Here is a 115343-nt window from a genome sequence, read left to right on the forward strand (position 1 = left end):
CGACCTGGCCGACGGGTCCGGGGTGCGGGTCGGCGTGCTCGGCGGGGCGATCGACCCGGCGGCGGCCGAGTTCGTCCGCGACGGGCGATCGGTCGTGGCCGGCTACGCCGACTTCACCGGCGACGGCCTGGACACCCCCTCGTACATCCTGGAATCCTTCGGCGACGCGAGCGTCGTGGCGGCCCAGGGCGTCGGCGTCTACGACGCCGGGCGGTACGCGCATCCGGCGCACCGCCCCGACGGACCGTGCCCGATGCGGATCCTCGGCGTCGCACCGGCCGCCACCGTGCACGTCGCCAAGGTGTTCAGCAACGTCGCGGCTCCCACGTCGGTTGTCCTGCAGGGCATCGAGTGGGCGGTGCTGCACGAACGTGTCGACGTGCTGAACGAGTCGTTGGTGGGCTACGGCTATCCGGACACGGCCGCCAACGCCCTGCGGCTGGCCAACGACGCCGCCGTCGCGGCGGGAGTGACAGTGGTGGTGGCAACCGGGGACGCCGGGCCCGACGACACCCTGGGTTCGCCGGCCAGCGACCCGGACGTCATCGCCGTCGGCGCGAGCACCCAGCTGCGCGCCTACGGCCAGCTCGGGTACGGCGGGTCGCCGCTCGGCGACGGCGGCCACCGGTCCGACTCGGTGTCCGCGTTGAGCTCCGGCGGCACGGCGCAGGAGGAACCCCGCACCGTCGACCTCGTGGCGCCCGGCGACACCGGGTGGGCTGCCTGCTCGACCGACACCGCGCGCTACCAGAGCTGTGTCTCCTTCTTCGACGGCGGCACCCCCAGCCCGTTCTTCCTGTTCGGCGGCACCAGCGCGGCAGCGCCGTTCGTGGCCGGGGCGGCGGCGCTGGTGATCCAGACGGTCCGCCGGCACACCGGCGGCACCCCGACCCCCGAGCAGGTCAAACGCATCCTCATGAGTTCGGCGACCGACCTGCGGCAGCCGGCCGGTCAGCAGGGCGCCGGGCGGGTGGACACCCTCGCCGCGGTGCGGCTGGCCGCCGCCCTGGCCGACCACCGGGAGTCCGCCGCCCGGCCCGCCGACGCCTCTGCCGGAGCCGCCGGTCGGCCGGCCCCAGGGGCCGTCGCGGGGCTGCTCGTCGCCACGTCGACGGCGAGCGTCACCGGCGCGCCAGGGCAGGCCACGCCGGTCGCCGTGCACCTCACCAATCCGGGCGGGCGCGCCCGTCGCGTCACCGTCGGCCTGCGCTCCACCGCGCCGGCCCGCAGCCTCGCCGCCGGCCAGGTGACGCCGGCCGCGGGGGCGGGGACGGCCTTCGTCGACTCCGACGGCGTACCGGCGAACGCCCGCCGGGTGCCGGTCACCGTGCCCGGCGGGACCGACCAGATCCAGGCCGCGGTGGCCTGGGACCCCCGGGGGCACACCGCGCCGGTCGCGGTGAGCGTCTTCGACCCTGCCGGCCGGCTCGCCGGTTACTCACTGCCGCTGGGCAATGGGGGGTACGGGCGGGTGACGGTGGCCCGGCCGCAGCCGGGCCGATGGACCGTGGCGATCTGGACCCGTGACGACGGGACACCGCCGGTGGGTGCGGTTCGGTACGACGTCACCGCGCTGCGGCTGACCACGCGCGGCGGTCCCTCGGTCGTCGTGCCGCCCGGCGGTACGCGGACCGCCTGGCTGCCGGTCCGCCTGCCGCCCACGGCCGGTGACTCGTCGGCAGCCGTGACCGTCGTCGCCGGCGCGACGGGTTACGCGGCGCTTCCGTTGGGACTGCGGGCGCTGGTGCCGACCGGTCCATCCGGTGGCAGCTTCGGCGGCACCTTCTCCGGGGGCAACGGCGCCCTCGCCGGGTGGGCGCTGCTCGGGCAGCGGCGCAGCTTCCAGTTCGACGTACCGGCCGGGAAGCCGGCGCTGGCCGTGTCGGTGCACGCCGGCGACGACCCGGGGCTGGAGGTGTGGGGCCTGCTCGTCGACCCGACCGGAATGCCGCTCGCGGCCAGCAGCTCACGCTCCGCCGGAGCCACGGCGTCGCCCCGGTTGGACCTGGTCCGGCGTGCCCCGCAGCCAGGTCGATGGACCGTGCTGCTGGTGCTCACCGCACCGACCGCCACGGTCCGGACCAGCCAGCCGTTCCGCGGCCGGGTGGGATTCGCCCCGGCCTCGGTGGTGGCCAGCGGCGTGCCGGCGGGAGCCACTCTGCCGGCGGGTCGACCGGCCGAGGCCACCCTCACCATCACCAACACCGGTACGGCACCGGCGTCGTACCTCGTGGACGCCCGGTTGGACGCCATGGGCGAGGTGCCGTTGCGGCCGGTGGCGTCCGCCACGTATCAGACACCGGTGTCCGCCGTCGACGTCTACCCTCGCTTCGCGGTGCCGACCGGCACGACCCGGCTGCGGATGTCGGCCGACTCGACGGTGCCGCACGTGCTGGACACGCAGCCGTACGGCGAGAACGGCTACTACGTCGGTGACCCGGACCTGGCCGGAACCGCCGGCCGGCGCTCGGAGGTGCTCGTCTCGTCGCCGGAGGTGTCGGCCACGACCTGGATCTGCAACGCCAACCGGGCCGGGCCGTTCGGCGGTGCACCCCAGCCGCCGGCCCGGGTGGACTGCGCGGCGACCGCCCTGACCCGACTCTTCGACGGGCGGATCACCTCGTCCACCGGCAGTCACTGGCGGCGAGTGGTCGAAGGGTCGACCGAGCCCACCACGCCGCTCACGCTGGCGCCGGGGCAGAGCGGCCGGGTCACCGTGTTCTTCAGCGCGGACGAACCCGTGGGAGACCTGGTCACCGGGTCGTTGACGGTGACCACCCTGGACGCCCGTACCGGGTTCGGCACGGAGGTGGCCGCGGTGCCCTACGCCTACAGGGTGCGTGGTGGTGCGGTCGACCATGGTGCCGGAAGGGCGTAGGGTCCCAGGACCATGAAGGCGCTGATCTCGGTGGACCTGGAGGGCATCTCGGGGATCGTGCATCCCAGCGAGACGAACCCGGATCGGTACGACTACGAGCGCGGCCGGGCCCTGATGACGGCCGAGGCGAACGCGGTGATCGCTGGTGTGTTCGACGCCGAACCCGATGCCGTGGTGTGGGTCGCCGACGCACACGGCACGTTCCGGAACCTCCTGCCGGAGGATCTCGACAGGCGTGCTCACCTCGTCCGGGGCAAGCCCCGCCCGTTGGGCATGCTCGCCGGGCTGGACGAGCAGACCGACGCTGTCCTGTTCGTCGGCTACCACGCTCGGGCCGGCGCCGGGCCCGCCGTTCTGGCGCACACGATCAGTGACGCCGTCCTCGACGTGCGGGTGGCCGGACGGTCCCTGGGCGAGATCGGCCTCAACGCCGCAATGGCCGGACACCTGGACGTGCCTGTCGTCCTGCTCAGCGGGGATGACACCGCCTGCGCCGAGTTCAGCGAGCTGGTGCCCTCGGCGGTCACCGTCGCCGTCAAGCAGACCCTGGGTCAGGCCGCCGCGGTGGCGCTGCACCCGCAGGAGGCGCGGGAGCGGCTGCGCCGCGCTGCCGCCGACGCGGTCACCCGGCGCGCGTCGATCCCCGCGCCGAAGGTGACCGGGCCGTTGGACGTCGAGGTCGACCTGTACGGCCCGTACATGGTCGACCTCGCGCTCCTGGTGCCAGGTGTGACCCGCCTGGGCGGCGGCCGGACGGTTGCCTTCCGCGCCGCTGACGTCGCCGAGGCGTACCGGCTGGTGCACCTGCTCGTCCAACTGGCCAGCGTCAAACCCGGCTAGGCAGCGCCCACCTCGCGCCGTCCGACCGCCGCAACGGCCGAACCACTCAGCAGCCGAGCCTCCTGGTGGAGAGAGCGATGTCGTCGATCCAGAGGTCGAACTCGCCGGGCGTGGTGCCGCCCTGGTAGAGCTGCCAGCCAACCTTCACCGTGTTCACCGTCGGCAGGACGAAGGGCACGTCGTTGCCGCCGTGCTCGGTCGTGGAAGCGGTCAGGTCCGGGTTCGCCACGCCGTCGATCCACACCGTGACGCGGTTGTCCGTCGGGTCGAGTTTCCACTCGAAGCACTGCCAGGTGTCCTCCGTGACCGGGGCGGACTCCCGCCAGTTGGTCCAGTCGCCGGTCGGGCCGCCGTCGGCGCCCACACCCCAGAAGACTCCGGGGACCGTGGGAGCGTACTGACCGCCGACCGGACGGACGACCTCCGAACTGCCGGTGCCGGTCGCCTCGACCAGGGTGAAGTGCGCCCAGTCGGGGGCGGTGGGGAAGGCGTCGACGCGCAGCCGCATCCGGCCGTAGAAACGGTTGCCCGGCGCGGCGAAATCGTCGACCCGCAGGAAGGCGCGCCCGTTGTCCACCGTGTGGATGTGCAGCACCTGGTTGCCGTGGCGGGCACGCTCGACGGTGAGCGTGCCGTTGCGCGTGTCGACGCCCCAGTCCAGCGTGCTGGCACCACCGCTCGGCAACCGCTCGAAGTCCTCACAGAAGAGCAGGCCACGGGTGCACGAGCGCGACGAGGCACCGGACGCGGCGGCCGGAATGCTGCCGGCCGTGGTGCCGAGGATCAGGGCGGCGGTGCACACCGCGAGGAAACGGCGCATGGTCATCCTCCATGACGTTGGGCCTCTACCGTGTGGGCAGGGCCGGAATGCCTCCACCGGACATCGCGACCCTGCTCACCTCGTCGTCGATCTCGGTGCGCCGACATGGCGAAGGGCGGCGTCTCGGTGTCGTGGGAATACGGGGCGGGGACACGTACGACGGACACCTGCCCGTCGTCGGCCCGGCGATGCGGCGCGCTGCTCCCGTGCTGCCGGTTTCCAGCACGGTTGCCCCCGTGCTGCGGCGATGAGAGCCATTCCAGCACACCCGCAGCCGTTCCAGCAATATCGACTTGCGTCGCTACGTGATCCGTTGCGGCCTACGTCGACGCGTGCCCTGCCTCCGCCGGGACCGCACCGGCCACGACCGCGTACCCCCGCGGGACACGCGGTCAGAAGGTGGCGATCGGGTTGACCGGGCTGCCGGACGTACCGGCGAAGCGGACCGGCGCCACCGCGAGCTGGAAGTCCCACTGGTCGAGCTCGGTGGCCGTTGCCGCGCACGCCTCCAGGTCGCAGTTGTCGAGCAGCCACAGACCCATCGCGACGAGGCTCACGGCGTGAACCGGCATCAGTACGCCGTCGTACCCCGATGGTTGCACGTCCTGGGGGGTGTCCGCGCCGATCAGCGCGACCTGCCGTTCCCGCAGCCACGGCAGGCAGGACGCATGCCAGCCGGCCTGGGTGAGGCCGATGGCCGCACCGGTCTCGTGCCGAAAGCGGCCGAAGCCGGTCCGCAGGAGCACCGCGTCGCCGGGTCGCACCCGCACACCCTGGCGACGCTCGGCCTCCTCCAGGTCTTCGGGAAACACACCCTCGCCCGGCTCCAACCACGGCACACCACGGACCCCCGCGATGTCCAGCAGGACACCTCGCGTGATGATCCCGTCCGCCGCTGCCGTGACGGCCGCCCACCCCGATCCCGTCGCGGCGTCGACGAACGAGTGCGACCGCCCGTTGTACATGGCGCCGTCCCAGAAGATGTGGCACGGCGAGTCGATGTGGGTGAGGGTGTTGCCGTGGAACGTGATGCCGAGCCGCTCGGACGAGAAGCCCCAGCGCCGGTCACCGTGGAAGTGGGGCGGCATGTGCTCGGCGCCCGGCATGTCGGCGGCGCACGGGCACGTCGTCGTCGCCCGTTCCATGTCCTCCGGGACGGCGATCTCCCACGCGCACGACACGCTCCTGCCGTGGCGCACGGCCCGCGCCGCCGCCAGCCGGACGTCGTCGGTGATGTGGTTGAGCGTCCCGCGCTCGTCGTCGTCGCCCCACCGCCCCCAGTTCGACAGTGTGTCGAAGTATCCGAGCACGTCGTCCTGGGTGGGCATGGTTCGCCCTGCCGTCATCTGGGCACCGACTCCTCCGGTCACGCGGTCCGGGGCGCCGCGGGCGACGGCATTCCGACCTCTCCCCTCACGTCCCACGGTCCGCTGAGCTGGCCTGACAGTACCCCAGCGGGCCAGCAGCAGATCGGGCACGGCGCACCCGTACCGCGGTGATTGATGGTGTGCGGCACGGCAGCCAGTGTGGTCAGCGATCGGTGACCTGTCGCATCCGTACAGCATGCCCGACCGCCAGGTGTCACACCGGCCCGGACGACGTCCCGCCGCCCGCAGCAGAGCCGGCGCCGCCAGGGCCTTGACGTGCCGACGGGCAGGACGCATGGTCAGATGATATCGACCATCTCAAATCTCTTGTCCTGGGAGAACTGATGAAGACCCTCGTCACCACCGCCTCGGCCGCGGCCCTGTTGCTCCTGGCCACGGCCGGCGCATCCCCCGTCCGACCCACGGCCGACGCGCCCTGCGCCGGGCAGATCCACCCGAACCCCGGGTTCGAGAGCGGCACCACCGGCTGGACCGCCGGCCCCCGCATCGTCGTGCTCGGCGACGCGACCCGGCCCGCACTCACCGGTCAGGCGTACGCCACCTTCGCCGGACTGGACGTGACGCGTGGTGACCTGCTGCGCACCACCGCCACGGTGCCGGCCGGCTGCACCCTGACGGTCCGCTTCTGGGTCCGCACCACCACCACGGAGACCAGCCGCGGCGACTACCTCAACGTCGGGCTGGCCGTCACCGGAACACCGCCGAAGACGAGGTTCTCGCTGGCCTTCGACGGCGGGGCGCCGTGGCGGCAGTACGCCATGTCGACCGGGACGGCAACGACCGAGCGGACCGCGACGGTCAGCTTCCTCGCCAGCGAGACCGCCGGCAACGGCGCCACGGCCTTCGACGTCGACGACGTCACGCTCACCTTGAGCTGACCGCGACGGCGTCCTCAGTTCCAGGCTCTTCCGGCCCGGACCCACGCGACCTCGGCGGTGCCCTCGGTTGCGTAGCGGTGATTGGATGGGCCGGTGGATCCGTGGGAAGCAGTGTTTGTCGTCATCGCCGTGATCGGGTCGGTGGGGGTCGCGCTCGGGGCCATGTCCCAGGATAGGCGCCGCTCGGCGACCCAACTCGCGGCCGTCCAGCGCAAGCTCGACCTGATAATGGATCACCTCGGCATCGCCGAGCCGGTGAACCCGGACGTCGTCCGGCACCTGGAGGGCGGGCGGACGATCCACGCTGTTCGCGCCTACCGGAACCAGACTGGCGCGAGCCTCATCGAGGCGAAGCAGGCGGTGGACCGTATCGCCAGTACGCTCCATCTCGGTCGGTAGGCGTTCGCACGGCCTCGGCCTCAGTCGGCTTGCCATGATCCCGCGGTTGCGGCCGTCGCCGCGGCGTCCTGGTAGGCACCGGCGACCAGCCAGGCCAGGGCCAGAGCGATGGAGTCCTGCTGGCTCAACCGCCCGAACGCGTCTCGGCTTCGCCGGTGACCCGCGCGCCGCAGCTCGCGCAGCACGGACGCGGCCGTCGGGAGTTGGGCGTCCAGGAGCGCCCGCGCGTCCCGTTCGACGTCCGGCACCAGGGCGCTGCGACCGACGGCGACAACTCGTTGCAGGTGGTGGCTGAGCAGATGCAGCGGTGGTTGCGGTTGGTCGGCACCGGACGGCTCCGTCGTGGTGGTGCCGTCGGGTAGGTCGGCGCGCTGCATCTGGTCGACGCCGAGGTCGACGTGTCCGCCGAAGCGGTCCGGCAGCCAGGACGCGGCAACGGCCAGGCCGTGGACCTGGCGGGGTCCGTGGAAGCGTCCGATGATCCGGACCGGCAGGCCGGTGGCGTGGGCGGCGAGCAGACGCAGGTTCGCGACGTACGGAAGCACCGGATCGTCGTGTGGCGCGACGACGATGATCGGCCCCGGCAGGTCCGCCGTCCGCAGGAGGAGACCTCGCTGGTCGGTGGCGAGGACGCCGTCGAGGAAGGCGAGGTCGTGGCCGGCGGGCCGCTCGGGTCGGGCGAGTTCGCGCGCGCTCAGCCAGCGGGCGGCCTGCTCGGGGATCGGTTGCCGCCAGAGGGTGTCGGCTGGTTCCTCGTGCCAGGTGCGGCCTGTGGTTCGTACGGCCTGCACGGTGCTGCCGTGGCTGAGGCGCCGGTCGGCGGAGGCCTGGGCGTTGCTGGCGATGATCCCGGCGCGGCCCAGCTCGCGGTGGCTGAGCGTCACGTCGCCGAGGTTGACGCTCGCGTGCGCGGCGGCGCGGGCGGTGTCGCCGTCATCGGGGCGCGCCTGCGCCAGGCTCCAGATGGTCGCCGTGCCGTCGGTCAGGTAACTGACCGCGCCGACGTGGCCGGTGGAGGTGCGCAGCGGCTCGGTGCACAACCCGTACAGGTGCAGGTCGCCGACCGGCTCGTAGCCGCGCCGGCTCGTGCCCCGGGCGGCTCGCTGGTCGCCGATGCCCGCACCGAGGAGGTGACAGACGGTCAGTGTCTCGCGCAGATCGTCGGTGAGGTCGGCCAGGTGGAATCCGGGGGTGCTCCGGCGGGCCGCGCGCAGGTGTTCCACCACCCTGGTCGCGGCTGTCGCCAGTCGGGGCAGTCCGACGGCGCGTGCCTGGTGGATGGCGCGGAGCAGGTCCGCCTGGGTCACCGCGCCGGCACCTGCCACGCCGTGTTCGAGGATCAGCGCGGCGACGTCGCGTACCTGGGTGGCGGCGGCCTTCTCGGCGGCGGTGGCGGGCGGGCCGGTCTCGGTGGGCGCGACGGTCTCGGGGGTGGCCACGTCCGGTCCGGCTGCGGCCGCCTGGTGCGTGGTCCGGACGGGGGCGGCGCTGAGCACCGCGGCTCGGTGCAGGCAGCGTGGTGCGAGCAGGCAGGTGCAGGCGGCTGCGTCCGGGGTGTCGACCGGTGTGGTGAGGGTGACGGTGACGTCGCCGTCGACGGCGATCGTCACGCCGGAGTCGGACGCGGTGACCGTCCAGCTCGCCTGCTTCTCGACAGCCTGGTCGAGCTTGGACCGCAGCCGGGTGGGGAGAGCGGCGACGGCGGCGGCCGTGACGTGTGGTGCGACGGGGGGCAGGCTCACCGGACCTGGTCTCCGATCCAGCGGGCCAGCTCGGTGGGACTCAGCGCGGCGACGGGCATCCCGGCGGCCACGAGTTGCCCGGCGACGGCGGTGCTGTAGCGGGGTTGGCCCCGGTCGTCGAGGCTGGCGCAGCCGAGCAGGGTGACCCCGTCGTCGGCGAGCGCCCGGACGGCGGTCAGGAGTCCGCCGATGGGATGTCCCTCCTCGAAGTCGCTGACGAGTACGACGAGGCTGCGGCTCGGGGTGGTGACGATCTGCCGGGCGTAGCGCAGGGCCGCGGCGATGTGGGTGCCGCCGCCGACGCTGATCTCCATCAGCAGGCTGAGTGGATCGACGACCCGGTCGGTCAGGTCGACCACCTCGGTGGAGAAGGTCACGAAGTGGGTTCGCAGGGTCGTCACGCCGGCGAGGACGGACGCGGTCAGCGCCGCCCAGATCGTGGACGGTTCCATCGACCCGGAGACGTCGACGAGGAGGATCACCTGCCAGTCGACGCTGCGTCGACCGCGGCTGCGGAAGACGAAACGTTCGGGGCGGAGCTGAGCTGCACCGTGGGAGCCGAGGTGTGCGGTGTGCAGGTTGGCGTGGACGGTGGCCCCGAGGTCGAGGCGCCCGGTGGATCGGCGGCTGCGTCGTGGTGTGGCGAGCCCGCTCAGTGCCGGTCTGATGTCCCGGGCCAGTTGCGCGGTCAGCTCGGCGACGAGCCGGGCGACGAGGGGGCGCAGTCGGTGCAGCCGCGCCTCGGGCAGACCGCCGGCCAGGGCCAGGACGGTGTGCAGCAGCGCCACCGAGGGTCGGACGCTCTCGGGCGTGATGGTGAGGAGGGCGTCGGCGCGTCCCCGTTCGGCGGCGCGGGCAAGCACCTCGTCGCGTACCGCCGCGCCGAACAGCGCTTCGAGGTCGTCGGCCCAGTCCCGCACCCGCGGGTACGCGGCTTGCCGTCCGCCGCCGGGTCCCGCGGCGGTGTGCGAGCCCTCTCCCCTGCCGCTTCCGTACAGCTCGTCGAGAGCGGTGGCGAGCTGGCGTGCGTGCGGTGGCAGCTCGTCGGGGCGGCGGCCGAGCAGCAACCGCCAGCGCTGCGCGGCGGGCAGCGTCCGCGCCCGGGACGCCGGGCGGGGTTCCGCCGGGGACGATGGCGCACCCGCGCACTCGGCGGTGCTCTCACCGCTGTCCGTGGGCAGCCCGAGGGCGGCCAGGGCCTGCCGGCCGGCCCGGTCGACGGCGAGCCACTGGGCGAGCAGGCCCGGCGAGATGAGCACCGTCGCGTCGACGTCGCCGATGCGGTGGCGAACGGTGTGCAGAAGGCGGTCCCGGTCGGCGGGGCTCAACGCGTCGAAGCCGCCGCGCAGCGCGGGCAGCCGGCGGACGAAGTGGTCGTCGTCCCAGCCGTCGACGATGTCCAGCAGCGGGGCCAGCGTGTCCCCGCCGGCCTCGAGCAGCGCGCCGGCGAGGCTGAGCGCTCCGCGGAGCCGGTCGGTGCACTCGGCGGCGGGCATCTCGGTCCAGGACGCGAGGGCCGCGCCGAACACGCGGGGGGCGGCGAGGCCGAGCAGCACCTGGACGGCGTGGGCCGCTCCCCGCATCACCGGTGATCCCTCGCGGGCGAGGCGGCTGACGGAGTCGCCGAGTCGCAGCAGGTGACCGCTGTCGTCGGCGTTGCGGACCAGGTCGAGCAGCGCGCGGGCATCCGCGAGGTCGGTGGAACCGGCGAGTCCGTCGATGGCGCGCACCGCTGCCGCGTGCAGGTGGGTCAGGTGCTCGCCGAGGCCGATCGGTGGTGCCGGCGTGGCCGGGATGTGCCCGCGGTGCAGCCGCTGGAGCAGGTGGCCGGCGGCGGCGAGTTCGGCGAGGCTGGCGGTGCCGGTCACGGCGGTGTGCAGGTCGGCGAGGTGGACGTCGACGGCGTCGGGGAGGCCGCAGGCGGCGGCGCGGGCGAGCCCGGTGACGGCCTGTGCGGCGGTGGGGCCGCCGTCGGCAACCTCTCGGCGGCGCCGGGTGTGGAGCATGCCGGCGGCGGCCTGGGCGAGGGTGACGCCGTGTGGACTAGCGGCGGCGAGACCGGCGTCGGTGCCGGGCTGCCAGTGCAGCCGCCAGCGGGTGGTGAGGGTGTCGGGCGTGGTGGTCTCGGCCGGCTCGGCGTAGGGCACCTGGCAGGCGAGCAGTCGTTGCAGGGTGGTCTCTCGTCGCCGGTCGAGCGGGGTACGCAACGGATCCAGGCGAACCGTGCGGGGCGGCTCACCGGGGCCGGGCAGGCGCAGCTGCCGCAACAGGGCGATGGTCGCGGGAGTCAGCCCGCTGACGGGGGTGTCCGGGCAGGGATGACCCCGGTGCTGCCCGATCAGGGTGTGCTGCATGGCGGCGGCGACCGCCCGGCCCCGCCCGACCGGCTCACCCTGGGCGAGAACGGTCTGCAACGCTTCGACGAGTTCACCGCGTCCGGCGGCGGGCAGGTTGCGCAGTCGGGCCAGATCCTGGGCGAGCCGGGTGATCTCGGCGGCCTCCGCCGGACCGGTGGGGTGTCCCTGGTCGCGCACGTGCCGGGTGATCTCGACGGCGAAGCCGCGCAGGCGGGCGGCAAGGGCGGCGGGGTCGGCGCGAGCATCGTGGACAGACTGCTGCCAGCGCGGATCGCGGATCCCGGCGGGATAGCCGGATCGCGCGTCGAGCAGGTCGAACGAGTACGGCACCAACGAGATGACGGGTGCCCGCCGCGGCGACCCGGCATCGGGTGTGGGTGGTGTGGCGGGCGATGGCTGGCCGGGTGTGGTCAGAGCGGGGGCGTGGAAGGCGCCGACCACGACGGCGAGGCGGCCGGGGGTCTCCGCGATCCGCTGGCGCATCCACGCCTCGCGCCGCCGATCCAGGGCGTCGACGCCGTCGACGGCGGCATCGGTACGCAGCGCCCAGCCGACCGCCAACGCCGACCGGCGTACCGCTTCGGGCGGTGAGCCGGGGGCCGTGGCCTCGACCCAGCGGTCCCACAGGTCGTCTCCGGTCCGGCCGGTCAGGGCGGCCCGCACGGTGTCGGCGTACCCGCTCGCCCGGGGGCCGACGGCGGTCGGGCGTTCCTGCCAGGCCGGGTCGGTCAGCGGCAGGTCGCAGCAGTGGGCCGGCACGCCTCGGCGGCGCGCCCACCGCAGCGCGGCCAGCTCCGGGGAGAAGTCGGCGAACGGGTAGAACGCCAGCGGTCCGCCCTCGTCGCCGTCGGCGGCGGCGAGCGCAACCGGAGCCCGGGTGTCGGGGTGCGCCAGCCAGGTCAGCCACGGCTGCATGTCGGCGGGCAGCTCGACCAGCACCGCGTCCGGGGCCGCCGCCTCCAGCAGGGCGGGGATCGCGGCGGCGAGCACCGGCGAGTGGTGTCGCACCCCGATCAGGGTGACCCGGCCGGTGTCGGTGAGACGCGCGACGGCGGCACGCGGGTCGTCAGCGGTGCCGTGGTCAGTCACGGAGGACATCGCGCTGCTCCCACAACTGCCGCCACATCCGGCCGCCGGCCTCGGCGCGGCGGCGCAGGGCGCCGTCCCAGTACGCCAACAGCCGCGCGTGGTCGGCCGGGTCGTCCTTGCGTACCACGCCCACCAGGTGCCCGGGTAGCAGGGACAACGGGTCCGGGCCGGGCAGGTACGCGGTGGAGAGGCCGATCGACGCGGCGACGGCGACGGCCTCGGCGGTGCTCATCACCGAGGACGGGCGTTCCACCTCCCAGCCCTCGACGGTGCTGCCGGTGCGCAGGTCGCGGAAGGCGGTCACCAGCGTTTCCAACACCGCCTCGTCCACCGTGTACGCGGCGCCGACCCGTTCGACGGTGGCGCGGGCCTGCCGGGTGACGAGGGCGACCTCGGCGTCGAAGTCGGCGATCGGAGGCACCACCTCGAAGTTGAACCGCCGTTTCAACGCCGCGGACATCTCCGACACGCCCCGGTCCCGCAGGTTGGCCGTGGCGATGACGCAGAAGCCCGGCGCGGCGTAGGCGACCGGGTCCTCGGCGAGTTCCGGCAGGACCAAGCGACGGTCGGACAGGATCGACACCAGCGCGTCCTGCACCTCGGGCAGGCACCGGGTGATCTCCTCGACCCGGGCGACCGCGCCGGTGGTCATCGCGGTGAGCACCGGTGAGGGCACCAGTGCCTCCCGCGACGGCCCCTTGGCCAGCAGGAGCGCGTAGTTCCAGCCGTAGCGCAACTGTTCCTCGGTGGTGCCGGCCGTACCCTGCACGGCCAGCGCGCTCGTGCCGCACACGGCGGCGGCGAGCAGCTCGGACAGCATCGACTTGGCGGTGCCCGGTTCGCCGACGAGCAGCAGGCCCCGCTCACCGGCCAGGGTCACGACGCACCGCTCGACGAGGGCCCGCTCCCCCACGAACTTCGGCGCGATGGTGACCTGCCGGCCGTCGGCGCCGGGCACGGGGCGGCCGGCGGAGCCGGCGATGAAGGTGACCACCGCCTGCGGGGTGAGCTGCCAGCCGGGCGGGCGGGGACCGCGGTCGGCGGCGGCCAGGAACGCCAGCTCGTCGGCGTACTGGTGCTCCGGCGGGTCGATCTGTCGGGCGTTCACGCCTTCTCCTGCAGGTCGAGGTAGCGGGGTTCGTCACCGGTGGTCACGCGGTCCCAGACCGTGCGGAACAGCTCCGGCGTCGTGCGGGTGACCAGGGTCAGCCCGTTGAGGGACAGGTACAGCGGCTGTTTCCAGGTCTCCATGGGCGGGGTGGGGTTCTTCGCCGCGAGCCAGCCGCCGGGCAGGAAGACCCCCCGGCCGGCGCGTTCCCGCTTGCCCGCCACCACCAGTCCGGCGTCGAGCAGAGCCGCCTGGGCGTGCTTGAGGGTGGCGGGCTTCCACGCGTTCCAGGCGCGCACGTTCACGTCGGTGGGGTTCGGCAGGGCGAGCAGTTGCAGGTAGTAGCTGGCAGAATCCCGGTCGAGACCGGTGTGCGCCGCAACGGCGTCGACCAGGTCGGGCGCGCTGACCCGAGGGTCGCGGTGGTCACCGCGGGCGCCCTCCGGAGTGGACAGCACGGCGGCGAGGTCCGGCGCGAGCACCAGCCGCAACGCGTCCGCGACCGGGCCGGAAATGAAGCCGAGGGCCGGGTCCTGCGGTCCGCTGAGGTGGGCAGGGGCGAGATGGTGCGCGACCATGTCCCGAAAGGCGTGCCCGACCACCAGCGCCGGCCCCACCTGGGGCTGCTCACCCACCTCGTGTTGCCCGCCGCCGATCAGCAGTCGCGGATTGCGCAGCCGCTCCCGCAGCAGCTCCAACGCTCGCGGCAGAGCGTCGCGCATCGGGTCGCCCCACGGTAGCTGGTAGGCCAGCCACAGCAGCGCCGCCGTGCACTCGTACAGATGGTTGCCGTCGAACGGGGTGCCGTCCGTGGTCGTGGTCTGCAGTCGGCCCCAGTCGCCGGGCTGGCTTTCCCCGTCGGTGGTCAGCCAGCTTCCGGGGGCCGGGTTGGCGATCGTCTGCAGGATGTCGGCCGCTCGGTTGGTGGGTAGGACGCGGGTGGCGTCGGCGAGCAGGTGCTCGTCGATGACGACGCGGGCGCCGCGCAGCGCCAACCAGGCCGTGGCGAGGCCGTCGACGTCCGGGCCGGTGCGCCACAGCTCGGCCGGGTCCTGCGGCATCGCCGCGTCCACGAGCGCGATGCGGTGCCCGTACGGCAGGGACTTCAACGCGTCGCGGGCGGTGCGCGCCTGGGTGTTGTTCACCCCGAGGGCGCGCCGCTGGTCGGCGGTGAGGAAGTTGGCCTGCCAGTCGTCGATGCCGGGAAGACCGGCCAGCAGGAGGGCGGCCTCGGCGCGCGTCATGCCGGTGCGGTGCGCCAGGTCGTCGACGCACTCCGCGCGCCAGGGCGCCGGGCCCCGCTCGGTGAGCAACCGGCAGAACTCCCGGATGCGATCGGCGCCGCGCCAGCCCGCCGCGACGGTCTCCGCCTCGACCGTGGCACCGGCCGGTGGGATGAACCGCCCGTCCGGGGACAACTGCACGGCCGTACGGCGCCACTGCTTGCCGTTCGCCGGATACCAGGTCGGGCCAGGTTGGGACAGCAGCACCGTGACCTGGGCACCGTCACGCTGAACGACCCGGTGGTCTTCCGGTGGCGCCTCGTCCCACGCCACGGTGAGCACCCGCACGGCCTGCGCCGGGTCGGTCAGCGCGGTACCGGCCAGGGTGGACAGCATCTGGGCCAGCGCGTGGCGTTCCCGCTCATCGGTGACCGGCGCGGCGGCGCGGACGGCGAGGGCGCCGAGCCCGCCGAGCGCGTCCACCCACATCGGGGTGGCCTGCGGTACGTCCTCGACCGTCCCGGCCGCGAGGAGGTCCGCGACCGCGGTGATCTGCCGAAGGATCTCCCGCCGCGCCTGGGCGCCACCGCCGTAGTAGGTGAACCGATCCCTCGGCAACAACCCGGACCAGGCGGTGCGCAACAGATCATCGGCGACGGCGTCGACAGGGGTCTCGTCGACCAGTTCGGTCGCCACCAACTGCGGCACCGCTTCCAGTCGCCGGCGCAGCCGCACCGCGCGCACGACCTCCTCCGCCAGGGCGGTACGGAGCACCGGGTCGGTCACCTCCGTCAGCACCTCGGTGACGAGGGCCAGTGCCACCGCACTGGTCTCGGTGGACGTCGTGACGGTGTCGTCGATCGCCATCAGCCGGGCCGTGTCGGCGGCGTCGAGCCGCCGCAGCCGGGCCGAGCCCGGCACATCGCGCGGGGTCAGCGCGTGCCACCAGGCCAGCGGCGGGAGGTGCCGGGATGGGTGGCACCGGTCCACCGGTTCCCGGCCGTCGGCACTCCAGACGGTCAGCGCCAACTCGCCCCGGTGCTGCGGCCGCCCGGTCACCGGTAGCACGACGTCGCTGCCCGGTAGCCGCAGGCCGGCAACCAGCGCGTCGCCGTGGAACGGGTTGCTGCTGGCCCGGACCGCGCTCGAGTGCCAGGACACCCGCCGTCCGTCGACGCCCTCCCCCACCTGCGTGCCGTCCGGCAGGCGGGTCACCCGCCACCCGACCAGCCCGTCGCGCCAGCCCAGCGGCGACGAGGCGAACCGCGCCGGCGCCGGCCGCAACTCGCACAGGCCGGCGAGGAGGGTCGCGCCCGGGGGCAGGTCCGCGGCGAAGAACGCGGGCAGGCTGTACCGACCGGCCTCGCCGGTCGCCGGGTCGTACTCCCGCCAACGCCGTTCCTCCGGCGTCGGATCGGCAGGCTGTTCACATCGCCAGAACGAGACGCCGTCACCGGCGACCGGATACGTCGCGGCCGGACCGCGGGTGTCCCCGGCGTGCCAGGGCCGACTGCCCGTGGTCGTCGCGCCGTCGGGCAACGGCAACGGCAGCGACCGGCGGCCCCACAGGGCGTGGTCCGTCGGTCGGCCGGGCTCGACCAGCATGTCCGGGTCGGCCGACCAGTAGCCGGCGAACCGGCCACTGCTGCCGTACCAGCTGACCAGGAGTTGCCCGTCGACCAGCCGGCAGGTGGTGTCGGCGTGGGAGTTGCGCGCGTGCGGGCTGTCCGGGGGCGGGTACCGGAAGATGTGTTCGCTGGTCGGGGCGTCGACGTCGACGACGTGCGCCGTCTGGTTGTCGTGCACGACCAACTGCGGCCAGGCGTCGCCGAAGCGTCGGCCGAGTTTGTCCTCGGCCACCTGCTCGTACGCCGGCCAGGACAGTTCCGTGACCAGCCCGGCCCGCAGGGACCGGGCGAGTACCGCGGGCACGTCGACCTCCGTCAAGGCGGTGAACGCGTCCGGCGCCAACGCCACCCCGGCGGGCGACCACACGGCCGCGAGCTGTGACAGCGCCTCGTCCAAGCCGAGCAGAGTGCCCTCCGACACCCGGGCGGCCCGTTCGACGAGCAGTTCGGACAGCACCTCCCGCAGGCCGGCGGCGCCCAGCGTCTCGGTGACCAACTGCGCCGGCAGTGGCCCCGACCCGTGTCTGCTGTGCAGCTGCGACAGGGTGTCGGCGACCCCCCGCGCCAGCAGCGCCCGACATCTGGGGTCGGCGGCCACGGCGCGTAGGTCCCGCCGGCCGGGGGCGGCGTCGCGCACCCAGGCGGACACGTTGAACGCGCCGCTGTCGCCGCCGACCGCCACCCTGCCGGCCAGGCACACGTCGAGAACGTCCAGGTCGGCCCGGTGCGCGAAGCCGCTCCACAACGTCACGGGCCGACCCTCCGCCCGCAGCCGCGGCACCAGGTCCGCCACGACGCGCACGAGCCGCTCACAACGTCGCCGGCTGCGCCGTTCCCGCAGCGCCATCAGCCGCTCCAGCCACCGCGCCGCGGACACCGTCGCCGCCTCGTCCCGCAACACATCGAGCGTGCCGGCCGCGTCCAACAGCTCCAGCCAGAAGTCGGTGACGTCGGTGGACCAACCGGGCGGCTCGGGGAGGATCTCCACCAGCCGAAGGCGCACCGAAGGGTCACGCTCCGCCAGCCGCAGCAGGGGTTTGCGGTACGCCTTCCACACCGCCTCGTTCGAGCGGGCCATCGCGGGGAACGCCAGCAACTGCCGGATCACCGCTTCCGCCTGCTCCTCGGCGTCCACGCCGGCCGCCCTCGCCAGCCGCCGCAGGTCCTCCGCCATCCCGGCGTACGGCGGCAGCCCGCCAGCGACGCGCCGGAGGGCCAGGGTCCGCACCAGCTCGTACGCCTCCGGTGCCGGCCGCCGCGTCGCGACCGCGCGCGCATACTCGGTCAGCATCTTCGCCGTGAGGGCACCGGCGAAGGCGAACTCCAGATGCACCTCCCGCAGTCGCTCCTCGTCCACGGTCAGCCCGTGCACCTGTTCGGCCCGTCGGGCTTCGGCGAAGCAGCCGCCGGCCATCCGGGGGTTGTCGGCGGCGCGGAAGGCCCGCCCGGCCTCCTCCCAGAACGTCGGCAGGAAGTGCGGCGCCGCCGCACCCAGCCGGACGGCGAGCTGCTGGTAACCGTCGCGGGCGTTACCCGGCTTCGACGCGGCGGTCCGCGCGAGCCGTGCCATGTCCTTGACCATGGCGAGCGCGTGCCGACCGTTCGCCGGATCATTGATCAGTGCCCACGCCGGGAACCCGAGCGACTGCCGCCGGGCCGTGCCCACCGGCGTCGGTTCGGCGGTACGGCTGAACCCGAGGAACTCCATCGACAGGTCCTCGGCCTCGCCCAGGGTCGCCCCGGCCAGACGGACGACGGTACGACCGGTGAGCGCCGGATGGGTGTAGCGACGCGCGGCCACCACATCACGTCCGGCCTGTGCCTCACCGCCCGGCAGGATCGCCCCCGCCTCCAACAGCGCCTCACTCACGCCCGCTCACCGTCCTCGTCGACAACCCGTCCGGCGTGCAGATTTGCCGCCATCCGCATTCCTTCCGACCACGCCACCGGCCCGACGGCCGCCAACGCCACCGCCTCCCCCTCCGGATCGGTGAAGTAGAGCGCTCCGGTCTCGGTCTCGTACAGCGGATCGCCCTCGCCGATCCACACCGACGCGACGATCGGAACGCCGTCCTCCCACACCCGCACCGACGCGGCGCCACCCTGCACCCGGTAGCCCGCCGACGTCGCCCGCGCCTGCACGTGCCGCAACTCCTTGTACCGCCCCCGGGCGTAACGGGACAGGTCGCGACGCCGTTCGTCGAGTGCCTCCGGCAGTGCCCACACCTCCCGGAACAACTGCAGCGTCTCCTGGCGCACCCCCAGGTCGACGGCGAACTCCCGCAGGTCCGCCAGGTCCGGCAGGCGGACCGGGTGTGGGAGGACAACCTGCACGGCGGTGACGCGGCCGCTCTCGCCGTCCAGGTCCACCACACCGAGGCCCTTCTCCGGGTCCGCGTCACGCAGCAGCCCGGCCCGGTCGGTATCCCATCGCCCCGCGCCGTCGATCGGCACCACGACCAGATCACGCAGCGACGTACGCCACGCCTCGTCCGCCCACACCTCGCAGATCACCGTCGTCGGCACGGGCAGCGACCGCACCATCCACTGCTCGACCTCCCGCCGGCAGGAGACCTCGTGCCGCTTCAACCACTCCGAGAGCTGCCGCAAGCCGACCACCGCGTCGGTGTCCCGCAACGCCTTGGGCAGGCTCTTGAGCAGCCTGCCCTGGCGGTTTCGCGCGACCACCTTCCCGCGTTCCAGGCTCACCTCGTAGTCGGCACCAGCCGCCAGCCAGCCCATGTTGATCTCCTCCCGCGGGCAGTGAGCGGGATTGTGCCATCCGCGACCGACACCGCGGTTCCCTCTCCGGGTTGGCGGGAGGGTGCGCAGGCTGACGGCCTGCTCAGTCGCCGTCGGTCTGGCCCGCGCCGTTGAGGTAGGCGAGGACGGCGAGGACGCGGCGGTGGCCGCTGTCGGTGACGGCGAGGCCGAGCTTGTGGAAGATGTTGCCGATGTGCTTGTGCACGGCGTTGTCGGTGATGACGAGCCGTGCGGCGATGGTGTTGTTGTCGTGCCCCTGTGCCATCAGGGCGAGTACCTCGCGTTCACGGGGGGTGAGAACGGCGATCGGGTCGCTGCGGTTGACGAGGAGTTGGGCGATGACGTCGGTGTCCATGGCGGTGCCACCGGCGGCTACTCGGCGCAGCGCGTCGACGAACTCGTCCACCCGGCTGACGCGGTCCTTGAGGAGGTAGCCGACGCCGCCACCGGTGGTGGAGAGGAGTTCGGCGGCGTACTGCTGCTCGACGTACTGCGACAGCACCAGGACCGGCAGGCCGGGGTGCTCCCGACGGGCCTGCAACGCGGCTCGGATGCCCTCGTCGCGAAATGACGGCGGCAGCCGGACGTCGACGATGGTGACGTCGGGCCGGTGGTCCCGTACAGCGGTGAGGAAGCCGGTCGCGTCGCCCGCGATGGCGACGATGTCGAACCCCACGCTGTTGAGCAACAGTTCCAATCCGCTGGCCAGCAGCACGTTGTCTTCGGCGATCACGACCCGCACGGCAGCTCCATGGTGATCGTCGTCGGCCCGCCGGCCGGACTGTCGACGTCGACGGTGCCGTCGAGCGCGAGCACTCGGCGACGGATTCCGGCCAGGCCGGTGCCCAACTGATCGTCGGCGCCGCCAGCACCGTTGTCGGTGACAACCACCGACAACAGGTCCGCCGTACGGCGCACCCGTACGCCGGCCGTGGTCGCCCGGCTGTGTTTGGCGACGTTCGTGAGTGCCTCGGCGACGGCGAAGTAGACGACGGACTCCACCGCCGCCGGTACCGTTTCGAGGTTGTCGATGTCCAGCCGGGTCGGCACACCACAGCGAGCCGTCACCGCGGTCAGTGCGCCGGTGAGACCGCGGTCGGCGAGGATCGGCGGGTAGACGGTTCGGATCACGTCGCGGAGTTCGGTCATCGCCTCCTCGGTTCCCTCGTGCGCGTCGCGAAGAAGTCCTTCCAGGAACTGTTCGTCCCGGGGATTGTCGGACAGCGCCCGCCGGGCCACGGCCAGCCGCATCGCGATGGCCACCAGCCTCGCCTGGGTGCCGTCGTGCAGGTCGCGCTCGATGCGGCGCAGCTCCGCGCCGTGTGCGTCGAGCACGTCCGCCCGGGTACGGGTCAACACGGCGACCCGGTCGGCGAGCTGTTCGGCTGCCGAGTGCGACAGCACCACCAGGCAGAGCCGGGCGTGCGCGCGGGCGATCGGCACGAACGCCAGGTACGCCAGCGCGGCGAGCAGCAGGATCTGCAACGGACCGAGGGTGAGGGCTGTCGCCCAGTCGGTCACCGCAATGTCGACGAACAGCCGTGGTCGACTCTCCGGCGCGAACGCCCACCACAGTGGTGTGGCGACCGCCGCGGTCAGGAGGTTGCCCACGCACAGCAGCGCGAACAGGCCCAGCGCCACCTCGGTGATGACGTTCACCGGCAGCCAGAGCAGGTCGCGGGGCGTGGCCGGATCGGTCCACGCCTGGCGGCCCCTCGCACGCAGGGGCGGGCGCGACGTCAACGGCGTCCCGAGCAGTCGGCCGGCGCGGTCACGGTGCCAGTTCGCCCATCGTCGGGCGAGCCTCGGATGGCACAGCAGTGGCAGCGCGAGCAGCGTGGCGATCCCGGTGGCCAGCGATCCCAGGAGGTAGGCACCGCCCCGCCACACCTGCGCCCACCGTTGAGCCGACGTCACCGGATGCCCTTTCTGCTCGGGGTGGCGTCCCCTCGCGTTCCCGACACGGCGGCGAGTCTGCCCGGTGGCCACCGCCCGCGGCACTACAGCCAGCTGTACCTCGCATCCGGTGGTACAGGGTATCGGTATCCGACGCGGCGGACCCTAGCGTCGGACGAATGAGGTGCGACAGCAGGAACCCATCGAGACGGCGCGGCCCGCTGGCCGAGGCCACCGCGACCCGTTCGCTCCCGCCGGGCGCGATGCCGACGGCCACGACGCCACCGTGCGCCGTGCGACTGCATTCGGTGTCGAAGGTCTACGGGTCGGGGAGGAACGAGGTACGCGCCCTCGACGGGGTCACGGCCGGGTTCCCGCACGGCACGTTCACCGCGGTCATGGGTCCGTCCGGTTCCGGCAAGAGCACGTTTCTGAACTGCGCGGCCGGTCTGGACCGCCCGACGTCGGGCCGGGTCGTGCTGGGCGACACGGACCTGTCCGGTCTCTCCGAGACCGGGTTGACCGAGCTGCGCCGGGATCGGATCGGGTTCGTCTTCCAGGCGTACAACCTGCTCGGCGCGTTGACCGTGGCGGACAACGTCACGTTGCCCGTCCGGTTGGCCGAGCGACCTGTCGATCCCGAGCGACTCGCGAGTGTCCTGGCCGCGGTCGGGCTCACCCAGCAGCACGACCGACGCCCGAGTCAGCTCTCCGGTGGCCAGCAACAGCGGGTGGCGATCGCCAGAGCGCTCATCAATCGACCCGACCTGGTGTGCGCCGACGAGCCGACGGGTGCGCTGGACAGCCGTACCGGGCGGCAGATCCTGGCACTGCTCAGGAAGATCGTCGACGACCTGGGACAGACGGTGCTGATGGTGACGCACGATCCGGTCGCGGCCGCGCAGGCCGACACCGTGGTGTTCCTCGCCGACGGCCGGTTGGCCGGCGAGATGACCCGACCGTCCGTCGAGCAGATCGCCGAGCGGATGACCCACCTGGGAGAGCCGTGAGTCGCCGCGTGCTGTCGCAGCGCTCGCTGGCGCTGGCCTGGAGCACGATCAGGGGGCGCAAGGGTGGGTTCGTCGCGGCATTCGTCGCGGTGCTGTGCGGCTCGGCGGTAATCACGGCCTGCGGGATCCTGCTGGAGAGTAGCGAGCGCTCGGGCGTGCCGACCGAGCGCTACCAGGCCGCCGACCTGGTGGTGGGCGCCAGGCAGGCGCTGCCGGTGGCCGACGACGTGGATCCCCGGTTCGGCGAGCGGGCCACGCTGCCGGCCGACCGGGTCGGCGACGTCGCGCGAGTGCCGGGCGTGCGGGCGGCGATCGCCGACGTCACCGTCCCGGTCAGCCTGGTGACAGTGGACGCCGAGGTGCTCGCCGGGCCGGACGGCACACCGACGCTCGGGCATGGCTGGTCGTCGGCGGCGCTCGGCCCGTTCACCACGGGCGCCGGCCGCGCCCCGACCGGACCGGACGACGTGGTGCTGGACTCCGCGCTGGCCGAGCGGGCCGGCGTCACCGTCGGCGCGTCGGTACGACTCGCGGTCGGCTCGACCGTGTCGACGTACCGGGTGGTGGGCATCGGGGGTCTGCCTGGACGACAACTCGCCCGGCAGTCCGCGGTGTTCTTCACCGACGATCGGGCTCGGGAACTGACCGGCCAACCGGACCGGGTGGACGCGGTCGGTGTGCTGGCCGCACCGGGTGTCGATGCCGACGAGTTGGCGAGCGCCATCGAGGCGGCCGTCGCCGACGTGGTCGTCTACGCCGACCGCGACCGGAGCGAGGCCGAGTTCCTGGACATCGGCAGCACACGCTCGTTCATCAGCGAGATGTCCCTGGCGTTCGGCGGCAGTATGGTACTGGTGATCATGATCGTCGTGGCGAGCACACTCGCCCTGTCCGTTCGGCAGCGGCTACGGGAACTGGCGCTGCTGAGGGCGATCGGCGCGACCCCGAAGCAGGTGCTCGGCATGATCGGCGCCGAGACCATGGTGGTGGGCACGCTGGGGGCGGTGCTCGGGGTGATTCCCGGCATCGGACTGAGCCTCCTCCTCCGCGAAGCCTTCATCCTGGTCGGCGCGGTACCCGACGACTTCGAGCTGTCGATCAGCCCACTGCCGGTACTCGGGGCGATGGTGCTGTGCCTGGTCGGCGCTCGTCTGGGCGGCTGGATAGCCGCCCGGCGCGCGGCCCGACTCAAGCCGGTGGACGCGCTCGGCGAGGCCGCGGTGGAACCACCCACACTCGGGTGGATCCGGTTGACCGTCGGCGTGCTGCTGGTCCCCGCCGGTCTCGCCATGGCGTTCGTGCTGCCGCTGGTGCTACCCGGTGAGGGAGCCGCGGAAAGCGCGGCCTTCTCCGCGTTCCTGCTCATCTTCGCCGTTGCGCTGCTAGGGCCACGGTTGCTCGGGGGCGCCGTCACCGTGCTGGGCCCCTGGTCGAACCGCCGGCCGGGCGTCAGCGGGTTCCTCGCGACCGCGAACGCGCACGCCAACTCACGGCGGCTCGCCGCGGCGACCACTCCGCTGATCATGGGCATCACCCTGGCCGCCGGGCAGCTCTTCAGCGCAACGACCGCGAGCGCGGCCGCCCAGGATCAGGCCGCGGACGGACTGCGCGCGGACTACACGGTCACGGCCACGTCCGCCGGAGTGTCGCCCGAGGTCGCGGACGTACTCCGAGGGGTGTCCGGCGTCTCGGCGGTGACCCCGGTCGTCCGCACGCGGACGCTTGCGGTCTTCGGACCGGAGGAGAGCCCTCAGATCAGGACCTACGCGGCGCAGGGCGTCATCGGTGACCGGCTCGTCGAGACCATGGATCTCGCCGTCCTCGACGGCGATGTCGCGAATCTGCGGGGCAACACGGTGGCGTTGAGTCGGATCGCGGCGGACACCCTCGGCGCCGCGCTCGGCGACACCGTCGACCTTCGTCTCGGTGACGGCACGCCGATCAGACCCACTGTGGTGGCGCGGTACGACAGAGGGCTCGGCCTCGGTGACGTCACGCTGCCGCACGACCTCGTCCTGGAGCACACCACCGACCACCTGGACTTCGCGATGCTGGTCGCGGCGGCCTCGGGCACCGACGTCGGGGCACTCGGCGACGCGTTGCGAGCCGCCGTCCACCACCTTCCGACCGTCCAGGTGAACGACCGTGAGTCGTTCGTCGCCGCGCAGAGCGCAGCGGCGGCCGGTGAGTCGGCGACGGGTCTGATTCTCAACGCGGTCCTCCTCGGCTACCTCGCGATCGCCGTGGTGAACACCCTGGTGATGGCCACCGCCGCACGCTTTCGCGAATTCGCGCTGCTCCAACTGGTCGGCGCCACCCGTGGCCAGGTGTTCGCGATGATGCGCGGCGAGACGAGGATCATCGTGGTGGCGGCCGTCCTCATCGGAACCCTGGCCGCCGCCCCGTCGGTGGTCGGCACGAGCATCGCGCTGACCAGAACGCCGATCCCGTCGGTGCCACCGCTCGTCTATCTGGGAATCGTCGCGGTCGCCGCGCTCCTCGGCTCGGCCGCCATCATGATCTCGACTCGGCTCGCCATGCGGTCGCAGCCCGTCGTCGCGATCGGCGCTCGCGAGTGAGATCCCGCCCCGGATGAGGAATCACATCCCGGCCGCGGCGTCGTACCGGCGGCGTTGGTCGGCCATCTCCGACTCGGCAAGCGCCTCCTTGAGCGCCAACTCCGCGTACTTGGCCGGGAACATCTGCTTCACCCGGTCGGTGAACATGACCTCGGCGGTCGCCTCGACGACCTGGATGCCCGGCGGCTCTTTGGACATGTCCATGATCACGGGGCCGGCCAGCTTGACCGCCACGTCCCAGGGCCGCCCTCGCTCCGCGACCCCGCAGAGGTGGAAGCCGTAGACCGTGCGTACGTCGGCGAGCGCCGTGACCTCGGTCGGCTCGTAGCCGTAGACGCGGACCCCGCAGATCACCGCGGGCTTCTCCCCGGCGGCGACCTGCTGGGCATTGTGCCCGGCGTGGTTGTGCTGGCCCGGGTCGGCCTGTTCCAGCACGGTACGCATCCGGGCCATGATCTGCGTCTGCAGGTCCGCCGGCTTCGTCTCCGGGCCGGCCCGGTTGACCAGGACGACCGCGCCGGCCGACACCGCCAGCAGGATCACCGCCACCCACACCAGGCGGTGTCGGTACCATCCCGCGAAACTCTCTCGGGAAACCATGATTGCTTCTCACCTCGTCGCCGGTTTGTGCGTGGGCAGACCGAATCGGACGCCCCGGAGTGTCGAACGTCGACCACGTCAGCCGTCGACGGCACGGACCGGGGACACGGACGGCGGGCGCGGCTGCCTGCCCGGCAGGACGCCCGTCGTCATGGCGATGACCCGGCGATACGGCAGGCGAGCGACCGCCAAGGCGGCGCGCTGCCGGCACTGAGCTGCTCCCGTGCTGGCCGTTCTCAGCACGGTTGCCCCCGCGCTGCGGCGATATGAGCCCATTCCAACACGTCTGGATGCGCCCTGGCAACATCGACGAGCGTCAGCGTTAGTTCGGCCCGGCTGTCTTCTCGGCAGCCACCCAGCGGGTCGTTGCGTCGCCGTCGACCGGCGCTTGACCTTGTGGTTACCGCAGGGACCAGCATGGTGCCATGTTGTCCATCAGCGATTTCAGCGAGATGTGCCATCTGTCGCCGCAGACGTTGCGGTTCTACCACTCCGAGGGTCTGCTGGTCCCCGCCGCGGTGAGCGAGCAGACCGGCTACCGCTCGTACACGTTCGACCAGGTCGAACGCGCCATGCTGATCACCGTGCTGCGCGGCACCGGGATGAGTGTCAAGCTTGTCCGCCGGGCGCTCGACGAGCCGGACACTGCGGCTGCCCTGCTGGAGGCGCACAGCGGCGACGTGCAGCGCCAGCGACAGACCCAGGACGAGGCGATCCGCGACGCGCGGGAGTTCCTCTCCTCGTGGCCGGAGGTGCACCTGCGCCACGCACCCGAGATGACAGTGGTGTCGACGCTGGTTGCTGGACGGCCGGCCGGGCACGACCGGTCCGAGTGGGACGAGTCCGAGGCCGTCGCCACCGTTCAGGAGGTGGTCAAGACCGTGGAGTCGTGCGGCGCTGTCGTGGCGGGGGTGCCGTGGCGGACCCCGGCCATCGAAACCCCGGAACAGAAGCGGCAGAGCAGCAGCGGCGGGGGGCCGTGGTGGTTGGTGAAGGTGCCCGTCACGGCGGACGCGGGAGCGGTCGCGGCCCTGTCCCGCGTCGTCGAGGTACAGGCCTTCGACGCCCGGGACGAACTGTCGATCTTCATTCCGGGGAGGACCACGATGGCCAAGTACGCCACCGCGCTCTCCCGCCTGCTGACACATCCCCTCGACGGCGCCTTCCCCGACCTCTCCCGCACCCGTCACCTGCTGCACGACGACGGCGTCGAGACCAGAGTCGCGATCTGCACCCTCGACGAGACGGACGCCGGCCAGGTGACCTGACGCCGTCCACCAGTAGCGGACAACCGACACCGCCGCACCTGCTAGCTGACTGTGACCATGAGATCACCGCGAGCACACTCCTCCCCGACATGTTCCCGTCGAATTGGAGGAACAGATGCGTCTCCGATCGTTCGTCACCGCGGCACTGGCCGCGGTCCTGGCCGCCGGCGCGCTCGCCCCGGCGGCACCGGCCGCCGCGGCCACCGCCGACCGCTGGGGCTTCGCGTACGTCAAGGACCCCACCGTCGCGGTCTGGACCGTGCTCGATACCAGCCGGCAGTGGGGTAGTTGGAAGACCGCGTTCCCGGCCGCCTGGGCCACCGGCATCAAGCTCGCGCCGGGCCGGTTCCAGGTACGTTTCCCACAGGTGGGCGCCGGCGCGCGCGGCGTGCCGCACGTGACCCCGGTGAACCGGACCGGGCACTACTGCGAGGTGGTTCGCTGGTTCCAGTCCGGCGTCGACGAGATCGTCGACGTGCAGTGCCACAAGCCGGGCGGCACACGCGACGACACCCCGTTCACCGTGCTCTGGACGACCAGTTCGGGCGTGCTGCCGGCCGGCACCTCCCACGCGTACGTGCAGTGGAGCAGCGCCCTGCTGGCGCAGTCGTACAACTCCACGGGCGCGGTCAACACGGCCGGACCGGTGGGCGTCGGGCAGTACCTGGTGCGGCTGCCCGGGGTGGGGCTGGCCGGGGTGCTCGCCGGCAACGTGCAGGTCACCGCCGTGCAGCCGAACGCCGGCCCGCGCCGGTGCAAGGTCTACTCCTGGAGCGCGGTCGGCACCGGTGTGCAGGTGTACGTCTTCTGCTACGACCAGGCCGGCGCGTTCGTCAACACCGACTTCGTCCTCTCGTACCACCGTCGGCGGCCGGTGATCGGCTCCCTCGCCCCACCGTCGCACTTCGGTTACCTCGGTACCGCCGTCGGCGGTCCGACGAACGACAACTCGGTACTCGGTGTCGGCGCGAACACGGTGGCGGCGCTCGCGCCCGCCGGCCGCTACCTGGCGACCTTCCCGCAGGTCGGCCTCAAGGAGACGCACGCACAGGTGGTGGCGCAGGGCACCGGCAGTAACTACTGCCACCTCACCCAACCCTGGCCCTACACCACGAACGCCGACGTCGACGTGATCTGCTTCGACAACGCCGGCGTGGTCACCCCGCACCGTTTCCTGGCCACCTTCACCTCCCGGCTCTGACGCCGAGCCGGACCGGCGGTGGCCGTACCCAGGTCACCGCCGGGCGCGGCGGTGACCAACGGGTCGTCCCGGCGCGGGCGGCGACGGGTCAGCGCACCCGGGTCCAGCACTAGCGGGCGGTGGCGCGAGCGGCAGTGTCGATGAGGTCGGCTACCGGGCCGGGTTGCGAGACTGCCACCGCGTGGGAGGCGGCGATCTCGACTGTGGTGGACCCCGCCCGGTCGGCCAGAAAGCGTTGCAGGTCTGGGGGAATGCCCTGGTCCTGGGTGCTGATCAGAGTCCAGGAGGGAATAGTCTTCCAGGCCGCCTTGGTCACACTCTCCTCCTGGGCGCTCGCCGACGCGGGCCGTTGCGTCACCGCCATGATCTCGGCGGTGGCGCGGTCGACGTCGGCGGCGAACACCTCCGGGAACTTGTCCTGCACGAGGTACTGATCCACGGTCATTCCACCGTCGTCGGAAGGGACCGGCACCATGTTGATGCTGGTGGCGAGCTGACTTCCGGGGTATTTGGCGAGCAACCCGACCACACTTTCGCCGACGTCCGGGCTCACGCTGGCGACGTACACCAGGGCCTTGACGTTGGATGCACCATCGGCGGCCTCGGTCATGACCAGCCCGCCGTAGGAATGGGCGGCCATCACGACCGGTCCGGACAGGCTGTCCAGAAGAGCCCGGACGTAGGCGGCGTCCTTCTGCACACCGCGCAGCGGGTTGGCGACGGCGATGACCGGGTAGCCCTGACGCTTGAGGTTGGCAATCACCCCATTCCAACTCGACGAGCCGGCGAATGCCCCGTGGATCAGCACGATTGTCGGCATTCCTGCCTCCTGGGCAGGCAGGTCAGCAGCAGGGCTCATCTGGAAATCCTTTCGAGAGGCCTCGCCGACCGCTGCGTGTGGTACGCGGAACGGATGGGCGAGAACGGTCGACGGAGCATTTCCCGGCAGCGCATGCAGTCCGCAACCTCAACTCCGGGGGGTCGCAGTCTTCAGAATCCAGCACCGACGAGCCCATTGTCAGTGAGATCGACAAAACGCAGCCCATCGTCAAACGTCGGGGCGGACCGAACGTTCTATTCGCTAAGATGGTCGGGTGACGCGCGACGAACCCGATGCCCGGCCCTCTGCGGCACGACTCAGGCTTCTCCAGACGGCGACCAGGATCTTCTACGCCGAGGGCATTCACTCCGTTGGCGTCGACCGGATCATCGCCGAGGCGAAGGTAACCCGGGCCACCTTCTACCGGCACTTCCCCGGCAAGGACGACCTCATCCTGGCCTACCTGCGCGAGGTGCATCAGCTGGAGCGCGGCATGGTCGACGAGGCCCTCGCCGCCAACCGATCGCCTGTCGATCCCCTCCTGGCCATCGCCGGTTCCATCGCCCGAAACATCCAGTCCCCCGGTTTCCGTGGGTGCGCGTTCCTGAATGCCGCGGCGGAATATCCCGACCTGAACCATCCGGTGCACCAAGAACTCACGGCCCACCGGCAATGGTTCCTGGAGACCATCACCACGCTCATGGCGCAGGTCCACCAAGGAACGGCGGATCCCGCCGCACGCCATTTCGTCATGCTCCGGGACGGCGCCATGGCGGCCGGATGCCTGTCCGACCCCACGTTGGTGTCCGAGACCTTCCTGCGCGGCGTCGAGGGGCTCCTCAGAATCAACTCGGAGCGCCAGTCGGCAGAGCCGGCCCGTTAACCGCCGCACGGGTCCCGTCAGCGGCCGTACGCCTCCAGGAGGCGTAGCCACACCTCGCTGACGGTCGGGTACGCGGGCACGGCGTGCCACAGCCGCTCCAGCGGGACCTCGCCGACGATGGCGATCGTCGCGGCATGGATCAGTTCCGCGACGTCCGGACCGACGAGGGTGAGGCCGACGATCACCCGTCGGTCCTCGTCCACGACCATCCGGGCGTGCCCCTGGTAGCCGTCGGCGTGCAGCGCGGACCCGGCGACGGCGGCCAGGTCGTAGTCGACGACCCGGATCCGCAGCCCGGCGGTCTCGGCGGCGGCCGCGGTCAGCCCCACCGACGCGACCTCCGGATCGGTGAAGACGACCTGCGGCACGGCGCGCTCGTCGGCGGTGGCGACGTGCCGGCCCCACGGGCGGTCGTCTGCCGCCTCGCCGCTGGCCCGCGCCACGATGACGTCGCCCACCGCGCGAGCCTGGTACTTGCCCTGGTGGGTCAGCAGCACACGCCGGTTGACGTCCCCGGCCGCGTACAGCCATCCGTCGCCGATCAACGCTCCGGCACCGTCGACCACCCGCAGTGTGTCGTCGACCGCGAGCCAGGCGCCGGGCTCCAGGCCGACCCGGTCGAGGCCGACGTCCTGCGTGTTCGGCGTACGGCCGATCGCGACGAGGATCTCGTCGGCGTCGACGGGTGCGCCGTCGGTGAGCGTGATGCGCACCGTACCGTCGCCGTCGCGGCTGACCGACGTGGCCTCGACACTCAGACGGACCGCCACGCCGGCGTCCCGCAGGGACTGCGTGACGCGCTCGCCGACGAACGGCTCCGCCTGGGTGAGCACGCCGTCCCGGGCCAGCACCGTCACCGCCGATCCGAGGCCCGCGTACGCGGTCGCCATCTCCGCGGCCACCACACCGCCACCGATGATCGCGAGCCGGCCGGGCACCTCGCTCGCGGCGGCCGCCTCGCGGCTGGTCCACGGTGCCGCCTCGCGCAGACCGGCGATGTCCGGCACCAGTGCGCTGGTTCCGGTCGCGATGACGACCGCGTGCCGGGCGGTGAGCGAGGTGGTGGCGCCGCCCGCCCCGGTCACCTCGACGATCCGGTCGGAGCTGATCCTTCCCTGGCCCCGATACAACGCGATGCCCGCCGAGTTCAGCCAGGACACCTGGCCGTCGTCCTTCCAGTGCGCGGCGAAGGCGTCCCGGCGGCGCAACACGGCCGCCGCGTCCAACTCGCCGGTCACCGCCTCGCGCGCACCGGGCAGCTGACGCGCCGCCCGGAGCGCGGTCTGGCTGCGCAGCAACGCCTTGGTCGGCATGCAGGCCCAGTACGAGCACTCACCACCCACCAGTTCCCGCTCGACGATCGCGGCGGTCAGGCCGCCCCGCACGATCCGGTCGGCGACGTTCTCCCCCACCGGCCCCGCGCCGATGACAACGACGTCGTACGTGGCGTTCTCCACCTCAGTGTCCCTTCGCGACACGGCCGAGTCGGATGGCCGCGATGAGGAAGAAGATCGCGCCGGGGATGGCGTAGCCGATCGCGTTGGTCAGCGCCGGGTTGTCCGCGGAGGCGGCCGCGAAGAACGACCCACCGGCGACGACGGAGATGCCACCGCTGATGATCATCGGCCATTGGCCGCCCACCTTGCGGCGGGTGACGCCCACGACCAACTGGATCAGCCCGGCCACGACCGCCCAGGCGCCCCAGACGCGCAGGACCGGCGGGATGCCGGACGCGCTGGCGATACCCAGGCCCACCGCGGCGAGCAGGCTGATCGCCATGTTCGCGTACAGCAGCGTGGGCGATCCGGTGGTGCGCGACGTGCGGACATCGACGATGGCGGCGGCCACGTCGAACAGCGGGTAGAGCACGAGCAGCGCCGCGGTGAGGGGGTTGAGGTGCTTGGCGAGGGGGAACGTCACGGCAGCCCAGACGATCGCGAAGGCGAAGCGACCGAAGTACAACCGCCGCAGGGCGGCGGCCGTGGTCGAGATGCCGGGAACGGCAACGGTGGTCATGGTCATCCTCTCGGGGATTGCGGAGCGAAGGGGACGCCCAGCGGGGGTGCGGACCACCACCGGGACGAGACGGCGGTGCTACTCGATGTTCGAGAACAGCCCGGTGATCTCCACCTGAGCGCCCTGGAGGCCGCCGAAGACGATGCCGGCAGCGGGCGTCGCGACTGCGGCAGCGGCGTCTTCGTAGCTGGCGAAGTACAGGTCGAGCGTCCGGTACGCGGGGGCGGGCGTGCCGTCCTCCTTCGGCCACACCTTGGCCGACTCGGCCCGCTGAAGCTTCGGGAAGGTCTCCGCGGCCCGGCGCACGTCGGCGTAGACCTTCTCGAACTCGCCAGGGTCGGCGGGATTACCGATGACAAGCGTGATCTTGGTGGGCATGGCGGTCTCCTTCAGGCACAGCCGCACACCCGGCTGGCACCAGGTAGAACGAACGTTCTGTCCCTGAATACCGTACCGATCGCGACTCACCTCGTCAAGACCGACCGTTCTATCTCCCCGCGTGCGCGCGGGTGACACGCGCCACTACGCGTCAATAAGTGCTGGCATCGAGCGGTACGTGCCGCATCGGGCGGTTACGTGGGGAAACGGGTCATCGCGGCGATCGACCGACCAACGCCCACCCCGGTCGTGGTGACGCGTCTGGCGTCACTGCGACGACGGCGTTGACCGGTCAGCGCGCGAACGCGGAGGGCAGGCCGAGTTCGGCCCGGGCCACCTCGATGAATCGGCGCTCGGCCTCCCACAGGGCGTCGAACCGATCCGCGGGCAACGCCTCGGCGCCGCTACCCGCCCGTGCGGCCGCCAACAGCCGGGCCTGTCGCACCAGCTCCGACGAACCGCTCACCACCTCGACATCGCCGGCCACCAGCCGAAGCGCGGTCTTGGTGCTCTCCAGCCGCTCCCGGTAGCGGCTGCCCTCGTCGTCGAAGAACGGCATGAGATCACCTGGATCACGCGGGCGCGGCACCGCGGTGATGCGGGCGGCCGGGTTGAGGACGAAAGCCACGTACTCCCGGACCGCGCCGACGAAGTCGGTGTACGCGTGCAGCCGAATGTCACGCCACTGTCGATCCTGGTCGCGCCGCCACAGCCGATCCTGGGCTCGGACGGTGAGCCACCCACCGATCAGGACCGCCAGCATCGTCGTCATCGCGGTGACACCCGCCTGGATCAGACTCACCGGCACCACCGTTCGTGTTGATCGGTAACTCACCCTACCGGCCGCTGTCACCCGCTCCGGAGGTCGCACGCGCTGCCGGCATTCGGGGTCTCCCGAGGTCCGGTGACGGCCGGGGAGTACGTCAGAAGCTGCTGACCAGCTTCACGAACGCCTCGTCGATGGTGGCAGGATCGGTGGCGTCGAAGGCCTTGCCCGACGATGCCTTGGCGATCCGGTCCAGGGTGGCGAAGTCCGAATCTCGGTCGAAGGCGATGCAGAACACCTTCACCGGACGATCCGGGTCCAGGGCCACCTCGGCGAGCAACCGGTCCAGGTCGTTGTCCGGGTTGTACTCGTTCTTGCCGTCGGTCAGCACGACGATCGCGTTGATCCGCTGCGGGTCGTACCTGTCGCGCAGTTCCTGATGTGCCGCCCGGATCGTCGCGTAGAGGGCGGTGCCGCCGGCGACTTTAAGGCCCGCGATCTTGCTGTCGATCCGCTTCTGGTCGAAATCGCCGAGCGGGACCTCCTCCCGGTAGGGGCGCTTCGGCGGCGTCTCGGAGGAGAACGACCAGAGCCCCACCCGGTCCTCGGTGTTGAGCAACGCGAGACCCTTGCCCGCCGCCGCGGAGGCAACCTGGAAACGGCTACCCGCGGTGCCGACCTGCACGTCCATCGACCCCGAGGTGTCCAGGGCGATCAGGATGTTGGCCTTCTTGCGGAGCGTGCGCCAACCGTCCAGCATCGCTCCGACCACCTGCGGATCCGGGGGCTTGAAGTAGGTGAGTCCGGCGGTGGGCTCGGGGCCGACGGTGGCGAGCAACTCCGCCGAGGCGCGGCCCTGGTGATCCCGGAAGCCGAGGCGGGTGAAGCTCTCCTGCTGGTCGTCCTCGGTCAGGAACTTCTGGAAGTCGGCGGCCGCCGCGCTCTGCTGCCGATCGGCCGAGGGCAGCACCACGAACGGGTGGTCCAGGTTGAACGTGCCCTCCCTGGGATGGACGGCGACCAGCGGGACGTTCGGCCGGCGACCCCGCTCCTGCCCGTCCTGCCGGGGGCTCAGCGCACCCGTGTTGTAGAGGTTGACAAGCTCCTCCTGCAGGACGATGGCACTCATGTCGTCCGGGCGGTCCGCGCCACCGGCCAGGTCCGCCTCGGCGAGACTGCGCAGCAGGTCCACCGAGTCGTCGCTGTAGTGCGCCACGTTGGCCTCGATCCGCCTGACGAACTGGGTGACCGTCGGGTTGGCCAGGTCGGACCGCTTCAGGTCGCTGGACAGTTGCGCCGCCGCGTAGTACGTGGCGATGGTTGCCGCCAGCCCGGAGGTGGAGAGGTTCGGGTTGTCCTTGCCGAAGGTGAAGCGGCCCCACTCCGGCTTGCCGAAGCCCGCCCACCCGTCCCGCCCGGAGAGGCCCAGGATCTCCCCCCAGCCCAGCGACCCGCGCTGGCGTACCAGCTCGGCCTTGGGCTGCGGCATCGCGATCACCAGTGGGCTGTTGGCGATCGACGGGTAGTGGTCCGGGGTCTGCGGCTCCCGGCCGGCGGCCTGGTCGAGCAGGCGGAGCTGGCCGGTCCAGAGACTCGACGTCGGCAACCAGACCTGCGGTTGCGGCAGGCCGGTGTTGGCCCAGCCGGTGCCCAGCGCCTCGGTGGCCTTGCCCGAGTTCAACGCGCTGACGTGCACCTGGGCGCAGCCGCCGCCATCGATCGACCGGTCGCTGCGGTTGTAGCGTTCGGCCAGGTCGACGAGCAGAGCCGCCTTCTCCGTGGAGGAGTTGACCTCGAGCGTGGTGGTGCAGTCGGCTTCGCGCTGCCGGACGACCACGAACGCCCCGGCGATGACCACCAGCCCGGCGGTGACGGCGGCGGTGTACGGCAACCACTGCCGCGTACGCGTGGCGGTTGGGGGCATCGGGACGTCCTCCTCGGCGGGCGGCTGGTGGCAGTCAACCTATCGATGCGACGCCAGCCGGCGATCGCGGCCCCAGCGCGCGTCTCACCCCCGGTCGGGTCGCCCCCCGATCGCCGTCGCGACCAGCAGTCGAACCAGGTAGACCACGACGAGGGTGATCGCCCCGACGGCGGCGGCCGGGCCGACCGCGCTCGACGCGACGTAACCGGCGGCGGCGCCGACCGAACCCAGGAAGAGCGCGGTCGAGATGCCCCAGGCGTCCGGGGCCTCCGTCCGGAGCCGCCGCATCGCGCCGCCATCACCAGCGCCGACGACGGACTCCGTCGCCGGCGGGTACGCCGGCTGGGTCACCGGCACGGGCGCCGACCGGGCCGGCACCGACACGTGCGCCGGCTGGGTCGGCTGGGTCGGTATCTGCGGTCGCGTCGGGTGCGGTGCCGTGGGCGTGACCGGTGGCAGCGGGTGGTTCGGTGTGGGCGCGCCCGCGGTCTTGTTACCGACCTCGAGCAGGTGGTCCCGACGCAGCGGATCGGTGACCCGGCCATCCTGCCGGAGCAGCCGCACCAGCACACGCTCCGCGGCCGGCCGGTCCGCCGGGTCCTTGGACAGGCACTCCCGGATCAGCTCGTCCAGGACGGGAGGCAGCGCCGGCAGGTCGGGCGGGTCGTTGAGCACCCGGTGCATCACGGCGAAGAGCGAGTCGTTGCCGAACGGCGGCCGACCACCGGCGGCGAAGGCGATCGTGGCCGCCCAGGCGAAGACGTCGCAGGGCGGGCCGACCGCGTCGTTGCGGAACCGTTCGGGCGCCATGTACGCGGTGGTCCCCATGACCCGGCTGGTCGCCGTGTCGGTGACGCCCAACGCGCGGGCGATGCCGAAGTCGATCACCCGAGGACCGTCCTCGCCCAGCACCACGTTGTCCGGCTTCAGATCGCAGTGCACCACGCCGGCACTGTGGATCGCGGCGAGCGCGGTCACGGTGCCGACCGCGAGCCGGTGCAGGGCGTTGCCGGTCACCGGACCGCGCTCGCGGACGTGCCGGTGCAGGGTCAGGCCCTCGATGAACTCGCTGACCACGTAGGGCCGTTCGCCGTCCACCTCGGCGAAGAGGACCTGCGCGGTGCAGAACGGAGCGACCCGCCGTGCGGCCGCGATCTCCTTCACGAACTGCGACCGTGCCCGTGGATCACTCAGATCGACGTTCACCATCTTGACCGCGACCCGGTCACCGGCGTCGTCCTCACCGAGATAGACGACCCCCTGCCCACCCGCGCCCAGCCGGCCGACCAGCCGGTACGGGCCGGCGGTGAGCGGGTCGTGCGTCCACAGTTTCGCCAACCCCGGCACCGGTGCGCCGGCCAGCTCTGACATCCCGACTCCATCAGTGTCGTGCCCGGCCACCGGCGGCGCAGGACACGGCCATCGTGCCATGTCCATCGCCGGTGACCGAGGACGTTCGGCAATGGGTTGAGGTCGAGGGCACCACCTACGCGGGTGGCGGCGCGGTCGACCCCCGGATTCGCAGGGACGGGCTGATGACGATCCGGTGGGTGGGGAGGTCGGGGTCGACGAGCCGGTCGGCGACGAGACGCACGGCGGCCCGCCCGATCGAGCGTCGTGGTGGTCGGACCGCGGTCAACGGCGGGCTGAAGAGCCCGGCGACCTCGTCGTCGTACGCCACGATGGAGAGGTCGCCGGGAACGGAGAGGTGCCGCTCCTCGCAGTGCTGCACCAGCGCGATGGCCTCGGCGTCGGCGTGCACCAGCAGCGCCGTCGTCCCGGTCGCCCGGCACCTGTCGAGGACGTCGTGGAGCACGCTGTCCCGCTCCGGCGACCGGGCGTCGGGCACCGTGGCCACCACCGTCGCGTCCGGGTCGAGGCCGTACTCGGTCGTGGCGTCGAGCCAGCCGCGCCGGACGTGCTGGCTGGTGGGGCTGTTGGCGTCGAGCACCAGGCCGACCTTGCGGTGCCCGAGTGAGGTGAGGTGGCGTACCGCCATGGCCGCGCCGAGCGCGTGGTCGGTGACCACCGACTCCATGACCGCGTGGTGGCTGCCCACCGTGGCGGTGCGTTCCAACAGGACGACCGGGACACCGACCTGGTCGAGCCACTCGATGGTGCGCTCGGCGCTCGGCGCGTCCATGCTCGGCGCGACGATGAGCGCGTCGACGCCCATCCGCTCCACCAGGCGGACCAGTTGCGGCTGGTCATCCTCCGTGTCGTAGGAGGAGCCCCGCAGAACCACACGCATGTCGAGCTCGCGGGCGGCGCCCTCGACCCCGCGGGCCACGTCCGGCCAGTAGTAGTCCAACGAGGGCACGAGCATGCCGAGGGCGCGCCCGCCCAGCGGGGTCAGACCGGCGACCGGCGCCTCGTCTGCCGCCGGGGCGTCGTCCGGCAGGATCAGGGCCACCCCGCCGTGGACGCGGCGGACCAACCCCTCGGCGGCCAGCTCCGCGATGTCGCGCCGGATGGTGACCGGTGCGGCGCCCAGCACCTGGGACAGGTCGGAGACCCGCATCGAGCCGTCGCGTTGCAGGGCGGCCAACAGTTGCTGGCGGCGGACGACCTGAAGCGGCCCGCGGGAGGACTCCGCCGTGGTGACGACGGGACTGTCCTTGGTCATGAGGGACCTCCGAGGAACGCTTCGTGCGGCGAGAGCTCTTGCATGACGACGACGAGCTCGCCGGCCGGGCCGAACGCGGTGACGTCGATCGCGAGCCGGGTCAGCTGGTCTCCCCACACGTCGAGGAGCAGGGGATCCGTAATCTGCCGGATCATCGCGGCGCAGGGCGCCGATGCCGGCTGCCAGCTGAGCCCGAGTCGGCCGACGCCGTCCAGCGCGGTGACCTCGGCGCGGCCGTCGCCGAGCCGTACCTGGCCGGCGACGAGCAGGTGGACGTGGGTCGGCGGGACTGCCTGGTCCCGGTCGGGCGCCCAGGGGTCGAGCTGCCAGGCGTCGACGATGACGACGCGTCCACTGTGGCGTTCCAGCCGCGAGCTGCGCCACCAGTGCCGGACATCCGCGCGCGGGTACGCCCCGGCGACGTCCAGCCGCAGCTCGGCGTCGGCGTCGTCGGTGGTGGCGGTGACGTGCCGGGCGGCGAAAGTGTGACCGGGCGCCTGCTCGGTGCCGCGAATGTGCGGGACGTTGTGCCAGTCGCTGCGCATGGTCCAGATGTCGTACCGACCGGGTCCGAAGGTCTGCGCCGTGTAGGTGGGCCGCCCGGCGTCGACGACCACCGGCACCCCGTTGAGGGCCACCACGATGCTGCCGACGTCGTTGTGGTTGTGGTGTTCGCCGTTGTGCCCGCCCTTGACCGCCAGGGTCAGCCCGCCGGGACTGCCGGCCGCCGGGCGGGCGAGCAGCACCTGGACGGAGGGCAGCCACACGTCGCGCGTCAGCGGTGCCGGCTCTGGGGTGGCGGAGATCCACGCCGGGTCGGTCACTGCCAGCAGCAGCCGGCCCAGGCCGTGTCCCTCGTCCGCGACGGGCGCGTCGGGACGGCGGTGCGCCGCGGCGTACGCCAGCGCGTCGGTGTCCCCGACCCGGCGGGCGGCCCGGTGCAGGGCGTGCCAGGGCTGGCCCCCGGAGGGCCGGGCCGGCCCGTCGGCGTGGTTGAGGTACCAGTCGCCGCCCAGGTGCATCCGGTGTGGGAAGGCGACGGTGTGCCGCAGGGCATCGGCCGGCACGCCGTCGAACGCGCCACCGGTGGCGTGGGCGAGCAGGTCCAGTGCCTCGTGGGCCCGACACGCGCCGTTCCACCAGTAGCCGTAGCCCTCGTCGATGGCCCCGTCGGCGGGCAGCGACGCCACGTACCGGTCGAGCCCCTCGACCACCAGGTCGACAAGCCCGGCGCGCCGGGGTGGGTCGTCCACCAGTCGCAGTACGGCGACGAGCACGTTGCCGTGGATCCACGGGCTCCAGTTGTGCACGTCGCCGTCGAGGCCGAGCCAGTGCCAGTCGCGGCGCTGGGCGAACGGTGTGAGCACGCGCCTGTCGACCTCGTGCCGGATCCGGGCCCGCAGGCCGGGGGCGTGTGCGTCGAGCGGCTCGCCGAGCAGGTGGTCGACCCAGGCCAGTTGGGCGGCGACCTCTCCCGCCCCGAGGTCGACATACGGATCGGTCACGGTCGGCAGCACCGCGCCGTGCACGGCGCGGGTGTCGTCGTGCGCCGGCCAGCACCAGCTGCTCTGCTCGCACAGCAGGGTCACGCCGTCGACCACCTCGTCCAGCCAGGTCGGGTCGAGGGTGACCGCGGCGAGCACGGCGGCCCGGGTCAGGCGCCGCTGCCGGGCGAAGACCACCTGCTCGTACGTGTCGCGTTCGCCGTCGCGGAAGTACCGGGCGTACTGGTGCGCCAGTGGGAGTGGCCAGGGGGTGGCGAGGTCGTCCTCGGCCCGGGTGCGCAGCTGTCGCATCGTGGGGGCGTGCGGGTGCGCCCACACGGCACGCTCGCGCGCCGGCGGCACCGGCAACGATCCGTCCGGTGGCGCGAGTGCCCGTGCCAGCAGGTCCGTGCGGTTGCCCGGCCAGGCCGCAGCCAGAGGGCCCGCGAAGCGCTCTGCGACGGTCATGGCCCCTCGGACTGGTAGAGCGAGTCTGAACGATTTTGATCGTATCAGAGCACTTATGGCAGTCGAGTGCCCACAGGGACACCAGGTTGACGCCGCAACGTGCATCCTTTTGATCAGGTGTGTTCACATCGGTCGAAGAGAAGCATTGACTTGCTCTGTTGTGAGCGTTTTACTTCGGAAACCCTGCGGATGCCTGCGCGTCACATTAGCGGCACGCCCCGCTCGCCACCTTCACGGAGACGGATCGATGCGACAGGACCTCGGATGACGTTCGGGACGACCGGCCAGCCGGCACCGGGGACGCACTCGGGTGCCGCGCTCGCCGCGACCTGGAGCCGGGATGACTGGTTGGCCCTCGCCGACCGGATGCTGGCCGCCGCCCGTCCGTTCGCGTCGCCCGGGCACGCCCTCGTCACGTTTCCCGGGCCGGAGGGCGGTTACGGACGGGCCGTCGACGGCCTGGAGGGCTTCGCCCGCACCTTCCTGCTGGCCGGCTTCCGCATCGCCGGCGCCCAGGGAGTGGGCGTGGACGACCTCGTGGACCGGTACACGGCCGGCATCACCGCCGGCACCGACCCGCGCTCTCCGGACCGCTGGGTACGCCTGGACGAGCACCCCCAGGCCAAGGTGGAGGCGGCCTCCATCGCGCTGGTCCTGGACCTGACCCGCCCGTGGATCTGGGACCGGCTGCCGTCGGCGGTGCGGGAGCGGGTGGTGGACTATCTGCGCCCGGCGGTCGGCGACGACACGTACCCCCGGATCAACTGGGTCTGGTTCCGGCTGGTCGTCCAGACGTTCCTGCGGTCGGTGGGCGGGCCGCACTCGCTCGACGAGATGAACGAGGACCTGACCACGCACGACGGCTTCGTCCGCGGCGACGGCTGGATGTCCGACGGGCCGGACCGCGCCTACGACCACTACGTGGGCTGGGCCCTGCACCTCTACCCGACGCTGTGGTCTCGGATGGCCGGCGCCGCCGACCTGGCCGAGCAGCGCCGCGAACGGGACCTGGCCGGCCTCGACCGCTTCCTGAGCGACGCGGTCGCGCTCGTGGGCGCCGACGGGTCCCCGTTGATCCAGGGGCGAAGCCTGATCTACCGCTTCGCCGCGGCGGCGCCGTTCTGGGTCGGCGCCATCGCCGGCGTGCCCTCGGTCAGCCTCGGCCGGTTGCGCGGCGCGGCCACCCGCATCGTGCGCCACTTCGTCGCCAACGACGCCCTGGACGAACGCGGCCTGCTCACCCTCGGCTGGCACGGGCCGTGGCCGCGACTGGCGCAGTCGTACTCCGGGCCGGGCTCGCCGTACTGGGCCAGCAAGGGCCTGCTCGGCATCGCGCTACCCGCGGACCATCCGGTGTGGACGGCGCCCGAGGAGCCGCTGCCGGTGCAGGAGCGCGACGCGGTACGAGCGATACACGCGCCCGGTTGGCTGGTCTCCAGCACCCGCGCCGACGGCATCGTCCGCGTCGTCAACCACGGCACCGACCACGCCGTCGAGGATGCCACCGTCTCGGACTCCCCCCTCTACGCCCGACTGGGCTACTCCACCGCCACCACTCCCGTCCTCGACGACAGCGGCTGGGCCAGCCCGCTCGACCAGTCCGTCACTCTCGTCGACGACGCGGGTCGGGTCACCCACCGCGCCGGCATGCGCCTGCTGACCGTCCACGTCGACGCCGACGGGGTGGGGGTGGCCGGGTCACGTGCCCTCGCCCACTGGGTCGACCCGGATCCGGGTCAGCGCGATCACGGCGGCGGCCGCGTGGGCCGTTACCGACCGGCCGGGCACCTCACGGTGTACTCGCTGGTCCGAGGCCCCTGGGAGCTGCGCCTGACCCGCGTCGACGGCCTGGCCGACGGCGTCGAGGCGGCCGCGCTGTGGCTGCGGATCGGTGGCTGGGCCGTTCCCGGGGACGCCACGGCGACCGTCAGCGACCGGGCGGCGGTCGTGACCGGCGCCGGCCTGACCAGCTTGCTCGAGAGCGTGCACGGCGGAGGGACGGCCGGCGCCACCGCCGTCCCGCAGGGCGGACCCCTGGCCGGCGGGCTGGTCGTGCCCTGGCTGGACCACCCCGTCCGGCCGGGCACCTGGGTCGCCACCTTCACCGAGTTGTCCAGGGTGCCGGTGGCCACGGCCGGGCAGGCATGCCAGGCCGTGGTCGACGAGGACGGCCACGGCCTCCACCTGGCGGTCGACTGGCCCGACGGGGTCAGCACGTCGACCCGTCTGGACACGGAACATCCCAGGCCCACCCAAGCGGCCTGGTAGCAGTGCGGGCCCGTCCGGGCCCTTGACCTGAAGGAGAAAGGGATGAAGCGTGCGATACCGGCCGTCATCAGCGCTGCGACGGCCCTGACGCTCGTACTCACCGGTTGCGGAGGCGGGGACGAGCCAGTCGACCCCAACGCCCCTGTGACGATCACCCTGGCCGGCTGGAGCCTGGCGTCCACGCCCGAGTTCAAGACGCTCGCCGACGGCTTCAAGGCGACCCACCCGAACGTGACGGTGGAGCTCAAGGAGTACGCCCCGGGCAACGACTACGACACCCAGATGATCACGGACCTGGCCGCCGGCACCGCCCCGGACGTCTACGTCATGAAGAACCTCAAGAACTTCTACACGTACCAGAGCGGTGGTCAGCTGCTCGACGTCTCCGACGCCGCCTCCGGTCTCGGCTCGATCCCGGGACTCGCGTCGTACCAGGTGGACGGCAAGGCGTACGCGGTGCCGTACCGGCAGGACTCGTGGGTGTTGTTCTACAACAAGGACCTGTTCGCGAAGGCGAAGGTGACGCCCCCGGACGGCAGTTGGACCTGGGACGACTACACCGACGCGGCGAAGCGACTGCACACCGGGCTGAAGGGGGCCGGCTCGAACGCGACGGGCGCGTACCAGCACACCTTCCAGTCGACGGTGCAGGGCTTCGCGCTCGCGCAGACCCCCAACGCGGACCTGCTCTCCGGAAACTTCGGCTTCCTGAAGCCGTACTACGAGAAGTCACTGGACCTGCAGGCGTCCGGCGCGCAGCCGACCTTCGGCACCGCGAAGACCAACAAGCTCACCTACCAGGCGCAGTTCGGCAAGCAGCAGTCGGCGATGCTGCTGATGGGCACCTGGTACGTGGCCACGCTGCTCAACCAGCGCAAGAGCGGTGACGCCGACAAGTTCGAGTGGGGCATGGCGCCGGCGCCGCAGTTCGACAAGTCCACCACCGGCACCTCCGCCACGCCCGTCACCTTCGGTGATCCGACCGGCCTGGGGATCAACCCGAAGATCAGCAAGTCCAAGACCGCCGCGGCCAAGGACTTCCTCAAGTACGCGGCCGGCCCGGACGCCGGCAAGGCGCTGACCGGGATCGGCATCACCCCGGCCCAGGTCACCGACGCGGTCACCGCGACGCTGTTCGGGCTGGACGGCGTGCCGCAGGACGAGCTGTCGAAGTTCGCCTACGCCAAGCACACCATCAAGCCGGAGAACCCGGTGTCGAAGCACACCGCCGGCCTGCAGAACCTCCTCAACGAGACGCACTCGGCGATCCTCTCCGACAGCAAGGGCGTCGACGCGGAGCTGAGCAAGGCGCAGGACCGCGCCAAGAACGAAGTCCTCAACCAGTGAGCTGATGGCGGGCCCGGCGTGCCTACGCCGCACGCCGGTCCCGCCCCCAGGCCGAACGCTTCCGGAGACTCCCTATGGCAACATTGCCGTCCACAAGACCCAGGAACCGGCGGCTGGTGTCGCGCAACACGGTCGCCGGCTGGTCGTTCATCCTTCCCAACTTCCTCGGCTTCGCCGCGCTCACCCTGCTACCCGTCGTCGTGCTGTTCTACGTGGCCTTCACCAACTGGAACGTCTTCGGGGTGGCCGAGTGGACCGGCACCGCCAACTTCCGGCGGATGTGGGACGACACGAGCTTCTGGACCGCACTGCGCAACACCGTCTACTACGCCGTCTTCCACATCCCGCTGACCCTCGGGGCAGCACTCGGGCTGGCGCTGCTGCTCAACCGCAAACTGCGCGGCGTGGGGATCTTCCGCACCATCGCCTTCTTCCCCTACATCACCTCGATCGTGGCGATCGCGGTCGTCTGGAACCAGCTGTTCAGCCCGGAGTACGGCCCGATCAACGCTCTCCTCGGTGCCGTCGGGGTGGACGATCCGCCGGGCTGGACCGCGTCGGCGACCTGGTCGATGCCGGCGGTCATCATCGTCGGCACCTGGCGGTACATGGGCTACTACATGCTGCTGTTCCTGGCCGGCCTGCAGACCATCCCGGCCCAGCTCTACGAGGCGGCCGAGACCGACGGCGCCTCACCGTGGCAGCGGTTCGTGCACGTGACCCTCCCCGGGTTACGGACCACGACCTTCTTCGTCACGGTGCTGCTCACCATCGAGAGCTTCAAGGTCTTCGACCTCATCCTCGTGATGACCGGCGGCGGACCGGGCCAGTCGACACTCGTGCTCTCGCAGTACATCTACCAGAAGGGCTTCGAGGAGAACCAGTTCGGCTACGCCTCGGCGGTCTCCATCGTCCTGTTCGCCATCTGCTTCGGCATCACGGTCATCCAGTTCATGGTCAACAAGCGGAGGAACAGCTGATGACCGCGACCGACCTCTCCCTGCCCACCCCGGCCGTCGCCGCGCCCGGCAATCGCGCGCCCCGTCGACCGGTCCGGTCCCTGGGCGGGCGGATCCTCGGGTACGCCGCCCTCGCGCTCGCGGCGGCCGGGCTGCTGCTGCCGTTCTTCTGGATGGTGGTGGCGTCGTTGAAGACCAACAACGACGTCTTCACCATCCCGATCACCTGGCTTCCCGATCCGGTGGTGTGGCGCAACTACGTCGACATCTGGCAGCGCTCGGACATGACGACGTGGCTGTGGAACACCCTGCTGCTGTCGGTGATCGTCACCTTCCTGCAGGTGTTCACCGGCAGCTTCGCGGCCTACGGCTTCGCCCGGGTCCGCTTCCCCGGCCGCAACCTGCTCTTCCTGGCGTACGTCGGGACGATCGCGGTGCCCTGGCAGTCGTACATGATCCCGCAGTTCATCCTCATGTCGAAGCTGCACCTGTCGAACACGCTGTGGTCGATCGTCGCGATCCAGGCGTTCGGCGCGATCGGCGTGTTCCTGATGAAGCAGTTCTACGAGACGATCCCCGAGGAACTCAGCGAGGCGGCGCGGGTCGACGGACTCAGCGAGTACGGCATCTACCGACGGATCATTCTGCCGTTGTCCCGGCCGGCGCTGGCCAGCCTGGCCCTGCTGATGTTCACGACCACCTGGAACGACTACCTCGGCCCGCTCGTCTACCTGCGCAGCCCGGAGCTGCGCACCATCCAGTTGGGGCTGAACACCTTCATCTCCCAGTACAACGCCGAGTATGCGCTGATCATGACGGGCTCGGTGCTGTCCGTGCTGCCCGTCGCTGTCATCTTCCTGCTCGGCCAGCGCTACTTCATCGAGGGCGTCGCCTCGACCGGACTGAAGGGTTGAGGCCCATGCGTTCGCGCCACCACACCATGACCGCCGTCTTCGACGGGATCTACGCCGCGCTCACCACCAACGTGCTGCTGGTGCTCGGTTGCCTGCCACTGGTGACGCTCGCGTTCACCACCGACGCGGCGCGGTCCTGGCCGCTGTATGCGCTGACCGCTCCGCTCTGCGCGCCCGGGCTCTGTGCGGCCTTCGCGGTCATGTCCGCCTACTCGGCCGGCGACACCGGCGGGGTGCTGCGCACCTACGGCCGCGCCTGGCGAGCCACCGCCCGACCGGCGATGCTCTGGACGGCGGCGGCCATGACCGCCCTGGTGGTGCTCGCCGTCGACGCCCGCGCCGCGTGGGGCCACCGGGTCGGAGCGCTTGCCCTGCCGGTGCTGGCGACCCTGATCGTCCTCACCGTCGCGACCGCGCTGCTCGGGTTGGTGACCCTCGCCGACCGACCCACCGCGCGGTTACGCGAGGTAGCCCGTACCTCCGTGTACCTGGCGGTGCGTCGGTGGTACCTCACCGCCGTGTCTCTGCTCGTGCTCGTGCTGCTCGCCCAGCTTCTGGCGGCCCGCCCCGCGATCGCGCTCGGCCTCGCCGCCGCGCCGCTGCTCTACGTCGTCTGGGCCAACAGCCGCTTCACGCTGCGCGCCGCCCTCGACCCACCGACCGTCGAACCCCAACGCATCTGACCACCACGTTCCTGCCACCGGGCCGGGACGCCGCTGGCACACCTGCCCGGCACCGGACCGGATCCACGAGGGAGAACAGCATTCATGACGGCGACCGACGTCCGTCCCAGCTCCGACGCAGAGGCCACGGCGGCCGCGGTGGCCGCCGCGATCCGCACCGTCGACGCGAACATCGCCACCTTCGGCGACCGGTACCCCGCGGACACCACCGACGCCAACCGCTACCCGCTGCGGCCGGCGAGCGCCGGCCAACCCGAGGGCGCCAACGTCGGCTGGACCACCAGCTTCTGGCCCGGGCAGCTCTGGCTGGCACACGACCTGACCGGTGACGACCGCCACCTGCGGGCCGCGCTGTCGCACGTGGACAGTTTCGCGGATCGGGTGAACCGCGGCATCGACCTGGACACCCACGACCTCGGGTTCCTCTACACCCTCTCCTGCGTCACCCCGGCCCGCCGTACCAACGATCCGCGTGCCCGCGGCGCGGCTCTCGCCGCCGCCGACCACCTGATGACGCGCGTCCTCGAACCCGCCGGAATCATCCAGGCCTGGGGCGACCTGAACGACCCCCGCCAACGGGGCCGCACCATCATCGACAGCCTGATGAACACACCGCTGCTCTTCTGGGCCAGCCAGACCACCGGCGACGACCGCTACGCCGACGCGGCCCGCCGGCACACCACGCAGCTGCGCCAGCACATCCTGCGTCCGGACGGCACCACCTTCCACACCTTCTACTGGGACACCGACAGCGGCGCCCCGCTGCGCGGCGAGACCGAACAGGGCCACGCCGACCACTCCTGCTGGGCTCGCGGGCAGGCCTGGGGCATCTACGGGTTCAGCCTCAACCACCGGCACCTCGGCGATCCCGCGCTGCTCGCCGCCGCGATGACCTGCGCCGACCGTTTCCTCGCGCACCTGCCCGACGACCGCGTCGCGTACTGGGACCTGGAGTTCGGCGACGGCAGCGGCCAGGAGCGGGACAGCTCGGCAGCGGCCATCGCCGTCTGCGGCCTGCTCGAACTCGCCGACAACCTCACCGACCCGGCCAGCGCCGGCCGGTACCGGGCGGCCGCGGCCGAGATCCTGCGCTCACTCATCGACCACTACTCCACCGGCGGCCAGCCGGGCTCGAACGCGCTGCTCCTGCACGGCGTCTACGACAAGCCCAAGGACGTCGGCGTCGACGAGGGAACCCTGTGGGGCGACTACTTCTACCTGGAAGCCCTCACCCGCGCCACCATCCCCGGCTGGGCCAGCCCCTGGTGACCACCGCGACCGACCCGCACCGCCCCGCATCCCGAAAGGTGACCATGAACTACCGCTACCACTGCACCATTCCCGCCGCCGAGGGCCGGAACACGCTGCCCGTCAATCCCTGTCAGCTGCTGGACTTCACCCTGCTGCGGCTGTCGGCCGGGGAGTCCTGGACCGGCGAGTCCGGTGACCGGGAGATCCTGGCGGTCATCCTCGGTGGCACCGCCACCTTCACCGTCGCGGGCCACCACTTCCCCCAGGTCGGCAGTCGTCCGGACGTGTTCTCCGGCAAGCCGCACTCGGTCTACCTCCCGGCCGGCTCCTCGATCACCGTCGAGGCCGTCACCGACGTGGAGATCGCCCTGCCCAGCGCCCCCAGCGACCTGGCCACCGAGCCCTATGTCATCGCGCCGGAGCAGGTCGCGACCGGCCGTTGGGGAGCGGCCAACTTCGGCCGCACCTATCACCAGATCCTCACCGAGATCGCCCAACCGGAGCTGCCCGCCCGCCGGCTCATCGTCGGCGAGACCTACACGCCCTCGGGCAACTGGAGCACCTACCCGCCACACCGGCACAAGGTCGACGACCTGCCCGCCGAGGCCGCACACGAGGAGATGTACTACTACCGCGTCAACCCGGCGGACGGATTCGGTATCAGCCGGGTCTACACCGACGAGGGGTACGAGGAGAACGTCACCATCCGCGACCACGTGATGCAGATGATGCCCGAGGGCTACCACACCGTGGTCAGCGCACCCGGCTACACCACCTACTTCCTGTGGTTCCTGGCCGGCACACAACGTACCCAGGGCGCCCGCGAGGACGCCGCCCTCGCCTGGGTGGGCCAGACCGTACCGACCCTGCGCAGCCTGGGCCTGTAGCGACGGTCTCGGACACCTCCGCGCCTCGACGGCCGCGTCGCGATGGTCACCGGCGACATACGATCGACCAGACCATCGCGACCGGCCGGCGCTCACCTCGCCCAGCGTGCGGCCGAGCGGTTACGCCTCGGAGTCGCGAACGTCGGTTGACTCCCGCCCGACCGGCGGAGCGGGCACCTCCAGCGGCTGTCCCCAGCTCCGCCGCGTGTCGAGCAGCGCGACCAGGGCCAGCACTCCGGCCACCACGCTCAGCCCGACCATCGGTGCCCAGCGGGCCAGCGCCGGCGTGAACAGCAGCAGGGCCACGAATCCGATGGCGCGGGAACGGGAGACCCGGCCGAAGATCTCGTACTCCAGCCGCATGCGGGCGACGAGGAAGAGCATCGGGCCGCCAACCACGAACAGGAGCCAACCGGGCCGCGGCTGACCGAACGGATGATCGATCACCAACTCGTAGCCGACTGCCGTGACGAGCACGCTGAACACGATCAGCAGATGTGTCCGTTCCAACAACGTGCCCAGCCGGCCGGGCATGTCCGCCCGCTCCAACGGGTCGGTCAGCAGCAGGCCGGCGCGGTGGAAGTAGATCCGCCAGAGCAGCGCGCTGGTGGCGAACGTGACCGTGAAGGCGGCGGCCCGCCCGTAGGAATAGTCCGTGCCGCCGAAAACCACGCCGATGACCAGGATCGACTCACCGAGTGCGATGAGAAACACCTGCTGGTAACGGTCGGCGAGGTGGGTTCCCGCGATCCGCCAGCGACCCACCTTCGACGCCCCGAGCCACGGCAGCGGCCAGCCCAGCGCCCAGGCGAGGTAGTCGATCGCGAGTGCGGCAGCCCACAGCGGCAGTAGCAGTCGGTCCGGACCCAACGCGCCGGAAAGCCACAGCGGCGTGGTCGCCGATGCCCACACGGCAAGCCGGAACGGGACGAGCCGTCGCGGGTGACCCCGCAGCGCGGCGGCGACCACCAGCGGCCGCACCACCATCACCATCAGGTACGCGGCCGCGAACGCCAGCGCTCGCTCCTCCATGGCGCGGGACAGCGTCACCGCCATGATCAGGCCGGCGAACATGGTGCCGACCACGACGGCCTGAATGATCGGCTGCTCCGGTTCGTAGCGACTGGTGATCCACGCGGTGTGCGACCAGATCAGCCAGAGCGCAAGAAAGAGCAGCAGGGTACGTCCGAACCCGGTGACGAGCGCCCAGCCGGTGTCATCGCTCAGGCCGGCGAACCGTTGGGAGACCCGGGTGAGGGCCACGACGAAGGCCAGATCGAAGAACAGCTCCAGGAACGTCGCGCGGCCGGAACTGGTGGGCGGACGCAGTAGGTCGGCACCCCGCACCGCCGCCATCGTCCGCCTCCGTCCGCCCCTGTTGCACCAACGAGCCGGTTGCCAGAGGAGTTGCGTCAGCTCCCACCCGGGCCACGACGCTCACGTCGGATCGGGTTCGAGGTGCGGCTGTTCGAGGCTCCCGCGGAGCCACCCGTCGAGCCAGTCCACGAGCGAGATGCCCTCCGCGTAGAACGAGTGTTCGCCAAGGCCGGAGTTCGGGTCGAAGCCCCACATCATCGCTCCCCTCCCCAGGCAGTCGACGTACGAGTAGATCGCACATCCCCAATAACCGATCGGCAGCAAGCCGGCGGGTTCGCGAGGGCTGAGCAGATCGACCGCGGTACGACCGAGATCGTCCGTGCCACCGCCGGCAACGCCCAGCACCGGACCGAAGCCGCCGTTGGCGACCTCCAGGTAGATGCGTCGAAGCAGCGGCGGCAGCGGATGCCCCAGCAGCCGTTCCGCGTCGTCCACGGCGTGCACCGAGGCCGGTTCGAGCGGCGGCAACGGGTCGACGGCGTCGGCTGCCAGCGCGGCGAGATGCTCCTGCGACCCGCGTACCACCAGCCACCGCGTGCCCTCGGGCGCGGGACTCAGCACCCAGTTGCCGTTCGCGTCCAGGTCGCCGGGGTGGATCCACACGTCATCGCTGTAGTCGCGAGCTGCCACGCGAGCGGCGACACTCCGCAACACTTCGTCTTCGCGCACCCGCTCAGTATCCTGTGCTGGTCGGCCGGCCGATGCCCGCCGGCAGGAGGACCGACGGGTGCGTCACCCGATGGGTACGGCCGCCTGCGTCGCCCGGAGGAACGTCAGCGCCTTCGACCTGAGCGTTTCGGTCGCGGCGTACGAAGCACCCCCGACGGAGAACCAGACCTTCACCACCAGGTTGCCGGTGCGGGCGTGGACCATGTACTCGGCGTACTTGAAGCCCGGATCGGAGCGCCTGGTGAAGGCTTCGGCCTCCTCGCCCAGACCGGGGATGCCGCCGGCCGGAGTCATGACCGTCACCTGCTGCGTCGCCCGGTAGAGCCGCCCAGCCTCCTCCGCGCTGACCAGCGTGGACGCCTCCACCAGCAGGTTCGCCTGATGGCCGGTCCTGGTCCGCATCTCGAACAGACACGCCGCCCCCGGGTGCCCCAGCGGTGGCTTCGGATCGGTGCGGGCAACCGTCAGGGAGGACAGCTCCGCCAACGGTCGAAGATCAGTACGTTTGCACAGGTCCAGATCCTGGGCGCGGAAGACCGGGCCGGCCGAGGCGGTGGGCGTGCTGGCGGCAGCGCTGGCCGTGGTCGCACCTGTGGTCGGCACCGCCACCGGCGCCGGGGCACCGTCACAGGCGGCAGCGCCAAGCACCGCGACGAGCGCCACGACAGGACGGGGCACAGCGGCCAACGCAGACACGACCCGACCATACCGGCCGTGCGGCTGGTGGACTGACCTCCCTCGCAGGATGTCGGGGGTCGGTCGTACGTTCTGCAGTCGTGAGCGTCCTCCAGACCTACCGCTACCTCCGACCGTCCACACTGCACAGGGGTGACCTGGCGCTGCAGACAAGCGGCGGACCCGCGACCAACCCGCGGTTCTTCTCCGGTTTTCTGACGACTCCGCAGGCGGCGGCCGCCGGGCTTCTGGCGGTCGCGGAAGTTGCCCGGACCCGGTACCACCAGCCGGTCAGCCCGGCGAGCCTCGATCCCGTGGTCACCGGCAGCCGGGACCGGATGCGCTTCGAGTCGTTCTCCGGCTGCTGCGGGGTGTACGCGCGGCTGGACGTCGTGCCGGCCGGGTTCGACGGCGACATCGTCGAGCACGGCACCACGAACGTCGACGTGAACGCGCCGCTGCGGGAGGCGCTGGCCCGGGTGGGCGGCATCGACCCCCTGCACCTGTCGGTGGGTCCGGACGATCTGACGGCGTCCACCCTCGACGGAGAGGTGGTGGAGAAGAAGGTGCCGCTGCCCGGACGTTGGCTGCGCGGGTTCGCCGAGGTCCATCTGATCGCCGCGGCCATGCAACCGCGGGCGGAGATTCCCGCGGCGGAGGCGTCCGCCTTCCTGCGCCGGCTGCCGGCGGGCAACGACCGGTCGGTGCTCTGGGTGGTGCCGACCGGGCGCTCGCTGCGGCTGACCGCACGCCCCGTGCCCGGCGCGGTGTGCCTGGCCGGCGCCGGGCGGCTCGCCACGCTGCGGGGGCTGCTCAGATACGCGAAGAGCCTGCGGGTGTACGGGCCACCGGCGGCGGCCGGGTCGCCGCCGCTACCGAGCGTGTGGCAGCTCGACACCGGCGCGCTGCGGCTGTCGCTGACCCTCTCGCCGGAGCCCTACCGGGGCTTCTCCGGCGAGGGCGGCGCGCTGACCGCGCTCGCCACGGACGACGTCGCCGACGACGCCGCGCTCGTCGCCGCACTGCTGTCCTGGGACCCGACGATCGATGTCCACGCGTTGGCCGCCTCGGCGGGGATCTCGGCGGACCGGGTCCGGGCCGCCCTGGCCCACCTGGGCACCGCCGGACGGGTCGGGTTCGACGTGACCGAGGCGGGCTACTTCCACCGGGTGCTGCCGTACGACGCCGGCCGGGCCGAGCGGGACAATCCGCGGCTGGTCGCGGCGCGGGCACTGGTCGAGGCGGGCGCGGTCACCCTGGACGGCGAGGCGGCGACCGTACGCCACGGCGACGAGGTCTACCGGGTGCGCCGCCGAGCGGACCACTCGTACACCTGCTCCTGTCCCTGGTGGGCGCGGCACCGCGGTCAGCGCGGGCCGTGCAAGCACGCGCTCGCCACGTCGATGGTGGGCGCTTCGGTGGAGGTCGGGGCGTGAGCGATCCGTTCGACTTCCTGGTCCAGGGCGACGTTCGCGCCGCCGTCGACGCGGTCACCGACCTCGACGAGCAGGGACGGCGGTCGTTCGCCGGTGGGCTGGTGGCCCACGTGCGCCGGCGGCTCGACAACTGGTGGTGGAACGATCAGGCGGGTGCCCTGGCGGTGGCCGCCGTCGGGTGCCTGCCGACCGCCGCCGCGGCGGCCGAGCTGCTCGGTCGGCGGAACGTGTCGCTGCGGGGTGTCGACGCCGCGCTGGTGGCCCAGGTCGGGCGGACGCGCGGGGTGCCCTGGCTGGGCGAGCTGGCACACCGGCTGGCGGACCGGCTCCGCCGCGATGACCCGACGGACGGCTGGGCATTCGTCGCCGAGCTGCTCACCGCCGAGAAGGCGGCGGCACCCACCGGTGACCAGTTCGTGCAGGGGTGGCTCGCCCTGATGGCGTGGCCGCCGGAGGGGCAGCGACCGATCCCGCTGGTGGACCGGCTCCGGGCGGACGTGTTTCTCGACGCCCTGGTGCCGCGCCTGTTCGAGCTGGACGGTGCCGGGACGCGGATGTCCTTCGACGAGTTCATGACCGACGAGACGTTCGCCCTGCCGCGCGCGTTGGCACGACTGGCCGGCGAGGGCCGCCTGGACCGGAGGGTGCTGCTCGACGGTTGCGTGAGCCGGCTGTTGCGCGGCGACCGGCCGGCCGCGTTGCGCGCGTTCGTCACCCTGCACGCCCTGCTCGAGCCCACCGCCAGCGAGGTCGACGGGCATGGCGGCGACTACCTGCGCCTGCTCGCCGACGCCCCAGGGCCGGTGGCGTCGATGGCGCAGAAGACGTTGCGGGCTCGCGACGGCGTGGAGGTCGAGGGGCTGCTCGACACGTCGCGGGCTGTGCTCGTCCGGCCCGACAAGGCGCTGGTCCGCGCCCAGCTCGCGTGGCTAGACCAGCTCGCCCGCCGGCACCCCGACCGGGCGGCGGAGATCGCCGAGGTGATCGCGACAGCTGTCGACCACCCGGCGGCGGACATCCGCGACCGGGCCGGCACGCTGGCCGCCCGGCACGGGCACGTGGTCGCCCCGCGGGTCGTGGTCGGTGCGGTGGGCGACGACCTGCCACCACCGGCCGGCCCGCTGCCCGCTCCCCCGGCCATCGCCGACCCCGACGAGCTGGCCGAGGAGGTCGCCTCCCTGCTCGGCGGCCCGAAAACAGCGTCCGACCTGGAACGGGTTCTCGACGCGGTGGTCCGGCTCGCCGGTGACGACCGGCTGAAGGAGGCCCTGATTCCGGTGCTGCGACGGCACCGCGCCGGCGCGGAGGAACACCCGTGGGATCCGTACTGCCTGTGTGGTCTCCTCGGTGGGGTGCTGCACGCGGCGGCCGATCCGGTCGAGGGAGGCGGACGGCGGGGACGATGGGCCGCGATGCTGGCGGCGGTGCGGCGGCGCGCGCCGGGCGGACCGTCGCCCGATGCACGGGTACTCCCGCCGCACCGATTGCTGCGCGCCCGGCTGGCCGAGATCGGCGACCGCGTCGGTATGCCCCAGCACCCCGGTCTGCTCGCGGCCCCGACCAGGGCGAACGGTGCCCTCGACCCGGAGGTGCTGTACGACCGGCTGGCCCTGCTCGGCCAGCACGGCGCGTGGGAGATGGACCTGACGCAGGCCCTGCTGCGGCTGCCCGCGCGTGTCGACGAGCCCCTCGCGGCCAGGGCCGCGACGCTCGGCACACCGGCCGGCGACCGGCTCGCCGGCTGGCTGCGCGCCGGCGGCCTGCCGACCCCGGACCAGCGGGTGGTCACGCTGCCCCGACAGGAGCGCCGACAGAGCTACTACCTGGGGTACGACGAACCGCCTCGGCAACGGACCCACGTGGTGCTCAGCCCGCCGGAGGGCGTCGACGACCCGTTCGGCCTGCTCACCGTGCCGGCCGGAACGGTCGACAGCTACGTCGGCGACGCGGCTCTGCTCTGGCCGGCCGTGCTGCCCGGCTACCGGGGACTGGTCGCGGCGTACGCGCTGCCCGACATCGCCAGCGGCGCCGACCAGGACCTGTCCGGCGGTGCCGCGATCCTGCCGCTGCTCGCCGAGTGCGGCGGTGACGGCGGTCCCGCCGTCGACCTCGCCCTCGCGTACGGCCTGGGTGCCCGGCACGAGTCCGACCGGGTCGCCGCCGTCGACGCCCTGCTGATGCTGGCCGCCTCCGGCGACCTGGACGCTCCCACGGTCGGAGCCCACCTCGGCACCCTCGCCGCCGTCGGTGACCTCACGCTGACCCGCACCCTGCAGCCGCTACGCGACGCGGCCGCCGCCGGTGCCCCGCTCAGCGTCTGGCACCTGCTCGCCGCCGCGTTGCCCTCGCTGCTGGCGGCACCGAAGCCCCCGCGCGGCACCCCGGACCTGCTGACCCTGGCGGCGGAGACGGCGGGCGCGACAGCCGTCCGGATCGACGTGCCCGGGCTGGCCGAGGTCACCGCGCGCGGCGGGTCGAGCCGACTGGTCACCGAGGCGAGGCGCCTGGCCGCCGCGAGTGGCTCCAGGCCCGCACCAGGACGTCACCCGGAGTCTGCTGATCACTGAGGGTTGGCGGGTTGGGCTTGACGCACCGTCGAGGCTCGTGGTGCAACCAGAGCAGCACCGCAACAGCAGCCACCACCGCGACCCGCTGGCGGCAGCGACGTCAGTCGAAAATTCGGCCCAGGAGCGCACCCTGACCGGATTGCAGGATGTGCCCCGCCGTCAACGGCACCCAGAAGCACTCGAACGGAGTCGGCGGCTGGGTGCCGTCGTGGTCCTCCTGGCTCGACCAACGCAGGGGCGTGGGCTCCAAGAGTTCCATGAGGAAGATGTGCCGGCGCTGGATCTCGAACCGAAGAGGGCTGATGTCGTACTCGGCCTCCCCCAGCTTGCGGACGACCCTGAAGTCCGTGAGCCCGGTCTCCTCGCGGGCTTCGCGAAGCGCGGCATCCACCGGAGCCTCACCGGGGCGGATGGTGCCACCCGGCACCTGGACGCCCACCTCCTCGTAGCTGTGGTCCGTGTGCCGGAAGACGAGCAGCCCTCCATTCCGCACGATGTAACAGAGCGCCTTCTGCGTGACGGCCTTCTCGGGCATGACGACCTTCCGCTCGACGTCGTGATCGATACCTGGAGGTCACGTCAGGCTGCACCGGGAGCCGCAGAAAGGACAGAAGGCACGTTTGGCGTTCGATGTCACTTCGATGTCGCACTTCGCGCAGTGACCGTTCTCCCACAGGCCCTGGTAAAGCCCAAGCCCACCGTCGTAGTAGTCGCGGTCAGGCCAGGCGACCAGCTCCACCTCAAGACCGGGATCGTCCTCATAGGCTGTCGCCTCAGCCAGGACCAGTTCGGTTCGGATGCCGTGATTGTCCTCGGTGTGACGCGGCAAGACTCGGCGCATCACGTCGACGAGCTCGTACACCGGTAACGCCGCGAGCTGCTCGGCGAGGCGGTCGCGCTCTTCGTCAGTCGTCACGCGACGGACCATACGCGCGGCCTTACCGCCCTCGTCGACTGTGGGCGCGTCGCTCGTCAGCGCAGCACCTCAGGAACCCACTGACTCAGGAGTCAATCTCAGGCCCGCGCGGTCGTGGTTATCGCGAAGGCGGCGAGCACGCAGTAGACCACGCCGGCTGCCCGGTCAAGTGAACGTAGTCGCAGCCTCGGTGTCAGCGTTCGCAGGAATCCGCCGGCCAATGCCCAGAGCGTGTCAGGAATGCTGGCAAGTGCGATAAACAGCAGCCCAAAGATCAGCAACTGTACGGGGACGGGTCCAGCGTCGGCGGAGACGAACTGGGGTAGGAAGGCCAGGAAGAAGACGGCGGTCTTCGGATTCAGGGCACCGACAAGCAGGCCGCTGCGGAATGCGGCAAGAGGTCTGAGATCTCCGCGGGCACCCTCACCCGCTTGGGCAAGAGTCCCCTCCTTGCGGGAGCGGAACGCCTTCCAGGCGAGCCACAGCAGCCACGCTGCGCCGGCCAGTTTGACGATGGTGAACAACTGGGCGCTCGCCGCTATGACGGCGGAGACGCCGACGACAGCACCGAAAACGTGTACCAGATATCCGATCTCGACTCCGAGCACGCAAGCCAGGCCGAGGGCGCGGCCCTTCTGCACGGAGTTGGTAAGAATGAACGCGACAGACGGACCGGGGAAGCAGACGATCGGGATCGTCGTGGCGAGGAAGAGTAGTAGCAGGCTCCGACTTATCACACCGTCTCCTCGCTCACCCAGCCCTCGGTCGAGTCCGGCTGCTAGCCGTACTCGATTGTCGTCACGCTGGAGACCAGCCGCATCTTGAGGTCAGGTTCTGTTGCGGCGGCGGCGGGCTTCGATGTCGCGCATCACCTCGGGGTCCCATTGGCCGGCGTTCCAGTCCTCGCTGGTCGGAGTGGGCGACAGCGGCCACGCCGGGTCCTGCCCGGCGACCGGCGAATAGTGGCCGGCGACGACTCGGTCGACGTCAGCGATCAGCCGCAGGACCCGCGCCCGGCTGTGCAACATGCCCCCGATCAGCGCGGCGGCGCCCAGGATACGCAGGGTCGCCTGGCCGAACAGGACGGCCGGAGCGGTTCGGTCGGTGGCCAGCCAGGCGACGGCAGCACTGAAGACGATGCAGGCGGAGAAGACGCGCGTGCCCCAGTGGCGGCTGTACGAGCGGCCGGAGGAGCCGTGCGCCTCGGCGATCTGGCGGGTGCCGCGGCCCCAGATCAGCCCGCTGACCACCAGGCCGATGATGGCGGCGAACAGGATCAGGTTGGCCAGGGCCAAGCCGATCGCGGTGCCGGAGCCGCCGATCGCCGCGCCGGTGCCGGAGGGGGGCAGCGGCCGGGCCCGGCCGCTCGGGAGGCTGCCCAGGACGGCCGCGGCGATCGCGGCCACGGCGAAGAGGATGGCGAACCCGATCGCGAACCAGGTCGCGACGTTCCAACCTGTTGTTCTGAGCGCGGGCGGAGGTGTGGAGGACCGGCACGTGTGGCCTTGGCCGGGGTGTCCGAGTTCGGCTCCGCATTTCGTACAGTGCACGGTGTTCTCCTGAGCGGCGCGGCCGAGACTTCGCTGGGCCAGCTGAACTGGTATCGCATCTCGTCGCACGGGTAAAGATCCGCCGGTTCGGTGCGTAGAGGATCATGCCCGGTCGGTGCCGATCCGGCGACCCCGATTCCGCGAGACACTCGCCGACGGGCAGGGGTAATGGGCGGCCGACCCCGCTGCCGCGCCCGGTTGTGTGGTTCACGACGCGCTGAGGCGCGAGGACGGCGAACTGCTCAACCGGTCCCGGCGGGTCGAGCACGCCCACCTGCCGTGAACCGGTCGCCCCATGGGGAGCTTGACCTCAAGCGAGCTTGAGCTTGCAGGCTGGCCCGGACGACCCGGCCTGGTCGGCCGGAGCTGGAGTGCCACATGAGAGGAGATCCATGAGGGCAGCGGCGTTCCACACCTTCGGTGGTCCGGAGGTGCTGCAGGTTGTCGAGGTGGCCACGCCCGTGGCCGGGCCGGGAGAGGTTCGGGTCCGAGTCGAGGCCGCTGGCGTGCAGGCGTACGACTCGGCGGTCCGGTCCGGCTGGACTCCACCGGGTCAGATTGTGCGGTTCCCGCAGATCGTCGGCAACGACTTCGCCGGTGTCGTCGACCAGACCGGCGCCGGCGTCACCGGCTTCCGAACAGGCGACGACGTGCTCGGCTGGGCACTGCTCGCCAGCTGCGCCGAGTACGTCGTCGTTCCCACCGGGCAGGTCGTCACCAAGCCGGCCGGGATGTCCTGGCCGCAGGCGGGCACCCTGTCGGCGTCGGCGCAGACCGCGCACACCGCGCTGGAAGAGTTGAAGGTCGACGCCGGCGACACCCTGCTGATCCATGGCGCGGCCGGCGGCGTCGGAACCGTCGCGGTGCAGCTGGCCCTGGCCGCGGGTGCGACAGTGATCGGCACGGCCAGCCCGGCGAACCAGGACTACCTTGCCTCGCTGGGCGCCACACCGACCACCTACGGCGACGGACTGACCCACCGCGTGCGAGCCTTGGCGACGGGCGGTGTCGACGTCGCCTTGGACGCCGCGGGCGGCGCGGCCCTGGACGCCTCCCTCGAGTTGGTCGCCGACCGGAACCGGATCGGCACCCTCGTGGATTTCGCCCGGGCGGGCAATCTCGGCGTACGCGCCCTGCGCAGCCAGCGCTCAGCCCAGCGACTACAGGCGATCACCGACCTGTACCGCACCGGCCGGCTGACACTGACCGTGTCGGAGACCTTCCCGCTGGACCGGATCGCCGACGCGCACCGCCGGATCGACACCGGTCACGCCCGCGGCAAGACCGCAGTCCTGCTCCGGGGGTGAGCGGCGTGCTGATCGAAGTCTTCTACGACGTACTGTGCCCGTGGTGCTACATCGCCAAGCACCGGCTACAGCGGGTCCTGGCGGATTTCCCCGGCCGGGACGAGGCTCAGCTGCGGTGGCGCAGCTACCAGCTGTCGCCGAATGAGGGACGGCGCCCCGGCCCGACCGCCGCCGAGGCGATGGCCTCGTGGACCCCACCGGACCGACTGCCCGCACGGCTGACCCTGATCCGGCGGCTCGCCGCGGAGCTGGGCCTGGCCATCGATCTCGACAGGGCGCGTCCCGTCAACACCTTCGACGCGCACCGCCTGACCCATTTCGCGGCCGACCACCACCGGGCCGCAGCGCTGGTCGAGGCGCTGCTGCAGGCCTACCAGGCGCAGGGGCGGAATGTCGCCGACCACCGCGTCCTGCTGGAGTTGGCGCAGGAGGTGGATCTGCCCGCGCAGGAGGCAGGTGCGGTGCTGGCCGGTGACAGGTATGCCGACGCCGTCACCGCGGATCAGCGGCGCGCTGCCGAGTTGCGGGTGAGTGGCGTGCCGACACTCGTCATCGACGGCGGCCGGCCATTCTCGGGCATGCAGCCGCCGGAGGTGATACGCGCCGAGTTGGACCGGGCCGCGGCGGTCCACGGCATCCGCTGACCGGTCCACCGGAGGACGGGGCGCCGCCGCGTGCGACCTGCGCGGACCGCCTGCGAACTCGCGCTCGCCGTTGGCAACTCCCCGTGCGGCCGTTGCGCATGGTGGGTCGGACACGGTTGGACTACGGTGCGCCGATGACCAGATATCGCCGCACCTACCGCCAGGTGGACGGCCAACGAGTCGAAGGCACCTGGCGGCCCGTCTTCACCCGCAGCATGGACACGTACTTCCTGGCCGACCTGGTCATCTACGCCGACGGCGCGATCGACTGCGGCACCGGCGGGCTGACCGACCTCGACGGGTTGGCGAAACAACTGCGCTGCGGCAGCGTCGCCACCGCTCTGGAGGAGGGCGCATGGGCATCGGCGCATCACCTGGCGGCGTGGCGGTTCACCGAGCCCAGCTCCGCGATCAGCGCCGAGATGCTTCTCGGCGAGGTCTCCGACGAGATCGACCGGCTCAACGGTCGACCCGACTCCACCGGTCGATGCCTACAAGCGGTGCAGACCTACCTGGCCGACCCCACCGACGACAACCGACACACGGTTCGTGAGCGCTACCTGGCCATCCCCGAACACCTGCGCGTCTACGCCCTCGGCGACATGGACCGCAAAGACGTTCCACTGCGAATCCTGATCACCGACCTCGGTGCACCACTGCACGGCCGGCCGAACGGACCGGTCGTCACCGAGCAGAGGCGGGCCGAGGCGGTCGCGTACTTCCGCGAACGGGAGATCGCGATCGAGACCTGGGACGCGCGAGTCCCGGCCGATGGCCCCGAACGCCCGGTGCACCCCACGCTGACGATCCCCAAGGTGGTCTACCCCCGCGGCTGGCCGGATCCACCCGGCGTCGAAGTCCTGCAGAACGACTACCCGGCAGTGATCACCGTCGGCGCCACCAGCTACCCCAGCGTCACACACGCCTACTGGGCGCTCTCGACGTCCGACCCACACTGGCACGACCAGATCACCGCGGCACCGCGCGGATACGACGCCGGCCTGCTAGCTGAGCAGGCACCCCGCCATGCCGACTGGGCTGCGGCGCGGCTGGCCGTCATGACCGTCCTGCTGCGTGCCAAGTACACCCAGCACCCGCAGATGGCACAGACCCTGCTGGACAGCGGCGACGCCCACGTCGTCTACGTCGACTCCGGCTCCGCCTACTGGTCCATCGGTAGCGAACGAGCCACCAACTGGGTCGGCCGACTGCTCGAAGTGATCCGCTCTGAACTCGCCGCCGCTGGGGCCGGAATCCCCCTTCCACAACCGTCAGGGTCTCCGCTCTCCTGAATGGCCGTCATCCGCTGGGATGGTTGCTCGCGAGCCAGCCCGAGAGTTGCTGACTGGTCTCCTCGCCGAGCGCCGCTGCGGCCCTTGCCGCCAACGCGACAAGCTCAGCGTGTTCCGCACCGGTGACCTGCAGTTCCGGCTGCGGGGTCCGGCGCCACGTCGTCCGCGCCACGTCACGGGCGATGCGGGTGGCATCGGCCCTGCCCCGCTCGGCCAGGCGCGGGTGCGCGTCGACGGCCAGTAGCAGTGCGGCGCGCAGCTCGACGTCGACACCCCGACCGCGCAGGAGACGGTAGCCGGCCCGCCGTAGTTCCGCTCGCCCATCCCGAAGCAGTTCCCACGGTAGGTCCGGCGGCAGCGCGCCGGCCACCGGGCGCAGCGCTGCGGTCACTTCCCGCACCACGGCCGGTGACGGATCCCGCACCAGTGCCGCCAACTCCCCCGGCACCACCGCGTCCAGCAGTCGCAGACCACGTACCGCCTGAGCACGGACCCTTGCCCGCTCATGGCCGAGCAGTCGCTGTAGCAACGGGGCGTCCGCTGCGGAGCCGGTCTCGGCGAGTCCGGCGATCGCCCCCGAACCAGGCTCGCCGACCTCGACGCCAGTCCGATAGCGCGCCCGCACGTCGACACCGAGGCGGCGGGCCGCGTCTCGGGCCACCGCCCGTACCAGCGGCGCGTCATCATCCAGGTGTCCGACGACGTCGGCGTCCTTGCCGGCGCGGATCAGTCCGGTCAACGCCACCACCCGCACCTCGGCCCGGACCGACCGCGCCAGACGCTGCAGGACATCCAGCCGACGGGTCCACACCGCCTCACGACACGCCGCCTCTGCCGCCCGCGCCCGCAGCCGTACATCCGGATCCGACTCGGCAAAGGTCACGAGATCCGGCACACGCAGCCGGCCTTGCGTCAGAACGAGCTCGAAGACGAACCGCCGCTCCCGACGACCGCCCTCGCCGAGGACACCGCGCCACACCTGCTCCGTCACCGCCAGCACCGCTGCCTGAGCCTGGGTGACCGCGAAGCCAGCACGCAGGCGCGCGTCCAGGCGCAGCGCCATCGGCAACACCGCAGGCAGGAAGACACCGGGGTCGTCGGCGAGCAGCACCGCGAGCCCGGCGCGCGCCCGGTCCCGCACCGGCCTGACCCAATCGGCGGTACGCAGCACCAGAAACGGCATCACCTCCGGGCACGGCCGACTGACCATCGCAGCGACCGCAGGCTCACGGATCCGCCCGTCCCGATGCATGCTCGCCAATACCATCGCCACCGGCCCCGACGACACAGTCGAAAACCGTTCCGCGATGCGCGTCGCAGGCTCCTGGTAGTGGGCGTACCACGGCTCCGACCGCGCGTGCCCGTCGAGCCGCACCACCAGCCCCGGCAGCCCGGCGACCAACGCCAAGGCCGACCGCGCCACCACCTCGTCGCCCAGGGCATCGACCTTCAGCAGCACCTCGACCAGACGGTGCAACGCCTCCCACCGGCCATCGCACGCCTCGTGGGCCGTGACCCGCACCGCGCCCAGCAACTCACTCTCCCCCGCCACCGAGGGCGGGCGAACGTCACTGTCGCGTCGGCCCCAGATCACGCCGACATCCTGCCCCAACCAACCAACCCAACCGCACCGGTTTTCCAGCCCTGCCCCGAACCGAAGCACGCGTCAACCGCGCCGTCAGCGGCCACCCTGACCACTCCACGGGCTGGCCCCGGGTGTTGTCGCGCGCCACGCGTACTCCCGTGGGGTGGGTTCGTCGGGCAGACCACCGTTGCGGCGGAACCAGGCCAGGGTGGCGACCAGGCCGCTGGCCAGGTCCACGTCCGGGACGAGGCCGAGCGCGGCGAGTCGGCTGACGTCGAGCGTCAGTTCGGCCTGGCGGAACGGGAAGTACTCCCGCGCCGGTACGGACGGGTCCGTGACCGGCACGATCCGGGCGGCGGGCAGGCCGATGACGTCCGCGAGCACCGCGAGGTACTCCAGGAACGTGTACCCGCGCTGTTCGGCGACGTTGTACGTGCCCGCCGGCAGCCGGCCCTCCACCGCCGCCACGACCGTCTCGGCCACCGTCCGCGAGGCGCAGAACTGGATCCGGGTACGTCCGTCACCTGGCACGAAGACCGGCTGGTCGGCGGCCATCCTGGCCCAGAGGAACTGTTCGCGCTGTTCGGTGTTGTGCGGGCCGTAGACGTAGGGCGGGCGCAGGACGGTGAGGGACCGTGCGGGTAGCGCCTCGCGCAGGAGCCGCTCGCAGGTCGCCTTGGCCTCGCCGTACCCGCCCCAGATCGCGTCGCCGTCGGCCCGATCGTCCTCCCGGAACGGCGGAGCCGCCGACTCACGGCTGTACACCGCCGCCGAGCTGATGAACACGTACCGGGGGATCTCCGTGGCTCGGGGCAGGTGCCGCAGGTGCCCGGGCACGGTAGCGGAGACGTCGACGACAGCGTCGTACGCCACCGTCCACGCGTCGGCCATCTGGCGGGTGTCGTCGCGGTCGGCGACGAGCTGCGTGATCCGGCCGTCCCAGAGGGGCTGCGTTCCACGGTTCAGCACGGTCACGTCGTGACTGTCGAGGAGGGCGTCGACGACCGCCCGACCAACGAACCTCGTACCGCCGAGTACCAGCAACTTCATGAGTCCACCTAATTGCTAGGCGGCTGACGTTACCGACACGGCTGTGCCTGCGGCGAGGGTTACCGAAGCCTTTCACCGCGCCCGGTGGGTGTCCGTGGTTCAGGTTCGGGCGAGCCGACGGACGGCGAGAAGCGCGGCCACCACGGCTACGCCGAGCAGGGCCGCTACGGCGGTCAGGTTGAACCCGGCGCCGTGCCACGGGTCGCTGACCGCGTCCATCAGTGGCCCCATCGGGGTGAAGTCGACGGCGGTGTTGAGGGTGTCGGGCAGCAGGTACGGCGGGGGGCCGCCACCGGCGATGAAGAAGAGCCCGAAGAAGAGCAGCAGTCCCACGCCCTGGGCGGCCCGCGCGGTCGGTAGCAGCGTCCCGAGCAGGACGCCGAGCGCCGCGAAGGCCAGGGTGCCGGCGAGGAACCCGGTCAGCACCCCGATGGTCGAGGACGGCGCGTTGAGGTCGTAGCCTCCGAACCCGATGGCGATCATGAGAGCGGCGGCGAGCGCTGCCATCAGCGCGGTGACGATGATCTGCGCACCCGCGAGCGGCCAGGCGGAGACCCCGGCCGCGCGGAACCGCCGCAGCACTCCCCGTTCGCGATAGGCGGCCAGGTGGGTGGGGACGCCGAGGAAGCCCATCACGGCGATCGCCGCGGCGGCGTACACGGGCACGTAGAAGTCGACGCCGCCGATGCCGCCCATCTCCGGGTCGGGTTCGTTGCCGAACGAGCCGGCCAGCAGGACCAGCAGGAGAGCGGGAAACGCCAGGCTCATCAGCAGCGTGATCGGTTCCCGGGCGAGCAGTTTGATCTCGGTCCAGACGATGCGGGTGGTCATTGCGGTCCTCTCGGTGGCTCGTCGCGAAGCCGGCGGCCGGTGGTGGCGAGGTAGACGTCCTCGAGCGTCGGATGGTGAGTCCGAAAGTCGGCGGGAAACAGACGCCGTTCGGCGAGGGCGGCCGCCACCGGCACCGTGGCCCGGGCCACCCCGGCGACGGTGACCACACCGCCGGTGGTGCTGACCTTGCTGATGCCCGGTATTCCGGCGAGGAAGCCGACGTCGTGACCGTCGACGGTGAAGGTGATGGTGATCGGACCGCCGTGCTGAGCGGTGAGGGTGTCCGGGCGGTCCAGCGCGACGACCCGACCGCCGTCCACGATGGCCACCCGGTCGCAGAGTGCCTGCGCCTCTTCCATGAGGTGGGTGACGAGGACAACCGTGGCTCCCCGGTCGCGTACGCCTCGGACCAGGTCCCAGGTCACGCGGCGCGCCTGCGGGTCCAGCCCGGTGGTCAGCTCGTCCAGGAAGACGACCTCCGGCTGGCCGAGCATCGCCAGGGCGAGGAAGAGCCGCTGCCGTTGGCCGCCGGAGAGCGCGGCGAACGGCCGACGCCGCAGCGCGGTCAGGTCCCAGGCCGCAAGCGTCGCCTCGACGTCTCCGGTGGACCCCGGCGGGGTGAAGAGCCGGATCGCCTCGGCGACCCGCAGCCGGTCGGGCAGGGCGGAGGACTGCAGTTGCGACCCGACCCGGCGGCGCAGGGGTTCCGGCTCGCGGGCCGGGTCCAGGCCCAGAATCTCGACCTGCCCACCGTCGCGTCTCCGCAGACCCTGCAGGCACTCCACAATCGTGGTCTTCCCGGCGCCGTTCGGGCCGAGCAGTCCGAAGATCTCGCCCCGCCGCACGGCGAACGACGCGTCCTCGACGGCGACCACGTCCCCGTAGCTCTTGCGGAGATTCTCGACCCTCACGACGTCCATGAGGTGACGCTACGAGAGCGCCGGGCCTGGGCACGTCCGCCAAAGGCGGCGTTCGCGGCTACTCCGATGGAGGTACGGCCTGGACCAGTCCCGTCTCGTACGCGACCACGGCCGCCTGCACCCGGCTCTCCACCGCGAGCTTGGTCAGGACCCGGGAGACGTGGGTCTTCGCGGTCAGCTCGGCGATGTGGAGCCGGCCGGCGATCTCCCGGTTGGAGCAGCCGCGGGCGATGAGTCCCAACACCTCCCGCTCCCGCTCGGTGAGGGCCGCCAGCGCGGTCGGCGCCGGCCGGTCCTGTCGCAGCCGAGTGGCGACCAGATGGTCGACCAGGCGGCGGGTCGTCGATGGTGAGATGACCGCGCCGCCGCGCACCGCCGACCTGACCGCCTCCAGCAGTTGTACCGGCGGCGTGTCCTTCACGAGGAAGCCGACCGCCCCCGCTTCCAGCGCGTCGAAGACGTTCTCGTCGGTGTCGTAGGTCGTCAGGATCAACACGTGCGGCGGGTTGGCGGCGGCCAGCACCTGGCGGGTCGCCGCTATCCCGTCCAGCTTCGGCATCCGAATGTCCATCAGCACCACGTCGGGCCGGTGTACGGCGACGGCGGCCACCGCGCGCTCGCCGTCCTCGGCCTCGGCCACCACCTCGATCTGCGGATCGGAGTCGAGCAGCGCCCGGAACCCGGCCCGCAGCAGCGCCTGGTCATCGGCGATCAGCACTCGGATCACGGCGCCTCCAGTGGGAAGGTCGCGGTCACCCGGAACCCGTCCGGTCCGCCAGCGGTCGACAGCTCACCGTCGTAGAGGGCGACCCGCTCGGCCATCCCCCGCAGGCCCTGGCCAGGAATGTACGCCGGATCGGCCGCCCCCGGGTCGTGGACCTCCACGGTGAGCCGGTCAGGTTGGTAGCTGATGGTGAGCTGGGTCCGTACGCCCGGAGCATGCTTGATGACATTGGTGAGCGACTCCTGGATCACCCGGTAGACGGCCAGGTCGAGGCCGGGTGGAAGCGGCATCGGCGGTCCGGAGACCGCGACCGTGACGGCGACCCCGGCGTCGCCTGCGGCGGCCACCAGCGACGGTACGTCGGCGAGGCCCGGCTGCGGTGCTGGGGCCGGACCGATCTGGTCGCTCCGGGCCGGGTCGCGCAGCACGGTCAGCATGCGGCGCATCTCCGACAGCGCCTCCCGACCGGTCCGCTCGATGATGGTGAGCGCCTCGGCGGCCTGTGCCGGGCGGGCGGCGACCAGGTGAGCGCCGACGCCGGCCTGCACGGTGATGACACTCATCGCGTGGGCGATGACGTCGTGCAGTTCGCGGGCAAGCCGGGACCGTTCGTCGGCGACGGCGCGCTCGGCGAGCGCCTGCTGCGCCGCCCGCAACTGCTCGGCCTTGACCTCCAGGTCCTCGGCGTAGCGCTGCCGGTCGTCGATGGCAACTCCGAGGGCCCAGACGACGCCGCAGACCACAGCGACGTAGAGCAGGTCGGTCACGCTCACCCGCCACTGGCCGGCGACGACCGCGGCCATCATCCACAGGGGGGTGATGAGGGCGATGGCGCGCAGCCAGAGTGGCCGGCGCCAGGCGCCGGCGGCGTAGAGGGCGACCAACAGCGGCAACGACTGGAGGAAATGGCCCTCGTGCGCTCCGTCGAACGGCGTTTCGAGCCAGAGCGGGTACGTGACACCGAAGACGAGCACGACGGCGACGGGGTTCCATCGGATCGCCAGCACCGGCAGGGTGTTGGCGAGCAGCAGGGGTATGGCGGGGAGCGGGTGCTGCTCGACGATCCGCCACTCGGGAACGGCGAACACGATGGTCAGGAGCGTGGTGAGCCCGACGAGGGCACGTCCGGACCGCATTGACTCAGCCTACGGCTCAGCGCGCCTGATCCGGTGACCCGCCCGATGCCGTAGCCACCGGCCGCTGTGTGTCTGGCCACCAAGCTGCCGGGCTCCTCGGCGCGTCTCCCCGACACCGTCCCCATCGTCGCCGCAACCATCGCCCCGGCTTTCCGCCTCGACTACCTCGCCCGGACGGCGGAGATCTGCAGCCTGACGTAGTCGATGAGCGGCTCCGGCATCCGCTCGGCGATCTGGTGGACGAATGCCCGCCGTCGCTGCTGCGGCAACTCGCGCAGGTGCGCCCCGAGCATCACGGTCGCCAGGTAAGCCTCCAGCTGTGCACCACGGGCCAGCCGAGCGGGATCCGGCACCAGATCGACCTCGATCTCACTGAATCCGGCGGCACGTAACCGTTGCCGCGTCTCCTCGACGTCGGCGAAGTTCCAGAACCGGGCACCATCATCGTCGACGACCTCGCCGAGCGTGGCCAGGAAGCCGGAGACGTTGCCGTAACCGCCCGCCTCGGCAACGAACCGGCCACCGGGCCGCAACGCGTTCCGGACCGAACGAAACACCGTCTCGTGGTCGGGAAGCCAGTGCAGGGTCGCCACACTGAACGCGGCGTCGACCGGCTCGGCCAGCAACAGGGGCTCACGCAGGTCGGCTTGGACGGTGACCAGTCGGTTACCGGCGGCGGGGAGCCGGGCGCGTAACTGGTCGAGCATCTGGGCCGAGCCGTCGACGGCTACGACCCGGCCGCCCGGTAGTTGCGCCAGTAGCTGCTGCGTGTCCCGGCCAGTACCGCAACCCAGGTCGAGAACTGTCTCAGTACCCGTCAGGCCCAGCCGCGCCCGCACATCGACACCCCACCGCTCGTGCGGTAGAGGCAGCGTGTCATACGTGCGCGCGTCCCATTCCAACAGCTCCATCGCGGACACCCCCCGCGCCGGACACTATGCCAGTTCCCGCCATCTGGAAAGATCTCCCAAATATCGGGAAGCCTTGGGAAGCTCCAACGCCAAGTGTGCGGCAGGTCCGGATGACGATGTCGGACCTCGCCGCTGCCGACAGCTGCTCATTGCGCCTTGAAGAGTTGAGCTTCCCCGTTACCGAAGGACCAGTTCTCCGCACCGGTCTCCACCACCGAAATCAGCACATCCTCGGGACGCACCCCCGGGTCGCGCCCGAGCCGCTCGACGATCGCGCGATACATCGATAGTTTGGCCTCGGAGGACTTACCCGATGTCCAGAATATCTGGATCTGCACCAGGTCGGCCGACCGCTGGATGCCGAGAAACTCACCGTAGGCGAACGTGCTCTCGTCATGCTCCGTGATGGTCATGAATCGGTCGCCGTCCTTGATCTGGACGGTCTCCCGCATGGCCTCGTAGATCTGGTCGAGCAATGCCTTCTTGTACGTCTCGGACTTACCCTCACGGATCGCGATACGGGAAATGGGCATTGCTCTCCTCTTCCGGTGCGGATAGTCGGGCGAGCAGTTCCGGGGAGTTGCGGCCGGGCGCAGAGTCCTTGTCCCACCTCGACCAGATACCCGTCGGACCACGGACGATCAGGAGCGGTGCGAGGATCATCCCGTCTTCTAGCTCAAAGCAGTCTGGTGCCGGGTTGGCCAACGTCATGACCGTCCTCCTTTCGTCAGCCGCCCTCGCGAACAACCAGGCCGCGCGGGCATCCCCGAAAAGGTTGTCCGGAAACCCGAGGGCGAACGACACTCCAGCATCTCCGCCGGCCTCGGGCAGCACGGTCAGCAAGCCGTCTCAACCGGACTCACCCCCCGTTGCGGGTGGCACCATCGGAGAATGCCTGCCCAGCTCCTCGAGCGCCGGTCCGCGCTGACCACGTTGCGGGCCGCCGTCGACGCCGCGCTGGGCGGCGCCGGCTCGGTGGCCCTGCTCACCGGTGAGGCGGGGATCGGCAAGACCAGCGTGGTGCGCCACCTGCTCGCCGAGGTCGATCCGGCGGTGCGGGCGCTCTCCGGCGGCTGCGACGATCTGATCGCCCCTGCTCCTCTGGCGCCGTTGCGCGAGGCGGTGGCGAATCACGGGGGTCCGCTGGCGGCCGCCCTGGCCGCGCCGCACCTGCCGACCGCGCCGAGTGCGCCGGCCGGCGCGCACCCGTTGGTGGCGGTGCTGCCCGCGATGCTGGCCGAGCTGCGCGGCGCCCCCGCGACGCTCCTCGTGGTGGAGGACATCCACTGGGCGGATGAGGCGACCATCGACGTGTTGATCTACACCGCCCGGCGGATCGGGTCGCTGCCGGCCGTCCTGCTGCTGACCATGCGCGACGACGTGGACGACGCGCACCCCGTCCACCGACTGCTGGGCTCGTTGACCGCGGCGCCGGTGGTCCGCGTCCCGCTGGCCGCGCTGTCCGCGGCCGCGGTGGCGCGGATGGCCGCCGGCACCGGCCACGACGGCGCCGCGCTGCACGCCCTGACCGGCGGCAACCCATTCTTCGTCAGTGAGTCGCTGGCGTCCGACGGCTCGGCCACCTCGGGGGCGGTGCGCGACGCGGTCCGCGCCCGGTGCCGCCGCCTCGCACCCGCCTGCCAGGAGGCGCTGGCGCAACTCTGCGTGGTCCCGCGGGCGGTCGGGATGGACCTGGCCGCCATCCTGCTCGGGCCGCAGGCGCTGGCCGCACTGGCCGAGGCGGAGCAGAACGGGGTGATCGAGGTTCGGCCGGACGGCCTGGCCTTCCGACACGAGCTGGCCCGACGGGCGATCGAGGCCGACCTGCCCGAGCTGCGTCGGCGGCTGCTGCACCGCCGGGTGCTGGCGGCGCTGCGGGCCGAGTCGTCGCCGGACCGGGGGCGCCTGGTGCACCACGCGGTCGCCGGGGACGATCCGGCGACAGTGGTCGCGGTCGGCCCGAGCGCGGCCCGAGCCGCGGCGGCAGCGGGCTCGCACCGACAGGCACTGGTGCTCCTCGAGTCGGTGCTGCCCTACCGCGACCGGCTGGGCGGCGCGGAAAGCGCCGCGCTGTTGGACGACTACGGCTGGGAGCTCTACAACGCCCACCGGTTCCACGAGGCGGTGCGGGCCGGCGAGCAGGCCGCCCGGGAATACGCCGGGCTCGGCGACGAGCCGGCCCGGGGGCGCTGCCTGATCCGCGTCTCCCGGCACCAGTTCATGGCCGGCGAGACCGACGCCGCTGAGCGGACCGCGGGCGAGGCCGTGCGGATCCTCGAAAACGGTGCCGACGACGCGGCGGCGGCCCACGCACTCCTCTACCAGGGCGCGATCCTGGCGTTGACCGACGACTTCGCGCGGGCGGTCACCGCTCTGGAGTCGGCCCGCAAGCGGGCCGGCCGGGCCGGCCGCACCGACCTGGACACGCTGTGCCTCAACTATCTCGGTATTGCCCGGATCGAGGTGGGTGACGCGGGTGGGCTGGCCATGCTGCGCCAGAGCGTGGACACGGCCCGCGCGGACGGTTTGCTGGAGTATGTCGCGCGCGGCTACACCAACCTCGGCGAGATGCTCTTCCGGATGGGCGCCCTGGCCGAGGCGGCCGGGTGCGTGCGCGCCGGACTGGCCTTCGCCGAGGAGCACGGCTTCTGGTCGCACGCGTACAACATGCGGGTACACGACCTGCTGGTCGAGCTGCGCCGCGGCGGCTGGGACCGCGCCGAGCCGGGGCTGCGCGCGCTGGCGCAACGCCAGGACCACCCGGACATGCTGTACGTCTACAGCGTCCCCTGGTACGCCCGGCTACGCGCCCGCCGAGGTGACCCGGCCGCCGCGCCGCTGCTGGCCCAGGCCTGGGATCGGGCCCGGCGCGGCCGGCTGTTGCTGGGCATGGCGTACGCCGGCCTCGCCTACCTGGAGTGGGCCTGGCTCACCAACGACCGTCAGCGCGCGGAGGAGGTCGCGGCCGAGTTGCTGCCCCGCCTCGCGCACCCGGGTGCCGCGCCGTTCCGCGCCGAGGCGGTGCGGTACCTGGTCCGCCTGGGCGTCAGTGTCGACCCGGCCAGCAGCCCGGTGACCGCTGCGGCGGGCAGGCAGGCGTCGGATGCGGCGGGCACGCAGGCGTCCGAGCTGGTGGTGACCCAGGCGTACGCGGCAGGTGTCCGTGGTGACTGGGCCACCGCGGCGGCGCAATGGGCGACCCACGGCGACCCGTACGAGCAGGCTCTGGAGCTGGCCGAGTCCCCGGACGCCGACACGGTGGCCGGGGCCCTGCAGACGCTCGACGGGCTCGGCGCGGTGGCGGCGGCCGACCTGGTCCGGGGCCGGCTGCGTGATCGAGGTGCCCGGGTCCCGCGTGGCGCACGCCGCGGCACCCGGGCCAACCCGGCCCACCTCACCGAGCGGCAACTGCTGGTGCTCAGCCAACTCAGCGCCGGTCGGACCAACGCCGAGATCGCCGCCGACCTGGTGCTGTCCGTGCGCACCGTGGACCACCACGTCGCAGCGATCTTCGACAAGCTGGGGGTGCGCACCCGGCAGGAGGCCGCGGCGGCCGCCCGCGCACGGGGCATCGGCCCGGCTACCGCCACGCCCGAGGCGCCACATCGGCCGGCGTGAGCACCCGGCTCAGGGTGCCGGCGACGAAGTCACCGACGTAGGCCACGCCGGTGACCGGGTCGACCGCCACCGAGCACGGCGCGGCGCCCAGCTTGACCGCCACCCGCAGGGCCCGGGAGCGGCCGTCCACCATCAGCAGACCGGCAGAGGTCGCGACGTAGCCGATGCCGGTCCCCGGTCGGGTGGCCACCGCCCGCCCACCGCCGGGCACCGGCAGCACCGCGCCGGCCGGCACCGGCCGGGTGCCGCCGTCGGTGGGAAAGTCGCCCTGGTCGAGCACCACGACCGCGGGGTGGGTGGTGCTGCCGCCGAGACAGGACACGAAGACCAAACCGGCCGGTACGTCGACCGCCACGTCGACCGGCTGCAGCAGCACATCCTGCAGGTCGATCGTGCCGGTGACGGCGTGCCGGCCGTCCGCGCGCCGGGTGATCACCGAGATGGCCGCCGTCTGCGGTACGCCGGCGCGGTAGGTCCGGGCAACGTAGACGCGTGCCGCGGTGCTGTCCACCGCGGCGGCGATGATCCCGGCGAAGCCGTCCTCGTCACCCACGACGTCGAGTTCGCTGAGGTCGGTCGGGGCGAGCACTCGCACGTGCATGTCGACTCCCACCGGCGGCGCACCGCCCTGGTGCACCACGTAGAGCCGCTGGGCGGCCGCGTCGAGCGCCACGTCGACCACACCCAGCCCGATCGGCCTGCTGATCCCCGGTTGTGGCGTGCCCGCGTTCACCTCGAAGCGCTGCACGGCGAAGTCGTGGTGGCCACCGTTGACCACGAATCCGTGGTGGCCCTGCGGCTGCACGGTGAGCGCGCGCGGCCCGTGACCCACGGCGGCCGTCCGCGACTGGGTCAGTGCCAGGTCCCAGCTGCTCAGGGTGCCGTCCTCGTCAGGCCGCTCGTGCGGTGAATGGGTGGCGAAGACCCGTCCGCCGGCGCCGTCGCGGGACACCGCCACCGCCGCGACGGCGCCCGGCCCACCCAGGGACACCGTCGTCACCAGCGGCGCCGCCGGCACCGGCGGCGGTACGTGCACGATCGCCTCCCGCCGGACGCCGGCCATGCTGGCCGAGATGTCGATCGGCAGCGGACCGGTGGGCGCCAGCACGTCGATCGCGAACTCGGCCGTGGAGGCACCCGCGACGACGTCGACTCCACTGGGGACCTTGATCAGGTCGGGCCGACTGGTGTGCAGGGTGACCCGCTTGCCGCCGTCCGGTGCCGGGCCGGTGAGCAACACCCGGCCGGTGGCCCGTGCCCCGACGAAGAGCCCGGTGCGGGCGTGCTCCACCCGCTTGAGCGACACCGAGTCGAGGGACTCCATCGCCTCGTACTGGATGTTGACGTCGACCTGCTGCAGGCCGGTGAACGGGACGGTCACCGAGTCGTAGGCCAGAGTCCAGCCGCCGGTGAGGCCACGCCCGTACAGGCTGAACAGGTGTTCCTGACCGGCGACGGCGGCCGTGTCGCCGGTCCACACCTGGGTGGCCGGATCGAAGCGCAGCACCAGCTCCTGGCTGGCCGGTGGACCGGTCAGGTCGTGCACGCCGAGATCGAGGTCGCGCTGTTGGGAGAAGCCGGCATGGGTGATCGTCATCGGCAGGCTGTTGTCGTTGCCGGCCATCCCCCGCAGGTTGACGGTGACGCCGACCACCTTCAACTCGGCCAGCCCGGGTGGCAGCTTGGCCAGCGGCAGGTCGAACCAGAGCGACTTGGCGTTGACGAACCGGTTGATCGCCGCGGTGTGCGCGTCGACGGTGAACGCGTTGTGGATCACCTGGGTGCCGTCCTGGACTGCCAGTGATCGCCCCTTGGCCCGGTGCCGGTCGCGCTCAGCCACCGGATCCCGGGTGAAGATGGCGTTCATCATCAGGTCGTAGGTGCCCACCGGGAAGTCGGGCGGCATCTTCTCATCCAGGTCCAGATCCAGGTCCGGGTAGGCCAGCGCCGCGGTCTGTCCCGAGATGCCGCCGGGGTTGCCGCGGTCCAGGATGTAGAGCTTCAACGCCCGCTGGGCCCGCTGGCTCCAGTGGTCCAGGGCGTCGAAGAGGCAGAGCAGGCCGCGCAACAGTCGGGACACCGGTGACTTGGCCGGCCGGTCGTCGGTGTCCACCGAGTCCAGGTCCCCGATCGCCTCCCGGGCGCGCCGTTTGAGGTCGGCGATGGCCGCCGTCGTGCCGGCGATCTGCCGCAGCCGCAGCGTTGCCAACCGCCAGCTGTGGCAGGCCTCGGTCAGCTCGATCAGCAGGTCCCGCAGGGGTCCGTCGCCCTGGGCGGCGCGCAGGTCGGCGGCGACCCGGCGCAGGTGCACGACCCGCCCGGAGCCGGGGGTGCCGAGCTGGGCCCACTGACCGTGCGCGGCCAGGCCGACACCGGCCGCGGCCAGCTGGGTGGTGGTGGGCCGCCCGGCGAGGTAGGGGCCGCCGGCCGCGGTGCCGGCGTCGACCAGCAGGTCGGTGTCCGCCGGCAACAACAGTCCCACGGCGCCCTGCGGCTGGGTGGGGTCGGGTGCGCCGAGCACCTGGGCGATCGTCGTGACCAGGTCGGACCCAGGGACAGCGCCGGAGCCGTACGAGATCAGCGCCTCGGCGGTGGTCAGGTCGCCGAGGCGTTCCTGGATGCGCAGCACACTCTGGCCGATCAACTGCCCGGAGGCCTGCTGGGCCTGCTCGGCGGCTGCCCGTCGACGCCGGGCGCTCTCCCCGATGGTCTCCTCCAGCGGCCCCTGGTCGCCCAGCAGCGCGGTCAACTGGGTGCGGACCGCCTCCCGGGCCCGCAGCAGCCGTTGGTGGTCGCCGGCGAGCAGCAGCGGGCCGTCGTCGGGCGCGAACAGCGCGGCCCGGAGGGTGTCCGCCGCCGTGCGCCACTGCCCGGCGTAGAAGTCGACAGCCGGCACCAGGTCCAGCTCCAGGTCGCGCTCCACACCGATCTCGGTGCGGTGATCGGCCATCAGGGCGCGCAACTGTGCTGTCATGGCGCCCGGGCGAAGCCACTCGGCGGCTGCGTACTCCCGTTCGGCCTCCACCAGGTTGCCGGAGCGGAACTCGTACCACGCCTGCTTGCCGCGCTGTTCGGCCCAGCGGTCGCCACCGCGCCCGGAGAGCTGTGGGCGTAGTTCCTCGTCGTACTGCTGCGGGGTGCGGGCCAGCACCTCGGCGGCGCGGGCGGCGCCCGGCACCCCCGGCTCCCCCGGCGGCCCCTGCGGGCCCTGGTTGTCCGGTTCGTTCGGAATGCCTGGCCCACCTGGTCCACCATCACCGCCCGTGCCACCCGGGCCGCCGACGCCGGTGAAGGTGTTGGTGCCGGAGGCCTCGACGAAGTAGACGTGCACCGGGCCTCCCGCCCCACCGGGGCCGCCCGGGTGACCCCGCTGACCGGGATGCCCGCCGATCGGCGGCGGGGGCGGTGGCGGCAGCGCCGTGGTCCGCGAGACGTTCGGGTCGTTGACCGGTGGGCCGGGGTCGCCGGTCACACCCTTGCCGCCCCGCTGCCCGGTGCTGGTGGCGGAGACGCCCGTCAGCCTGCGGGCGTAGATCACCAGCTGGCGGCCGGACATACCCTCCTCACCCTGCTCCGGGGTGCCGGGCACCTCCATCGCCAGCGATGGCGTACCGGCCGGGCCGCCGCCGACCACCTCGTCACCGACGATGACGACATCGCGAGAGCCGCGGATCACCGCGCCGAGCAGCACCACCCGGCGGCCGATGAAGATCAGTGGCCGACCACCGATGATGGTCGACTGCGGCAGACCGTCGACGAGCGCCTGATCGATGCGAACCTCGTCACGGATGTGCAGTCGGAAGACGTCCACTGTGTTCAGCTCTCCTCGGTCGCGGCGGTGGTGGCTGGCGGGTTGGGGTCGATCACCGCGCGGTCGAAGATCTCGGTGTAGACCGTCCGGAGGGCTTCGCCCGGACCGGTGACCGCCCAGCCGCGCTGGCGCTCCTGCACCACGACCCGGCCGGCGCGCAGCTCGCGCATGAGCTGATCCGGTGGTGCCCCGGCGGCCACCCACTCCAGGCGCATCGCGGCGATGCCCCCGGCCGGGGCGGGCAGGGCGGTGACCCGCCAGCCGTCACCGGGCGTGCCGGTGGTGCCCTCCTGCGCCCGGACGCCGACGTCGGAGCCGATGTCGGAGCTGGCCAGGAAGGGGTCGGGCATCCGGCGCTCGTGGCGCATCGTGAACTCGCTGGCGGCTGCGGGCTTGCCGAAGACGTTGACCCGCACTCCGGTGGTCCCGAACTTCTTCACCTTGATCTGTCGGTGCGGGGGCAGTTGGACCAGGTCGGTGGTGACCACCCGGGACACCGCGCGGCCGGGCAGTGAGTGCGGCTGGAAGCGCACCAGTCCCAGCCGCAGGAACGGCCACACCGCGAGGTCGACGTCCACGTCGATGTCGGCGAACCACAGGTCACGCTCGGCGTCGAAGTGCACCGGGTGCCCGATCACGGTGACCTGCCGGCCGCCCGCGGCCGGGTCCAGCAGGGTGACGGTGCTCGTGACCTGACCCGGTGAGTCGAAGTCGCCGGCGACGAAGTGCTGCTGGTCGCCGAGGCCGATCTCCTCGATCGGGTCGCTGCCCCAGCGGGTGACCAGGCCGGACAGTGCCCGACCCTCCTCGACGTCCCCGTCGGCCGCGCCGGCGAAGAGCACCACGCCGAGCATCTCGCCCTCACCGGTGCGGTTCCAGCGGCGGTTGAGCCACACCCGCACGCCCATCGTCTCCCGGGTACTGGTCCACTCGCCGAACTCCATGCCCCTGGTGAAGCGGAACGACGGCACCACCGAGTGCACGTCCGGTGGTGGTGGCACGGCCCGGTTGGGCACGTGCACCAACATCTCGGTGCCCTCGCGCAGTTGGCTCTGATCACCGTCCGGCACCGCCGGGAAGTACTCCCGGAACCGGGTGGATCCGACCGGTCGGTAGGTGACCGCCCGGTGCCGGGTGTCGCCGAAGAACTGTGACGCGGTCAGCGCCGCCGGTCCACCGGCGAGCTCCAGGTCGACAGGGGCGAGCGTGGCGGTACGCGGCTGCGGCTCGACGCTGCCGGTGCCGGCGTCCACCGCTTCGAGCCAGGACGCCACCAGGTGCACCCGGCCGGTGGTCGGTCGGTGCGCCTGCACCTGCGCGGTGACGGTGACCTGCCCGGTCACGCCGGTCGCGGTGACCGTGGGCGGTCCGACCAGAGCCGGCGCCACCAGTGGTTTCTGCACCGCGTGCACCACGGTGACCGGTTGCCGGGAGGACAGACCCAGAACCTGACCGTCCAGGACGTCCTGCGGGTCGGCGGCACCGACGGCGAGGTGATCCAGCCGGTCGGGGTGCAGCGTGCTGGACAGCTCGAAGGTCTGCTCCACGCCGGGAGGGACCTCGACGGTCAGCACCGATCGGCCACCGGACTGCTTCACCGAGACCTGCACCGGGCTGGCGCCGCCCGCCATCGGACGGACCACCAGCTTCGCCGGCGGCAGATCCGGCCAGCTGCCCCCGTACCCCGTGCTCACCACGGGCGACGCACCCGGCACGCCGCCGATGGCCACGCCCGCGACGGCCGGGTCCGGCAGGTAGGGCAGAAGGGCGGCCGGCGCGTCGATCACCACGTAGGCGCCGTTGGGCAGCGCCCGACCGCGCGGCACCGGCAGGGTGCCCTTGACCTGCCTGGTCGGGTCGCTGGTGACCAGCTGCAGGCCCGGTTGGGGCACCATCGCACCGCTCGGGCCGGGCACCATCGGGTCGAGGAACGAACCCTCCTCCCGACGGGCGATGGCGAACATCCGCTCGCGGACCGCCGGGGCGGCCTGCGGTCCGAAGGCCGCGTCGAACATGCCGTGCCGCTCGGCCAGCATCTGCGGGCCGTCCGGTGCGGCGACGTGCCGCTCGCAGGTGCCCAGCAGGGTGCCCTGGCCGTCGCTGCGCACCACCAGCCGCAGCAGCGACTCGCCCTCGGTGAAGCGCCTGGTCGGCACCAGAGTGGGTGAGCCGGCCACCTCGTGGCGGAGGTAACGCACCGCGGGCAGCACCTGGGTGGGATCGCAGACGTCCGGGTCGATCGCGGTGCCGGCGATGTCCACCGCCCGGGCGCGGAGTTGGTAACTGCGTCCGTAGCGCAGCCGCGGTAGCGTGCCCGGCGCGGTGGTGATGTCCGCGCGCAGCGGATAGCCGGGCGCGAGGACGCTGTCGATCTCCTCCACCTCCGGGCTGTTGCGGCCGTCGCCGCCCACCTTCGGCCCCGGTTTGCCGACTGACAGGCCCCAGCCGTCCCACCCGGCGATCTCCTCGCCGACGATGAGCCGGGCCGCGCCGAACTCGTCGTCCTGCTGGGCGGCGACCACCGCTTCGGTGCGGCCCTCGTCGTCGGCGTCGACGGTCAGGGCACCCACCGTGTAGCGCACCCGGCGGCGCATGAGCGACCGGAACGCCCCGCCGTCGGTGGCCACGTCCACCCGGTAGCCGGTGGTCACGTCGTCGGCGAACAGCACCGCCGGGGCCTGCACGCCAGCCGAGGCGATCGCGTCGGTGCGGCTGGTGGCGTGGCTGACCACCGCCTCGGCGCGGGCCTGCTGGCCAAGGGTCAGACCGACGTCGCGGCGCACCGGCAGCCGGGCCGGCAGCGGCTCGCCGGAGCGCGCCGACGCGGTCGACGCCGCCGCCAGCTGACCGCTCAGGCTGGCCACGTCCACACTTGTCAGCACGTAGGTGGTGGCCGGGTTCCGCACGTTGAGCACCCCGCCGACGATCTCGGCGCGGGCGTCCGGCTCGGTGGCCATGGTGAACCGACGCGCGGACAGGTCGCTGACCACCGCGCTGAACGGCTGGGAGCGGGGCACCGGGCCGTTCAGCGGCTGACCGGCCGCGTCCACCACCCGGACGGTGCGCGCGCCGTCGAACGCCGCCATCTCGAGGTCAACGCGCAGACCCAGCGGTACGGAGAGTGCGGGGTGCGCCATCAGCAGGGTGCAGACCTGGTGGAAGTCGGCCTGGGTGACCGAGTTGACCCCGGCCAGCGGCCCACTGGCGGCCCGCCCGTCCGGGCCGGGTGCCCTGCGGGTGCCGCCGGCGCGGCGTAGCCACCGGGCGTAGGCGGCGATCGGCAGCGCCATCGCCAGATCGTCGTGGCCCTCCTGGCGCAGCCGCCGCACGGCGGTGGCCAGCGCCGTGCTCGACGTCGCCGCGGGGGCGAGCAGGGCGGCGCCGGCCTCCAGGCCCATCGCCCGCGCCACCCGGGGATCACCGTCCACGGTGGCCAGTGCGGCGATCGCCCGGCGCACGACATGGTCGGCGCTCAGCGAGTCGGTGGGGTTGGTGCCGTTGACGCTGGCGTACATCTGCTCCAGGGCCGTGGCGGTGGCGGCGAAGGCCGGCCCTGGTCGGGCGGATCCCAACGCACGGCGGCCGCCAGCCTGCGTGCGCACCCTGGTGGCCGGGCCGAAGAGCGCCGTCCACAGCGACGACGACGCCGGGTCGCCGCGCCGGATCAGCGGCTGCGGCTCACCGTCACCGGTGTCGGCCAGGAAGAGTGGCCCGAGGGCGTTGACCACCGCCGGCCAGTCCGCCAGCGGCGTACCGTCGATCGTGGTGATGCCCTTGCCGCGCGGGGCGGCGACCAGGCTGAGCTGCGCCTTGCCGTCGGCGAAGCCGGCCGGCAGGACGGTCCAGAGCACGCTGTACGTCATCGTCTACTCCTGTGCGAACGCGGCGCAGTAGGTGTCCCACGGGCGCGGTCCGGGCCGCCCGGTCGGCGCCATCAGCTGGGCGAAGGTCGGATCGGCGCTGGGGCCGGCGAAGCGGCGCTCCATCGGCACCACCACCGACTCACTGAAGAACAGCACCTTGATCTCCACGGCGATCTCGGCGTAGCCGAACAGCTCGTTGGAGTTGAGGTCGTAGTCGAGGGTGAGGGTCAGGGTGATCGAGACGCTGATGATGCTCAGGACCTCGACCTCTCCGCGGATGCGGAAGTAGCCGCCGATCCGGGCGATGTCCTTGCTGGCGTCGATGTCGAAGAGCACACCGCCCATCGCCTCCACCGACCCGCGCGCCACGAACAGGTCGACCGAGAGCGAGGCGCCGAACTCCAGGGCGCCGACCAGCTTGATCAGACCGGTGGTGGCCACGCCGATGGCGAGGTGCCCACCCCCGCCGAGCGCGGCGATGGTCAGCCGGAACGGGTTGTCCGGGGTGGAGAAGCCGAGATCGAAGGAGAGCGGGTACGGGTCGCCGGTGAAGTTCAGTTCCGCGCCGGCGGAGATGGCGATGTTCTCCAGCGCGAAGACGCCGATCGCCAGCGACGGCACCGGGAAGCTGAAGCCGGACCGCACCCCGGTCGGGGTCACGGTCAGCGCCGGCGGGTCGGAGAAGCCCTCCTGGTCGACCAACTCGGCCAGGGTGGCGATGAAGGCGAGCACCTGGCCGTAGCGCAGCGCGCCCAGCTTGATGTCGACGTCGGGCTTGCCGGCGTCCCTGCTGGTGAACCGGATGCTCCGGATCGGCACGCTGAGCAGCGGCACGGTGTCGAAGGCCGGTGTCGTGGTGGAGTGGATCTGCAACTCCACCTGCTCGACCAGACACTCGCTGGTGGACCGGGTCTCCAGCCGGGCGGTGTCCACCTCCGTGGTCTGGGTGATCCTCAGGTTGGCCCTGTTGGCGTCACCGGGGTTGTCCCGCAGCGGCCGCAACACCACGAAACCCTGGTGGAAGCGGGCCTGCGGCTTGTCGCCGAAGAGTTTGGTGTCCCAGGTCAACACCTGCGAGGCGACGCCCTCGACCAGGTCGCTGACCATCTTGTAGGCCTTGCCCAGCTCCCGGACGATGCCCTCGTCGGTGGGCAGCAGGTCCTTGATCCTGGCCAGGCCCAGCAGCTTGTCGGCGTCCTTGAGGAACGACAGGTCCACCGCCCCGGCTGCCAGGCTGCTCAGGTCCCCACCCGCCAGCGCCCCGAACTGCCGGGAGATCGCCGAGGTGCTAAGGGTGAGGGCGGCAAGCCCACCGGTGGCCTCCTGCGCCAGGCCGACCGCCGGCGATTCGCCGATCAGCTTCAGGAAGACCTGTCCCTGGGCGTTCGCCCCGTCGAAGAGCGCCTGGGTGTACGGCGCGGCGTACTGCAACACCGCCTCCTTCGCCCCCGGCGCGTAGCGGTCCAGCGCGGCGATGCGCCCGACGATCTGTTGGGCGACCGGCAGTCCGGTGACGGCGTCCAGCGCCAGGTCGACCTTGCGGGTGAGCACCGTCGTGGCCTGCTCCGGGGTGGGCACCTCCAGGTCGGCCGCCGACCGGGCCGCCGCTGGTGTGGGCTCCGGCATCGGGGCGACCGCCAGCGGCTGCCCACCGGTCTGGATGGTCCGGAAGACGTTCTCGGACACCTGCGCCCCGCCGCCGAGGGTGTTCCACAACGCGCGTGCTTGCGCGTCGGAGGCGGTGTTGGGCACGAAGAGCAGCGGCAGCGCGAACGGCACCGGGCTGCCCTCGTGGTCGTAGCCGATGAGTTGATAGGCGAACGGTGTGGTGGCGTCCAGTTGCAGCACCCGTGAGCCGGTCATCCCACCGGGCGGCTGGACGGCCTCCAGCGGCGGGGTCACCGTGGTGACGACGTCGACGCGGGTGAATGGCCAGCGCCGGTGAGCGTCGCCTCCCACGCTGGTCACCGCCGTGGCGGGCGGCACGAACGGCATCTGCGGATCGGTGACCAGGATGGTCGCCGCGGTGCGCAGCGCGGCAACCCGGGTGTTGCCGCTCTCGAAGCGCCGAACCGTCTCCTCGGTGAAGATCGCCCGGTGGCCGAACGGGTAGAGCTGGCCCACCACGACGATCCGTTGCGCCTGGTCGCGGCCCATCGACGTGTCGTGGCGCCACTGCGCGACAGTGGCGGCGATCTGCTCGGGCGTGGAGCCCGGCGGCGGGTCGGGCCAGTCACCCCGCACGCTGAGCCAGCCGCCGAGGCTGCTCAGTGCGAGCCGCCGCACGGTGGCCGGCGCGACGGTGCGCGACTGCTCGGAGATCTCGACGCACAGGTCGGCCCGGAGGGTGTTCTTGAGCCGCGCGTCGTTGACGTCGTCGGCCCACCCCGGCTGCGGTGCACCGCTCTGCGGGGTGTGGGTAAAACGCGCCGCCAGTGGCACTTCGGCGCTGGCCGAGAAGTCCACCGAGGTGACCTCCAGCCGGGTGCTCCACAGGGCGGTGCGGCCGGCGTTCACCCGGGCCGCGGCGGCGTGGCGCAGCCGGACGTGGCCACCGGGAGACTGAAGGTTGAGCAGGTAGGGCAGGCGGAACTGCGACGCCTGCGGAAAGCCCGGCGGCGGGGCGGCCACCACCGCGGCGTCGACTGCGCGGGCGCTGGACGTACCGCTGGATCGTGGTGGGCCGACGGCGGCCCGGCGGGCCGCGCGGTCCTGGCGCCGGTCCTCCGCCGCGGCCGGGTCTCCGGGCCGGCCGAGGTGCCTGGCCATCGTGTCCGCGACCAGGTGGTACGCCGAGGTGGCCGGCCGGGGTGGCCGAGCGTCGAGCGGATCGACCGCGCCGCCCTGTTCACCGGGGACGATCTCCAGCCGAGAGATCGCGGCCAGGATACCGGCGACGGACAGGTCGATCGGGCCGTCCGACGGGCGCACCACGAGCACCACGTCGCTGGGTGGCGTGAAGATCGGCTTGGTCTGCACCAGCCGCGGGCTGGCGCCCCGGGCGGCGTTCTCCAGGAGTTGCTGCGGGGGGAACCGCACCCACAGGTGCCCCTGGGCGGCGCCGGCGACCAGCTTCAGGTCGTAGCCGGTCGGTGGGCCGGGGCGAAGCTGCGGCTGCAGGTTGCTGACCGACACCTGCAACACGAGCTGGTCCTCGGCCCGGGTGAGGGCGAACGACGGCGTAAAGGCCATACGCCCACCCTGGTCTCCGCCGCCCGTGGTGACATCGGTAGCCGCTGCCCATACTGTGCCGGCCCGCTACCTACGTTGCGCGCACCGCCGCCACCGACGTCGTCGTCGTCGACGCAACGGCCGAGGACGTGACTAGTGGATGATTCCGATCAGGCCGGTCAGGTCCGTCAGCTCGTATTCGACGGTCCTGTCGTCCGGCAGGGCGTGCCCGCGGTGGTTGATCCACGCCGCCGGGATGCCGGCCGCGTGCGCCCCGCGCACGTCGGCGCTGAGCGAGTCACCCACGTGCAGCACCTCGTCCGCACCCAGGTCCAGGGCCGCGAGCGCGCGGGCGAACATGGCACGGTCCGGCTTGTAGGCGCGGACGTCCTCACTGGTCACCACGGCGGCGAAGGTCAGGCCGTGGTGCGCCGTTGCCGCGTCCAGGTCGGCGCGGTCGACGTCGGACACCACGCAGATGGGCACCGTGGCCCGGGCGAGGAACTCCCGGGTGCCTGGACGCAGCGGCGGCGACTGCCAGTACGTGAACTGCGCCCGGCACAGTTCGGCCGGGTCACCGGCGCAGCCCACCTCAGTCAACACCGTGGCCAGGCTGCGCATCGCGCAGTCTCGAAGCGTCCGGAACTGCGGGCCGGCGGCGACCGCCTCGTACTGCCGCGCCCAGGCATCCAGGACGTCGCCTCCGGAGACGGATGTCGAGGCACCAGCGGCTACCTGGTCAGCTATCGCCTGCATGATCGCGTCGTCGTCTTCGACCACCGTGCCGTAGAAGTCCAGCAGCAGTCCCTTGATCACGTTCGCAGCGTAGTCGTCGCAGCCGCAGGGGGTCGGCGAGGTCAGTGGCTGCTGGTGGCGAGCCGGATCCCGAACCCGGTGATCACCGTCCCGGTGACGCGGTCCAACAACCGGCGAGCCGTGGGACGTCGCAACACCGTGCGCAGCCGACGGGCCAGGACGACCAGCACCGCCGACCAGGCGGTACCCAGAAGGATGTGCACGCAGGTCAGGAACACACCGAAGGCGAACGGGGAGGCGCCGGAGGGGATGAACTGCGGTAGGAGCGCGACGTAGAACACGCCCATCTTCGGGTTCAGCAGGTTGGTCAGTGCGCCGCGACGCCACCCCGGCAAGAAGTCGTTGCCGGCCGTCGCGGGTCCGTCGATCGGTAAGTGCGATGTGTCGGGGCCACGGTGACGGCTGGCCCACAGCATGCTCAGCCCCATCCAGATCAGATAGCAGGCGCCAGCCCATCGCAGCACCTCGTACGCCAGGTGCGAAGCCGTCAGCAGCGCGGTGACGCCGGCGGAGGTGAGCGCACCCCAGGCCAGGGTTCCCGTTTGGATGCCGAGAACGACTCCCCAGGCACGGCGGGTTTCTCCGAGGGCCGCGGTGCGCAGGATGAGGGCGGTGTCCATCCCGGGAGTCATGGTGAGCAGGCCGACGACGAGGACGAAGGACCACAGAGCGCTGAGGGCTGTCACGATGATCAACCTATCGTGGGCGGCTGCCGCGGTCGGGGTCGCGTGCGCCGGAAATGCGCCGTGGTTGCTCGTCGATATCCACGACAGCGACAGCGCAACGCTCACCTACCGTCCGGCTGGTCCAGGTACCGGCGTCGCCTACCTCGGCTACACCCCGCGCACGTACTTTGAGAACCCGGACGCCTCGGCTCCCACCGACGCCGTGCGGGAAGCTGCCGGCCTGAGTGCCTGGTGGGCGCTGACGACTGCGGACCGGATGACCGGATAATGTCCCGCGTGCCCCACATCGATCTGCTACGAGCCGGGGTGACCATGCCGTGCCGTGACTCGGCGGCGCGTGCCACGTGGCTGGCCTCGGTGCACGAGAGCATCAGAGGAGCCGGTGGCGCGGTCACCACCTCGGTCGAGGAACCAACAGTCGGCCGAAACTGCTACCGGATCGGTGTGCGACTCGGTGACCTGCTGTTCAACTGGTTCGACTGACCGTTGACCTCCGCAGCCCGCCTGGCCACGATCATTCGTACCGCCATCGCGTACGCGAGAGGCCGCACCGGATCACCCACCCGTCAGCCCGGCATGCGACGCTCAAGCCCCGTGACCAACGGGCCACGCCGCGTGGCCCCGGACGCTAGCGTCAAAGCCCGCACAATTCCTGGCAGGACAGCGCGACAACGCCACCCACACCCCTTGTGCCCGGAGGAACGCAGACAATGGACCACGCAGCTCAACTCATCCAGGAGCGGAGTGCCCCGCCGGCCACGCTGGTGATCTTCGGTGCCTCCGGTGACCTGACCCGGCGCAAGCTGCTGCCCGCAATCGAGAGCCTGGCTCGGCACGAGCGGCTCCCGGACCAGTTCGCGCTGGTCGGCGTCGCGCGCACGTCGCTGACCGACGAACAGTTCGCCGCGAGCGTCCTCGGCGAACGCACCCTGGCCAGCAAGCGCCAACTCCAGGGCGGCGTACGATACGTCGCCGGCGGCTACGACGACCCGGAGACCTACAAGCGGCTCGTGGAGACCCTCGACGAGCTGGACGCGCAGCGGGGCACGTCCGGCAACCGGCTCTTCTACCTGTCCACCCCGGCCGGGGCCTTCGAGCCGGTGATCAACGGACTGGCCGGTGTCGGGCTCAACCAGCCACGCGAGGGCTCGTTCTCCCGCCTGGTCATCGAGAAGCCGTACGGGCGCGACCTGGTCACGGCCCGCGAACTCGACGGCGTCGTGCACAGCGCGTTCGACGAGCACCAGGTCTTTCGTATCGATCACTACCTGGGCAAGGACACCGTCCAGAACGTGCTGGCGCTGCGCTTCGCGAACTCGATCTTCCAGCCCATCTGGGATCGCTCCTGGGTCGACCACGTGCAGATCACCGTCGCCGAGACCCTCGGCGTCGGCAGCCGCGGCGGCTTCTACGAGGACGCCGGCGCGATGCGGGACATCGTGCAGAACCACGTGCTCCAGGTTCTCGCACTGGCACTGATGGAGCCGCCGGCCTCCTTCGAGGCTGAGGGCCTGCGCAACGAGAAGGTCAAGCTGCTGCAGGCGATCCGGCTCCCCACCGACCGGGACATCGCCGAGGCCGCGGTCCGGGGCCAGTACACCCGGGGCGGCACCCGCGAGGAGCTGATGGCCGGCTACCGCGAGGAGTCCGGCGTCGACCCCCTGTCGCGGACCGAGACGTACGCCGCGATGCGGCTCAACGTGGACAACTGGCGCTGGGCCGGGGTGCCGTTCTACGTCCGCACCGGCAAGCGCCTGCCGGCCCGGCTCACCGAGGTGGCACTGCAGTTCCAGCGGCCGCCGCACCTGCCGATCCCGACCGACCAGCTCACCGGCCTCGATGCTGACGCGCTGATTCTGCGGATCCAGCCGAACGAAGGCATCTCGCTGCGCTTCGGTGCCAAAGTGCCGGGCCACTCCTTCCGGGTCCGCACCGCCACGATGGAATTCTCCTACGACCAGACGTTCGTCGAGGAGTCCCCGGAGGCGTACGAGCGCCTGCTCCTGGACGCGCTGATCGGTGACGCGTCGCTGTTCATCCGCAGCGACGAGGTGCAGCAGTGCTGGCGGATCGTCGACCCGATCATCGACAACTGGGAGAAGGACAAATCGCCGATCCCCACCTACGAGGCCGCCTCCTGGGGCCCGACCGACGCCGACCGGCTCATCGGCCGGCACGGCCGCAAGTGGCGCAACTCCGCGTGACCCGACGGCACCGCAGGGGTCAGCCTGCGCCTCGGCCAACCCCGACCGCATCGCCCGCACCGTACGTGCGGTCAGTTGCGGGAACTGCTGTCACCGTGACCGCTACCCACGACTGGCGCTACTGCGGCTGGGTCGACGGTTGCTCGCCGCGTCGGGCGGACCGGACCGGGGCGGTGCGGGGTCGGCCGACCCGAAAGACCGCGAGCGGAAGGCCGGCGACCCGCTCGGCGAGCCGACCGGCGGTCGCGGGGCAGTCGATGAGCTGGCTGAGCGGATGGACCGCCAGCCCGTGCCGGGCGAGAGTCAGCCACGTCCGCAGCAGGCGTCGGCCGGCGCTGATCCGGTCGTCGTCGGCGGCGGCGAGGAGGACCAGGACGCTGCCGTCGTAGCGCAACAGGCCGCGACCGCTGGCGGCCAGCAGCGCCGGCAGGCCCAGTCGGCGGGTGACCGGGTACGCGCGCAGCGCGGCGGACAGGACGCGCGCCTCGGTCCGGGACAGGTTGAGCGCTCGGTCGGTGAGTCCGTCGAGGTGGTATCGAGGGTGGCGTGGGCTCAGGCGCAGCCAGTCCCGCAGCTCGACCGCGACGGCAGGTGTGCCGAACATCCACCGGTCGGCGACGGCCAGGTCCGCTACGAGATCCCGGGTCGGGACGTGTGCGATCCCCGGTTCGAGGTCGGCGAGGACGGCGTCGTCGACGTACCCGGGTGTGTAGGGGCCGCGGGCGACCCGGCGGGCCTCGATGTCGGCGATCGTGAACGGAGTCGCGTACCGGTGGGCCGCGGGGACCAGTCGTGGACCGGGCGCCACGGTGACGGCGAGGCCGAGTTCGGCGGAGACGATGAGGCAGGTCTCGACGAACGCGCCGATGCCGAGGGTCAGGTCCCGCCCGGTCGGGTCGGAGTCGGGCAGGCGGCAGGCGGGATCGACGTCGATGGTGATCTTGTCGGTGTGGTACTCCGGTCGCCACGGCTGCGTGTTGTGTGCGCTCGGTGCCCGGCGGCAGATCGCCTCGGTGGCCCGCAGCTGCTCGACCCAGTTCACACGGTTCCTCGCTCGTAGAAGGTGTACCCGTGCAGTGGCCGCCCACCCGCGCGCCGGTACTGGGCGGCCGAGGCGACGTTCGTCCGCTCGACGAAGGTGCTGCGCAGCGTCCGGTAGCCGTTGCGGGCGAGGTTGCGGTGCAACTCCCGGGACAGCAGCGTCAGGTACCCGTTGCCCTGCTCGTCGGGCACGGTGCCCTTGATGATGAGGACCGCGTCCCGCCGGTACCGGCCGCGGGTGGCGAGGAGCCGGAGCTGATTGCGGACGCCGAGCCGACCGCCGACGCACATGAGGTATTCGGAGATGTCCGGCACGGTGACGACGAACGCGACGGGTCGGCCGGCCTTCTCCAGCCAGAGCAGCAGCGCCTCGTCGAGCAGGAACGCCAGGCCGTCGGTCTGCTCCGCCAGTTGCTCGGCGGAGATGTCGGTGTAGTAGCCCAACTGCGCGAAGCTCGCGTTGAGCATCCGGCGCAGGATCGGCAGCTGGCGGCGCAGGTGCCACCTGGAGCCGTGCCGGATGACGAGCTGTTCGGCGGTCATCCGGGCGTCGTCGAAGGCGAATCCATGGTCGGCGTCGACGGCCAGCGCCGCACCCGTGGCCGTACCGTCGAGGTCGACGAGCCAGGTGTCGGCCTCGAAGCGACGGTGGAAGGCGTGCCGCTCGTACATGTCCGGGTAGTAGGCGGGGTTCCACGCCGAGTCCACGAAGCCACGGTCGGCGAAGCCTGAGGTGATCACCCCGCCGGTCTGGTTGGGCAGCAGGGCCACCGGCCCGAACAGGGGTCGACCGCCGGCTCGGGTCTCCACCGCGTCCATGATGGCGGCGAAGACGGCGTCGTCGTCGACGAACTCGGTGTGCCCGAACAGCTGCCGCGGGCCGACCTTGGCGTCGAAGGGGGCACTGCGGTGCATGCTGGTGCGGCCCACGACCTCGCCGCGTCGGTCGCGGACCACGAACAGCTCGGCCGCGCCGCGGTGGGCCGCGATGACCGATGACACCAGGGGTACGTACCGGTCGGCCGGGTGGAGTCGGAGCGGAAAGTCGACGAATGCCCGCAGGTCGGCCCGCGACTGCACGGGTTCCAGCCTCATGCGCGGTGCACCGGCGGGCCGGACGTCTCACGTGAGAGCGGGGTGAAGGTCGGTATGTGCGCCATGCCGTCGGACTCGGCGCGCCAGATGCCGTTGCTGTAGCCCTCGGGCTCGGCGTTGTAGAGGCGGATGTAGCCGCCTGTCGCGTTCGTCGTGCCGTGATCGGTCACCCAGCACATGAGGTCCCGGTGGTGGCGGCTGCGGGCGAACGTCAGGAGCGCGTCACGGTCGCTGAAGAAGGCGATGGTGCCGAGTGTGAACGGGAACTGGTAATAGACGGTGTGCCACCGGTACCCGTCCATTCGTCTCATCTGCCGGACCATCCGGAACCAGGTCCGGGTGAGCGTGAGGATCGAACGCGGCCCCCGGTAACGGGTGGCGCCGACGAACATGGCTGTCGCCTGGCCCACCGCGGGCGCGGCGGAGAAGTCGGTCGTCCTCATGCCGGCACGCCCTTCACCAGGTAGACGTTCTTGATTGTGGATGCGGCGTCGGCGAACGGGCCGGTGCCGTACTCGTGGACCTCCACCCGCAGGTCCGCCGCGGACGGGTCCTCGGCGAGGGATTCGGCGAAGTCCCGGCTGACCTCGGCGAGGTGGCGCAGCACTCCCGCGCGGCAGGTGTCGGTGAGGGTTCGCCGCTGCACCGGGTCGAGCGTCCGGCCCTCGCGGAGTTGCAGGTTGACGACCGGCCGGCTCTCCAGGTCGGCCTGCTCGGTCAGCGCGAGGCAGAAGCTCTGCAGCAGGTGGGCCTGGGGATTGCCGGCGTAGAGGCCGTACTCGACGTCCTGCGGGTAGATGTTGGCGCCCATGTACGAGATCGTGCTGTCCTTGCGGCCGTACAGGAACAGCAGTGGTAGGCGCATCCGGTCGACCTGCCAGGCACGGTCCGCGGCGGCCCGCGCCGCGGGGTCGGTGATCGCGGCCAGGACATCCGGGTACGAGATCAGCCGGCCCTCGTCGCCGATGTTGTAGCGGACCCGGGGATTGAGCACCGCCGTCGAGTTGATCGTGCAGAGCACCTCGTGGTCCGCTGTGGTCTCCAGGTAGGTCTCCAGCGGGTTGTACTGGAAGACCATCGGCAGCCGGTGCTCGCCGGCGCCGAGCAGGGCGGTCCGCAGTGCGGCGTCGGTACGCAGCTGTCGGCGCACCCAGACGCTGAAGTCGCTCTCCCCGGCCATGCCGATGGTGAGGTCGCTGGCCCCGTAGCCGGAGCGCACCTTGACGAAGCGCTCCTCCAGGTAGTCGCGCAGTGCCTCGGTCATCCCCTCACCGCCGACCAGTCCGCTGATGCGGTAGTCGGCCCAGGGGAACTCATCGGCGTCGAGCTTGTCGCGGAGGTGCTTGAGAAACGGTGGGTAGGCGGTGACGATGTAGTCGAAGCCGGGGCCGAAGTGCGACAGGGTGTCGGCGATCTTCCGCAGGTCGGGTCCCGTGTTCTTGACCATGGCGATCTTCGACATGGCGATGCCGGTGTTGGTGCCGGTGGCCCAGGCGCCCATCGAGTACGCGTTGATGACGAACCGGCGCTTCGACGGGAACACCATCGTCGCGTAGCCGGCCAGGTTCTTGTGCACCGAGCGCAGCTCGCGGCGGCTGCGGATCCAGTTGAACGGCTGCCCGGACGAGCCCGACGACTCGTCGACCACGCTGCCGGCGATCTCGATCTCCCCGTGCCGACAACGCTGCGCCTCCGGGTACGCCTGCACGTACGACCGCTTGTCGGTGGGCGGGTAGGACGACAGATCGAACCAGCGGAACCGCCAGTGGTGGCGGCGAAGGAAATCGCCGTACGCGGGCACGTCGATCGCGGCGAACTGGCAGGTCATCCAGGCGTGCAGCCGGGCGAAGCGGCCCATGTAGGGCCGGTACTGACGTGCCGTGAGCCGCCACACCGCCGGGTGGATCCGGTAGAGGGTGTAGAGCCAGGTCAGGGCGAAGCTTGCGGCCCGCAGGGTCCACCGACGCAGGAATGTCACCACGCGGCAACACTATTGGTCGGTCGAGCCGGCCACCTGAGGGCGGGTACTCAGCTGGCCTGAGTATCGGGCCACGCCAAACGGCTCGGCTATCCCGGCAGTGGTGTCGATGTGCGTCAGCGGATAGCCGTCCCAGTGGTAGCGACCGCGACGCTGTTCGTCGTGACGGATATTGGACACCGGGTCGTACAGGTCTGGGTACGTGCGCCGGATGGGGTGCTGGTCGGCTGCTCGCCATCCGGCCACCGTCCTGTCGTCGTCATTCCCGGCCGATGGTGAAGTTCCTACACTTGTGAGCCAACACCACCTCTGCTACATAATGGGCAGTGCGGTGAGCGCCGCTTCAGCGACCACGGTGATCCGCCAACCCGATGGAGGCCCGTCTATGGCGTTGACCCCGGCGACTGGGGGCGGTTGCGGTGAGTCGACACCACGCTCGCCAATTCAGTCACCGAGGCCGGTCAATTCCGACGTCGAGTGGGACAGCTTCGACCCGCAGGCTTATGTCCGGCACAACTACGCGGATCTGCGGTCCGACGATCGGGAGATCCTCTGCCGCATCCGAGACTTCTTCGCCGAGGCGAAACTCTCCGACGCGCGGTGCGTCGACGTGGGGTCGGGAGCGAATCTGTACCCGGCGCTGTCGCTTCTGCCGTTCGCGAAGGCCGTCGACCTGTGTGAGTGGTCGACGGCGAACGTGGACTGGCTGCGCACCCAGGTCGACAGCTACGACGAGCTCTGGGACCCGTACTGGCGGGTGTGCGCGGAGCACCCGGCGTACGCCGCACTGGCGGACCCGCGCCGGCGCCTGGCGCAGGTGGGCCGGGTGGTGCGGGCCAGCGTCTTCACCCTGCCGAGGCACGCCTGGAGCGCCGGCACGATGTTCTTCGTGGCCTGCTCCATCTCGGCCGACCGGGCCGAGGCCGAGTACGCGATCGGTCGGTTTCTGGACGCACTGCGGCCCGGGTCGCCCTTCGCCGTGACGGTCATGCTCGGGTCGCTCGGCTACAGCGTCGGTCGGCGGATGTTCCCGGCGGTGGCGCTGCAGCGCGCCGACGTGGTGGCCAGCATCGCGGCCGGCGCGTACGACCTGGACGTCCACGAGGTGCGGCCCAAGCCGCCGCTGCGCGACGGTTATCTGAGCATGCTGCTGGCCACCGGCCGTACCCGCGGATAGCGCCGACACGCGTCCGTCGAAGCCTTTCAAGTGGCACTCGACTGGCCCGCTACCATGATGCTGTACGCCATCGTGGGCACGGCAATACCAGCGGTTTCGAGTCGACGACTACAACAGACGGCGGTGGATCATGCGGATGCAGCCGCGCCAGGAGATCCTCGACATCTGGCGGGCTACGGTTCGCAGTTGCTGGGCGAACGGTGAATGGCACTGGGGCAGCCGAAGTGGTAGCAACTCGATCAGCGACGCGGAGCAACTGCTGACCCTGTTGCTCCCCGCGGCCAAGGTCCCGGTGTTGTCACTGGACGACCCGGACCGTGCCGACGAAGAGGTGATCGACGCGCTCAGCCCGCTCGGCGGCGCGATCGAGATTCCCCGCCGCCTGCTCAGCGTGATGATCGACTATTTCCGGCGGTACACCGACGACGCCGGCACTCCGATCTTCGCCGGGGGCAGTTACCTCACCCCGCTGGAGGGCGGCCCGGAGCTCACCGACGAGCAGCGTTCCCTGGACATCGTCGACTCGTTCGCGGTGTCGGTCACCCTCACGCTGGCGACGATCGGTTTCGTCAAGGTCTACCGCGGCTCCACCCAGCGGCGCGACCTGTTGGCGCAACTGGACGAACTGGACACGATGGCGAGCGTGCGCCTCACGGCGGCGATGGTCGGCCTGCTCCGCAGCTTCAGCACCTTCGTCTTCACCTCCACCGACGAGTACGGCATTCGTCTGTGCGACATGGTCAACCAGGACGAGCTGCCGCGCCGCGAGCTGGTGGCGGCCCTGCGCGAGCAGTTGCGGGACACCATGGCGAGTCTGCGTAGCGTCATCATCGGGTCGGGTCGGGTGACCGAGGACCTGGACAACAGCGAGATGCTGTTCGAGTGCGGCTGGTCGTGGGGGCTCATCTCCGGGGCCGAGGAGGTGCCGACCACCGAGCCGATCGGCCGGCAGCGTGCGGGCACGGCGGAGAACGCGCCCTACCTCTACTTCACGGTCATCGCGATGGACGCCATCGAGGACCTGAACTCCGAACGCACCCGGCTGCTCGGGTTGCTCAACGAGGAGCAGCAGCGGCTGTCCCGAGCGCTGCAACTGCGTTGGGAGCTCACCCGGACGTACTGGGCGACGGTGGCGACCTTCGGCAACCGACGGCGGTGGCCCATCGAGGACATCCCCTGGCGGACGACCGACGGTGACCGGACCGACTACTACACCCTCCAGGCCACGTCGCTGGCGGTGAAGGGCCTGATCGCCGTCGGGCGCGGCGGTGACGAGGAGCTCGGGCGGATCGCCTCGGTGCTGGTGGAACTGGCGCAGCGGGCGCGGATCACCCGGCGGGCGTCGCCCGGCGAACCGGCGCTGTTCGTGCACGCGCCGGGCAAGCGGGTGACCCTGAACGACGACACGTCAAAGCCGATCATGACGTGGAACGTGAACGAGTTCTCCACGGTGCTGCTCCAGCGGGCGGCCACCGTCGCCGGTCTGCTGAGCAACGCCCGCCGGCGCAGTGAACTGCTCGAGCTGGCCGACGAGGTGTGGGACCACCTGCTGCTGCGACGCATCCCGGACGGCCGGCACCAGGGGCTGTGGGACCACGCCGGTGGTGCTTTTCCCGGCCTGGCGCCGAAGCCGGACGCACCCTCCTGGTATCTGACCGAGCGGGTGGTGCAGGCGCTGGTCACCTCCGGTCAGCTGCTGTGGGAGCGGCCGTTCCCCCGAGCCGGCCGGCTGGCCGGCTACGCGCAGGACCTCATCGACGAGGCCGAATACCTGTTCGACCGGGAGTTGATGCGCGGCACCTTCGACGGTGAGGCGATGCAACGCAGCATGCGCAGCATCCGAGCCAGCCTGGGCCGGGCGCAGCTGCTCGTCGACGAGCGCCCCGGCACGGCGGCCGCTCTGGTGAACACTCTCCTGTTGCTGCTCAACGACGTCGCCACCGGGCAGCAGAAGGCCAGCGAGGGGATCTGAATGCTGGTCTTCGTCACGTCACACAAGGGCGGCACCGGGCGGTCGGTGACCGCGGCGAACATCGCCTACCGCAGCGCGTTGTCCGGTCGCCCCACCTGCTACCTGGATTACGACTTCGGCTCGCCGACCGCCGGCATCACGTTCCAGATTCCGCAGGCCGTCAATGGCGTGGAGGGCGCCGGGCCCAACGGTGGCGGCCTGCACCGGTATCTGCGCGGGGAGATCCCGTCGCCGGAGCAGTTGGACGTGTGGGGCACCTCCGAACGTGCCAGCCTGCGGCAGCGGCCCATCGGGTCCGGTCCGCTGGTGCTCCTGCCGGGGCAACGCAACGGCAGCGAGTTCGGTTTCACCAACGACATCGCCAAGCGCTGCGCCGAGCTCTTCCTCCGCCTGGAGGAGGAGTTCGACCTGACCCTGGTGGACCTCAGCGCCGGCCGGTCGTACGCCAGTCAGATCGCGCTGGCCGCCACCGCGACCTCGACCCTGCGCAAGGTCGCCGTGCGCTGGTTGGTCTTCCACAGGTGGACTCCCCAGCACGTCACCGCAGCGGCGGACCTGGCCTTCGAGGCGGGTGGGATCGTGGCCATGGGCAAGGAGTACGGCCACGAGCCGGAAAAGCTACGGGAGTCGCTGCGCTTCATCCGTACGGCGGTGATCGACTCACGGGGTCCGGAGGTCGGCCACCTCGGCCTCGCCCAGCAGGCCTTCCTGCGCAAGTGTGACGTGGAGCTGTCGGAGCTGGCCCGACGACGGGGTGTCGGGCGTACGACGCTGCTCGGCATGGTGCCGCTGGATCCTCTGCTGCAGTGGCGCGAGCAGCTGATCTCCGATCACGACGTGCAAGCCAAGATTGCCAACGTCAAGACGGTGGACGCCTTCGTTGACCTGACCGAGAAGCTTTTCGACGAGACGGCATGGGACACGGCGTGATCGGCATGGATGTCAGGTTCCAGGAGGCAGCTGCGGTGCGACGTACAGAGAGCGTGGCGTACTCGCATCTGTCCGTGGAGCTGGGGCACTTCTACGCGGAGGACTTCGGCGACGGGTGTGCGGAGCTCAGGCGCAAGTTCGAGCGGATCGCGGACTGGTCGGCCGCGATCCCGGCTCTGGCCCGACGAGGGCTGCCCGCACACCGGGAGCCGCGGATCAGCACCTGCTTCATGTTGGACGACTACTTCCACCGCTTCGGCACCCCCCGCGAGGTGATCCCGCAGGTGCAGAGCGCCGCGGCAGAGAACGGCCTGATCCTGGACTACGTGGCCCGGGAGTCCAGCTTCGCCCGACACGACGGTGCCGAGCTGGCTCGGTTGGTGGTCGACACACTGGTGGTCGAACCACCTCGGCACACCACCGGGAGTCGTCCGCCGCTGATCGAGTCGGGCTGGCTGTCCAACGGTAAGCGGTCCCCCGGGCACGTCGACGCGCCGGCGATGACCCTGCCACGTCCGTGGTCTCCGCCGTTGCAGTCCGGCGATCCCCGGCACTCCATCTTCGTCGACATCGAGCTCTGGTCCGACGAGTCGGACGCCCGGGTGTGGGCCTGCGCCCTGCTCGCCTCGGTCTGGCAGATGACCCGACTCGGCGTGCTCCGGCACCAGGGCGAGACGATGACGCAGCCGTGCCGGCTCACCGGCGAGCTGCCGACGGACTGGGACGAACTGCCGGCGATCGTCCAGCTGAACCCGGCGGCCGCGCCGTTCTGCGCGTATCGCACGCTGACCCTGATGGGCACCCAGTACCTGCCGGTGGAGCTGGCCGTACGGACCATCCTCGGCCAGGTGGCGGTGCCGCCGGCGGTCGCGCAGCAGGTCGCCAAACGGGCCGGCGGCGAGGGCCTGCACCTGCCCAGCGAGCTGGTCGACCGGTTGAGCTACGTGTTCATCGGCGACTGAGCGCGCTCAACGCCCGCACGGCTCGTCGACGGTCACCCGGCCGGCCAGGTCGCGCAGCAGCGCCATGTTGCTCACGCTGATCTGATCCCGGATCCAGTTGACCGACGAGTTCCACTGACGGCTGAACCCGGGTACCTGCTCCAACTGGTCCCAGATCGGCCGCAGCCGCGGGTGCACCCGCGCGCCGGGCAGCCACAGGTGCAACAGGTGCTCCAGCACCGGCCGCAGCCGCTCGACGTGCTCCTGCCCGGAGGCCGATCGGGTGACCGCGGACTCCACCAGCGAGGACAGCATGGTCAGCAGCCAGTCGTGCAACGCGAGATCTTCGCAGAGCCCCGCCACGGCGGCCGGCACGTCCTGCGGGTCGAGCACGAGTTCGACCGTCCGCAGGGTGGGCGAGTCCACGGTGACCACCGCCGAGACGTCCCGGTTCGGACGCTCGTCGGCCTGCGCGGTCCAGCGCAGCCGGGTGCGGGCGGTGCGCAGGGGCGGGCGACGATCCAGCAGTTCGGACATCTGCACACCGTCGAGCACCCGGCCGGTGATCGCCTCCAGGTTCAGCACGTCGGCGTTGTTGCCCTGCAGGAAGCCCGCGCTCAGGTCGGCGACGTCCAGCTTGCCGACCGTCTCCAGGACGCCGGGGTTGGCCAGATAGTGCGACCACGGCTGGCGGCGCTCGCCGGCGACGACGTGGATGACCGAGGAGGCCTGCACGATCCGGCCGCCGGTGATGACGGCCCGGGTGACGACGGCTCCCACCCCCCGCAACTGGCGCTTCCTGGCACTCGGGAGCCAGCAGTCGACACCGGTGCGGACATCGGGTGACACCGCGTACAGCGATGGCCGCCGGGAGGTGAGCACGGCCTCCCCCTCGATCAGGCTGAGCACCTCGGCGCTCTGCTCCTGGGCCAACGCCGTGCTGTGCTGCAGAAGGCTGGTGTGCACCTCACCGACCGTGAGCATGGCTTCCTCCGCAACGCTGCCACCGACCCGCGCTCATCCCGCGGTATGCGGCTCATGCTGATTGACGTACACCCTCGCGACCGGCACGGACACGGATCCGCACCGGACAACCGAAACACGATTACGAGATTCGACCGCCCGGATCCGTATCTGTTGATGGCCATCATAGGCCTGGGGTCGGCGGGAATCCCATGTACGGCCGGCGTTCGGAGTGTTCGCGGTCGGACGGACGTGACAGCGGCTGATATTTTCAATGGTGCGGTCGCCAGCCACCCCCTGGAGTTTGCCGTTCATGAAGGTCTACATTTCGGCCACCCAAAAGGACCTGCTGGAATACCGCGCTGCCGTGCACGCCGTGGCTCGCCGTCTGGAGATCGACGACGTGGCCATGGAGGCGTACGGCGCCGACATCCGGCCGCCGCTGGAACGCTGCCTCTCCGACGTGCGCCGGTGCGACCTCTACGTCGGGCTGTTCGCCTGGCGGTACGGGTTCCGGCCGCCCGGCCAGGAGTCCTCGATCACCGAGTTGGAATACCGGGAGGCGCTCGCGGCGGGAAAGCCCTGCCTGGTGTTCCTGCTCGCGGAGGACACGCCCTGGCCGGTCGACATGATCGACCGGGACGCCGACTGGCAGCAGATCGTCGCGTTGCGCCGTGAGCTCAAGGAGCGCCACCTCTGCGCCTTCTTCTCCGGCGTGGACGACCTCACCGCCAAGGTGACCGCGGCACTGGCCGACGTACGCAGTGGCAGGTCCCCGGCGCGCGAACCCGCCGACCCGGACACCCACCTGCCGACGGCCGTCCGCAACCAGTACTACAAGCAGTTGTCGCTGAGATACCAGGCCGTCTCGGTGGACGCGGTCTCACCGCGTCCCACCATCGGCTACCTCACCGTCGGGCTGCCCAAGGTGTTCGTGGAGCCGCGCGTCCACGAGGACGCGCGACCGGAGATGCCGCTGGCGTGGTGGCGTTGGGCCGGTTCCACACCGGGCGACGACGTCGGCGGGCTGCCCGGGGTGGTCAACCCGGCGGAGGTGGAACGGCTCTGGGAGGAGTACGCCGCCAAGGACGAGCTGTCGTTGTTCGACGTGGTGTCCGACCCGGGCCGGCGCACGATCATGCTGCTCGGCGACCCCGGCTCGGGCAAGTCCGCGGCCGCGCGGTACCTGGCGCTGACGCTGGCCGGGGTCTGCGTCGAGCCTCGACTGAGCGCGCTGGACCGGTACCTCCCCGTCCTGATCGAGCTGCGCTCCTACGCCACCCATCACGGGGACGGCCGGTGCGACGGTTTGCTCGACTACGTCGGCCACCGCCACCAGCAGGGGCTGGCCGGTATCGACCAGGACGTGCTGGAGGCGTACCTGCGCCAGGGCGGCCAGGCGCTGTTCCTGTTCGACGGCCTGGACGAGGTGTTCGACCCGGCGCAGCGCGAAGAGGTGGCCGCGCAGATCGCCACGTTCGCCAATGAATACCCGGGCGTGCTGACCGTGGTCACCTCGCGGGTGGCCGGCTACCAGAGGCACACCCTTGCCAACGCGGGCTTCGACCACTTCACCCTGGAGGATCTCGACGACGAGCAGATCGCGAGGTTTCTCGGCAACTGGTACCGCTACGTGATGCCCACACCGGCCGCGGAGGCAGAACGACAGCGGCGGCAGATCCTCGACGTGGTCGGCAGTTCCCGGGCGATGCGCGAGATCGCCGGCAACCCCCTGCTGCTGATGCTCATGGCGATCGTCGGCCGGGGTCACCCGCTGCCGCGCAACCGACGCCGGCTCTACGCCCACGTGACCGACGTACTGATCTCCGAGTGGGATGTGACCAAGCAACTGCGCGAGAGCCACGGCGACGTGCCGTCGCTGGACCTGCAGGCGAAGCGTCGGCTGCTGCGTCACCTGGCGTACTGGATGCAGGTCCGCGAGTCCGGCCCCGCCGGTAACTACATTGAATCCGACGAACTGGCTCGCATCTTCCGGGATCACCTCGTCGCGTTCTACGGTTTCGAGAATGAGCGGGCGCTCGCCATGGCTTACTCGATGATCGACAAATTGCGGCAGCGAAGTTTCATCCTGGAACGGTACGGACTGCGACTGTTCGGGTTCGTGCACCGCGCGTTCCTGGAGTTCTTCTGTGCCGAAGAGATCGTGGACAGGTGCGAACACGACAAGGCCAACTGGGGCCTCGGTCGTCTGCGTTCGCTGTTTCGCGACCACTGGGCCGATCCGTCGTGGCGGGAGGTGCTTCGACTGGTCGCCAGCGCCCTGCCCGCCCAGATCGCCAACGAGCTGGTCACCCTGCTCGCCACCGAGGCCACCCAACCGTGGCCGCCGCTGAACCTGACCGGGCCGCCGTGGAACCTGGTGCTGGCGGCGCAGTGCGTGGCCGAGGCGCCGCAGCCCGCCGAACTGGCCGGGGCGGGCGACGCCGTGCTGCGCCAGGTCGTACGTCTCATCGAGCACGGCATCTCCGCCGACGACCCGAACCTGGTGGATCTCACCGAGCAGGAGCTGCTGTCCTCGATCCGGGCGCTCGGCCCGAGTTGGCCCGGCCGGGAGATCTTCCTGCACTGGTACCGCCGCCGTGGGGTGCGGACCAGTTGGCGATCCGGCTCTGCCTTCGCCACCCGGATCGCGGCGGTGCTGTCCACCGCCGAGGAGCAGATCGAGGACCTGCTCGTCCGGGAGCTGGGCCAGGGTCGCGAGCGGCAGGCCCACCTCACCCTGGTCGCCGGGCTGGCCGAGGCCGCCGGCCGCCTCGAGGCCACCGGCGGCAGCAGTCGCCGATGCCGGGACATGCTGCTCGCCCAGGCGCAGGCCGAGGTATCCACCGCGGTGCGGCAGGCCGCCGTACGCGCACTGGTCGCCCACTTCGGCGCCGACCTCGACCTCGTGGACGTGCTGCGCGACCTCGCCCACTCCCCCGATCTCGCGGTGCGGGCGCTGGCCGTGCAGTCCCTCGGCACCCGGTCCGACCTCTCCGACGACGTCCGCCAGGTGTTGGCCAGGGCCACCGGGGACAGCGCCGCCGCGGTGCGGCGAGCCGCCGCCGGAGTGCTCACCGCGCGGTGCGCCGACCTGCCGGACGCACCCGAGACGATGCAGCGGCTGCTGGCCACCGACACCGACCCCGGTGTGGTGCAGTGCGTGCTGAAGGGTCTGCTGGTTCTGCCGGAGTACGCCGAGACCGCACGAAGCACGGCGTTGCAGCGGGTCACCGGCGACGCCCCGGACGAGGTCCGACGCTGCGTTCTGATCGAGCTGCTGCCCGAGCGACCCAGCCCGGAGAGCACCGAGCTGCTGCTGAAGCTGGCCTGCTCGGACCCGTCCGCAAGGGTCCGCGCGGTCGCCGTGCAGCGGTTGGCGCTCGTCCCCGACCCGGAGGGGCGCTGCCGGGCCCGGCTGATCGATCAGATCGAGCAGGACGAGGAGTCCTCCGTGCGGGCCGCCGCGGTCACCGCTCTGATCGACCGGGACCGCGCCGACGACACCGGGTGGACCGTGGTGGCCCGCTCGGCTCACGTCGACGAGGACGCGACGGTACGCCTCGCGGCGGTGCGCGCGCTGGCCGAGGCCTACCCCGACCACCGCACCGGGGAACTGCTGCTGGAGAGCGCTCGACGCGATCCGACCGCGAGCGTCCGGCTCGCCGCGGTCGACCTGCTCACCGGGCGACCGCTGTTCGGCCACGCGACCCGAGATCTGCTCATCGGCCGCGCCTCCCAGGAGCGGGACCCGATCGTCCGGCTGCGGGTCACCCGCAGCCTGGCCCGTCTCGCCGACCCACCCGACCTTGAGGTGCGGGAGTGCCTTGCCGACCAGGTCAGTCGGGACCCCGACCCGAACGTGCTGTGTGCCGCCGCCCAGGCGCTCGCCCGCCACGGCGATGCCCCGGGCCTGATGGAGACACTGTGCCGGCGGGCCCGCCGAGACAGCTACGTCGGCATCCGGTTGGCCGCCGTGCAGACCCTCTGCGCGTACGGGAGCCCGGAACTGGTGACCGACGTGCTGCTGGAACGCGTCGAGTCCGACACCGACCCGACCGTGTTCGACGCGGCCGTGCGCTGTCTGACCAAGCAGGGCTCGGCGTCCATGGCGGTGACGCTGCGGCTCATGCGCCGCCTGTCGGACCAGGACCCGGCGATCCGCGCCCGCATCGCCGCCGCGCTCGGCGAGCACTTCGGCGCCGACCCGGAGGTTCAGGTGCTGCTGGTCGGGCTGGTTCGCGACGATCCGGCCCTGGAGGTCCGCCGCCGGGCCGTCGAGCAGCTGGGCGCCACCCTGGCCGGCCGCACGGGGGTACGGGACCTGCTGCTGCGGCTGGCTGACGACGATGACTGGGAGATCCGCCGGACCGCGCTGCTCGCGTTGACCCGTCACTACGACCGGGACACCCGGACCCGGGAGGTGCTCGTGCGGCTCGCGCACCAGGAGGACGACGGCGCGGTGCGGCGGCTGGCCGGACAACTGCTGGCCACGCTGCCCGACACCCGACCCGACGACTTTCCGTGATCGACCCGGAGCCGTAGGTGCACACGCGTGCGCGTCAAGCGACGGTCCGATCGACCTCGTCAAATACCATGAGCTCATGACGGATCCGGTCGCCGGCTCGTCCCGCCCGACCGGCTGGAGCCTGCGGGTCCTCTTCGGAGTGATCGGGCTGACCGCTCTCGTCCTCGGCTATGTCGGCTTCGAGCGCCTGCTCCAGGCCCGACCGGACGTCGCCCACGATCCGTACGACCTGCTCTACTACGACCTGCAACTCTTCGTCTTCGGCGCCGAACCCTTCCAGGACGCCGGTCCCTACCCGTGGCAGTTGCAGGTCGCCCGGTTCGCCGCCCCGCTGTTCACGCTCCTCGCCGTGGCCGAGGCCAGCCGGTTGCTGCTGGCCGCCGAGAGTCGCCGCCTGCGCGCCCGGCGGGCACGTGGTCACGTCCTGGTCTGCGGCGACTCCCAGTTCGCCCACATGCTCGCCGACCGGCTCTTCGCCGACGGTGAACGTGTGGTGGTGGTGCGCTCCGAACCGTTCGGGCCGCTGGAGTACCGGTGGCGCCGGTACCTCGGCGTGGTCGGCGACCCGACCAGCCCCGAGGTGTTGCGCGGCGCCGGCCTGCCCCGAGCCCACACCATCTACGCCTGTAGCGAGGACGACGACCGCAACCACGCGATCGCCAACACCGCCAACCGGCTCATCCAGGACCGACGGCAACCACCACGGGTCTACATCCTGGTCCACGACTCGGAGATGTGCCTGTCCCTGCAGGCCCGACGACTTGGTGCCGCCGGATCCAGCCGGCTGCGGCTGGACTACTTCCACGTCGACGACGTCGCCGCACGCGCACTGCACCGGCACCACCCGCTGCCCAGCGCGGGAGACCAACCGACCCGGATCCTCATCGCGGGCACCGGCACCTTCCGCCGGGCCCTCCTGGTGGAGACCGCCCGACACTGGCGCGCATCCCGAGCCGACACCCCCGCGGGCCACGCCGTGCCACCCCTGCGGGTGGACGTGGTGGCACCGGATGCCGCCGCCGAGATCGCGCTGGCGTCGTCGCGTTACCCGTTCCTGGCCACCGTCTGCCAGTTGACCGCGTACGACCTGGATCTCGACGGTGTCGTCGGTCTCGGCCGCGACCGCTACGACCGCATCTACGTCTGCGCACCGGACGAGATCGGCGGCCTGCAGTTCGTACTGGACACGCCCGCCCTGTGGCAGGGCGCCGAGAGTGCCGTGTTCGTGCCGGTCTACCGGCAGGCGGCGCTCGCTGCGGCCTTCCACGGCGACTCCCGTCACGACCTGCTCGACGAGGTGCACGGCAAGCTCCGCCTGTATCCGGTGCTCACCCACGCCTGCGACGCCCGGCTGATCGCCGAGGACCTCACCGAGCGGCTGGCCCGGCTGATCCACGAGCGGTACGTCCAGGCCCAGCAGCGCGCCGGGGTACGACTCGGCGGTGCCCCGGCGATGGTGGACTGGTCACGACTACCCGAGTCGTTGCGGCGGGCCAACCGGGCCCACGTGCAGGACATCGCCGCCAAGCTGTTGGACCTGGGTTGCGTCGTGGCGCCCCGCCACGGTGGCACCGGTGACGCCTCGGCGGCTGGGCAGGCCATCGACGACCGGATCGAGGAACTCGCCCGCCTGGAGCACGACCGGTGGTGCCGGGAACGGCGCGGGGACGGCTGGACGTACGGCGACCCGCGTGACGACGTCCAGCGGCGGCATCCCGCCCTGCGGCCGTGGGAGGAGCTGCCGTCCGAGGTGCAGGAGCAGAACCGCGAGGGGATCCGGGCCCTGCCCGACGTGCTGTCCGACAGCGGGTTCGAGCTGATCCGGCTGACACCCCCGGTGCCCGCGCAGCGGAGAGGCCCGAGGGATGCCGCCTGACCTCGGCCCGGTCCGCGTCGGCGTGACCGGGCACATCAACCTGACCCGCGACACCGAACTGCTCGTCGCCGACGCCCTCCGCGTCGAGTTGGGCCGGATCAGCGACCGGCCCGTACACGGTGTGACCTGCCTGGCGGCCGGCGCGGACCAGGTCTTCGCGCGCACGATCCTCGACCTGGGCGGCACCTACGAGGTGGTCCTGCCGGCCCGCGACTACCGGGTCGCGGTGATCAGGCCGGAGAATCGGCTGGCCTTCGACGAGCTGCTCGACCGGGCGGCAGCGGTCGTGCACACCGGTTACGACCGCTCGGGCACCGCCGCCTACGTGGTCGCCAACCGGGAGCTGGTCCGACGGGTGCAGCGACTCGTGGCGGTGTGGGACGGCAAACCGGGCTGTCACCCCGCGTCGACGGACCGGACCATCGACTGGGCGCGGCACCACGGCGTACCGACCACGATCCTCTGGCCCGCCGGTGCCCGCCGAACGCCCACCGAGGGCTGACGGGCCGGTCCGCTGTCGGCGCCACCAGTGGCGGTCCGTCCATCGGTCGTCGCGGACTCGACTCGGTGCGTGGCTGAGCTCTCACGCCCGCTCGCGCAACAGCGCGTCACCGGTGCGGTAGAGCTCGACGAGCAGTGGGCGCAGCTCCGTACCGGCGCGGGTGAGGCGGTAGCAGGTACTCGGCGGGAAGGTGCGCGAGCGGTCGCGCTCGACCAGGCCCTGCCGGGTCAGCGCCGCGAGCCGCTCGCTGAGCACCTTGGCGCTCAGGTCGGGCAGCGCCGCCTGAAGTCGGCCGAACGATCGCGGGCCGTGCATCAATTCCCGCAGCACCAGGGTCGCCCACCGGCCGCTCACCGCGGCCAGGGCAACCTCGACGGGGCAACTGGGCTCCGGCCGGCGGGTCGCGCCCCGCTGGTCCGGCACCAGGTCACGATCCCAGGCGCCGCTCACCGTTTGGTTACCTACGCGCCCAGCGCCTTGACTGTCGGCATGTCCAGCGATCTCGACACCCACTCCACGAGTGTCCCACTCAGCGACAGCGCGGCCCACCACCCGTCGGTGTTCGCCCGCGCCTTCAATTCCGGGGACGTCGCCGCAGTCGAGCAGGTCTACGAACCCGAAGGCCTACTCGTCACCGTCCCGGGTCAGCCCGTCACCGGTGCCGCCCGGATCGCCGCCAATCAGCGCCTCCTCGACCTCGGGCTCCCCATCGACGTACGGCCCCGCCACGTCTACGTGGCCGACGACATCGCCCTGCTCATCGTCGACTGGACCATTGACGGCACCGATCACGACGGCCGTCCCGTACACATCGAAGGCACCGCCACCGACGTGGCCCGCCGCGGTCCCGACGGCCGCTGGCGGTACATCATCGACAACCCGTTCGGCACTGCCGAGCCGGAGACTCACCACGATTAGCGGCAAACGTCTGCGTCCTGCCGCTGGCGCCAGTGGTGCTGCTGACCGCAGCCGCCGTGGGGGTGGTTTGGTTCGCCTGGTGCTGAGGCACTTCCCACCGTCGGCAGGAGCTGGAACAGCGTAGGGTCGGCGTGCAGTGGAGGACTTGCGCGCCCGCCGCGTGGGTCTTCTGTCAGCACGCCGCGATCAGGCGAGTACCACTCTGCACGTTCACCGACCTGTTTCAGGAGGTTCGATCATGTCCAAGGACTCGACGACCAAGGCGAACGTCAAGAAGAAGGGTAAGACGACCAAGGAGAAGCAGACTGCGAAGCGCCTGAAGCGCGAAGAGCAGAACGGGCAATCCTCGAACATCGTGTCCACCGGGCGCTGACGCCGGCAGCATCGCCCAATTGTCAGAATGCGGCGATGAAGGTGGGGGCTGACGTTTGTCGGATCCCCACCTGCCGCTGCTGCCGTAGAGCTACGACAGGGGCCGCTCAGGGCACCAAAGTCGACCTCCTTGCGGTCCGGGACGCGAGGACCTTCGGGGTGGCCCGCCTTTTCAGTAGACAGGTCGGAGCGGGCCGCCCGTACCCGCCAGGCCCACCGGGGGGAAACCCGGTGGCGGTGTCGCCGGAAAACCTCTCGATTCGAACGACTGGATCGACCACAATGCCACCGTGGAACGCGAGCGCCTGGTGAAGTTGAGCAAACGGATGTCGAAGGCGCTCCGGCACGCCCCTGACCGGGCCGGCCTGGTGCTCGACCCGGCCGGTTGGACCCCCGTCGACGCTCTGCTCACCGCCCTACGGATCGAGCGGGCCGAGTTGGACGCGGTCGTCGCCGGCAACGACAAGCAGCGGTTCGCTGTCGAGCGCGGCACCGACGGGGTGCTGCGGATCCGGGCCAACCAGGGTCACTCGGTCCCGGTGGACCTCGGGCTGCCCCCGGTGACCCCACCGGACCGGCTCTATCACGGCACCAGCGCCGGTGCGTTGGAGTCGATCCGGGCCACCGGCCTGCACCGCGGCGGCCGGCATCACGTCCATCTCTCCGCCGACACCGAGACCGCCCACCGGGTCGGCGCCCGACGGGCCGGTCGGGTGGTGATCCTCACCGTCGACGCGGCGGCGATGGCCGCCGCCGGGCACGTGTTCCACCGCAGTGCCAACGGTGTCTGGCTCACCGACGCCGTCCCGGCCGGCTATCTGCTCGACTGAGCCCCGGCCTGGCCCGGACCGCTCTTCGGTGCGGGGTGCGGGCGGCCTCGAAGGGGATGCGGCACGAGACATGCGGCGCCCGCTCGATCGCGGACGGATCTATGCCGGCTCGCGCACGCCGCCGGCGTTGCCACCGTCGTCTGGCATCGGTTCGGTCGGAGCTTCGGGCAGTTCGTCCGGCGCGCCAGGCAGAAGGACGCCCGGGTCGTCGGGCACCGGTTCACGCGGATCGATGGGCGGATACTGTTCGGGGTCGAGATCCGGTTCAGTCATCATGCGAGTATCCGTCGTCTTCCGGGCTGCTGCTCGTCGGGCCCGCAAGCCGGGCGGCCTTCGCCGCACCTTGGGCGACTGGCGGCGCTGATCGGTGGCTGCCTGTCACCTCGGGCGGTGCTCATTTGGCGTCGGCCAGAGCCCGCCGACCCTCCCGGCACCTGGTCAGCAGTGGTGCCCTGATCACCTCCGGCACCCTCGCGGCGCAGACCGCAGAGCTTCGGTCTCCCGACGCCTGCTCCGTCCGACACCAACTGATCGACATCCCGTCGATCAGGACGTTCACGTAGGATTCAACCCATTTGTCACCGCTAACCTCATGATCAACTGAAGATTTTTCCGTGGAAGTAAATGGATCGGGGCGCTGATGCGTAAACCCCGTGTGGAACGAGAACGGACGGACTTCGCGGACTTCTACCAGCGGTCCCGAGACAACTGCCTGCGCGCCGTACTAGCTGGTACGGGCGATCGCGCGCTGGCCGAGGATCTGGTCGCTGAGGCGTACGCGCGGGCCTGGGCCTCCTGGCGACAGTTGAGCCAGCACCCGGCACCGGCGGCGTGGGTGGTGCGCACCGCCCTCAACATCCGGGTGTCCTGGTGGCGGCGACGCCGGCGGGAGGTGGCCCTCGACGGCCACGAGCGAGCGTCTCTCATCGAGGACGACTTCGACCCGAATGACGCTCTCCTGGCCGCCGTTCGCCGGCTGCCGCAGCGGCAGCGTGAGGTGGTCGTGTTACGTATCTGGCTCGACCTGGACACCAGGTCCGTGGCTGCGGCGTTGGGCATCTCCGCCCAAACCGTGGCCGTCCATCTGTCCCGTGCCACCGCAACCCTGCGGGGGCAGCTCGCGCCCGCAGCCCGTTAGGAGATTCGATCATGAATGACAATGAGGTGTGGGACGCGGTGAAACAAACCCTTTCCGACGTACAGATGGATCGCCCGGTCGAGGCGATCGAGCAGCGCGGCCGGGCCCGGCGACGCAACCGCCGGGTGCTCGGCCTGGCCGCTGGCGGCGGCGTCGCGGCCGTGGTCGCTCTCGCACTGGCCCTGCCGATGGCCACGGGATCCGGCACGGCCCCGGCTCCGACCGGCACGGACAATCACGCCGGGGCCGCCTCAGGGGCACCGGCAGGCAACATCAAGCTCGTGTCCCTGGCAGCCAACCTCACCGCGGACAACGCCTCGCTGCCGGGCGACGCGTCGCTGATCATCGAGAAGGTCGATGTCCGTCGGGGCACCGTGCCATCTCGCACCCGGTACCACCTGTACACCGACGGCGGCGAGTACTACTACACGGAGGCCAGGAACGAACTCCCACGGGTGATCGCTCGTGGCGAGAACCTCGGCAACGGCTTCCACACCCGTGGGGTGGCGGCGGCGCGGAACGCGGTAACCGGCGACCTCGCCGAAGCCCGGGAGCAAATGATCAACTCCGTGTACGACGAGGGGAAGCCCCCTGCCGGCGCCGAGGAAAGGCGAATGGAGATCCTTCGGCAGAAGGGGGTCGCCAACCCGTCTCCGCTTACGGATGAGGACCGGGAGCGCATCGCCGCCAATCACCTCTGGGTCAACAGCGTCGACGTGCTCTCCGCAGGGGGAGGCGATCCGAAGGTACGGGCGGGCGTGCTTCGCCTGACCTCCACCATCCCCGGTGTCACCGTCGTGGATTCGACGACCGGCGGGCAGCCCACCCTGACCATCACCGCCAAGGTGTGGACTGACGACACCCAAGAGGTGCTGATCATCAACGCCGAGAGCGGGGTACCGATCAGCGCCAAGATGGACTCCCCGGAGACGGGAACCTCCATTGCCGGAACCTTCGAGGTCTCCCGTGTGACGGTGGCCGACGTCAAGGCCGGCAGCTTCTGACCCTCGGTCCTGCACCGTGCGCGCCGTCCGCACCACGTGGACGGCGCGCACGCGTCGCGCCCACATTCGCGCCTGGTTCCGCGGCGATATCCGACATTCGGACGCCGGTGGATGCCATTCCGGTGCTGTAGGCCATCAACCCACTCGTCGACTGCGGATCTGATGCCGACCTTGAGTTGCCGCTGCATGGCACCCTTGAGCTGATGGACGCTTTCGTCTCACAGCTACCGGCACTACTGGGCGTCGTTGTCGGTGCCCTTGGCGCAGGTCTGGCAACCTTCCTGTCCAGCAGAAGCCAGTGGAAACGCAGTCAGGCCGCGCGATGGGACGATCGGCGAATGGAGGCGTACAGCGAGTTCGCCCAGGTACTCAAAGAGATCCAGGCGGTATCCCTGAAAGTCCTGGCCACGACGGTCGGTGACCGGTATCGCTCGGGGTTGGACAAAGCCGCGGCGCTACCTCGGCTCGCCGACGCCGACATCAGGCACACCCTGGTATGGGAAAACCTCCTGCTCCTTGGGGATGCCAGCACCGTCGCTGCAGCGCAAGACTGGCGAGAGGCGGTCTGGAGGCTCGAGCACCGGGCCCGTGGCGTCGAGGAGACTTCCGAGCCGCTATCCGAACTCGTTCAGCAGGCCAACACGCGACGTGACGGCTTTTATCATGCCGCCCGGCGCGGCCTTGGTGTGAGCGGTGGATCAGTCTCCCAATCCGACCGTCTCCAGCAACGCGCCGCCTCCTCCTTTGAGAGCCACAAGCCCGCGTCCTCAAACAGCTGAACACCGGGCTGGACGTAGTGACCTGCCCTTGCGCCAGCGCACAGATCACCGCCGCCACGTGCAGGGGGCCGGGCTACGTCAGCATCGCGTTGGAGCCGAGGTCCGGAAGCCGCTCCACGGTAAGCGTTTCCGGCCGTAGCCACTGCAATGCCGGCGGCACGGCCGCCGGACAGCCGACCCGGCCAGCGACGGGGTCATCGGCTCCACCAGTCTTCCACCAACGCCGACGCTCTCAAGCCTCGGCCGGCGACGCATCCACCGGATCGGGTGAATCAGTAAGGCCGGCGACCAGCAGCAGGTACGCGGTCAGTTCGACCGCCATCGTCAGCGCCAGCATCGGTTGCGGCATGGACAGGGTGGGCGTGATGCCCGCCCAGGCGAACAAGCCGCTGTCACTGCCTACCGACAGGGGCATCGCGACCATGCCAACGCTTGTGTCCATCAGCGGCAGCGCCACGAGGGCCAGCAACGTCGCGCCCATCGAGGCGAGCCGTCGACCGTGGCCGGCGAGCGCCGAGGCGAGCGCCAGCGCGGTAATCCCGAGGACCAGGGGCGGCAGGACCGCCATGCTCACGGCCATCACCAGATCGGCCACCTCGGTGCCGGCCGTTCGCCGAGGTTCAGCAGCAACGGCACGCCAGATACTGACGATACGGAAGGCCGCATAGCCGGCGATCAGCGCTGCCAGCACACCAGCGGGCACCGCGGTTTGCCGATGCCAGCCACTGCGGCGCCACGCAACGAGCAGCACCACCACCGCGACCAACGAAGGCCAACAGAGGGCGAGCCCCGACTCGAAGGCGGATGGTGCCTCCCGGGCCGAGCCGGGCACGAGCACCTTCCAGCCGTCGCCATCGCTGTCCCCAGCGGCCGGCATCGTCCGGACCGCGTCCACGAGCAGGACCGCGAGGGCTACCCCCAGCGGCCAGCGCGAAGTCGGCGATCGGCTGACCACGGCGCAAGCAAGGAGGAAACCGACGCTCAACAGCTCCGCGTAGCGCCAGACCGGACGGGCGGTCAGGACGCCTGCCACATGGACGGCGGCACACAGAGCCGCAGCAGACAGGAGGAACAGCCGCGGACGCACGGGCGCATCCTGCCACGCATAGTCGCCAACCACAGACGCGCTCTGACCACTCCCAGCCTGAGGCCTGCGTTCACTTGGCGACGAACCCTCAGCCCATGTCAACGATGTCCACCGCAGGTGCGAAGTGGCGCACCGCCGCCGCAAGGCTCGGGCGGAGCCAGCACCACCGGACGCATCCACACGTCCGGATCACTACCCCTGGCCGTCCCGGCCACGACGACCACGCCAAGCATGAGGACCGTCGCCAAGGGCGCCCCAAGCATCGCCCAGCGAAGGCGCAGGGCGTTGGCATCGTCCGGCACGCAGGCACTCTACGGGAGAGGGTGCGGCAGATCCCGACACGCACAGCTTGCTGTTCCTGGGAGTGGCTACAGCAGGTCCAGCGCCGTCTCTATCCGTGTAGCCAGTACCAGATCCATGGCGCCCTCCACGCGGACACTGACCACTGTGCTGCCGGGTGACAGCGCCAGCCGAACTACCAGCATGGGCGTGCCTGCCAGCGGGTACTCGAACCAGCCGTCGGCTGCGTCGTCGTCGGTGTCATCGAGTGCGCCGACCAGCGCCGCCTCGTCCAGATCGTCGTACGCATACCCGACGTAGACGCTGATCTGCCTGAGCAACCGAACGACGTTCTCCTCGGTCACCCATCCCTCGACCTGCGCCACGTCGTCGCGGACTGCCCTGTGCGGTGGCAGCGATCCGGGCGGCACCAACCGTTCCGATTGCGGATCGTACGAGTCGAGGCCGAACGATCCGGCCAGAACAGGCAGCGCACTCAAGTCTTCCCAGCCGTAGGGCAGGGTCAGGCCGACGAATCGATCGGCGAGCCCTGTGTCGCCCCATGGCTGCCGCCAGCCCACATCGCTGTGCCATGGCGCAATCATGTCGGCGAGGTCCGGCCATCGACGTAAGAGTTCGGTGCGAAAAGCCAGAACGCGTTCGTCCGGCACCAGACCACCGGCCTTCTCATCCGCGAGCCTGTCCGCCAGCCGGCGAGGGTCATCGGCAGCCCCAGACGGCCAGAAGTACAGGTCGTAGCTCACCCGGGCAGCGTAGACACCACGGTGGTCGGCCCGCTCTCCGCAAGATGTCCGGATGGCATCTGGGTCGCCTCGGCGTGGGTATCACCCGGCCACCCGCTGTACGAGGAGTTCGCGGTAGCCGACGGCGCTCGCCGCCTGCTTTCGTACGTCGAGGACTGACGCCGGCGGGGCCACTACCATGCGAGCGTGGCTCATGTTGTCCAGGTCCGCAGGCCGTATCCGCTGCTTGTCGCCGCAGTGGTCCTGGTGGCGCTCGGCGCGGCCACGGCCTGGGGCGTCGGCGACACGTTGGGGCTGAGCCACACCCCCGCCGACGTGCCGCACGAGAACGCTGTCGCCGCGCCGGCGCGGAAGCCCGCGCCGGTCCCGCCGTTGGCGTCCCTCGTCGTGCCCGACGAGCCGCGTCTCAGGAAGGCCGCAGCCGCCGTCGCCGACGCGGTCGTCGTCCGCGGCCTGCCCCGGCCGGTGCTCGTCCCGGCCGCGTCGAGCCCGGCGAGGTCCGCGACGACCGCGCCGGGCACCGGCACGGCGCGCGTCGCGGCCCCGGACCTGTCGGCGGTGAGCACGCTGCGGGCGGGCGTGCTGGCCACCCTCAGCGGGACGCCCGAGTCGTACCGGCTCGACGTGCGCGGCGCCGAGCTGGCCGTCCAGGGCGGCGACGTCGCGGGCGTGGCAGCCGGGATGTACCGGCTGGCCGACCGGATCCGCTCCGGTGTCGAGGCGCTCCCCGCGGCGGACGTGGGTCGGGTGGTCATCCCCCGGCTCGGCCTGCGGCTGACCGACGCGGGTTCGGTGGGGCGTGAGCCCGACCCGGCCGTCTTCGCCGCCGGTGACGACTATGGCCTGAACACCGACGTGGTCGGGTCGGCGGTGCTGCCTGGCGCGCCGTGGGTGGACGCTGGCGCGGTGGCCCGCATCGACGCGCAGTTTCGGCAGTTCGTCGACCACTCGGTGGCGCAGGGATTCAACGGAATCGTCGTGCCCGGCTTCCTGGAGTACGTCACGTTCGTGAAGGTCGGCGACGGGCGCGCGGTCTACCCGCCCGGCGACCCGCACGTCGAGCGCGCACGGGCGATGGTCGCGGCGTTCGGCCCCGTCTTCCGGTACGCCGAGGACATGGGCGTGCGGGTCTACCTGCTGACCGACATGCTCGCGGTGTCGCCCCCGCTGGAGGCATACCTGACGCGGACCGTCGGCGGCCTGGACGCGGCCGACCCCCGGCTGTGGGCGGTCTACCAGGCCGGTCTGGCCGAGCTGTTCGAGAGCATGCCGTTCGTCGACGGCCTGATGGTCCGCGTCGGTGAGGGCGGCGAGGTGTACGCCGGGACCGGCTGGGACTACTCGTCGCGGCTCGCGGTCACCACCGAAGCGTCCGTGCGCGCGATGCTGCGGGCGCTGTTGGACACCGCGGGCCGAGCCGGGAGGGAGATCATCTTCCGTACGTGGACGGTGGGCGTCGGCGCCGTCGGCGACCTGCACACCAACCCGGTGTCGTACGCGCAGGTCCTCGGCGGGCTCGATGATCCGCATCTGATCGTGTCCACGAAGTACACCCTTGGCGATTTCTACAGCCATCTGCCGCTGAACACCACCCTGCTGGCTGGCGGGCATCGCCGCATCGTGGAGTTCCAGGCCCGGCGCGAGTTCGAGGCGTTCGGCTCGCTGCCCAACGACCTCGGCCCGCTGCACCGCCAGGCCCTGCGCGCGTTCCTTGCCGCCAACCCGAACGTCGAGGGCGTCTGGAACTGGACCCAGGACGGCGGGCCGTTGCGCGCCGGACCCATGTCGCTGTACCTGCGCACGGGGTTCTGGCAGCTCTACGACCTCAACACGTACGCCGTCGGCCGGCTGGCCTGGGACCCGGACGTCGACCCGGCGCAGGTCACGGCGGACTGGGCGTACCGCACGTTCTCCGACGACCCGGCCACCGTCGCCGCGATCGGGCAGGCCATGGCGCTGTCCCGACAGGCGGTTACCAGCGGCCTCTACATCGGTCCGTACGCCGACCGGTCGGTGCGGGCGCTCGGGCTGGAACCGCCACCCATGATGTGGATCTTCGAGTGGGACATCGTGACCGGCGACTCCGCCGCGTTGGACAGCATCTACGCGGTGACCGGCGGCCGCGTCGACGAGGCGATCGAGGAGGGCACCCAGGCCGTCGCGCTGGCCCGGCGCATGCGCGACCTGGTCGCCGCCACCGAACCGGCGACCTGGCGGGACCCCGACCTGCGCGGGCGCTTCGCCGCGACACTCGACTACCAGGTCGACCTGTTCGAGACGCTGAGCGCGTACCGCACCATGGTGCTGCGACACGCGCAGTGGCTGGACACGGGTGCCTCGGCCGCCCGCCACGACTGGCAACTGGCCGCTGCGGAGTACCAGGACGCGCGCGACGCGCACCGGCAGCGCTACGGCGCCGACCTGGACCTGCCCGCGTACAACTTCACCGCCGCCGACCTCGGGGCGCGGCGCGCCGACCGGGACCCGGCGATGGCCTGGGCGGCCCGGGCGATACTCGGGTCGATCCTGCTGATGGTGCTGCTCGGCCGGTACGGGCGTGGATTCGGGGCAGCCGCCGCGCGCGGGTTGCTGCTCGGCGCGCTCCGGCCGTGGCGGGTCGCCGCGCTGCCCACGCCCATGACACGGGCAGACCGGGTGTTGGTGTGGCTCGTCCCGACCGTGGTGCTGGTGGCGAGCCGGCTCGTGTTGACCTGGTTCGCCGCCCCGGCGCACCTGCTGGTCACCCTCGGTGGGTGGGCGCTGTTCGCCCTCGTCGTACGCCTCGTCGTCGGTCGCCGGGATCCGTTCCACCTCTGGGCCGTCATCGGCGGCGTCGCGCTGCTGCGCAGCGTACTGCTGCTGGCGGCGCTCGCCGGGTGCGGATCGGGCGGTTACTGGTTCGCCTTCTGGGCCGCGCCGAGTCTGCGCGCGGCGTACGTGACCGTCGCGTTCGCGGCATTCTGCTGGCTGTTCGTGGTCGTCGCCGTGGTCCTGCGGGACCGGTACGGCCTGCGCCGCCGAAGGGCCGTCGGGCTGACCCTCACCGCCGCGGGTGTGCCCCTCGGCGTGCTGTCCGCCCTGGTCTCGGTAGTGGGTCTGGAACGCGCGCTGACGGTGTGGAATGACCAGCTCGCGCTGTTGCCCTGGGGCCTGTCCCGCATCCTCGGCATCACCGTTCACCTCGGCGTCCCCGCCGATCTCCCCACCTACACCGCCGTCGCCGGAATCGCCTTGGCCACCGTCGGCCTGGTCCTGTCACTCGGCCGCCACCGGCAATCCGCCTGACCGCCCAGTAGTGGGCTGACCGCCGTCGTCACTCGCCCTGCCACCGACTGTCCGGCGTGCGCGACGGGTCGTGGCCCAGTCCATACCCGGCGTGAATTTCCACCGCGCTCACTCCCAGCGCGTCGAGCCCTCGGTTGAGCTTGCGGTGCGCCTGGAACTCCGCTGTCACGTACTGCTCGCCCTCGACCGCGGTCGCGGGAGACCAGCCGCTGCGGCCCAGTGCTGTCATCGCCGTCTGCACCGCCACCCATGGGCGATGTCCGCTGACGCCGACCAGCGCGTACACCCGGGTGATCGACACCGGCCCACTGACCTCGACAGGGCCGGGGCCGTCACAGGTCCGCCTGCCGACCCGTTCGGCGAGTGTGGTGGCCACCTGAACGGCGCGGTCGGCAGCACTGTCCGGCACGTCGACCACGAGCGCCACCCGCACCGTTGCCTCTTCTCGCACCAAGGCCCGCAGTTCGTCGGGGAGGTCCTCCGCCTCGGTTTCCTCCGCTGGGGCGGTAGCGATGTCACCGGCAGCGTCGATGTCGACCCAGGAACCGGTGTCTCGGAAACGAGCGGCCGCCGCGCGCCAGGCGAGATAGGCCGCATCGGTGCCGTCGCGCGACTCCGGCGGGGCCAGCTCACTGCCGGACAGGAACCCGCGTACGAAGTACCGGGTCTGCTCGGAGCAGTCGCCGATCTCCCCCTTCGACACCCGGGTACGAATGCCGCGCTCCGCGCAGTAGGCGTCCATACGGCCGGCGGAGGTGTGCGGGTTGCCATCGAGAAGGTAGTGCCGTCCGCATTGCTCAGTGTCGAACCACAGGTGCGGGTCGACGTCGGGCGGCAAGGGAGGACGAGCGGCAGAACTCATCCCACGACAGTAGGACGTACGTGTCAGGGACGGTTGCCAGCACGGACGAGATCAGTGGTAAGGCTGCTCACAGCGTCGACAAAGCCATGTCCCCGGGGCGCACCGCCGCCGTCGCCACCCCAGAAGCGTCCCACTGCAACGATCGCGGGCGTGAACCTGTGTGCCAGCCACCCGGCCCGGATTCGGGTCTGAGATCGTGCTCGTCCGAGGGCAGGCGGCGCTGTCTTGGCCGGCAAAGCAGCAGCCACCGCGGGGCTGGCGTTGTTATCGGTATGAGGGATAGGTACACCCATGGACGCTGACCTCGACCGGGAGTTCAGCGATTTCGTCGCGGCCCGCTCGCACGCCCTGTTCCGGACCGCGCTCGCCCTGACTGGGCACCGTCAGCAGGCCGAGGATCTACTCCAGACGGTACTGACCAAGGGCGCCCGACACTGGGGGCGGATCCGCACCGGAAACCCAGAGGCGTACCTGCGCACCGCGCTGTACCGCCAGCAGACGAGTTGGTGGCGCAGCCTCCGCCGGGGGCGCGAGGTCAGCGCTGAACAGGTGCCGGAGGTCGCGACGACGGGCGACGCCACCGCCACCGTCGACCTCAACCTGGCGCTCAGGCAGGCGTTGGCGCAGCTCGCGCCCAAACACCGGGCGGTGCTTGTGCTGCGCTACTTCGAAGACCGGCCGGACAGCGAGATCGCGGAGATTCTGGGCTGCACCCAATCCACGGTACGCAGCCAGGCCGCACGGGCTCTCGCCCGGCTGCGCGAACTCTGTCCCAGGCTCGACATCCTCGCCACGAAGGAGGCGGTAGACCGATGAACCAGCACCTCACCAGAGCGCTCCGGACCGCATTCGAGGAACTGGCCGAGACCGCGCCGGCGCCGGTCGGGCTGGCCCAGGCCGCACTGGTCAGCGCCCGCCGGCAACGGGTCACCCGGCAGGCCGTCGGCGGTGGCTTCGCCGCGGCGATCTGCGCCGCGCTGATCGGCGTGGTCGCCGTCGTCGCCCCGATCAGCGGTACGGCCGGCGACCAGTTCGCCGATAACGGGCTGAGGCCACTCGTGGTGACCGCGTACAGCGGCATCCGCGATCCGAAAATCGATGATCCGAGCCCGAACTTTCTGTACTCGCTCCTACTGAACGCGAAGACCGGCCGGTACGACCGGGTGCCGTACCGGTATGCCATGCCATCCCCGGACGGCAGCCAGGTGCTGGTCGCGACGGGCGACAACAGTCAGCGCTATCCCACCCGGGCGGGCGTACTTGACCGGACCAGCGGGAACGTACGGTGGATCGCCGAACTCGGCAGAACCAGCCACGCCCACTTCCCCGGCTATTCGACCGACGGGCGCTGGTCGCCGGACGGGCAGCGCATCCTCTTCACCCACCTGCCGCGCACGGGTACGCCCGGCTTCGTGCTGGTGGATTCGGAGACGCTCACGACAACGTTCGTCCCACTGCCCGACCTGGCCGAGCAGAACGACCAGGCCACCGGCCTGATCTGGACGCCGGACAGTAACGGGCTCGCGCTGACGCTCTCCAAATCTCTCGATGAGCCCACGGTGACCGGGATCCGCATCTACGACCTGGCTGGCAAAGTGGTGCGTACCGTTCCCGTCAGCGGCGGCCAGCTGGACGACGTCAGCTTCTCTCCGGACGGCGGGCAACTGGCGCTGTCGCCGTACTCCGATGGGGTGCGGCAGACCTCGGTCACGGTGGTCGATCCGGTCACCGGGGCGGTCCAGCACAGCGTCAAGGTGCCCCTTGCCGGCAGCCTGATCGGCTGGACGGACGACCAGCACCTGCTGATCCGCGTCTACCACGACGCGGGCGGGATACCGGCATCGGACCAGCCCGCCCCAGCCCTCGGACCAGGTGATGACGAGTACGACCGCCTGCTCGTGGTCGACCTGACCGGTCGGGTG

The 115343-nt window shown here is 71.4% G+C and carries 91 protein-coding genes (2 of these 91 only partly in view); 41 read left to right on the forward strand and 50 right to left on the reverse strand.

Annotated features, from left to right (window positions below; translation table 11 throughout):
• Together AB0A90_RS01885 and AB0A90_RS01890 are read left to right on the forward strand one after the other, a co-directional pair.
• Positions 1-2878, forward strand: the 3' portion of a protein-coding gene (locus AB0A90_RS01885) for a S8 family serine peptidase (RefSeq protein ID WP_357240034.1). 521 nt of this gene lie to the left of the window's left edge; only the last 2878 of its 3399 coding nucleotides appear in the window; its start codon lies off the left edge, out of view; the stop codon is at positions 2876-2878.
• Between the two features lie 12 nt (positions 2879-2890).
• On the forward strand, positions 2891-3718 hold the full coding sequence (locus AB0A90_RS01890) for a M55 family metallopeptidase (protein WP_357240037.1): 828 nt from the start codon (positions 2891-2893) through the stop codon (positions 3716-3718).
• Between the two features lie 46 nt (positions 3719-3764).
• On the opposite strand, the gene AB0A90_RS01895 is transcribed toward AB0A90_RS01890, so the two are convergent.
• Together AB0A90_RS01895 and AB0A90_RS01900 are read right to left on the reverse strand one after the other, a co-directional pair.
• Complete coding sequence (locus AB0A90_RS01895; RefSeq protein ID WP_357240039.1) at positions 3765-4544, reverse strand: hypothetical protein; 780 nt, start codon at positions 4542-4544, stop codon at positions 3765-3767.
• Positions 4545-4930: 386 nt separating this feature from the next.
• The gene (locus AB0A90_RS01900; protein ID WP_357240042.1) at positions 4931-5884 is read right to left on the reverse strand and encodes a cyclase family protein; all 954 of its coding nucleotides are present in this window, start codon (positions 5882-5884) and stop codon (positions 4931-4933) included.
• 365 nt (positions 5885-6249) lie between these two features.
• On the opposite strand from AB0A90_RS01900, the gene AB0A90_RS01905 reads away from it, so the two are divergent.
• Complete coding sequence (locus tag AB0A90_RS01905) at positions 6250-6804, forward strand: hypothetical protein (protein WP_357240045.1); 555 nt, start codon at positions 6250-6252, stop codon at positions 6802-6804.
• Between the two features lie 93 nt (positions 6805-6897).
• Entirely contained in the window at positions 6898-7203 is a 306-nt protein-coding gene (locus AB0A90_RS01910; RefSeq protein ID WP_357240048.1) for a hypothetical protein, read from the forward strand.
• A 20-nt stretch (positions 7204-7223) separates the two neighbouring features.
• Here AB0A90_RS01910 and AB0A90_RS01915 read toward each other — a convergent pair whose 3' ends face one another.
• From AB0A90_RS01915 to AB0A90_RS01945, 7 genes are all read right to left on the reverse strand, one after another.
• Positions 7224-8945, reverse strand: a complete 1722-nt coding sequence (locus AB0A90_RS01915; RefSeq protein WP_357240050.1) for a hypothetical protein — start codon at positions 8943-8945, stop codon at positions 7224-7226.
• The gene (locus AB0A90_RS01920) at positions 8942-12400 is read right to left on the reverse strand and encodes a DUF5682 family protein (protein WP_357240053.1); all 3459 of its coding nucleotides are present in this window, start codon (positions 12398-12400) and stop codon (positions 8942-8944) included. The genes AB0A90_RS01915 and AB0A90_RS01920 overlap by 4 nt, the downstream gene beginning before the upstream one ends.
• Positions 12384-13499, reverse strand: coding sequence for an AAA family ATPase (locus tag AB0A90_RS01925; protein WP_357240056.1), 1116 nt, complete (start codon positions 13497-13499; stop codon positions 12384-12386). Before AB0A90_RS01925 ends, AB0A90_RS01920 begins: the two co-directional genes overlap by 17 nt.
• Complete coding sequence (locus AB0A90_RS01930) at positions 13496-18220, reverse strand: hypothetical protein (RefSeq protein WP_357240059.1); 4725 nt, start codon at positions 18218-18220, stop codon at positions 13496-13498. The genes AB0A90_RS01925 and AB0A90_RS01930 overlap by 4 nt, the downstream gene beginning before the upstream one ends.
• Positions 18217-19092, reverse strand: a complete 876-nt coding sequence (locus AB0A90_RS01935) for a DUF4132 domain-containing protein (protein WP_357240061.1) — start codon at positions 19090-19092, stop codon at positions 18217-18219. The genes AB0A90_RS01930 and AB0A90_RS01935 overlap by 4 nt, the downstream gene beginning before the upstream one ends.
• A gap of 103 nt (positions 19093-19195) precedes the next feature.
• A complete protein-coding gene (locus tag AB0A90_RS01940) occupies positions 19196-19855 on the reverse strand; it encodes a response regulator transcription factor (RefSeq protein ID WP_357240064.1) in 660 nt (219 codons plus the stop codon).
• Positions 19843-21030 (reverse strand): histidine kinase, encoded by a 1188-nt coding sequence (locus AB0A90_RS01945; protein WP_357240067.1) that lies wholly within the window; start codon positions 21028-21030, stop codon positions 19843-19845. Before AB0A90_RS01945 ends, AB0A90_RS01940 begins: the two co-directional genes overlap by 13 nt.
• 242 nt (positions 21031-21272) lie before the next feature.
• On the opposite strand from AB0A90_RS01945, the gene AB0A90_RS01950 reads away from it, so the two are divergent.
• Together AB0A90_RS01950 and AB0A90_RS01955 are read left to right on the forward strand one after the other, a co-directional pair.
• Positions 21273-22019 (forward strand): ABC transporter ATP-binding protein, encoded by a 747-nt coding sequence (locus tag AB0A90_RS01950; RefSeq protein WP_357240069.1) that lies wholly within the window; start codon positions 21273-21275, stop codon positions 22017-22019.
• Positions 22016-24598, forward strand: a complete 2583-nt coding sequence (locus AB0A90_RS01955) for an FtsX-like permease family protein (RefSeq protein WP_357240072.1) — start codon at positions 22016-22018, stop codon at positions 24596-24598. The genes AB0A90_RS01950 and AB0A90_RS01955 overlap by 4 nt, the downstream gene beginning before the upstream one ends.
• Positions 24599-24619: 21 nt before the next feature.
• Here AB0A90_RS01955 and AB0A90_RS01960 read toward each other — a convergent pair whose 3' ends face one another.
• Complete coding sequence (locus AB0A90_RS01960) at positions 24620-25198, reverse strand: hypothetical protein (protein ID WP_357240075.1); 579 nt, start codon at positions 25196-25198, stop codon at positions 24620-24622.
• A 425-nt stretch (positions 25199-25623) separates the two neighbouring features.
• On the opposite strand from AB0A90_RS01960, the gene AB0A90_RS01965 reads away from it, so the two are divergent.
• Positions 25624-26466 carry a MerR family transcriptional regulator gene (locus AB0A90_RS01965; protein WP_357240078.1) on the forward strand — a complete coding sequence of 281 codons (843 nt, stop codon included), beginning with the start codon at positions 25624-25626 and terminating at the stop codon, positions 26464-26466.
• 115 nt (positions 26467-26581) lie between these two features.
• The gene (locus AB0A90_RS01970; RefSeq protein WP_357240080.1) at positions 26582-27667 is read left to right on the forward strand and encodes a hypothetical protein; all 1086 of its coding nucleotides are present in this window, start codon (positions 26582-26584) and stop codon (positions 27665-27667) included.
• Positions 27668-27776: 109 nt separating this feature from the next.
• Here AB0A90_RS01970 and AB0A90_RS01975 read toward each other — a convergent pair whose 3' ends face one another.
• Positions 27777-28526, reverse strand: a complete 750-nt coding sequence (locus tag AB0A90_RS01975; protein WP_357240083.1) for an alpha/beta hydrolase — start codon at positions 28524-28526, stop codon at positions 27777-27779.
• Positions 28527-28761: 235 nt separating this feature from the next.
• Between AB0A90_RS01975 and AB0A90_RS01980 the strand changes: the two genes are divergently transcribed.
• Positions 28762-29370, forward strand: a complete 609-nt coding sequence (locus AB0A90_RS01980) for a TetR/AcrR family transcriptional regulator (protein WP_357240086.1) — start codon at positions 28762-28764, stop codon at positions 29368-29370.
• Positions 29371-29387: 17 nt separating this feature from the next.
• Here AB0A90_RS01980 and AB0A90_RS01985 read toward each other — a convergent pair whose 3' ends face one another.
• From AB0A90_RS01985 to AB0A90_RS02020, 8 genes are all read right to left on the reverse strand, one after another.
• Complete coding sequence (locus AB0A90_RS01985) at positions 29388-30827, reverse strand: NAD(P)/FAD-dependent oxidoreductase (RefSeq protein WP_357240089.1); 1440 nt, start codon at positions 30825-30827, stop codon at positions 29388-29390.
• Between the two features lies 1 nt (position 30828).
• Positions 30829-31386: a hypothetical protein gene (locus AB0A90_RS01990; RefSeq protein ID WP_357240092.1), complete on the reverse strand. Its 558-nt coding sequence runs from the start codon at positions 31384-31386 to the stop codon at positions 30829-30831.
• Between the two features lie 78 nt (positions 31387-31464).
• Positions 31465-31764 (reverse strand): hypothetical protein, encoded by a 300-nt coding sequence (locus AB0A90_RS01995; protein WP_357240095.1) that lies wholly within the window; start codon positions 31762-31764, stop codon positions 31465-31467.
• Between the two features lie 292 nt (positions 31765-32056).
• Positions 32057-32566: a hypothetical protein gene (locus tag AB0A90_RS02000; RefSeq protein ID WP_357240098.1), complete on the reverse strand. Its 510-nt coding sequence runs from the start codon at positions 32564-32566 to the stop codon at positions 32057-32059.
• Between the two features lie 121 nt (positions 32567-32687).
• Entirely contained in the window at positions 32688-34454 is a 1767-nt protein-coding gene (locus AB0A90_RS02005; RefSeq protein ID WP_357240102.1) for an extracellular solute-binding protein, read from the reverse strand.
• Between the two features lie 84 nt (positions 34455-34538).
• Positions 34539-35825: a protein kinase gene (locus AB0A90_RS02010; protein ID WP_357240105.1), complete on the reverse strand. Its 1287-nt coding sequence runs from the start codon at positions 35823-35825 to the stop codon at positions 34539-34541.
• A gap of 115 nt (positions 35826-35940) precedes the next feature.
• Positions 35941-37080, reverse strand: a complete 1140-nt coding sequence (locus AB0A90_RS02015) for a substrate-binding domain-containing protein (protein WP_357240108.1) — start codon at positions 37078-37080, stop codon at positions 35941-35943.
• A complete protein-coding gene (locus AB0A90_RS02020; RefSeq protein WP_357240111.1) occupies positions 37077-39032 on the reverse strand; it encodes a heparinase II/III family protein in 1956 nt (651 codons plus the stop codon). Before AB0A90_RS02020 ends, AB0A90_RS02015 begins: the two co-directional genes overlap by 4 nt.
• 264 nt (positions 39033-39296) lie before the next feature.
• On the opposite strand from AB0A90_RS02020, the gene AB0A90_RS02025 reads away from it, so the two are divergent.
• From AB0A90_RS02025 to iolB, 7 genes are all read left to right on the forward strand, one after another.
• Positions 39297-41300: a DUF2264 domain-containing protein gene (locus AB0A90_RS02025; protein ID WP_357240114.1), complete on the forward strand. Its 2004-nt coding sequence runs from the start codon at positions 39297-39299 to the stop codon at positions 41298-41300.
• 42 nt (positions 41301-41342) lie between these two features.
• A complete protein-coding gene (locus AB0A90_RS02030; protein ID WP_357240118.1) occupies positions 41343-42647 on the forward strand; it encodes an extracellular solute-binding protein in 1305 nt (434 codons plus the stop codon).
• A gap of 116 nt (positions 42648-42763) precedes the next feature.
• A complete protein-coding gene (locus AB0A90_RS02035) occupies positions 42764-43627 on the forward strand; it encodes a sugar ABC transporter permease (protein ID WP_357240121.1) in 864 nt (287 codons plus the stop codon).
• The gene (locus AB0A90_RS02040; protein ID WP_357240127.1) at positions 43627-44520 is read left to right on the forward strand and encodes a carbohydrate ABC transporter permease; all 894 of its coding nucleotides are present in this window, start codon (positions 43627-43629) and stop codon (positions 44518-44520) included. The genes AB0A90_RS02035 and AB0A90_RS02040 overlap by 1 nt, the downstream gene beginning before the upstream one ends.
• Positions 44521-44525: 5 nt before the next feature.
• Positions 44526-45203 (forward strand): hypothetical protein, encoded by a 678-nt coding sequence (locus AB0A90_RS02045; protein ID WP_357240130.1) that lies wholly within the window; start codon positions 44526-44528, stop codon positions 45201-45203.
• A gap of 84 nt (positions 45204-45287) precedes the next feature.
• Positions 45288-46472 (forward strand): glycoside hydrolase family 88 protein, encoded by a 1185-nt coding sequence (locus AB0A90_RS02050; RefSeq protein ID WP_357240132.1) that lies wholly within the window; start codon positions 45288-45290, stop codon positions 46470-46472.
• Between the two features lie 44 nt (positions 46473-46516).
• Positions 46517-47341, forward strand: a complete 825-nt coding sequence (iolB, locus tag AB0A90_RS02055; RefSeq protein WP_357240135.1) for a 5-deoxy-glucuronate isomerase — start codon at positions 46517-46519, stop codon at positions 47339-47341.
• A gap of 120 nt (positions 47342-47461) precedes the next feature.
• Here the strand turns inward: iolB and AB0A90_RS02060 are convergent, their stop codons facing one another.
• From AB0A90_RS02060 to AB0A90_RS02070, 3 genes are all read right to left on the reverse strand, one after another.
• The gene (locus AB0A90_RS02060; RefSeq protein ID WP_357240139.1) at positions 47462-48697 is read right to left on the reverse strand and encodes a low temperature requirement protein A; all 1236 of its coding nucleotides are present in this window, start codon (positions 48695-48697) and stop codon (positions 47462-47464) included.
• A gap of 81 nt (positions 48698-48778) precedes the next feature.
• Positions 48779-49387: a hypothetical protein gene (locus AB0A90_RS02065; RefSeq protein ID WP_357240142.1), complete on the reverse strand. Its 609-nt coding sequence runs from the start codon at positions 49385-49387 to the stop codon at positions 48779-48781.
• Between the two features lie 63 nt (positions 49388-49450).
• Positions 49451-50083 carry a hypothetical protein gene (locus AB0A90_RS02070; protein ID WP_357240145.1) on the reverse strand — a complete coding sequence of 211 codons (633 nt, stop codon included), beginning with the start codon at positions 50081-50083 and terminating at the stop codon, positions 49451-49453.
• A gap of 80 nt (positions 50084-50163) precedes the next feature.
• On the opposite strand from AB0A90_RS02070, the gene AB0A90_RS02075 reads away from it, so the two are divergent.
• A complete protein-coding gene (locus AB0A90_RS02075; protein ID WP_357240148.1) occupies positions 50164-51498 on the forward strand; it encodes an SWIM zinc finger family protein in 1335 nt (444 codons plus the stop codon).
• Positions 51495-54065 carry a DUF6493 family protein gene (locus tag AB0A90_RS02080; protein WP_357240151.1) on the forward strand — a complete coding sequence of 857 codons (2571 nt, stop codon included), beginning with the start codon at positions 51495-51497 and terminating at the stop codon, positions 54063-54065. The genes AB0A90_RS02075 and AB0A90_RS02080 overlap by 4 nt, the downstream gene beginning before the upstream one ends.
• Before the next feature lie 100 nt (positions 54066-54165).
• Here AB0A90_RS02080 and AB0A90_RS02085 read toward each other — a convergent pair whose 3' ends face one another.
• The 4 genes from AB0A90_RS02085 to AB0A90_RS02100 form a co-directional block, all read right to left on the reverse strand.
• Positions 54166-54600 (reverse strand): NUDIX domain-containing protein, encoded by a 435-nt coding sequence (locus AB0A90_RS02085; protein WP_357240154.1) that lies wholly within the window; start codon positions 54598-54600, stop codon positions 54166-54168.
• Positions 54601-54639: 39 nt separating this feature from the next.
• A complete protein-coding gene (locus AB0A90_RS02090; RefSeq protein WP_357240157.1) occupies positions 54640-54981 on the reverse strand; it encodes a hypothetical protein in 342 nt (113 codons plus the stop codon).
• 98 nt (positions 54982-55079) lie between these two features.
• Positions 55080-55718, reverse strand: a complete 639-nt coding sequence (locus tag AB0A90_RS02095; protein ID WP_357240159.1) for a LysE family translocator — start codon at positions 55716-55718, stop codon at positions 55080-55082.
• 90 nt (positions 55719-55808) lie between these two features.
• Positions 55809-56387 carry a hypothetical protein gene (locus tag AB0A90_RS02100; RefSeq protein WP_357240162.1) on the reverse strand — a complete coding sequence of 193 codons (579 nt, stop codon included), beginning with the start codon at positions 56385-56387 and terminating at the stop codon, positions 55809-55811.
• 536 nt (positions 56388-56923) lie between these two features.
• On the opposite strand from AB0A90_RS02100, the gene AB0A90_RS02105 reads away from it, so the two are divergent.
• The 3 genes from AB0A90_RS02105 to AB0A90_RS02115 all read left to right on the forward strand — a co-directional run bounded on the left by AB0A90_RS02105 (position 56924) and on the right by AB0A90_RS02115 (position 59774).
• Positions 56924-57838, forward strand: coding sequence for an NADP-dependent oxidoreductase (locus tag AB0A90_RS02105; RefSeq protein WP_357240165.1), 915 nt, complete (start codon positions 56924-56926; stop codon positions 57836-57838).
• Positions 57839-57843: 5 nt separating this feature from the next.
• Complete coding sequence (locus tag AB0A90_RS02110) at positions 57844-58482, forward strand: DsbA family oxidoreductase (RefSeq protein ID WP_357240168.1); 639 nt, start codon at positions 57844-57846, stop codon at positions 58480-58482.
• Positions 58483-58616: 134 nt separating this feature from the next.
• Positions 58617-59774, forward strand: a complete 1158-nt coding sequence (locus tag AB0A90_RS02115) for an NADAR family protein (RefSeq protein ID WP_357240171.1) — start codon at positions 58617-58619, stop codon at positions 59772-59774.
• A gap of 7 nt (positions 59775-59781) precedes the next feature.
• On the opposite strand, the gene AB0A90_RS02120 is transcribed toward AB0A90_RS02115, so the two are convergent.
• From AB0A90_RS02120 to AB0A90_RS02160, 9 genes are all read right to left on the reverse strand, one after another.
• Positions 59782-61368 carry a hypothetical protein gene (locus AB0A90_RS02120; RefSeq protein WP_357240174.1) on the reverse strand — a complete coding sequence of 529 codons (1587 nt, stop codon included), beginning with the start codon at positions 61366-61368 and terminating at the stop codon, positions 59782-59784.
• A gap of 84 nt (positions 61369-61452) precedes the next feature.
• Complete coding sequence (locus AB0A90_RS02125; protein ID WP_357240177.1) at positions 61453-62409, reverse strand: NAD-dependent epimerase/dehydratase family protein; 957 nt, start codon at positions 62407-62409, stop codon at positions 61453-61455.
• A 99-nt stretch (positions 62410-62508) separates the two neighbouring features.
• A complete protein-coding gene (locus AB0A90_RS02130) occupies positions 62509-63240 on the reverse strand; it encodes an ABC transporter permease (RefSeq protein WP_357240180.1) in 732 nt (243 codons plus the stop codon).
• Positions 63237-64160, reverse strand: coding sequence for an ABC transporter ATP-binding protein (locus tag AB0A90_RS02135; RefSeq protein ID WP_357240183.1), 924 nt, complete (start codon positions 64158-64160; stop codon positions 63237-63239). Before AB0A90_RS02135 ends, AB0A90_RS02130 begins: the two co-directional genes overlap by 4 nt.
• 58 nt (positions 64161-64218) lie before the next feature.
• Complete coding sequence (locus AB0A90_RS02140; RefSeq protein WP_357240186.1) at positions 64219-64887, reverse strand: response regulator transcription factor; 669 nt, start codon at positions 64885-64887, stop codon at positions 64219-64221.
• On the reverse strand, positions 64884-66020 hold the full coding sequence (locus tag AB0A90_RS02145; protein WP_357240189.1) for a histidine kinase: 1137 nt from the start codon (positions 66018-66020) through the stop codon (positions 64884-64886). The genes AB0A90_RS02140 and AB0A90_RS02145 overlap by 4 nt, the downstream gene beginning before the upstream one ends.
• Before the next feature lie 161 nt (positions 66021-66181).
• Positions 66182-66931: a class I SAM-dependent methyltransferase gene (locus tag AB0A90_RS02150; protein WP_357240192.1), complete on the reverse strand. Its 750-nt coding sequence runs from the start codon at positions 66929-66931 to the stop codon at positions 66182-66184.
• A 146-nt stretch (positions 66932-67077) separates the two neighbouring features.
• A complete protein-coding gene (locus AB0A90_RS02155) occupies positions 67078-67464 on the reverse strand; it encodes a tautomerase family protein (protein WP_357240195.1) in 387 nt (128 codons plus the stop codon).
• Positions 67436-67774: a hypothetical protein gene (locus tag AB0A90_RS02160; protein ID WP_357240198.1), complete on the reverse strand. Its 339-nt coding sequence runs from the start codon at positions 67772-67774 to the stop codon at positions 67436-67438. Before AB0A90_RS02160 ends, AB0A90_RS02155 begins: the two co-directional genes overlap by 29 nt.
• Positions 67775-67822: 48 nt before the next feature.
• Here AB0A90_RS02160 and AB0A90_RS02165 point away from each other — a divergent pair, with 48 nt between their 5' ends.
• Positions 67823-70549, forward strand: coding sequence for an AAA family ATPase (locus AB0A90_RS02165; RefSeq protein ID WP_357240201.1), 2727 nt, complete (start codon positions 67823-67825; stop codon positions 70547-70549).
• Here the strand turns inward: AB0A90_RS02165 and AB0A90_RS02170 are convergent.
• The 5 genes from AB0A90_RS02170 to AB0A90_RS02190 all read right to left on the reverse strand — a co-directional run bounded on the left by AB0A90_RS02170 (position 70512) and on the right by AB0A90_RS02190 (position 82896).
• Entirely contained in the window at positions 70512-74360 is a 3849-nt protein-coding gene (locus tag AB0A90_RS02170; protein WP_357240204.1) for a hypothetical protein, read from the reverse strand. The genes AB0A90_RS02165 and AB0A90_RS02170 overlap by 38 nt on opposite strands.
• A 5-nt stretch (positions 74361-74365) precedes the next feature.
• On the reverse strand, positions 74366-78223 hold the full coding sequence (locus AB0A90_RS02175) for a hypothetical protein (protein WP_357240207.1): 3858 nt from the start codon (positions 78221-78223) through the stop codon (positions 74366-74368).
• A 3-nt stretch (positions 78224-78226) separates the two neighbouring features.
• Positions 78227-81415, reverse strand: a complete 3189-nt coding sequence (locus AB0A90_RS02180; RefSeq protein WP_357240210.1) for a hypothetical protein — start codon at positions 81413-81415, stop codon at positions 78227-78229.
• Positions 81416-81547: 132 nt separating this feature from the next.
• Positions 81548-82210: an HAD family hydrolase gene (locus AB0A90_RS02185; RefSeq protein WP_357240213.1), complete on the reverse strand. Its 663-nt coding sequence runs from the start codon at positions 82208-82210 to the stop codon at positions 81548-81550.
• Positions 82211-82251: 41 nt separating this feature from the next.
• On the reverse strand, positions 82252-82896 hold the full coding sequence (locus AB0A90_RS02190) for a LysE family translocator (protein ID WP_357240216.1): 645 nt from the start codon (positions 82894-82896) through the stop codon (positions 82252-82254).
• Between the two features lies 1 nt (position 82897).
• On the opposite strand from AB0A90_RS02190, the gene AB0A90_RS02195 reads away from it, so the two are divergent.
• From AB0A90_RS02195 to zwf, 3 genes are all read left to right on the forward strand, one after another.
• Entirely contained in the window at positions 82898-83164 is a 267-nt protein-coding gene (locus AB0A90_RS02195; protein WP_357240219.1) for a hypothetical protein, read from the forward strand.
• Between the two features lie 8 nt (positions 83165-83172).
• Positions 83173-83379: a hypothetical protein gene (locus tag AB0A90_RS02200; RefSeq protein ID WP_357240222.1), complete on the forward strand. Its 207-nt coding sequence runs from the start codon at positions 83173-83175 to the stop codon at positions 83377-83379.
• A 227-nt stretch (positions 83380-83606) separates the two neighbouring features.
• Positions 83607-85100, forward strand: a complete 1494-nt coding sequence (gene zwf, locus AB0A90_RS02205; protein ID WP_357240225.1) for a glucose-6-phosphate dehydrogenase — start codon at positions 83607-83609, stop codon at positions 85098-85100.
• A 118-nt stretch (positions 85101-85218) separates the two neighbouring features.
• Here zwf and AB0A90_RS02210 read toward each other — a convergent pair whose 3' ends face one another.
• Genes AB0A90_RS02210 through AB0A90_RS02225 form a run of 4 tightly spaced genes read right to left on the reverse strand, consistent with a single transcriptional unit; the run spans position 85219 to position 89217 of the window.
• Positions 85219-86142, reverse strand: coding sequence for a hypothetical protein (locus AB0A90_RS02210; RefSeq protein ID WP_357240228.1), 924 nt, complete (start codon positions 86140-86142; stop codon positions 85219-85221).
• On the reverse strand, positions 86139-87236 hold the full coding sequence (locus AB0A90_RS02215) for a hypothetical protein (RefSeq protein WP_357240231.1): 1098 nt from the start codon (positions 87234-87236) through the stop codon (positions 86139-86141). The genes AB0A90_RS02210 and AB0A90_RS02215 overlap by 4 nt, the downstream gene beginning before the upstream one ends.
• The gene (locus tag AB0A90_RS02220) at positions 87233-87679 is read right to left on the reverse strand and encodes a DUF4188 domain-containing protein (protein ID WP_357240234.1); all 447 of its coding nucleotides are present in this window, start codon (positions 87677-87679) and stop codon (positions 87233-87235) included. The genes AB0A90_RS02215 and AB0A90_RS02220 overlap by 4 nt, the downstream gene beginning before the upstream one ends.
• Positions 87676-89217 (reverse strand): phenylacetate--CoA ligase family protein, encoded by a 1542-nt coding sequence (locus AB0A90_RS02225; RefSeq protein WP_357240237.1) that lies wholly within the window; start codon positions 89215-89217, stop codon positions 87676-87678. The genes AB0A90_RS02220 and AB0A90_RS02225 overlap by 4 nt, the downstream gene beginning before the upstream one ends.
• Before the next feature lie 382 nt (positions 89218-89599).
• Here AB0A90_RS02225 and AB0A90_RS02230 point away from each other — a divergent pair, with 382 nt between their 5' ends.
• The 4 genes from AB0A90_RS02230 (at position 89600) to AB0A90_RS02245 (ending at position 94255) form a co-directional block, all read left to right on the forward strand.
• On the forward strand, positions 89600-90391 hold the full coding sequence (locus AB0A90_RS02230; protein ID WP_357240239.1) for an SCO2525 family SAM-dependent methyltransferase: 792 nt from the start codon (positions 89600-89602) through the stop codon (positions 90389-90391).
• 130 nt (positions 90392-90521) lie between these two features.
• Positions 90522-92363 carry an SCO2524 family protein gene (locus AB0A90_RS02235; RefSeq protein ID WP_357240242.1) on the forward strand — a complete coding sequence of 614 codons (1842 nt, stop codon included), beginning with the start codon at positions 90522-90524 and terminating at the stop codon, positions 92361-92363.
• Positions 92364-93293, forward strand: a complete 930-nt coding sequence (locus tag AB0A90_RS02240; protein WP_357240244.1) for an SCO2523 family variant P-loop protein — start codon at positions 92364-92366, stop codon at positions 93291-93293.
• Positions 93294-93298: 5 nt separating this feature from the next.
• Complete coding sequence (locus tag AB0A90_RS02245; protein ID WP_357240248.1) at positions 93299-94255, forward strand: SCO2522 family protein; 957 nt, start codon at positions 93299-93301, stop codon at positions 94253-94255.
• 6 nt (positions 94256-94261) lie between these two features.
• Here the strand turns inward: AB0A90_RS02245 and AB0A90_RS02250 are convergent, their stop codons facing one another.
• On the reverse strand, positions 94262-95218 hold the full coding sequence (locus AB0A90_RS02250) for an SCO2521 family protein (RefSeq protein ID WP_357240251.1): 957 nt from the start codon (positions 95216-95218) through the stop codon (positions 94262-94264).
• A gap of 292 nt (positions 95219-95510) precedes the next feature.
• On the opposite strand from AB0A90_RS02250, the gene AB0A90_RS02255 reads away from it, so the two are divergent.
• The 3 genes from AB0A90_RS02255 (at position 95511) to AB0A90_RS02265 (ending at position 102103) form a co-directional block, all read left to right on the forward strand.
• On the forward strand, positions 95511-99725 hold the full coding sequence (locus tag AB0A90_RS02255) for a HEAT repeat domain-containing protein (protein WP_357240254.1): 4215 nt from the start codon (positions 95511-95513) through the stop codon (positions 99723-99725).
• A gap of 76 nt (positions 99726-99801) precedes the next feature.
• Positions 99802-101601: a RyR domain-containing protein gene (locus tag AB0A90_RS02260; RefSeq protein WP_357240257.1), complete on the forward strand. Its 1800-nt coding sequence runs from the start codon at positions 99802-99804 to the stop codon at positions 101599-101601.
• Positions 101591-102103 (forward strand): hypothetical protein, encoded by a 513-nt coding sequence (locus AB0A90_RS02265; protein ID WP_357240260.1) that lies wholly within the window; start codon positions 101591-101593, stop codon positions 102101-102103. The genes AB0A90_RS02260 and AB0A90_RS02265 overlap by 11 nt, the downstream gene beginning before the upstream one ends.
• An 81-nt stretch (positions 102104-102184) precedes the next feature.
• On the opposite strand, the gene AB0A90_RS02270 is transcribed toward AB0A90_RS02265, so the two are convergent.
• On the reverse strand, positions 102185-102526 hold the full coding sequence (locus tag AB0A90_RS02270; protein WP_357240670.1) for a helix-turn-helix domain-containing protein: 342 nt from the start codon (positions 102524-102526) through the stop codon (positions 102185-102187).
• A gap of 66 nt (positions 102527-102592) precedes the next feature.
• Between AB0A90_RS02270 and AB0A90_RS02275 the strand changes: the two genes are divergently transcribed.
• From AB0A90_RS02275 to AB0A90_RS02285, 3 genes are all read left to right on the forward strand, one after another.
• Entirely contained in the window at positions 102593-103021 is a 429-nt protein-coding gene (locus tag AB0A90_RS02275) for a DUF4440 domain-containing protein (protein WP_357240263.1), read from the forward strand.
• Between the two features lie 238 nt (positions 103022-103259).
• The gene (locus AB0A90_RS02280; RefSeq protein ID WP_357240266.1) at positions 103260-103394 is read left to right on the forward strand and encodes a hypothetical protein; all 135 of its coding nucleotides are present in this window, start codon (positions 103260-103262) and stop codon (positions 103392-103394) included.
• Between the two features lie 289 nt (positions 103395-103683).
• Positions 103684-104223, forward strand: a complete 540-nt coding sequence (locus AB0A90_RS02285) for an RNA 2'-phosphotransferase (RefSeq protein WP_357240269.1) — start codon at positions 103684-103686, stop codon at positions 104221-104223.
• Between the two features lie 99 nt (positions 104224-104322).
• Here AB0A90_RS02285 and AB0A90_RS02290 read toward each other — a convergent pair whose 3' ends face one another.
• Positions 104323-104499, reverse strand: a complete 177-nt coding sequence (locus AB0A90_RS02290) for a hypothetical protein (protein WP_357240272.1) — start codon at positions 104497-104499, stop codon at positions 104323-104325.
• Between the two features lie 364 nt (positions 104500-104863).
• On the opposite strand from AB0A90_RS02290, the gene AB0A90_RS02295 reads away from it, so the two are divergent.
• From AB0A90_RS02295 to AB0A90_RS02305, 3 genes are all read left to right on the forward strand, one after another.
• Complete coding sequence (locus AB0A90_RS02295) at positions 104864-105361, forward strand: sigma-70 family RNA polymerase sigma factor (protein WP_357240275.1); 498 nt, start codon at positions 104864-104866, stop codon at positions 105359-105361.
• A gap of 11 nt (positions 105362-105372) precedes the next feature.
• Positions 105373-106365, forward strand: coding sequence for a hypothetical protein (locus AB0A90_RS02300; RefSeq protein ID WP_357240277.1), 993 nt, complete (start codon positions 105373-105375; stop codon positions 106363-106365).
• A 203-nt stretch (positions 106366-106568) separates the two neighbouring features.
• A complete protein-coding gene (locus tag AB0A90_RS02305; RefSeq protein WP_357240280.1) occupies positions 106569-107144 on the forward strand; it encodes a hypothetical protein in 576 nt (191 codons plus the stop codon).
• Between the two features lie 232 nt (positions 107145-107376).
• On the opposite strand, the gene AB0A90_RS02310 is transcribed toward AB0A90_RS02305, so the two are convergent.
• Together AB0A90_RS02310 and AB0A90_RS02315 are read right to left on the reverse strand one after the other, a co-directional pair.
• Complete coding sequence (locus AB0A90_RS02310) at positions 107377-108231, reverse strand: hypothetical protein (RefSeq protein ID WP_357240283.1); 855 nt, start codon at positions 108229-108231, stop codon at positions 107377-107379.
• A 368-nt stretch (positions 108232-108599) separates the two neighbouring features.
• The gene (locus tag AB0A90_RS02315) at positions 108600-109274 is read right to left on the reverse strand and encodes a hypothetical protein (RefSeq protein WP_357240286.1); all 675 of its coding nucleotides are present in this window, start codon (positions 109272-109274) and stop codon (positions 108600-108602) included.
• A 186-nt stretch (positions 109275-109460) separates the two neighbouring features.
• On the opposite strand from AB0A90_RS02315, the gene AB0A90_RS02320 reads away from it, so the two are divergent.
• The gene (locus AB0A90_RS02320; protein WP_357240289.1) at positions 109461-112559 is read left to right on the forward strand and encodes a hypothetical protein; all 3099 of its coding nucleotides are present in this window, start codon (positions 109461-109463) and stop codon (positions 112557-112559) included.
• Positions 112560-112587: 28 nt separating this feature from the next.
• Here the strand turns inward: AB0A90_RS02320 and AB0A90_RS02325 are convergent, their stop codons facing one another.
• On the reverse strand, positions 112588-113421 hold the full coding sequence (locus AB0A90_RS02325; RefSeq protein ID WP_357240292.1) for a hypothetical protein: 834 nt from the start codon (positions 113419-113421) through the stop codon (positions 112588-112590).
• A gap of 291 nt (positions 113422-113712) precedes the next feature.
• Between AB0A90_RS02325 and AB0A90_RS02330 the strand changes: the two genes are divergently transcribed.
• A complete protein-coding gene (locus tag AB0A90_RS02330; RefSeq protein ID WP_357240295.1) occupies positions 113713-114237 on the forward strand; it encodes a SigE family RNA polymerase sigma factor in 525 nt (174 codons plus the stop codon).
• Positions 114234-115343: the 5' portion of a hypothetical protein gene (locus AB0A90_RS02335; RefSeq protein WP_357240298.1), read on the forward strand. It continues 96 nt past the right edge of the window; 1110 of the gene's 1206 nt are visible here — the first part of the coding sequence; the start codon lies at positions 114234-114236; its stop codon lies beyond the right edge, outside the window. Before AB0A90_RS02330 ends, AB0A90_RS02335 begins: the two co-directional genes overlap by 4 nt.

Origin of the sequence: Micromonospora sp. NPDC049204 (genome assembly GCF_040647935.1) — a bacterium.
Taxonomy (GTDB): domain Bacteria; phylum Actinomycetota; class Actinomycetes; order Mycobacteriales; family Micromonosporaceae; genus Micromonospora.

Excerpts from the sequence above, each read along its gene's own strand:
- AB0A90_RS01890 (WP_357240037.1), top strand. The coding sequence starts at position 2,891 with ATGAAGGCGCTGATCTCGGTGGACCTGGAGGGCATCTCGGGGATCGTG.
- AB0A90_RS01895 (WP_357240039.1), bottom strand. The coding sequence starts at position 4,544 with ATGACCATGCGCCGTTTCCTCGCGGTGTGCACCGCCGCCCTGATCCTC.
- AB0A90_RS01900 (WP_357240042.1), bottom strand. The coding sequence starts at position 5,884 with ATGACGGCAGGGCGAACCATGCCCACCCAGGACGACGTGCTCGGATAC.
- AB0A90_RS01905 (WP_357240045.1), top strand. The coding sequence starts at position 6,250 with ATGAAGACCCTCGTCACCACCGCCTCGGCCGCGGCCCTGTTGCTCCTG.
- AB0A90_RS01920 (WP_357240053.1), bottom strand. The coding sequence starts at position 12,400 with ATGTCCTCCGTGACTGACCACGGCACCGCTGACGACCCGCGTGCCGCC.
- AB0A90_RS01935 (WP_357240061.1), bottom strand. The coding sequence starts at position 19,092 with ATGGGCTGGCTGGCGGCTGGTGCCGACTACGAGGTGAGCCTGGAACGC.
- AB0A90_RS01950 (WP_357240069.1), top strand. The coding sequence starts at position 21,273 with ATGCCGACGGCCACGACGCCACCGTGCGCCGTGCGACTGCATTCGGTG.
- AB0A90_RS01960 (WP_357240075.1), bottom strand. The coding sequence starts at position 25,198 with ATGGTTTCCCGAGAGAGTTTCGCGGGATGGTACCGACACCGCCTGGTG.
- AB0A90_RS01965 (WP_357240078.1), top strand. The coding sequence starts at position 25,624 with ATGTTGTCCATCAGCGATTTCAGCGAGATGTGCCATCTGTCGCCGCAG.
- AB0A90_RS01970 (WP_357240080.1), top strand. The coding sequence starts at position 26,582 with ATGCGTCTCCGATCGTTCGTCACCGCGGCACTGGCCGCGGTCCTGGCC.
- AB0A90_RS01975 (WP_357240083.1), bottom strand. The coding sequence starts at position 28,526 with ATGAGCCCTGCTGCTGACCTGCCTGCCCAGGAGGCAGGAATGCCGACA.
- AB0A90_RS01990 (WP_357240092.1), bottom strand. The coding sequence starts at position 31,386 with ATGACCACCGTTGCCGTTCCCGGCATCTCGACCACGGCCGCCGCCCTG.
- AB0A90_RS01995 (WP_357240095.1), bottom strand. The coding sequence starts at position 31,764 with ATGCCCACCAAGATCACGCTTGTCATCGGTAATCCCGCCGACCCTGGC.
- AB0A90_RS02005 (WP_357240102.1), bottom strand. The coding sequence starts at position 34,454 with ATGCCCCCAACCGCCACGCGTACGCGGCAGTGGTTGCCGTACACCGCC.
- AB0A90_RS02010 (WP_357240105.1), bottom strand. The coding sequence starts at position 35,825 with ATGTCAGAGCTGGCCGGCGCACCGGTGCCGGGGTTGGCGAAACTGTGG.
- AB0A90_RS02015 (WP_357240108.1), bottom strand. The coding sequence starts at position 37,080 with ATGACCAAGGACAGTCCCGTCGTCACCACGGCGGAGTCCTCCCGCGGG.
- AB0A90_RS02020 (WP_357240111.1), bottom strand. The coding sequence starts at position 39,032 with ATGACCGTCGCAGAGCGCTTCGCGGGCCCTCTGGCTGCGGCCTGGCCG.
- AB0A90_RS02025 (WP_357240114.1), top strand. The coding sequence starts at position 39,297 with ATGACGTTCGGGACGACCGGCCAGCCGGCACCGGGGACGCACTCGGGT.
- AB0A90_RS02030 (WP_357240118.1), top strand. The coding sequence starts at position 41,343 with ATGAAGCGTGCGATACCGGCCGTCATCAGCGCTGCGACGGCCCTGACG.
- AB0A90_RS02040 (WP_357240127.1), top strand. The coding sequence starts at position 43,627 with ATGACCGCGACCGACCTCTCCCTGCCCACCCCGGCCGTCGCCGCGCCC.
- AB0A90_RS02045 (WP_357240130.1), top strand. The coding sequence starts at position 44,526 with ATGCGTTCGCGCCACCACACCATGACCGCCGTCTTCGACGGGATCTAC.
- AB0A90_RS02050 (WP_357240132.1), top strand. The coding sequence starts at position 45,288 with ATGACGGCGACCGACGTCCGTCCCAGCTCCGACGCAGAGGCCACGGCG.
- iolB (WP_357240135.1), top strand. The coding sequence starts at position 46,517 with ATGAACTACCGCTACCACTGCACCATTCCCGCCGCCGAGGGCCGGAAC.
- AB0A90_RS02060 (WP_357240139.1), bottom strand. The coding sequence starts at position 48,697 with ATGGCGGCGGTGCGGGGTGCCGACCTACTGCGTCCGCCCACCAGTTCC.
- AB0A90_RS02085 (WP_357240154.1), bottom strand. The coding sequence starts at position 54,600 with ATGCCCGAGAAGGCCGTCACGCAGAAGGCGCTCTGTTACATCGTGCGG.
- AB0A90_RS02105 (WP_357240165.1), top strand. The coding sequence starts at position 56,924 with ATGAGGGCAGCGGCGTTCCACACCTTCGGTGGTCCGGAGGTGCTGCAG.
- AB0A90_RS02115 (WP_357240171.1), top strand. The coding sequence starts at position 58,617 with ATGACCAGATATCGCCGCACCTACCGCCAGGTGGACGGCCAACGAGTC.
- AB0A90_RS02125 (WP_357240177.1), bottom strand. The coding sequence starts at position 62,409 with ATGAAGTTGCTGGTACTCGGCGGTACGAGGTTCGTTGGTCGGGCGGTC.
- AB0A90_RS02130 (WP_357240180.1), bottom strand. The coding sequence starts at position 63,240 with ATGACCACCCGCATCGTCTGGACCGAGATCAAACTGCTCGCCCGGGAA.
- AB0A90_RS02135 (WP_357240183.1), bottom strand. The coding sequence starts at position 64,160 with ATGGACGTCGTGAGGGTCGAGAATCTCCGCAAGAGCTACGGGGACGTG.
- AB0A90_RS02145 (WP_357240189.1), bottom strand. The coding sequence starts at position 66,020 with ATGCGGTCCGGACGTGCCCTCGTCGGGCTCACCACGCTCCTGACCATC.
- AB0A90_RS02150 (WP_357240192.1), bottom strand. The coding sequence starts at position 66,931 with ATGGAGCTGTTGGAATGGGACGCGCGCACGTATGACACGCTGCCTCTA.
- AB0A90_RS02155 (WP_357240195.1), bottom strand. The coding sequence starts at position 67,464 with ATGCCCATTTCCCGTATCGCGATCCGTGAGGGTAAGTCCGAGACGTAC.
- AB0A90_RS02165 (WP_357240201.1), top strand. The coding sequence starts at position 67,823 with ATGCCTGCCCAGCTCCTCGAGCGCCGGTCCGCGCTGACCACGTTGCGG.
- AB0A90_RS02175 (WP_357240207.1), bottom strand. The coding sequence starts at position 78,223 with ATGACGTACAGCGTGCTCTGGACCGTCCTGCCGGCCGGCTTCGCCGAC.
- AB0A90_RS02180 (WP_357240210.1), bottom strand. The coding sequence starts at position 81,415 with ATGGCCTTTACGCCGTCGTTCGCCCTCACCCGGGCCGAGGACCAGCTC.
- AB0A90_RS02195 (WP_357240219.1), top strand. The coding sequence starts at position 82,898 with ATGATCAACCTATCGTGGGCGGCTGCCGCGGTCGGGGTCGCGTGCGCC.
- zwf (WP_357240225.1), top strand. The coding sequence starts at position 83,607 with ATGGACCACGCAGCTCAACTCATCCAGGAGCGGAGTGCCCCGCCGGCC.
- AB0A90_RS02215 (WP_357240231.1), bottom strand. The coding sequence starts at position 87,236 with ATGAGGCTGGAACCCGTGCAGTCGCGGGCCGACCTGCGGGCATTCGTC.
- AB0A90_RS02220 (WP_357240234.1), bottom strand. The coding sequence starts at position 87,679 with ATGAGGACGACCGACTTCTCCGCCGCGCCCGCGGTGGGCCAGGCGACA.
- AB0A90_RS02230 (WP_357240239.1), top strand. The coding sequence starts at position 89,600 with ATGGCGTTGACCCCGGCGACTGGGGGCGGTTGCGGTGAGTCGACACCA.
- AB0A90_RS02235 (WP_357240242.1), top strand. The coding sequence starts at position 90,522 with ATGCGGATGCAGCCGCGCCAGGAGATCCTCGACATCTGGCGGGCTACG.
- AB0A90_RS02240 (WP_357240244.1), top strand. The coding sequence starts at position 92,364 with ATGCTGGTCTTCGTCACGTCACACAAGGGCGGCACCGGGCGGTCGGTG.
- AB0A90_RS02245 (WP_357240248.1), top strand. The coding sequence starts at position 93,299 with ATGGATGTCAGGTTCCAGGAGGCAGCTGCGGTGCGACGTACAGAGAGC.
- AB0A90_RS02250 (WP_357240251.1), bottom strand. The coding sequence starts at position 95,218 with ATGCTCACGGTCGGTGAGGTGCACACCAGCCTTCTGCAGCACAGCACG.
- AB0A90_RS02255 (WP_357240254.1), top strand. The coding sequence starts at position 95,511 with ATGAAGGTCTACATTTCGGCCACCCAAAAGGACCTGCTGGAATACCGC.
- AB0A90_RS02260 (WP_357240257.1), top strand. The coding sequence starts at position 99,802 with ATGACGGATCCGGTCGCCGGCTCGTCCCGCCCGACCGGCTGGAGCCTG.
- AB0A90_RS02265 (WP_357240260.1), top strand. The coding sequence starts at position 101,591 with ATGCCGCCTGACCTCGGCCCGGTCCGCGTCGGCGTGACCGGGCACATC.
- AB0A90_RS02275 (WP_357240263.1), top strand. The coding sequence starts at position 102,593 with ATGTCCAGCGATCTCGACACCCACTCCACGAGTGTCCCACTCAGCGAC.
- AB0A90_RS02280 (WP_357240266.1), top strand. The coding sequence starts at position 103,260 with ATGTCCAAGGACTCGACGACCAAGGCGAACGTCAAGAAGAAGGGTAAG.
- AB0A90_RS02290 (WP_357240272.1), bottom strand. The coding sequence starts at position 104,499 with ATGATGACTGAACCGGATCTCGACCCCGAACAGTATCCGCCCATCGAT.
- AB0A90_RS02295 (WP_357240275.1), top strand. The coding sequence starts at position 104,864 with ATGCGTAAACCCCGTGTGGAACGAGAACGGACGGACTTCGCGGACTTC.
- AB0A90_RS02300 (WP_357240277.1), top strand. The coding sequence starts at position 105,373 with ATGAATGACAATGAGGTGTGGGACGCGGTGAAACAAACCCTTTCCGAC.
- AB0A90_RS02305 (WP_357240280.1), top strand. The coding sequence starts at position 106,569 with ATGGACGCTTTCGTCTCACAGCTACCGGCACTACTGGGCGTCGTTGTC.
- AB0A90_RS02325 (WP_357240292.1), bottom strand. The coding sequence starts at position 113,421 with ATGAGTTCTGCCGCTCGTCCTCCCTTGCCGCCCGACGTCGACCCGCAC.
- AB0A90_RS02330 (WP_357240295.1), top strand. The coding sequence starts at position 113,713 with ATGGACGCTGACCTCGACCGGGAGTTCAGCGATTTCGTCGCGGCCCGC.